Origin of the sequence: Flammeovirga sp. OC4 (assembly GCF_000812565.1) — a bacterium.
In the GTDB taxonomy this organism is placed as follows: domain Bacteria; phylum Bacteroidota; class Bacteroidia; order Cytophagales; family Flammeovirgaceae; genus Flammeovirga.
In genome coordinates this window covers 1-115,343 of the sequence record NZ_JTAM01000018.1, presented here as the reverse complement: position 1 = coordinate 115,343, position 115,343 = coordinate 1, and the positions used below count along the sequence as shown (strand labels likewise).

Here is a 115,343-nt window from a genome sequence, read left to right as displayed (position 1 = left end):
TGTGAACTCCGCATTCGCAAAGAAGAATAATTTATTCTTTAAAATGGGACCTCCAATACTAAAACCACTTTGGTTGTATGAAAGGTCTGGATTAGTAATCTCATTTCCATCTACTTTGTCACCAATCATACTGTTGTTTCTAAAGTAGGTATATGCAGTACCTTTAAACTCGTTAGTACCCGATTTTGTCACTGCATTAACGCCAGCACCTGTAAAACCACTTTGACGAACATCATATGGAGCTAAAGAAACTTGAACTTGCTCAATTGCATCTAATGATACAGGTTGAGAATTTGTTTGTCCACCTGGAGTTGCAGCATCTAGACCAAATGAGTTGTTGAAGATAGACCCATCCAATGAAAAGTTATTGTAAAGGTTGTTTCTACCACCGAAACTGTTTCCATCAGATTGAGGTGTCAAACGAGTAAAATCTTGAGCTGATCTACTGATTGTAGGCATCACTCTAAGTGTAGTTTCGTTGATGTTTGTCATGGCACCCGTTGCTTCAGAGTTAGCAAGGCCTTGTGTTGCAGTAATTTCGATTTCCTCTAAAGTTTCTGCTTCCGGCTTTAAAACCACATCGAGTCTAAAGGTTTTACCCAATGATAACTGAACATCGTTGTAAACGGTGGGTGCATAGCCTACGTACGAAACGGTAACTTTGTATGGGCCACCCACACGCATATCAGGGATAAAGTAGCGACCATCAGCACGAGTTGTTACTCCGTAGTTTGTACCAGATGGTGTATGTAAAGCTTGAATTGTAGCACCAATGAGTGTTTCACCATTGTCGTCAGAGATTAAACCTCCAATAGAAGATGTTGTGGTTTGTGCAAGTAAAGTTGTACTACTGAAAAGTACAGCAAATAGTAGATTTAAAAAAGCTTTCATTTTAAGAATAAAGAAAAAAGAAGTTAAAATTGTTGGGTCGAAATTAAACGTTCACACTGTTATAAACTAGGGTTGAAAACTGTACACTTGAATGGTGTTTTTACGAAAGTTGTAATTTTAGGTCATATAATTATTAAAATAATAATAACGTGAAGTGTCGTGTGTAATGTTATTGTTAACGAGTGTTTTTTATTTAATGAATATAAATTCAGCACTTCAATTTTATTTATGATAAATTAACAAAATAAAAAAGTGTAATTTTAACATTATCAGGGGTTTGTAAATAGTGATTAGTGTTGTTATTGGGTGAGAGTAGAAGACGCTCTTAAATTCTATTATTAATGACTAAGTATCTCATGAAGAAGAATAATATCATTCATTAGTGTGGGGTCATTCGTATAAATGATTCCTTCTTGATTGAAATAAGAAGAAGCTTTGTTCATATTCAGTTGCATCCCTTTAATGTCAGAAGAAAATAGTTTTTTACGATCGAATAAAGCACTTGAAGCGGCAAAGTCCCAGAGACTTCCACCTCCTTTTGTTTTCTTCGGTAATTTGAAGTAGGCCGCTCTACTATTGGATTCCAATACCCAAATAGCGTTCATACAGGCACCTCCATGTGCTACAATCGTTGGTTTTGGATAATTGAGTTTTTCAAAGTAGCCTAATACTGTATCAAAATTTTTGTGCTTTAGGAATCCTTTGTCAAATACAAAGGTGAGCTCATGATCTCGAATTGGAATCTGAAATGGTTTGTTGTTTTTGTATAGTTTGTTGTCATAGGAATTATAATATAGATTGTCGGTTTTGGGGTTGTAAATAATACCCATTATACTTTTTCCAGCTTTATTGACCAAAGCAATAGAAACAGAAAACCCATCATTACCTTCTATATAGGATAAGGTGCCATCCATAGGGTCAATGCACCAGAAAAAATCTTTTTTTAATCTACTTTCATTGTCCTGGCTTTCTTCAGTAAGCAAACCAAGATCGTATTTTAAGATCGTTGGGGTAAGTATTTCTAAAATTTTCTCTTGGCTTTGAAAATCAACTTCTGTTACTACTTGAGTTGCGTAACTTTGAAATTCATCTTTTTTCTTTACTTTCAGAGCTTTTCTGTCAAAATTAAGAATTAGCTTTCCTGCTTCTATTGCCGCTTCAATACCTTTTTGAAGAAGTAAATTGTAAGTTTTTTCTGAGAGTCCCATTTTATTGCAGTTGTTGAATTACGGATTGGGATAATTTTTCGCTGTATGAGTTGATTTTCCAATGTCCGGGGCTCCAACCTTTAAGAAAACGGTGAAAGTCGGTCCAAGCCACTTTGAATAAACCTTTCCATTCCTTTATGACTTCAGATGCATCAAGTTCAGGATGGTAGAGAGTTATTCCCTCTTTTAAATTTGAAAAGTAGATGTCTAGAAAATCTGCCTCGTACTTTTCACACTCTTCTTCAGACATACAACTTCCAATAAAGTAAATTAGATCCTTCATTCCAACTCCTCCTCCAATATATTGAAAATCAATGGCTGAAACATTCTCTCCATCTGCGGAAAAACAGAAATTTGCGAGTTTAGCATCACCATGAACGATGGTTTTATATTTCGCTTGATTTAGAGTTTGATCTATTTTTTCGGCTGTATTTTTTAAAGGTAGGTCTTCTAATGCCTCCAATTCATCGGGCCTTGTATCAAGGTGCCAATAGGTGCCAATCTCCCAAAGACCTTCGGTTTGATGATTCAAGAATTTTGCATGAAAATAAGCTAACCATTTTAAGCATGCATTAATCTCCGTCCAACCTACCTGATGTAACCTTTCAGGAAAACCAATTTGATCCAAGTCTTCCATAATGATCAATACATCACCGTTGAACTCATCAAAAGCGAGACATTTAGGAATAGTCATGTTATCATCACATAAATGACTATAGTGCTGATACCAATAGGTCTCCACTTCATAAGACTTTACTTTCCTAAGGTGAGAAAGGTTCGTGTTCCAACCTCTAGGATGATTTTTTTGTGAAGATAGTTGTACATGTTTCACTACAACACTATTCATTTCACAACCTTCTACATTGTACCTTTTAATACTTCCATAGCCACTCCAAAGCTGTTGAATCATTTCCACTTCTTCAATATGTGTAGCATGAATAAGTGCTTTAATTTTTGATAGTAAATCCATAAGGTTGTTGTGTTAATTTAGAAGGTTGATTTCGTAAATGTCTAAAAATGCAGATTTCGAAACACCACCTGGGTTTAGTCCTGCTTCACCTTCTGGTATTTCATACTCCAACGTTTTAAAGTAATCTACCCATATAGGAAAGAACTCATTAGTGTCAGGATCTTTATAAGTCATAGGGTAGAGCTTAAAAACCTCTTGATCATTATTTGCCTCTTTGTAGGTCTCATAAATCAATTCAGAACAATAATACTTGTCGTTTTTGATATCAAAAACTTCATCATACGATTTTCCAAGGTATTGGAAGGCATTTTTAGCAGCTTTAGGTGCAAGATCACTATACTCTGCTTTCATTCTCCCCACCAATGTTCCTCCTTCTCCAGTTTGTTTCGCAAAAAAATCGTCAAAAGAAGTTTTAACAACACCTTTGCCCACTGCTTCAATGATAAAGAGAGAATCACCCTCTTGAGCGACTATAGCACAATGAGAGAAGTTTTTTCCATTCACCCCAGAAGTTACTTTGTTGATCGCATCACAAAAGGGACCACAATCAACGTCTTGAAATAGGATATCACCTTCTTGTAGGTGAGCAATATTTAGAGGTTCTTTTTTAGTGGAACAGGAAAAAAAAGCCATCAAGACAATGATGGAGTAGAAATATCTGATCATGGTATTTTGAATTGTTTTTTGCAAAAAGAATAAATTCAAGGCTATATAACAAAAAAGCATCTATCTTTTCAGATAGATGCTCAGATATATAAACTTGTTAAGTTTTATTTTGTCCACTTTTGGTAAGGGTAAACACCGTTTGTTCCTCTTTCCAGTTGTTTTCCTGCTTCCACTTTGTTTGCTTCTGCCAAAGTATTGACACCCGCTTTGTTTTGAATGTGGTAAGCACCCTTACGTTTTTTAGCTGTTACTTTCACGTCGCTATTTGTTTGAATACGCGCTTTTTGAACAGTCGTAGTCTTATAGCCTTTACGCAGCTGATTTTTGTTTTTAATTGGATTATCTGCAAATGATGCTACAGAAAAGCTTGCAACTAATAAAACAGCGCCGATGATTTTTTTTGTGAATGACATAAGTATTAATGTTTAATGTGTGATTGATATGTAATTGTTATGGTTATATATATGTGAAGCAGTTATTATTTTGCCCACTTTTGGTAAGGGTAAACACCGTTTGTTCCTCTTTCCAGTTGTTTCCCTGCCTCTACCTGATTGGCTTCAGCTAAAGTGTTAACTCCTGCTTTGTTTTGTATGTGGTAAGCACCTTTACGTTTTTTGGCTGTAACTTGCATATCACTATTTGTTTGAATATTTGCTGTTGTTACAGTCGTAGTTTTATAATTTTTACGAATATTATTTTTCTCTTTAATAGGGTTGTCATTGGCAAATGATACAACTGAAAAACTAGTAGCTAATAATAAAGTTCCGATGAATTTTTTTGTGATTGACATAAGTATTATAATGTTTATTGTGTGATTGATATGTAAAGTGTATTGTAATTATTGAGCAATTATTATTTCGCCCACTTTTGGTAAGGGTAAACACCGTTTGTTCCTCTTTCCAGTTGTTTCCCTGCTTCTACCTTATTTGCTTCCGCTAAAGTGTTTACTCCTGCTTTGTTTTGAATGTGGTAAGCACCTTTACGTTTCTTCACTGTAACTTGTACATCACTATTCGTCTGAATATTTCCTGTTGTTACAGTTGAAGTTTTATAATTTTTACGAATATTATTTTTTTCTATAATTGGATTATTAGTTGCAAATGAAGAAATAGAAAAGCTTGCAATTAATAAAACAGAACCGATAATTTTTTTAGTAAATGACATAAGTATTATAATGTTTATTGTGTGATTGATATGTTATTGTTATGGTTATATATACTGTTAATTCCAGCTTTGGTTACCCTCTAATTCTTAATGATATTTAATAATTTTATTTATTCAAATATAGTGATTTAAGTGTGTTTATTTTGGTGATGTAGATCAACAAGTGTAGCGTGTTAGCATTGTTTTTGACCCTTTGAGGCTATATTTATATAATTTTCATAAATTGACTTTAATGATTTTTAACTCTTCTATTTCAATGATGCTACAAATTAATTCAAGTCGATTTTCATAAAAATGTGTTAAAATTACACTTTTAATAAATAACAATAGTGTTAAGAGATAAGTTTCAGCTATTGTTCTTTAACTGAGAAAGAGTCATTTTCTGTATTTTTAATGAAGTATATTGTGATTTTCTATTTGTACATATTAAAGATGTTTGCTAAACATGTTATTTAGCCTATTTTATTTCTAAAAATTTCATTAAAGAGTTAAGTTTTCGAATTACATTGGTGTTCAGATGTCATGAGGTTTCTGTTGATAGATAGAACACAGAAGACACTATACCCTCACCCATGAGTTCTTTTTAGTTTTGTAGCCCTTATTTCAGCCGTGAAAGGAGAAGTGAATTACTATGATAGAGGAAGAGTGTCTCTATTCTAAGTTTTCGAATATTTATTGTGTTTAGAAATCAGGAGATTTTTGATGATCAGTGGGACACGAATAACGCTTACACATAACATCCGCTCCAGTAGGCTTTCTGTCATTTTTAGTTTGTTAGTACTCTTCCCCGGCATTGAAGGGAAAAGTGTAAAGAACTTCATGGAGTGAGCCGTTAAAAATGATTTCGTTGTTTGAGTATCTCAAAACGATGAAGTATTGATCGAGTTAGCCTTTCAATAGGCGAGAGGAATGAAATTTAGCTTTTGACTTCTAAGCCTAGATTTTTTGCTTCGTTTTTCATCAATGGAAAAATGAAGAAGAAGGAAGTTTGAAAGTAGACCCTATAAAATTTAGAAGAAATATGGGTTGAAAGTTAACAGTAATTTGTTCTACAATGTTCTCAGCGTCCTATTTACTTATAGTCACATAAGAAAGTAAATAAGGGCTGGCTTGATGTGAAATATCACCTAATCAATGTGTTAGTGTTCTTTCAATTGTTGCTCTAAGTATTGCTTGATTCAAAATGTTGCTTTGTGTACGGATTGAAACATTATTTTAATGGAAAACAACCCCTTAAGATACCCTCTGCCATAGTTTTGTAACTGTTGATTACGAATTGAATTTTTTAATAAGACTAACTTCTTGAGTGTAATAGGCAATGTATTTATCCATCAAAGAAGATGAGTGAAACATTCCAAAATACATTTCAAGAACAGTAAAAATGAAATAGAAATGAAAAAACTAATAGCAGTGGCTTGTGCAGCATTACTCTCGCAGTGGTCTGTAGCACAGGATAAAGGGATTTTAGGGCAAGAGAATACGCCTAATGTAAAGCTGAAAAGCATCAATATAGGAGACTGTAAGTGGACCGAAGGTTTTTGGGCAAATAAGTTTGATGTAGCTGAAAACGCAATGGTGCCTTATATGGGAGAAGTATTAACGGGTGACGTTGGACATGCATTAAATAACTTCAAGATTGCTGCCGGCATGAAAGAAGGTAAGCATAAAGGAATGCGTTGGCATGATGGCGACTTTTATAAGTGGATGGAAGCAGCAATGTATGTGTATGCTCAAAATGGAGATCAAAGTATTTTAGAAGAGATTGACGGTTATATCGAAATCATTTCAAAAGCTCAAGAAGAAGATGGATACCTTCAAACTTTTGTGCAGTTGACAGATGCGGTGGATCGTTATGAGAATCGTAAATACCATGAAATGTACAATTCGGGTCACTTATTGACATCGGCTTGTATTCATCATCGTATTACAGGTCAGCGTAACTTCTTGGATATTGCAATCAAACATGCTGACTTATTGTACTCGATCTTTAGCCCTGAAACAAAACAATATGGTCGTTTTGGTTTTAACCAAACACAGATCATGGGGTTGGTGGAGCTTTACAGAACAACGAAAGATAAGCGTTACCTCAACCTAGCAGAGGTATTTATTAATAATAGAGGAAAGTATAAAGTTGAAGATCACTCCACAACTGAGGGGTACCCAATTGGTGATATGGTGCAAGAGAGAACGCCACTAAGAAAATCATCAGAAGCGGTTGGTCATGCTGTTTTAGCACTTTATTATTATGCAGGAGCAGCAGACGTTGCAGCAGAGACGGGAGAACAGGCCTTGGTTGATGCTTTAGATAAACTTTGGGAAAATGTAACGGAACAGAAGATGTACGTTACAGGTGCAGTAGGACAGGCCCACTATGGTGCCTCATCGCATAGAGATAAAATTGAAGAGGGTTTTATTGATGGATACATGATGCCAAACATGACAGCCTACAATGAAACATGTGCCAATGTTTGTAACTCAATGTTCTCTTACAGAATGCTGGGCTTACATGGTGAGTCTAAATATGCTGATATAATGGAATTGGTACTTTATAATTCTGCACTTTCAGGTATCTCTATTGAAGGAAAAGATTATTTCTATAGTAACCCTTTAAGAATGGTACATGGTTCACGTGATTATTCACAACATAATACAGAGACTCCTCACCGTTTGCCTTACTTAGAATGCTTCTGCTGTCCTCCAAACTTAGTGAGAACGATCGCAAAGTCTTCCAATTGGGCGTATAGTTTATCCAATAACGGTATTGCAATTAACCTTTATGGAGGAAATCGTTTAGATACAAAATTAGAAGATGGTTCTACTTTAATACTGAATCAGGTGACGAATTACCCTTGGGAAGGTTTGGTGAATATTTCTGTAGAGAAATGTAAGAAAGAGGCCTTTGATATTATGGTGAGAATTCCAGATTGGGCAAATGGAACAACCGTGAAGGTGAACAATGAGGCTGTAAATGCTCAAGTAACTCCAGGTAATTTCGCTACCATCAATAGAAAGTGGAAAAAAGGAGATATCATCTCTATTGATATGCCTATGAAAGCGACTCTAGTGGAAGGGCATCCAAGAATTGAAGAAGCAAGAAACCAAGTTGCTATTAAAAGAGGTCCTGTAGTGTACTGTATGGAAACGCCAGACATTCCAAAAGATGCAGGAATCCTAGATGTATATATACAAGGAAATGCACCATTAGTGGCTTCTTACGATAAAGATTTATTAGGGGGTGTGACTACGATCGAAACTACATTGCTGTTAAGAACGAATCAATCGGACAATAAAATGTACAATACAGTTGACAAACCAGTTTTTAAGCCATACAAGACCAAATTGGTACCTTACTTTGCTTGGAGCAACAGAGGAGATGCTGAAATGACGGTCTTTATGCCTGTGGTGTGGAACGACTTATAAACAGTAACATGCAAGTTGGCCTTTTACTTGGGCAACTGCTTTAATAAGAATAGTGTGAAAGAACTGCCACTCTTGTGGCAGTTTTTTAAACCCCAATTGGTTTTAATACTGATTTTTTGAAATGAATAGATAACTATTATGAAACTAAAATTTATTACTGTTCCATTATTACTCCTTCTCGCTCAAGCACTCTACAGTCAGACCAATGACTGGGAAAATGAATTGATGTTTGAGGAAAATAAATTATCGTCAAGGGTGCCTACTTACTCTTATTCTTCCACTGAACTAGCTTTAGAAGATGATAGAAATAAAAGTAGAGTACTATTTCTGAATGGTCAATGGAAGTTCAACTTTGTCGAAAAAGAAGAAGACCGTCCATTGGACTTTTATCAAAACAATTATAAAGCGAAAGATTGGGCGGAAATTCCAGTTCCATCCAATTGGGAGCTTCAAGGCTACGGTCAGCCGATCTACACGAATATTATCTATCCTTTTACTCCTAACATTGTAGAGTTGGCGAAAAAGTCCATCAAACAATCTACTTATTTAGGACCTCAACCTCCAAAGCCTCCTTATATCTACAGAGATAATCCTGTAGGAAGTTATCTAAAGGAATTTGAAGTGCCAGCAGAATGGAAAGATCAATCCGTTATTCTTCATTTTGGAGGTGTATCATCGGCTTTTTATGTGTGGGTCAATGGAGAGAAAGTAGGCTATAGCCAAGGAAGTAGATTGGCGGCAGAGTTTGATATTACATCTTATTTGAAGGAAGGCAAAAACCGTTTAGCGGTGCAAGTTTTCAGATGGTCAGATGGCAGTTACCTCGAAGATCAAGACATGTGGCGTTTGAGTGGTATTCATAGGGAAGTAATGCTTTTAGCACAACCCAAAATTGCAGTGGATGACTTCTTTGTCAAGACAAAATTTGATGCTCAATTACAGGATGCTACGCTATCCATCCGTCCAAGAGTCTGGGTAAAATCTCCAACCGTATCATTAAAGGAATGGACCGTTAAGGCACAGCTTTATGATGCACAACAACGCCCTGTATTCAAAGAGAAATTACAGATTTCTGTAGATGAAATTTATAATGAAAGATGGCCTCAACGAGATATCAATAAGTTTGGAATGTTGGAAGCCAACGTTCGTCTTCCTCATAAATGGTCAGCAGAAGATCCCTACCTCTATCAATTGGTTTTTGAAATGACAAACCCAAAAGGTGAGCTTGTTGAGGCAAGAACGCAGAAGATTGGTTTCAGACAAGTAGAGTTTGGAAAAAATAATGAATTGTTGATCAATGGTGAGGAAGTGAAAATCATGGGTGTCAATCGTCATGATCATGACCCTGTAAGAGGAAAAGCGTTGACGAGAGAAGATATCAAAAAAGATGTGGAGTTGGTGAAACAGTTCAACTTTAATGCAGTCCGAACGTCGCATTACCCTAATGATCCTTATTTCTATCAGCTTTGCAACGAATATGGTATTTATGTGATGGATGAAGCCAACGTTGAAGCACATGCTTTGGGTTCTTATATTCCTCAAAACCCAAGGTGGCCTGCAGCTATTTTGAACAGAGTGATCAGAATGGTAGAAAGAGATAAAAACCATCCTTGTGTGATTTCTTGGTCGCTGGGAAATGAAGCGGGAACAGGACCTGCTTTTGCAGCCGCTTCTGCTTGGGTGAAAGATTATGACCCTTCAAGATTTATTCATTATGAAGGAGCACAGGGAGATCCGACACATCCGAATTACAAAGACGATAAAAAAGCCATTAAAGCGATCAATAGAGCACCGTTTATGGCCAACCCAAGAGACCCTTCTTATGTTGATGTAATCAGTAGAATGTATGCTCGAATTGATCAAATTGAAAACTTGGCCACTTCACCTTATATCAATCGACCAATGATTCTTTGTGAATATGTTCACGGTATGGGGAACTCATTGGGAACGTTGGGTGATTACTGGGATGCTATACGTTCTCATAAAAATCTGATCGGTGGATTTATCTGGGATATGATTGATCAAGGTTTGGTGCAAAAGGATAAAGATGGTAACGAATTTTACGCTTATGGTGGAGACTTCGGTGATTTGCCAAACGATACTAATTTCTGCATTAATGGAGTTTTCTCTCCAGATAAAAAGCCTAATCCCCATGCTTGGGAAGTAAAATATGTCTTCCAGCCTATTGTATTTGAAAGATCCGAGTTGGCTCTTCAATCCATTAACGTGATCAACCGTTTTGATTTCACCAACTTAAATCAATATGAAATCAGATGGGAGTTACAAGAAGAAGGTAAAGTCGTTCAATCGGGCAACTTATTGAATATTGACCTTGCTCCAAAACAAAGCAAAGCTATTGAAGTGCCTTTTGATGCGAACAAAATCAAACCGAACAAAGAGTATTGGTTAAGATTGACGTTGCATGAAACGAAGGATAGAAAATGGTGCAAGAAAGGGTATGAAATTGCGCATGAACACCTGCAATTACAAAGTGTAGACGTATACCAACACGTTTCAAAAAGTAAGTCTGCATTAGAAGCTCAAAAAGCAGATCATGGAATTACATTCTCAGGGAAGAATTTTAAGATTCAATTTGATGCTGAAACAGGTCATCTTAAAACATACAAGAAAGAGGGTATTGATGTGCTTGTAACACCACTTAAACCTAACTTCTGGCGTCCATTAACGGATAATGATTCCCGTTTTAGAAAATTCCAATACAAGATGAAAGTATGGAAAGAGGCCTCTAATAAAATGGAAACAGAAAAAGTGGAATTAGTGAAGGTTGACAATAACACACAACAAGTAATTGTACATCAAAAACATACTGAAAAGATTCATTTGACAACAACCTACACTGTTTTCAACGATGGAAATATTGCAGTGAAATTGGATTTGAAAGCAGACGAAAAACTTCCAGAACTTCCAAAGTTTGGTGTAACAATGGGTGTTTCAGGACAGTATAACAGCACTGCTTATTTTGGAAATGGCCCTTGGGAAAGTTATGAAGATAGAAAACGTGCGGTGAAGGTTGGTTTATATTCTCAACCTACAGATGAGCTATTCTATAACTATGTAATGCCTCAAGAAAATGGAAATCACACGGATGTAAGATGGCTAAAGCTTTCTGCTCAAAAAGGAAAGAGAAACTTGATGGTCAAAGGTTTATTCAACTTCTCAGTATGGCCTTACACCATTGAGAATATTGACGAGGCAAAACATCCTTTTGACTTACAGAAACAAGATTACTACACTTTAAATATAGATTTGTTTCAAGCGGGAGTTGGAGGCATGCAGGCCAAACCTCTTGCTTATCAGAAACATCCGTCAGGGAACTACACTTTAGAATTTACTCTTGGAAGTAATTTAAACACAGACCGATTAAGTCAGTAATTGGAACTGAAATCGGATCAAGACAAACATTTTTTAAGCAAAAAAGAACATTGAAATGAATTTACTAGCAATTATTCTTATCCTTTGTGCCAGCTTTTTTCAAGGCACATTTGGTTTGGGCATGAAACATATTTCTCCATTGAAATGGGAAAATTGGTGGATCCTCCACGCTACTGTAGCAATGATCATTTTCCCTATGGCATGGTCAGTAATCGCTATTCCTGACACGTTTAACATCATTATGGAGACCAGTAACGACGTTTTAATGATCGCTATGTTCTTCGGTTTCTTGTGGGGAATTGGAGGTATCCTGTTCGGGATGAGTGTTGAGTACACAGGAATCAGTATCACTTACGGTATTGTGATGGGATTAGCAGCTTCAATGGGTTCATTGATTCCGTTAGCACAGATGGAGACTTTACCAGAAAACTATACTATCGTTTTAGCAGGTGTTGCATTGTTGTTGGTGGGAGTTGCAATTACTGCTTATGCCGGAGTACAAAGAGATAGATTATCGAAAGTCGAGGAAGTAAAAGAGGTAGAAGATTATGAAGATGGTGATACGTTAGTTGCTCCTGAAGTGGCAGTGACAACCGTAAAGAAGTCCATTAAAGTAGGAGTTATGATTGCAGTGGCATGTGGTGTTCTTTCAGCCTTGTTGAATGTAGGATTTTCCAATGCCTCACCAATTGTAGACATCGCAGTCAATAAATATAATGCTAACGCTACAGATGCAAGTTTAGTGGCATGGGTTGTAGTATTAGTTGGAGCTTACATCATGAATGCAGGGTATGCGATTTATCAATTGGTAAAAAACAATTCATGGTCTGGGTTCAGTGTAAAAGGAAGCGGAAAAGCTTACATGTGGTCTATTCTAGCAGGCTTATTCTGGTTTGCTGCATTAGGAGTGTACGGTCAAGGTGCTGCATTGATGGGTAAACTTGGAGCTGTAATCGGATGGCCAATGATGCTGGGTATTTCTCTTATCATCAGTAATATCTGGGGTTATAGAATGGGAGAATGGGATGGTGCTCAAAAGCCATTCAAACAATTATTAGGTGGATTAGCCGTGTTGATTTTCGCAACATGCATTTTAGGCTACTCCAACATTTAAAACGAAGCCAATATGAAAATAGTAGATATTATACCTTATGTTATAGCACAGGACTTAGAGAAGCCTTTTTACTTCTCACAGTGGGATTACAAAGCAAGAAAAATCTGTTTAGTAAAGATCATTTTGGAAGATGGTACTTACGGTTGGGGGGAAGGCTACGGACCTGCCGATATGATTGAAACAGGGATCAATTTCTTAAAGCCATTTGTGATTGGGGAAAATGTTTTGGAGAACGAGAAGATCTGGCAAAACATGTATTTGAGAACGTTGGATTTTGGTCGAAGTGGAATTTTCAATGCGGCTATCAGTGCCATTGATGTAGGAATTTGGGATTGTAAAGGAAAGGTTTTGAATCAGCCTGTCTCAGTGTTATTGGGAGGTGTAAAAAATGAAATTATCCATCCATATGCTACAGGATTCTATTTCACAAATTCACCCACTTTGGATGATGATCTAAGAGAAGAAGCTCAATTCTATAAAAGAGAAGGGTTCAAAGCAGCGAAGATGAAGGTTGGCTTAGGGTTAGAAAAAGACCTGCATTATATCCATCTCTTAAAAGAAGAATTAGGAGATGATGTACGCTTAATGATCGATTCCAACCATGCTTACAATTACAGAGAAGCATTGGAATTGTGTAATAAAATAGAGCATTTAAATATTGGGTGGTTTGAAGAACCAGTTCACCCCGAAGATTATAAAGGGTACGCTAAGTTGAGGGAAAACACTTCCATTCCAATTGCAGGAGGTGAATGTGAGTACTTAAAGCACGGTTTCAAAAGATTGTTTGATGCCAATGCTGTAGACATTGCTCAGCCAGACTTGTGTGCAACTGGTGGACTGACAGAAATGAAACGTATTGCTACACTAGCATCAAGTTATCACAAAGATATTGTACCTCACTCATGGGGTACTTGGATAGCCATCAGTGCGGCGATTCACTTTGTTTCCAACTTAGATCAAAACCCTGGAAGAATGTACAGAAATGCTCCAATGATAGAGCTGGATCGTACTGAAAATCCATTACGTGACGATGTAGTAACGCACGCCATCAAAGTGGAAAATGGGGAAATTAAAGTCCCTCAACTTCCAGGCTTAGGAATAGATGTTAACCAAAATTATTTAGAAAAATATGCAATCAACAATAGAAGAGAAACAGCTACAGTTTGGTCATAAAAAACTATATATAAACGGTAGATTGGTAAACGGACATTCCAATGAAGTATCTTCATTAGTATGTCCTGCCAATAACCAACCGGTGGCTACTTTGGCACAAGCTACTTTAGAAGATACTCAATATGCATTAAAAACAGCACAAGAAGGTTTCAAGTCTTGGTCTCGTCTGTCAGTAGAGGAACGTGTGGGATGGATGATGAAATTGAGACAGCAACTGATAGATAATGCGGATTTATTGAGAGAAGCGGTTTGTCATGAGATGGGTAAAACATGGGCGGCATCAGAAGAGGATATCAATAGTATCACTGATGCGTTGGAGTTTTATGCAGAGGAGATTAAAGTAAAAGAAGGGTTTGAGATCAAAGACAGACAAGGTACACACACGCATCAAATGGTCTATCAGCCATTGGGTGTAGTCACTGCATTTTTAGCATGGAACTTCCCTTTGTTGAACTTAGGGTTCAAATTGGGACCAGCTTTAGCGGCAGGGTGTTCTATCATTATTAAAGCTTCTGAATCTTCAGCCATTTCAGCTTCCATTATTGCTGAGCTAGCTCATGAGATTGATTTCCCGAAAGGCGTCATTACCGTATTGCATGGCAATAGAAAAGATGTAGGTATTCCATTGTGTGAAAGTACAATTCCACAATTGATTACTATGATTGGGTCTACTTTTACAGCTCAGAAATTAATCGAGCAATCTATCAAAACATCTATCAAAAGATACTCTATGGAGTGTGGTGGTAATGCACCGTTTATCCTTTTTGAAGATGGTAATATGCAAGATGCTTTAGACATTACAACAGCGATTAAATTTGGTGGTAATGCAGGTCAAGTATGTGTGGCTCCTAACCGTTTTTACATCCAAAACAGTGTATATGATAGCTTCAAAGAGCAATTAGTACAACGTGCAATTGACACGAGAGTAGGTTACTACAAAGAAGAGGAAGTGGACATGGGACCATTAGCGAATAAAGCCCAATTAGAGTCGGTTCAGCATTTTGTGAGTGAGTGTGTAAAAGAAGGAGGAAAGATTTTAGCAGGAGGAACAACTCTTGATAAAGCAGGATGTTATTTCGCTCCAACCGTGATTGAAATGACAGACAGAAACGCTTCGATTTTACAACATGAAGTTTTCGGCCCAGTGTGCGTAATCATGAAGTTTGAAGGCAAAGAAGAAGTTCTGGAATACGCCAATGATTCTACTGCTGGTTTGGCTTCTTATATTTTCTCTGAAGATGAGGCTATTTTAGATGAATTTGCTCAAAAGCTAGAGTTTGGTGAAGTACAGCAAAATGGAGTGAAATACGATATCAATCTTCCTCATTTAGGTGTGAAGAATAGTGGTATCAGTATGGATTGTTCAAAATACGCATTGGATGATTATTTGATTTTGAAACGTATTTCTAAAAAGATATAGGCCATGAGTAGTTTACCTAAACAGTTTGTGAGTTGTGATTGGGGTACTTCTAATTTTAGATTACGTCTGATTGATACAGACTCTTTGGATGTGATGAAAGAGCACAAAACGAATAAGGGTGTAAAAGCACTGTATCAGGAGTTTTCTGCAAATTCGACCTCGAGCCAATCTCAATTTTTTTCAGAGTATTTGACGAAGCAATTAAAGGAAATTGATGAGGAAAGACAGAGTAACTACATCGTTGCTTCAGGCATGGCTTCATCATCGATTGGGTTGCAGGAATTGAGTTACGCTCAAATGCCTATTGATGCGTATGGTCAGAACCTATTTAGTAAGTCCATCACTTTAGAAAAAGACCTTTCATTGGTATTAGTTTCTGGTGTGAAAACCAAAACAGATGTGATGAGAGGGGAAGAGATACAAGCTGTAGGTCTAACGGATTACTTGCCCATCGAATCCAAAGGGATTTTATTACTGCCGGGTACGCATAGTAAGCATATTACTTATGCAAAAGGCATTTTTAATGATTTCAAAACGTTCATGACGGGAGAAATTTTCGACTTAATTTCTTCTCAAAGTATTCTGAGTGTTTCCATTCAAAGAGCTTCTTTTGATCAAAAATACAAGCCTGCATTTGTAGCAGGGGTGAAAAAAGGAATGGAGGGTAATTTGTCTTCCTCACTCTTTTCAATTCGAGCAAAAGACTTAATGCAAAACGACTACTTTGAACGTAATGAAAGTGTAGATCCTCAGAAGGTTAAAATTGAGAATTACTACTTCTTAAGCGGATTGATGATTGGCGAGGAACTGACTTATTTGAAAGAAGTAGAGGAGCACATCAGCATGGCGGCAAACGGTGTTTTAGGTAAACTATATCGCATTGCTTTAGAAGAAGTAATGCAAAAAGAGATTCAATTCATCGAAGATGAAGTACTCGAAAAAGCATTACTAATTGGTCAACGAAAAGTTTTAAATAATTATGTCTAATACTCAATTTTCTCAAGAACGATTTCAGCAGGCACCTGTAGTGGGCATCTTAAGAGGTGTGGATCATGAAACCTTAGACAGAATCATTCCGATCTACGTCAATGCTGGTTTTTCAACAATTGAAATCACAATGAATACGGAAGGGGCTACAGAGATGATCCAAAAACTTTCTGCCGAATATCCTCAGCTAAATGTTGGGGCAGGTACCGTTTGTGATATGGAAGGCTTAAATAAAGCTTTAGAAAGTGGAGCTCAATTTATTGTGACTCCAGTTACGAATGAAGAAGTCATCAAAAAGTGTAAATCGCTTGATATACCTGTTTTTCCTGGGGCGCTAACACCAACGGAAATTCATAAAGCATGGACAGCCGGGGCTACTGCCGTAAAAGTATTTCCAAGCTCTCAATTTGGGATAGGGTACATTAAAGACGTGATGGCACCACTGAATACAATTCCGTTGTTGCCTACAGGAGGAGTAGATTTAAATAATATTGCTGATTTCTTCCAATTGGGAGTTGTAGGCGTTGGGATGGGAAGCTCTCTCTTTCCAAAACAATTCATGGCAAAGGGGTACGAACAACAACTATACGATCATTTGAAGGCAGTGAAAAGTGCTTATGAATCTGCTTTTCAAACTGCATGATATAAAATACTACAACAATGCATCAATTTTTATATAAAGCTTTACTCTTTCTTTTATTAGGTTTTTTAGGGGCTTGTAGCTTCAAAAAAATCGATCAAAAAACGGAAGTACAGCAACCAAATATTCTTTTTATTTCATTTGATGACCTCAGACCAGAAATGGGGACGTATGGTTCTGAAGTTGCTAAAACACCTAATATTGATCAATTGGCTAAAAGAGGACTTCAATTTAATAAGGCCTATTGCCAACAATCTATTTGTAGTCCATCAAGAGCTAGTTTGATGACAGGTGCTAGGCCAGAGACCATCAATGTGATTGAAAATTATACTTACTTCAGAGATGAAAATCCTGATATCATTACGCTTCCTCAGCACTTCAAAGAAAACGGTTATGAGACTGTCAACTGTGGAAAAGTGTATCATGGTAAGTTCTCAGATCAAGAGAAATCTTGGTCAATGAAACCCGATTACAATGCACTTGGTTACAAAGTGAATGCCTTAGTAGAGAAATTTGTGGACCCTGATAACATCAGAACCTTTAGGGAAAACAAAGCAAAAATGAAGGCAAAATACGGTGATCAACATGGTTTGGGAATGGGTCCTGCATTTGAATGTGTAGATGTTCAGGATAATGCCTACATCGATGGAGTGAATACGGATATGGCCATTCACATCATGAAAGAGCACAAAGCTTCAAAATCCAAAAAGCCGTTGTTTTTAGGGGTAGGATATATTGCAGCACACCTTGATTTTCTAGCTCCAAAAAAATATTGGGACATGTATGATCAAGAAGATATCAAATTAACAAACCAGATTAAAGGTCCAATTGATGGGGCTCCAATGGGATTGCATGCTTCTTTTGAATTAAGAGTGCGTTCCAACATTCCAAAATATGGTGAAATTCCTGATACTTTAGCTCGCGACCTTAAACATGGGTATTTGGCAACAGCTAGTTATATCGATGCTCAGGTAGGTAAGCTATTGGAGGCATTGGATGAATTGGAAATGTTGGACAATACGATTGTAATGTTATGGTCTGATCATGGTTTTCACTTAGGAGAAATGGGTGTGTGGTGTAAAGCAACAAATTATGATATAGCTACAAGAGTTCCATTGATTGTTTGGACACCTGATCAATCTGAAAAAAGTAGAGGAGTGAAGACCGATGCTTTAGTGGAGTTGGTAGATATGTACCCAACATTGTGTGATTTGGCAGGGTTAGAAAAGCCAGAACATTTGGAAGGACAATCTTTCGCTCCATTATTAGAGAATCCAAATATGGAATGGAAATCAGCTGTATTCTCTGCTTTCCCTAATCCAGCGTTAAGAGAATGGGCCGCTAATCCACTTTCTAAAGGAATGAGAGAAACTTACTTTGGACCATTGATCGAAGACGTGGAAGCCAACATTAAGGCGGTGATGAAAGACAAATGGAATAGAAAGTTTTTTGAAAATGACTTGATGGGGTATGCGATGAAAACGCAACGCTACAAGTTGGTATTATGGAAAGATCGCAAAAATAAAGACAAGGAACCTTTGTTTATCGAGTTATTCGATCATGAAAAGGACCCTAAAGAAACGGTGAATATTGCCAAGCAGCAACCTGAATTGGTAGAAGAGTTAATCGCTCAATTCAATAAAGGTTGGGAAGGTAATAAAGCCCAAAATAAAGAAATATAAGATTTTGTAAGTATCGTACTTACATACTCTGTACTTGAACGTGTGTGTGACTTAATTATAGCTTAGAAGGGCCTCTTTTCTATTAAAATGGGCCCTTTTTAATCATTTTAAATCAATAGTAGAAATGTATCTTTTATCAGCTTATTGGATAAATTTTACAGGACTACATAAACCTCAATTGCTCAATGAAAACAATTTTAAATGTTTTATTACTATTATTTTGTTGCCACTTTAGTCACGCACAAGCTATCAAGAAAGTGGACAATTACAAAGATTGGAAGTGGGAGGAAACCTACGTTTTAACCAATGAGTTTATTAGTCTTGCGGTCGTTCCAGACGCGGCAGGTAGAGTCTTAGAGTACAATCTAGGAGACATTCAATCTTTATGGATCAACCCAAAAGAGTTTGGTCAAAAATACTCCAACTCTGAAAAGGTGAAAATGAATCAATGGAGAAACTTTGGTGGTTATCGCTTGGTACCTACACCAGTAGAAAACTGTGCTTTGGGTAAAAACGGGGACCGCTCAAAAAGATGGCCACCTCCTGTAACAATTGGCGATGCTCCTTATTCAATTACTGATGTAAAGGAATTGGAAGACAAAGTAGGGATTACAGTGAAATCAGGGGAACAACATTTACCAGTTCCTAAATGGATTCCTAAAGACAAAGCTTTTACAAAGCCTTCAAAAGTGGAAGAAGCTTTTACCTACGAACGCTCATTAATGATTGAGAAAAACTCAAGTAAAGTGTATTACATTCACACTTTAACGAATGTAGGAGAGGAGACCATCAACAGAGGGATTATGACGACAAGTCAGCATCAATCATGGTCGGATGTAAAACTACAAGACGGTGAAAATTTTGTGGCCTATATTCCATTCAGCCCGAAATATAAAATGGAAGATGGAGAGCAATACCATATCGGTGTGACTCCAGAATCTCATTGGAGATATGTCAATAGAAATCGTTTTCCTTTAGACAAAAACAACCCTGAACATGTGGAGAAGTACTTTAATATCGGTACAAATTGGACGGGTGAAGTAGCTCCGGGTATCTTTGAGATTCATTTTGATTATAATCTAATGGGCGGTTTTCATATGATATCATCTGAGTCGTGGATTGCTTATGCCAACAAATTAGAAAACACCGTTTTTGTCAAAACGTTTGAGAAATACAATCCTCAATTAGAATATGATCATGGGGTTAACATTGCAGTATTCAACAGTGGTATGGCTACAGGGTATTTAGAAACTGAAGTGAAAACACCGATTTATACTCTAAAAGGAAAAGAAGCTGTTACATTCAAAGAAACGCATGCTGCTGCAAAGGTTTTAAGTCTTCCGTTACTTTCAGTCAATGAAACTGGAGTAATCACAAAGCGACTTCACTTTGATAAACAAACGAATCACATTACAGCTCAATACGGCACTTTTATAAAGGGAGATTTGTACTTGGTCGCTTTGAATGATCAAGAAAAAATCATAGAGGAAATGAAGGTGAAAGCTGTATCTCCTTTAAAAGGTATTGATGTTGATATAGCTTTAGAGAATTCTTTTTCTCAATTGAAAGTTGTGGTCAAGGATGAAGAAGGGAAAGAGTATATTTTGGATTCTTTTGTTGTAGGAGATTTGTAGGATATTCTTTGATAATTTTATGGTGGTTCGTGAGACGAAATGCATTGCGTCTCACGAACCATCTATCTTATTGTTATTAAGAAATCCACTCCTTAAAATCCTTCACTTTATCTCTACCCACAATAATTTCTTTATGCGTTTCAATCTTTAAATCCACCAAAAGGCGGCTATTGGAGTGCTTTTGAATATTGGTAATCGAATTTCTATGAATGATGAAACTTCTGCCTGTTCTATAGAATTCATTTTGATCTAACATTTCCTCCAGCTGTTCCATTTTGAAGTCGACAATATAGCGTCTGCCTTCAGTGGTATATAAAAATGTATCCCTACTTTCTGCCCCAAAAGCTGCAACTTCTTCAGTTTGAATACTTTTAATATTGTCACCTACTCTTACCATAAATCGCTTTTTGAACTTTTGATTGTAAGTATCTAAAAGAGCATCAATTTGTCCTGTAGCGGTATGGTCTTGGTTGTTTTGTAGTACCTGCAGTTTTTGAATAGCCTTCGTTAAAGCCTCATAGTCTACAGGCTTTAAAAGGTAGTCAATGCTGTTTACTTTAAAAGCATCAAGAGCATACTCATCATATGCTGTAGTGAAAATAATAGGTGTAGTAACGGTGACGTTTGAAAGAATATCAAAAGCAATCCCATCGGTAAGGTGAATATCCATAAACACCAAATCAATGCTTTCTTGCTGTTCTTCTAGCCATGAGCAAGCCTCTTCCACATTATCAATAGTATCTACAACTTCAATATCAAAAGGAGTCTTAGAGAGTTGTCTTTTAAGTTTAGCTTGTGCGGGCTTTTCGTCTTCAATTATTAAGGCTTTCATATTTCGATGTTATTTAATTTAGTTATTGAAAGAGAGATTGGTCACCGGTAGATACTTGTGCGTCACGATCTTTTTTCCAATTTTTATTTTCAACTTGAAATGCAGGAAGTTTAATTAAGCATTCTTTTCCTTTTTTGATTCTCAAGATAGGTGTTTTGGTATAAATTCGGAATGTTTCCTCCAAAGATTGCATCACCTCTTTTAAAGCATCAGGTTTGTCAATTTTTTCATTACAACTGTGAGCAACGACAAGAAGAGATTCTTCTTCTATATAAAATTTTAGATGTAACGGTTGAATTGGAGTAGCAATATGATCACTTGCAATAGCGACGACTAAACGAGATAAAATAACGGGTGGAATGACTAACTCTTCTGACAGCTTTTCATCTACATTAAATTCTGCCGTTATTCCCCCCGAACGTGCATCTGTCAGGAGCTGTAATACGTCTTTTGTGGTTTTTACAGCTTCTTTGATAGACACAAATTCCTCTTTTCTATTATTGATTGTATTCCTGTACACTTTGGCGAGCTTTTCAGCATAATCTTCCGCATGATCTGGATCTTTATAAGCCAGTCCAATTAAGGTTTCTAATGTTTCATAGAGCAAAGGAAGGTTGGCATCTTCGGCAAATAATCGCATTTCTTTTGAGATATACGCAGCTCTTCGATCTTCTTCCTTATTAATCGTTTCATTTTTTAATTCAATTAATGTGGCTCCCCACCATGCACATTCGTAAATAAATGTCTGAAATAAAAACAATCCCTGAAGTACGTACATCTCAGAGAGGAAATTGTCGATACTCGTATATCCAATGAGATAATAGAAATAAGAATAAATAACAACACCTATAATAATGCTACTAAAAATAGAAACACCAATAACATGATATGTAACCTGCTCTGTAATAGAGGAAATGAACTTGATTTTCTTCCCTATAAACCGAGAAGAGATAAGTACTGAGGTATTCCAGAAGTACGCAAAAACAATACAGACTAGCCATTCCGCTCTAAAGTAAGATTCAGAAAGCTCTCCAATTCTATTGAAGGTCAGTAATAACAAAAAATACGTAACACTACCCGAAAAAAAAGGATAGAATATTCTGTAATAGATAGCTGATTTATTCCAAATATGGTGTAACATAATCTAAGAACTTAAAAGAGGAAGTTGCACAGTATATTTTTCAGGTAATTTATGGATAGTGATTTGATTTTGATTCATCAAAGCATATCTCTCTTTAATATTTTCAAGACCGACTTTTGTAGAACTCCGTTTTCGAGGTGTCTTTGTAATATTATTCGAAACAATGATTGATTTTTCTTTTTCATCGTATTTTATGCTGATGTAAACAGGAGCTTTATCGGAGAGAACATTATGTTTTACTGCATTTTCCACCAACATTTGAATAGAAAGAGGAGGTATATTTCCACTGATAAGGCTTACATCGTTATCAATATCAATTGAAACACTTTCGCCGTGACGGGTTTTTAATTGAAATGCAAAAGCTTTGACCAATTGAATTTCCTCTTGAACAGAAATCAAAGGCTGATTGGCGTACTGCATCACATATTGATAAGTTTTTGCAATGCTTCGAATATACTTCTCCGCTTGATGGGCATTACTTGTGACAAGGTATGCAACGGTATTGAGACTATTGAATAAATAATGCGGACTCAACTGATCTTTCAATGCTTCCAATCTTAGTTCGGAAGCCTTTCTTTTGTTTTGTATCACATAAATATGCTGTGATGAATATTCTTGATAAGCTATCACCAAAAACTCTATGACCAGTATAGCGATTAAAAGTACCGTGAATAGGATGATGATTTTGGTGGAAATATCAAAAATGAAAATTGGCTCAAAATATTGCTTCATAAAATAACGAAGACTGTAATAAAGCGGTATAAAAACGATAATAGAACCAATTCCTCTAGAGATCACTTGATACAAAATACTTTTCTTTCTGTAGAGATAATTAGGAATAGCACCACCGATCACAAAAAGTGTCGAACCAAAAGCAAACCATAAAAATGTTTCAATATCATTGACAAAAGGAGCAACTTGTGGTTCTGGGTCATATAGAAAATAAGTGTATAAGCTTATTCCTAACAGCACAAAGACAATATTGGGAGTTATATTTTTCATCTTTCCAGCGCCTCCATCGCTTTTTCTCTGTCATATGAAGAAGAGATTAATTTTGCTTTATCTTTATAAAGCTGAATCAAGCCATCATCTTTTGATTTCATAATAAACGGAGCAATTTCTTCTAAGGCATCTCTCATGTCATAACTTGACGAGATAGAGGTCGTCGCATTTAAGTATTCCTCATAGTGACCTACATGGAAATAATCTGAAGAAGCAATATCTTCCAAAACACTAGATAAGTCATAACTACTAGTAATACTTCTTACAGACATATAAAAATTATGGATATTACTCTTATGCTCGATTTTATAATCTTCCAATTCGCTTAATAACGAAGACTTGTCAGCGGAAGAGGAAATGGTTGAAGCAACATGGAAAAATATATTTTTAGTTTCTTCCGACCAATATTTCCAGCTTTCTAATGCTTCTTCCAAAGTGTTTTTTAATTCATATGATGAGCTAATACTCTTTGCCGCTAATAATAAGGCATTGTTTTGGTCTTCGCTCCATTTTTTACGGTTAGTTTCTGAAAACGCAGCTTCAATGGTATTGGCTTTTTCATAAGAAGAACTGATATATTTTATAGTCTGTTCTAATGTACGAGCAGGCATTCCAGTTGCATTATGGTTGAATGCTTCTTGTAGTGTTTTTGCCATTTCATAAGAACTTGTGATGCTCTGCGTTGTTTTTAACCAAAGTTCCCAATGTTTCTCATCAAAATTTTCTCTAATATCTTTTGTTTCTATGATTTCAGTTAAACAATCTGCTTTTTCATAAGAAGAAGAAATTTGTCGAATACCATTAAAATAGGCTTCTATTCCTTTTTTATTGTTGTAAATGGCAAAGCTTTCTTTAAAGTAATCAGATAACTCACTTGAAGAAGAAACATTTCTTGTAACGTCTTTTGTAATTTTGATCAACTCATCAGCACTGATGTCTTTTCTACTGATCAATAAACGGTAGAATGTGATTTTGTTGTTTTGACCTGAAATTTCACTGATGTATCTTAATGCTTTGTCTACACCACCTTCTCTCATTTTATTATTCAGTCGACTTTCGGCAGCTATTGTCGAACTTTTAATTACTTCAGGAAGAATATCTGTCAACCATTTTTTTCCATCGGGATCAAAAGGTACTTCGCTATTGCCAACGTAGAATTTGTAGGTAAGATTTCCATTTTCATCAGGTTTTATGCTTACTTTCCTTTTGTTACCAAATGTACTTTTTGAGATGACAAACTTTCCGTCTTTAGAGATGCTTTTGATCTCGTCTTCATCCTCTGAGAGTGTTATTTTACCATTGTAATCTAATTTAAAGGAAGAAACAAAGTTAGTATATTCCATGCGATGATAAGGACGTTGCGCCTCTCTAGCGGCACGTTCTATTTCTGCTTGATGCATTTTAACCTGAGCTTCAGCTTTTCGGATTTGAGCCTCAATAGCCTCTTGATCAATATGAATTTCTATTTCTTCTAATTCGGGAGCTTCTACCATGATTTTGATAAACTCCTCCATCTCTTCCATTTGCACCTCTGCTGCAATTTTTTGAGCTTCCTTGGCAATTCTTTTTGCTTCTTCTTTGATCTCCTCTATATTAATGACAATAGTGCTGTCTGAACCGGGGATCTCTATTACTTTAATTTGTGCATTAATAGTTAAAGTAAATGAAGTAAGTAAGTAGATGAATACTGAAAATAATATGTTGCTAAAAAATTTTTTCATGTTTACTATATTAATTTGACACTAGTAGAATGTTGATGATACAATAGTAATGCATGGTGTAAGATGAAAAAAATAAGATGTAGTGAAACGTAGTTTTTATGTAGTGAAATGTAATGATCTCTTTTGAGAGGGTTAAAGCCTAAAATAAAGGCACAAAAAAAGCCACTTCCTAAGAAGTAGCTTTGACATATCTTTGATTTTGGTATTGCATTAATTTTTCAGATCAGCTTCAACGCTTTCAATCCAATTTTTAGGGCCTCCTTTTACATAGCCAGTCTGCACCATTTTTTTGTCTTTGATCATGAAAATAGTAGGATAGCCTCTTACTTGAAACTCCTGAGCTAAATATTGATTTTGTGATCGAAGTAAATCACTTTGAGAAACTCCTTTTGGAAAATCTAGTTCAAGTAATATAATATTATTATCTGCAACCCATGTTTTGAATTCATCGGTGTCAAAAATTTCAGATTTGATACGCTTACACCAGCCACACCAATCACTTCCTGTAAAGTTTAAAATGATAGGGTAGTTTTTCTCTTCTACTAATTTGAATGCTTCATTGGCATCGTTCGTCCAGCCTTCATTACTTACCTTATCCGTTATTTTTGGAATCTCTTTTTCTTCTTGTGCTGAAACGTAGCCCGCTAGTGAAAAAGTAAATAGTAATATTAATAATAATTTCTTCATCATTTGTTCAATTTAAATGTATGTGCTAAGCAAAAATGATTGATAAATTTAAAGCCATAGTCACATCTGTTGAAACAAATATAAGGGATAAATATGAGTTTTTATATCTCTCTGCGAACTCATTTTTTAAATTGTATTTTTTAGTGAATAAGTGTAAATATACCTCTATTATTATAGGTGTTAAATAACACCATTTACTAATACTTTAAAAGATGATGTAGATCACCTAAAAAAGAAGTCGTAAGTCATATAAAATCAAGACTTTAGACATCTTTTGCAAGGTGTTATTTTAGAATCATTCTATATTAGGAAAAGATGATTTTAAATCTACCAATACTGAAAAGGATTATTCATATTTGTTCTGTAGATAAGATAAAATGCTACTGTAAGTATTCAATACAAATAATGAAGAGAATTATCTTTTATGTTTAACAAGTTAATACCTCCTAAGCAATGGCAACCTGTCGTCTTTGTTTTAGTAGGGGCAATTGTAGGTTTAGCACTTTACACGGCACACATAGCTCGTGTAGATTCTTACCTCTCAGATGACCCTACAACATGCGTCAATTGCCATGTGATGACTCCTCAATTTGAGAGTTGGAAGCATAGCTCACACCGTGAAAGAGCTACGTGCAACGACTGTCATGTTCCACAAGATAGTTTTGCTTCCAAATATTACTTCAAAGCAAAGGATGGCATGTATCACTCTTATGTTTACACAACTCGTGGCGAACCTCAAGCAATTATTATGCATGAGGCTGGCAGGGAAGTAGTACAACAAAATTGTATTCGATGCCATGGTGATCAAGTGACTGATGCAAAGACTGTCGCTTGGGTGCCTTCCAATTTCCATGATAGAACGGATAGGGCATGTTGGGAATGCCACCGTGAAGTTCCTCATGGACGCGTGAGAAGTTTATCTTCTGTTGGACTGGGAATTGAGCAACTACCAGTTCAAAATGTTAAGAAAAATGTTGTACCAAACTGGCTGAAAGACGCCTTAAATAATAAAAAATAAATTCTATGAGTTCTAAAGTGAAGAATTGGCTATTATTTTTTGCCACTCTTTTAGTCGTGGTCCTTTTAGCAATGTTAGGGAGTAACATCGCTGACCGTAAAAGCGAATCACAATTCGCTTACCAACCTAAAGTAAAAGTTACAAAATTTGAGCCTCGTAACGAGCTTTGGGGAGAAAATTATCCTCGTCAATATCAGTCATTTACTAAAACAGAAGAGGAGACTTTCAAAACAATGAGCAACGGTAATATCCTTACTGATGCATTAGAAGATACTCCAGAGTTAGTTGTACTTTGGGCCGGTTACGGTTTCTCTAAAGACTACAACCAACCAAGAGGTCACCAACATGCAGTTGAGGATATCAGAAATACACTAAGAACAGGTGGTCCTACTGGTCCTGGTACAGGTCCAATGCCATCTACTTGCTGGACTTGTAAATCTCCGGACGTTCCAAGATTAATGAACGAGATCGGTATTGCTGAGTTCTATGCTGGTAAATGGGCAGACAAAGGTGCTGAAATCAACAACGCTATTGGTTGTGCAGATTGTCACAACAACGAAACAATGGCTTTACAAATCTCTAGACCTGCTTTGATCGAAGCATTTGAGTCTATGGGTAAAGATATTTCTAAAGCATCTCACCAAGAAATGAGATCTTTAGTTTGTGCACAGTGTCACGTTGAATACTACTTCAACAAAGACGTTCCTCAAAAAGGAGTTCCTTACTTGACTTTCCCTTGGAAAAACGGTTTAACTGTAGACGATGCTGAGAAATACTATGATGATATCGAATTCTCTGACTGGACTCACAGTATGTCAAAAACTCCAATGTTGAAAGCGCAACACCCTGGTTATGAAATCCATGAGCAAGGTATTCACGCGAAGAGAGGCGTTTCTTGTGCGGACTGTCACATGCCTTACAAAACTGAAGGTGGACAGAAGTTCACTGATCACCATATCCAATCTCCTTTAGCCAACCCTGCTAACTCTTGTCAGGTTTGTCACCGTGAGGAAGAGAAAGAATTGGTGGAGAACGTTTATTCAAACCAAAGAAAAATCAAAGAAGGTGCGAAGCGTTTAGAGAAGTTATTAGTTAGAGCTCACGTTGAAGCGAAAAAAGCGTTAGACTTGGGAGCAACTCCAGAGCAAATGAAGCCTATCCAAATGGATATCCGTCACGCACAATGGAGATGGGATTATGCAGTAGCGTCACACGGTGGTTCATTCCACGCACCAGTTGAGGTGGGTAGAATTGTAAACACTGGTACTGACAAAGCACAAGAAGCTCGTATCAAGTTAGCTCGTTTATTAAGCGATCTTGGTTTCAAAGGTGAAGTACCTTACCCAGATATCGATACGAAAGCGAAAGCTCAAAAGTATATCGGTTTAGATATGGAGAAATTAGAGGCTGAGAAAGAAACATTTAAGAAGAACGTTCTTCCTAAATGGTTAAAAGAAGCTCAAGCTCGTGAAGATGCTTACGGTGTAGAAACTGTATCAAGCAAGTAGTATTTTAAAATATTACTAACTTACTTAAAGTGCTGTTGTAGGGGAGTATAACATTCCTCAACAACAGCATTTTTTTATCCAATATATTAGACTTAAAATAGTCTATGTGTTAATTTTAAGCATGCGAAAAATATTTACATTCTTATTCTCCAATAAGTTGACATTAGTTTGCTTATTGATCTACGGGTTTGCCATGGCTTATGCCACATTTGTAGAAAATGATTTTGGTACTCCCGCAGCTAGAGAGATGGTCTACAATGCTACTTGGTTCGAAATAGTACAAGCTTTATTAGGATTAAATTTCATTGGGAACATCTTTAAATACAAATTGCTACGTGTTGAAAAATTAGGTGTTTTAACTTTCCATGTTGCTTTTATCATTATCCTTTTAGGTGCTTTTGTGACAAGATATTTCGGTTATGAAGGAAATATCAGAATTCGCGAAGGGGCCAGCAGTAATCAAATTATCTCTCTCGAAAGATACTTCCAAGCCCACATTCATGGTAATGGACTGAATGAAGAGTTGAAAAGAAAAAGTATTTTCACTCAAATTCACCAACCTGATTTTGAATGGGAACAAACAAACAATCAAGACGAAATTGTAATTAAACCCACTTCCTTTGTACCTGATGCGGTTCAATCAATTGTAGAAGGTGAAGTAAGTGATGCCGTGATCGAGATTGTAACAAGTTCAGGTGATGGAAGAAACTCTGTTTTCCTTGAAAAAGGTAAGAGTATGTTCCTCCAAGGACAAGAAGTTACCTTTGATAATTATAAAGAAGGTGCAATTAATATTAAGGAGACTTCAAATGACTATTCAGTGCATGCACCAGAAAGAATGTCATATTTTATTATGGCAAGTCAACAAAGTGGTGCAACTCCTGCTCAAACAGAAGAAAAATTACAACAACAAGCCCTGTACACAATGGGGACGCTGAAGTTTGTAATCAAAGATATATATGATGGAATGAAGCTGGGTTATTCTTCGGCTACTACAAAAAAGATGAAAGCGCAGGCTGCCGATTTACTTTTTGTGGATGTAACGGTCAACAATGAAACAGAAGAAGTGATTCTTGCCAGCTTAGAAGGTGTAGTCACACCGTTTAAAGAGGTACACATTGGTGGTTACCATGTGGAATTGTCTTATGGTGCTGTAGTTACAGAACTTCCTTTCTCATTGTTCTTAAATAATTTTGAGATGGAAAAATACCCTGGTTCTGATAACCCTTCAGCCTATTCGAGTGAAGTGATTGTTCAAGATGGTGATTTAACTTTTCCTTATACGATCTTCATGAATAATGTATTGGATTATAAAGGATATCGTTTCTTCCAGTCTTCATTTGACCAAGATGAAATGGGTACTATCCTTTCGGTAAATCAAGATAGACCGGGTACATTTATCACTTACATTGGTTACACACTTATGACGTTAGGTATGTTATTCTCCTTCTTTGAAAAGAAATCACGTTTCAGACTTGTCAGCGGTAAACTGTCTAAGCTAAAAGCACAACAAAAGAATTTCGTCATTTTACTGGCAATGCTTTTAGGATTTGGAGCCAATAAATCTTTCGCTCAAACTGCTGAAGAATTAGAGCAACACCGAATAGAAGTGAAATCAAGATCACAATACATCGACAAAGAACATGCAGAGAGCTTTGGTAGATTATTGGTTCAAGATATGGATGGTCGTTTAAAGCCTATCAATACTTTGAGTTCTGAATTCCTGAGAAAATTATCACGTAAATCGAAATATACTTTAGTGAAACCTGATGGTTCTGAAGAAAAGATGAACAGTGATCAAGTTTTCTTATCGATACATATTGATCCAGCTTACTGGCAGACTGCACCAATCATTAAAATTGATAAAGATGCAGGGGGAGCGATTTTTACTCGCATTCAAAAGAAGTCATCTGATTTAGTGTCATTTGATGATCTAATTAATAACGAAGGTGACTACTTACTAAGAAGTATGGTGGATGAAGCTCAGAAGAAGAAGCCATCCGAAAGAGGAGAACTAGATAAAGAAGTTATTAAAGTAGATGAGCGTTTTAATATTTTATTTCAAGGTTTATCGGGTAATTATTTAAAAGTATTTCCAGCGCCAAAAGATCCCAACAATAATTGGTACAATGCTAATTTCGTAGGATCTCCATTTGTTGCCGAAGATTCTGCTTTTGTGAGAAATATAATGAAAGTTTATTATATGGAAATCATTAAAGCAAGAGAGTCGGGAGATTGGTCAGAGGTCAACACAAACTTAGATTATGTAAGAACTTTCCAAAAGGTGATGGGTGAGAAGATCTACCTTTCGGATGATGCCATTAAGTGGGAGTTGTCTTACAACAAGATGAATATCTTTAATAACCTATTTCCTATTTATTGGTTATTGGGTGTTTACTTATTAGTGTTTGCTTTATTAAAAGTATTCTATAGTAATAAAGGAGTACGATTGGCTTATACAGCCGGTATAGGTATTGGATTCTCCGCTTTTATAGCCTTTACTTTTAACTTAGGACTGAGATGGTATATTGCTCAATACCCACCTTGGACGAATGGGTATGAAATGCTAATTCTAGTGGCATGGTCATTATTCTTGTTCGGGTTTATCTTCTATAGAAAGAGTGACTTTATTATGCCATTAGTATCACTTTTCGGTGGTACATTATTATTCGTGAGTTTCTTGGATTGGTTAAACCCTGAAATCACTAACCTAGTTCCAGTATTGAAATCGTATTGGTTAAAAATCCACGTGGCAATTATTGTAAGTAGTTATGCACCATTAGCACTTTCTGCTTTGCTCGGATTTATCAATTTGATCTTTATGGTAATCCAGAATAAGAAATTTAAGAATCCTATTTTAGAGCTGACTTACATCAGTGAGTTATCGATGACAATAGGTTTATATATGCTGGCTATCGGTACTTTCTTAGGAGGTGTTTGGGCCAATGAATCTTGGGGACGTTATTGGGGTTGGGATCCAAAAGAAACTTGGGCTTTAATCTCCGTAATTGTATACTCAGTAGTACTCCACTTAAGACTCGTGCCAGCATTAAAAGGGACATACATTTTTAACTTAAGTAGTTTGGTTGCTTTTTCTTCCATTGTAATGACTTCTTTTGGGGTGAATTACTACCTTACAGGTTTACACAGTTATGCTACTGGGGACCCAGTTCCAATTCCTGCATTTGTGTATTATGTGGTTGCAATGGTAATTATTCTTGGAGTATCAGCTTACTTCAGGGAAAGTAATACAAAAATTAAGTCAAAATAATAATATTGATTTTCAGCCTTATAGAAGTTGTGTACAATGTGATAAGTAATTTTTTTTTTATTATTCATATAATTTTTATAACTTCAAATTGGGTAAAGAATCATAGATATTGAAAAATATCTAAAAAAAGTAATACTCCCCTGCAGTAAATTTTATTGTAGGGGTTTTATTTTGCCCAAAATTTAAAGGACTCTATTTCCTGACGATTCCATCCCAGTCTCAACAAAAATAAAGGAATGATTACTTATTCTGACTTGAACTTAGTGTTTCATCTAACAAGGTGTAATCATATATTATTGTGTTTTTAAAATGTTGATATTTAGATTTTTAGTGTTTTAGGAATAGGAATTGCAAATCATATAATTGAATAATGCTAATAAATTATTGTACTTTTTCAGATTCAGATTAACTTCTTTCGCTCCTTTAAATTGAATAAGCTTTACTTACAATATGGTCTAACCTGTTTAGTCGTGCTTTTTTGTTTGGCCACTAATAATGTGTCCGGACAAGATGCTCAACTATCCCAATACTATGCAGCTCCATTGTATTTAAACCCTGCATTGGTGGGTACCTCTGGAGACGGTCGGGCAAATATTAATTACCGAAACCAATGGGTTGGTGTCCCCTCCAACTACATGACTTTTATAGGAGGCTTTGATACTCCTTTAGCAAACCGACACTTATCCGTTGGTGGACAAATTCAACAGGATATAATGGCGCAGAAAAATGGTGCTGTTGTAGATCGGTTGGTGTTTAATGCCACTGGAGGTTACAAAGTAAAAGTGTCAAAAGACTACACTTTAAGCTTTGGTTTGCAAATAGGGTTTGAGCAATCTTCTTTAGGTTTTTATAAACTACTCTTTGGAGATCAGATTGATGATGACGGTCAGACAGGTAATCCTACTCAAGATAGGGTCGACAGAGAATCTAATATCTATCCAGATTTTTCTGCAGGAACTCTTTTTTATGGAAAAGATATGTGGTTTGGATTATCCGTTTATCATATCAATCAACCTTCAATTACCAAATTTAACCAAGGAACGGATTATTTACCCTTACGTTTTTCATTACAAGCAGGCTACAGAATTCCCCTTACCTACCGTTGGCATGGAAGCGTGGCAAACTTCGATGATAAGTTTGTCAGTTTTATGATGCATTATCAGTCTCAAGGAAAACAAGATCAATTAAGTACAGGAGTCAATTTGGATTATCACCCTATCGTCTTTGGAGTGTGGTATAGAGGTTTGATTTTAAAAGATAATGAAGACCCAAGTACATTTAATCATGATGCTATTGTAATTATGAGTGGGGTGAAATTAAAGAAATTAATACTAGGTTATAGTTTTGATATGCCCATTGGAGGACTAAGAATGTCAGAAGGAAACTCACATGAAATATCCTTTCGTTACCAATTCAATTTTTATCCTAATTATAGAAAGAAGAAAAAGAAATCAAATAACAGTAATGGGCCAACGGATAAATGCCCTACACCAAGTTTATAGCACATTAAAGAATTAGATGATGAACAAAATATATACTATACTAACATTCTTGATCACGACCTTCTTTACTGGGCAAGCATTAGCGCAGCAAATTTGGGTTAAAAATGATGAAGACAATAAGGATTATAATTTAAGTGGAGGAGATGAATTAAAAGCTTGTGATAGAGTGAGTGGAGAGTTTAGATTAGAAGGAGCTACACCACTTTATTGGATTATTGAGGGCAATAAATTACCTCCTGCACCACCTAAATATTTATTTTCAAAAGAAGGTATTCATGATATATCAGCCATATATGAAGAGGGAGGGACGGAGAAAACCGTCACTGTAAGCGTAGAAGTACTTGCGACTCCTACATCATCCGACTTTGAGCTATCAGCCTATGAGGGGTGTATTGGAACTACCGTTCAATTTTCTTCAAAAGAAAGTGATAAATATGCTTCATTAAGGTTCTTGATTAATACACTTGGAGCTGAAATCAATGATGGAGGGAGTTATACTTTTACAAAAGCAGGAACGTATGAAGTCGTGATGGAGGGTGTTACGGTCGATGGTTGTATTGTTGATGTCAAAAAAACGGAAACCATTGAAATTATTGAAGATTTTGATTTCACGATTGACCCAGTCTTTGCCCAAAGTTGCAGTGACCGATTGACACAACAGTTTAATGTAGACTCACAAACGACCACTGGAATTGCTTATTCTTGGGATTTTGGAGATGGTTCAGCACTTCAGAATGGTGAAACCGTTAATCATAATTTTAATGATACTAATGGAGATAACTATACAGTGACTGTAACGGGAGAAAAAAATGGTTGTACGGTCACAAAAACAGCTGATGTTACTTTGAATGTAGCACAAGACCTTTTTCAAGTGATTACACCAGCCACGTATTGTGATACTTATACCTTACAATTTCGATCTAATTTACCGGCTTCCTTAAATGGCCAAAATATAACGTGGACGATTACAGAAGACGGAGTGCCTACAACGATTACACGACAATTACCTTCTACATTAAATAGAACTTTTACAGATGGAGGAAAAAATATCACTGTAGAAGCTGATTTTGGAGGATGTAATGATAGTGAAACCATAGCTATCCCGAACCTTTTGCCTACAACAATAGCAATAGATACAAAAACAGAGTATTGTGAAGATGTATACGATGTGAATCTCTCGATTCTGAATGAAGCTGATCTTCCCTCAGGTTATACTTTAAGTTGGAGAAGTGGAACGGACATTCCTAACAATACAAATCCTATTTTTACATTTAACGATAAGAATGCTCATGTCATTGAATTGGTAGCCACAGGCAATGGTATAGAATGTGTTTTAGATCAGGTGACAGTTCAGTCTCAGGATTTATTAGCTACGATTAGCAGCAATACTCCTTTGAGAGGTTGTGAAGGGTTAAATTCGATATTTACATCAAGAGTAACCCATTTTGGAAGAGTACTGACAGATGCCGAATTACAAAATGTAAAGTGGTCAGTCATCAAAGAGGGAGGAGCCACTGAAGAATTTTTCACGAATGATCTTAACTATACCTTCAATGAACACGGTACTTATACGATTCAATACGAAGTACAAAATTTAGATGGGTGCGAAGTAGATCCATTAGTAACGGAAACTGTATTGATAGGTAAGATTATAACTCCCACTTTTACAATTGATCAAAACCCTATTTGTAATGACGATGAAAACTATGCAACATTCACCAACACAACAGATTTGGTAGCATTGGATATTGATCCTGATCAAATTCAGTTTCAATGGGACTTTGGTGGTGGCTGGGTAAATGCCTACGATGGTTATAATGGAAGACATAGATATACCAATTATTCTCCCGGTGATTATGAAGTTTTATTGAGAGCAATTTACAATGGTTGTGAGAGTGACATTACCAGTGAAACAATAACGATTGAACCGCCAAGAGCAGATTTTGAATTGGATATTGAAGATGAATGTGATGTAAATACACTCGCCGTTATTAATAATTCAGAGGGCGATGTCAATTTTATGACCTTTGATTGGGAAGTAACAGTAGGGGGTGATACATATAATTTTACAACTACCAATAAAGACAAGTTTTACCTCTCTGATAAAATAGGGGTTAACCTTACAAGTGGTTCAAATTATGTTGTAACTCTTACCGCAAAATTAGCGACTTGTGAAGATATTTTTACGGATGCAATCACTCCACAAGCAAAGCCAACAGTAGATATTTCCAGTAAGGATTTAGTTTGTAAAGATGAAACGATTACCTTTTCTCCGGGTGCAGGGATTAATGATGGAAACGCCACTTTTGAATGGACTTTTAAAAAAGACGGAATAGATTATGTTTTTCCAGATGATCCAATCACAGATGCAAACCCATCGATTACATTTACAGAAACAGGAGAATACGAAGCCACTGTAAAAGTTATTTTTAATGATGGAGGATGTGAATTTACTGAAACAAAAGGAGGTATTGATGTCGTAGACCTTTCAGTTTCTGATATGACGGGTGTGAACTCAATTTGTTTGAATGATACAGGTATACCCTCTACACAAACTTTTTCTGTAGATACGGAAGTCTTGGGAGATCTGACTAAAATTCCAAATTTCAGATGGAGATGGGAAGTATACGGTGATGGTAGTGTACCATTGTTGTATAAAAGTGGGGATGACCCTACAGCAATTACGGAAAGCATTGTTTATGATTTTACCGCACCAAGAAATAATCAAAATAATAGGTATCGAATCTATTTCACCGCAGAACTTGATAGTACTGATGGGAATGTATGTGGCTATACCAAAGAAATAAGGGTTAGAGTGACTGCTCCAACCATTGATTTTGGAACAGAAAGCGATAACATGTCTTATTTCTTTGATTGTGATAAAGTGGTTGCCACTCTAGATCCAAAACTCAGCAGAGCAAAATTACAAAACCCTCAAGATCGAGATTATACTTTAGTGTATTTGGATGCTTTAGGAAATGAGACAGAAATTACAGATTATACGGAAGATAAAAGTGAAAGTCATAATGTGAAATTTATCATTAATAACTTGCCTTCCGGAGTGGGTAAAGTGATACTTTCTGTCGAGGACGCCAACAGTTGTAGTGTTTCTGACACTTTGGATGTTGATGTTCCTTCATTACCTTTTTCAGAAGCTGATTTTACGCCATTTTCTACACAACTTGTGCAAGTGGGAGACGAATACGCAATGGCTTGTCGAGGATCCATTGCTTTTACGGATAATGCCGATAATACAGCAGGAAATTCTACCCCTAGAACAGATGTAGATGGAAATGAGATTACCATAAATAAGTGGTTTTGGATCATTAAGAGTGATTTGGATGGAGATACAAGCGTTGAAACGGATAATGGGAGATTGGATTATTATTTTGAGGCTGGAAATTATGAGGTATCGTTAATGGTAGAAGATGCCCAAGGATGTACAATGACTACTGATTCCAAAAAAATCACAGTAGGTGGTGTAAGAGGTGACTTTACAATCTCTAAAAGAATAGGGTATGCACCTTTCAGTTCTACTTTTGACGGTACACCATCGTATACTAGTGTAAACTCAGGAAATATCAGTTATCGTTGGTTCTCTGGAGATGGTAGAAGTGAAGTCGTTGGAAATACAATTACATTCCTATACGATAGTATTTTGAAGGAAGATCGAAGAGCTACTCCGGGTGTTATTTTTGAAGATGAACAAGGATGTAGTTACCCTGCCAATCCCCAAGGTGATATCATAATTTTAAGAGTTCCTGAAAGAACAGTAGGCGATATTCAAAAATGTATTACAGAGGGCGAAACAGTTCTTAATGTTTCTGACCCTACATTTACGCCAATTAATAAAGATACGGTAGAATACAGTTATACTGCTGAAGTATTCTATCAGTGGTATGTTGATGGAGTAGAAATTTCTCCCACAGATGGAGGGACATCAGAAGAAGTTACATTTTCGTACGGAAAAGATGGAAATCCATTTACAATTGATCCTGATTTAGAGGAAGGAAGAACTTACATTATTAAATCATGGATTGAGGCTGATTATGTTGATAAAATTGATGGTACAAATTCCCTTTCGGAAACTGTAGCCGTAAGAGCCGATACTTTTAAAGTCATTTATGAACCTCAAGCTATTGCTAAATTAGATGATTTTGCAGCGATATGTGTGAGTGATGTACTGACTTTGGATGGCTCATTAAGTGACTTTGGAGATTACAGTAGAGGAAATATTACTTCTTATCATTGGGAAATCAATAATTGGGGAGATACCACCACCACTGAGCCAATTATCAATGTTCAATTAGAAAATGCCGGTGATTACAATATCAAATTAACCGTGACATCAGATAATAGTTGTTTTTCTACTTCAGTTGAAAAAACACTATTGGTGAACCCTCTTCCTGTTGTCGCATTTGAAGTCGCTGCCGTTTGTTTGGGAGAAACGAATGCATTTACAAATCAATCTATTTACGATGGAATTAATGTCAATGATGATCCCTCAGTTATTCAAACTGTAAAATGGTATTTTGATTATGGAGATCCACTGAAGGAGGTCATTGTAGAAGATATTTCACCAGATTATACTTTTGATGAAGTGGGGTTACATAAAGTGAAATTAGAGGTTTACTCATTAAGTGGATGTTTGGATTCAGTCATTCAAGAAGTTGAGATCTATAGTTTGCCAGAGATCGTGACCTCAGAAGAACAATTTATTTGTATTGGTGAATCTATTGAATTATCAGCGAGCGGAGGTGTGAAATACTTATGGAATAATGGGGAAACAACGGATAAAATTTTAGTGTCTCCTACAGTGGATACTGTTTATACTGTTCAAGTTACAAATGCTACTAATTGTGTAGAATATGATTCAGTAAGAGTAAATGTCATTCCATCCTTTAATGAAACGACGACTTTCTTTGAAGCTTGTGAGGGAGAATCCATTACTCTAAATGGGGAATTGATAGATTACCCAAATACAACCGAGGATATACTTTGGTCAACAGGTGAAACGACTTCATCGATTGTGGTGACGACAAGTGGTCTTTACACGGTTTCAAATACAGTATCTCATACTTCTGGAAAGACTTGTACGTTCACGAAAGACATCGAGGTGATTTTTAGAGAAAACCCTGGAATGCTAAGTGCTGATACCGTTTTTTGTTTTGATAAAGGTGATTTAACGTTGACAGCACCAGCAGGAAGCAATTTCACTTACCTATGGGACAACAATCAAACTACGCAATCCATTCAAGTCACAAAGGCCGGAATTTATACGGTAACAATTGTAGATAATTCACATCCAACCTTATGTGCAACTACTTCTTCAATTGAAGTTAAAACACCAGTTACAGTAGCCAATTTTGTGGCCACGCCTGTATGTTTAGGAGAAACTATTTTTATGGATGCATCAGGATCCACGAGTGATTATGATGATCTCCCAACAGAATATATTTGGGATTTAGGGGTTTATGGTGATACAATTACAACAGAACCAAGTCTACATTATGATTTCCCTGATCATGGTACACATCCTGTACAACTCATCGTTCAGCCAATTGGAGGTTGTCCTTCTGAAGTATTCTCTTCAGATGTCGAAATTCATAATTTAGTAGATACAAAGTTCACGGTTGACAATATCTGTCGTTATGATTTTGCTGACTTTATCAATGAGAGTACTTACTATGGAACGTTAATCAGCAGTGATAATGCAGGAATTCAATCTGTACAATGGGACTTTAATTATGATGGTACAACACCAAATTATACAAGTACTGAAATTTCACCTTCCCATCAATATACAGAGGCTGGTACTTATGATATTTATTTAGAAGTAACAACAGAAAATGGTTGTGCAACGCACTATCAAGCTTCTATTACAGTACACGAATTGCCTGAAATCACAATTACTGAGGACATCTATATTTGTGAGGGAAGTAGCACTGAATTGACGGTGAGTGGCGGAGTTGCTTATGAATGGTTGACTACTTCTCAAACTACAGAAAAGATAAACGTAAGTCCTACAGAAGACACCATGTATAAAGTGAAAGTGACCAATGAACATGGTTGTATTGCTTATGATTCGGTGACCGTATTCGTGATTCCTGAAATTGAAGATGAGAAAACAGAAATTCAAATTTGCTTGGGAGAGGAATACACATTAGATGGAAGTATTGGTGAGTATGAAGGAACGGTAGAAAGTTTTGTTTGGTCTACCGGAGAAAACACACCAACAATTGATGTGTCAAGCCCAGGAGAATATATTGTGACAAATACCGTAAGACATATCAGTGGAAAGGAATGTACTTTCTCTAGAGTCTATACACTTTATGTAAGAGATAATCCACCTGAGTTTACTACTTCAGATACAATTTTCTGTTTCAGAACAGGAGGGGAAATTGAAATTACAGCTCCAGGAGGCGACAATTTTGTTTACTATTGGGAAGATTCGGGTGAAACAACTCAAACTGTAAAAAGAGACGATCAAGGCACTTTTGAAGTAAGGATTATTGATACGACTTATGAAACAGAATGTGAATTGTATACCTCCATCAATGTAGTGGATTTATGCCCACCTCAATTATTTACACCAACAGCAATGACACCAAATGGTGATGGTTTAAATGATGAGTTCCTCATTCGATCTCGATATGCAATTAATATCAAATTGAATATTTACAACAGATGGGGAGAAATTATCTTCAGCAGAGAATACAAAGACTCCAGTGAGGCGAGGCAAGAAGGAAACGGTTGGGATGGTATGTATAGAGGTAAACTAGTTCCGGGCGGTGTATATACTTATACGATGGATTATGTCAGTGAACTCGATGGCAGTATTCATAGAGATGCTAATTCACTTACCGTTATTCGATAGCAATTTGCAGTTAAATTTCAAAGAAAGCTCATGATGAAAATTCATGGGCTTTTTTTATGATTTTTTCTCAAAAATAAATTCTTCAATAATGTTACTTATTAATATAAATGTTACTATATTAGTATCATATTTAAAAATAAGTAACATCATTGAAGGCGAGAGAAAAAATATTAAAAACGGCACAAGAGCTTTTTTACGCACAAGGAATTAAGAAGGTCAGTGTGAATGAAATTTTTGAGACAGCAGGAGTTTCCAAGATGACGTTTTACCGTCAGTTTAGTAATAAAGAAGATTTAGTATTAACCATAATCCGTAATCTTTTTAATACCTCCATGTTGGAGTATAATACAATTGTGGAGCAAAGTACCTCTTTTAGAGAAACCCTTTTGCGATTGACAGAGATGAAAATAGAGTATTCTAAAAGTATGAGTAAAATATTTTTAGAAGAGTTTCTTCAAATGTTCAATGAAAAGGTGGAGGTGATGAAAGAGTTACAAGACATGCAACATGAGGGAAGGTCTTTGTTTGTGCAAGAAATAATGAAAGCAAGAGCCTCCGGAGAAATCAGGCAAGATTTAAGTATTGAACTTATGTTGGCAATGCTCGATCACATGCAAGCATTTATTGAAGACCCTAAAAATATAGCACTGTTTGATTCTTCTGAAGATGTTACGAGAGGTATCATCAACTTTTATTTTTTTGGTATATATGGTCCCCAAGAATAAAAACTAATGAAAAAGCTTCAAGTCCTACTTTTGTTGTTGTTGTCCAATACCATTTACGGGCAATCTGAATTCGATTTCAATGGTATGTTAGTGGGCTTTACAACCTACTCTCCCGAAGCGGAACAGCTCAATTTATGGAGTGGTGGACGTTATATTCCTGAAGCAAAATTTGAGCATCAATTTGATTCTTTAAATTCCTTTTCAGCCTTTGCTTCAGCCAATATTTACGGATCTGTTCAGTATGCAAATGGAACACCGGTTTGGGATGGAACAGTTTTGCCTTACAGAGGTTGGGTGCGCTATGCTCACGGCAATAGTGAGATAAGAGTAGGACTTCAAAAAATTGACTTTGGTTCCTCTACTTTGTTGAGACCTATGCAATGGTTCAATCAAATTGATCCTAGAGACCCGCTGGGTTTAACGAATGGCGTCTATTCTGCCTTAGCGAGATATTATTTTAAGAACAACGCCAATATTTGGTTTTGGGCTTTGTATGGAAATAAGGAGCAAAGAGGATATGATGCATTACAATCCGTCAAAGATATTCCAGAATTAGGTGGAAGAGTGCAGTTGCCTACACCAAAAGGAGAAATTGCCTTTTCATACCATCATAGAAAAGCGGTTTTAGATACAAGATGGAATGCAGAGAATCCCATGTACATTGAAACACCAGAAAACAGAGTGGGTATTGATGGAAAATGGGATTTGTTACTAGGAGTTTGGTTTGAAGGTACTTATACAAAGACCAATAAAAATGTAGGAATCCTCACCAATCAAACTTTATTGGACTTGGGAATGGATTACACCTTACCAATTGGAAGTGGTTTGAATGTGGTGGGGGAACACCTTTTTACATGGTATGGTGAAGAGTTTAATCATGCTGAATACAAAGGAAATACAACCGCCATTTCTATGAATTATCCGCTATCATATTTTGATAACATATCCGTGATGGTGTATCGAGATTGGACCAATAGCGGAACAGGTTTTTTTACGACTTATAATCATGATTTCGATTTGTGGACAGGGTATTTTATGATCTATTATAATCCGACAACAGATATATCCTCACCCATCGCGACCAATGATTTAAACCAATTTACTCCAGGTTTTGGGGTGCGATTAATGGCTGTATTAAACCATTAACCACCGTACGGGTAAACCTACGTGTCTACCCAAAAAAATGAGACAAATGAAAACCATATAGATATGAATACAAACAACATCATTGAAATTCAAAACGTAACCAAACGTTTTCCAGTAGGAGAAACAGAGTTTACGGCTTTGAGTAATATCAATTTAAAAATCGAGAAAGGTGAATTTACAGGGCTGATTGGTCCTAGTGGATCAGGAAAAACAACCTTATTAAACCTCATTGGTGCTTTAGATATTCCTTCAGAAGGAGAAATTTTAATCAGTGGAAAAAATGTCGCTGTAAAATCAGATGCAAAGTCGGCTTTATTAAGAAATGAGCATATTGGTTTTATTTTCCAAAGCTATAACCTGTTGCCTGTTTACAGCATTTTTGAAAATGTAGAGTTCCCATTACTCTTACAAAAGAAATCAAAAGCAGAAAGAAAAGAGGCCGTCATGCAAGCCTTGGAATGGGTGGGGCTATCGGATATAGCGAACAAGAAACCCTCTCAAATTTCAGGTGGACAGGCACAAAGAGTAGCCATTGCAAGATCCATTGTAAAGAAGCCTGATATAGTGCTGGCAGATGAGCCAACAGCCAATTTAGATTCCACCAATGCTTACAAAATCATGGATATTCTAAAAAAGCTGAATGAAGAGTTGGGCATCACTTTTATGTTCTCTTCTCATGATAGTAAAGTGATAGAATACCTCAGAAGAGTAATCACTTTGGAAGATGGTAAAGTAAAAAACGACGAAACAAAATAGAAGATGGATACTTTATACAACATAGGGTTAAGTTTTCGATTGGCGTTTAGAAATATCATTAGTTCTGGCTTGAGAACTTGGCTCACTATAACCACATTATCCTTAGCGTTTGTCATGATTTTGTTTTTCAACAGCATGTACACCGGTTGGGAATATCAAGGCATTAGAGATCAGGTCAATTGGGAGTTCGCACAAGGGCAAGTAATTCACCCTGATTATGACAAATTGGATCCATTTACCATAGAAAGTGGACATGGAAAATATGAAAAAGATGCTCATTTGACCCCCGTTTTAATTCGCCAAGCGAATATTTATCCTGATGGAAGAATGGTTCCGATTCTACTAAAAGGCATCCCTGCAGATCAGCAAATTGTAGAACTTCCAACTCAACTTTTAAAAGAGAGCAAGGCCAATATTCCAGCTTTGATTGGGTTGGGGATGGCTCAAGACAATAACCTTAAAGTAGGTGATACAATATTGATGCGATGGAAAGATAAAAACGGAACTTTTGATGCCCAGAACATCACCATTGCTGGTATTTTTGAAACGAATGTACCCACCATTGATGCAGGTCAAATTTGGATTGATTTGAATAGAATGAATCAACTAACAGGATTGCAACAAGAAGCCACGTATTTATTGGCTGATGCCGAATACAATCAAACCACCAACGCATCTTGGAATTACCAAGACAAAGAGGCTTTGCTCAAAGAATTTTATGAACTTATCGAATTAAAAAGAGGAGGATCATCTTTCCTTTACGGTATTTTGATGCTGATTGCTCTGATCGCCATATTTGATTCACAAGTGTTTTCCGTTTTCAAAAGACAAAAGGAAATAGGCACTTATATCGCGTTGGGTTTTACCAAAAAGAGAGTGACATTCTTATTTACTTTAGAAGGAACAATGTATGCTTTTATCGCTACGGTGGTAGGTTCCATTATAGCGATACCACTTTTAAGTTGGTTGCATGAAGTAGGTATTCCTATGACTTCCAACGTAGATCAATCCAGAAAAATGGGGATTACTGTAGGAGAATATATCTATCCATTGCTGACACCTGAATTGTTTTCAAAAACGGTTTTTTGGGTAGTGATACTTTCTGCAGTGATCAGCTACCTTCCCGTTCGCAAGATTGCTAAAATGAATACTGTAGACGCTTTAAAAGGAAAGAAATAATGTTTGAATTTTTATTTAAAGGTCTCATTAGAGACAAAAGCAGAAGTTTACTTCCTGTAATTGTAGTGAGCTTGGGAGTGTCCCTTTCCGTTTTCTTTGTGGGTTACATTGAAGGAATGATGGGGGATATGGTTGATCAGAATGCCCGTTTTGGAACGGGGCATATGAAGGTGATGACAAGAGAATATGTCAAAAATATTGCTCAAAAACCGTTGGATCTTTCTATCCTTGATGCTGGAGATGTAATTGACGATTTAAAGCAAAAATATCCTGAAGTAGACTGGGTAAAGCGATTTAATTTTGGAGGAATTTTAGACGTTCCAGATGAAAATGGTCAAACCAAAACTCAAGGGATTGCTGGTGGAATGGCCTTTGATATGACTTCTAATAATTCTGATTTGAAACGTCTAAATATAGCAGACAATATTGTAGAAGGAAGAATGCCTAAAGGTCCCTTTGAAATGCTTTTAGGGCAGGGTTTAGCCAAAAGGATGAATGTGAAAATTGGTGATCAAATTACTTATTTCGGTTCTACAATGGATGGAAGTATGTCTTTCCAAAACTTTACTTATGTTGGAGCAGTGCAGTTTGGGTTGTCAGTGATGGACGACAAAACCTTTTTAATCGATATAAAAGATGCAGAGCAAATTCTAGATATGGAAGATGCCGTTCAAGAGATTTACGGTTACCTCCCCAATGATATTTATGATGATCAAGAAATTGAAGAAATCAAAAATAGCTATAATCAATCTTTTGCCAATGATGAAGACGAATATGCACCTCAAATGTTAGCCTTAAGGGATCAAAATGGTTTGAGTACCATGCTCGATATGGTCAATACAATGAGTAGTGCATTCACCTTCTTTTTTATCATTGCCATGTCCATAGTATTATGGAATACAGGATTGCTTGGCGGTTTAAGAAGATATACAGAATTCGGTATTCGAATAGCTATTGGAGAATCCAAAAGAGACATCTATAAATCATTATTATTAGAATCAGTTATCGTTGGAGCTGTCGGTTCAGTTTTCGGGACCATATTAGGTTTGATATTGACCTTTTATCTTCAAGAAGTAGGTATTGACATGTCAGATACATTAGGTAATAGTAATGTATTATTTTCTAATGTGATCAGGGCGAAGGTCGTTCCCACTCAATTTTGGATAGGTTTCTTCCCTGGTGTAATGGCCACTTTCTTAGGTGCATTATTATCTGGAAGAGGAATTTTCAAACGCCAAACATCAGAATTATTTAATGAATTAGGTGTTTAGGATTAATTGAAAGAATACGGTAGTGTAGAGATGCAATGCCTATTAATGTTTCAAGTGTTAAGAGAAAGCGTCACTTGGAACAACATTTTGGCGAAGTCTCCTGACTTCAAAACGAACAAATACAATTAGGCTATTCGAAGTCGGGAGACAATGATAAATCACAAGTGACGCCTTTCGGCTTAACACTTGAGATATAAAAAGAATTAAAACAATAAAGAAATATGAAAAAAATATTCACCATAGCTTTTCTACTAATAGGCTGTACCGTAATGGCACAAGACCCCGTAGCAATGCTTCAAAAAATTGATGAAAACATGTATTCCAATACAAAAATTACTAAATCAAAAATGATTGTATATGGAAAGAGAAAGAACAAGGAAATTGTGATGGAAGCCTATTCCAGAGGAACAAAAGATACTTTTTCAGAATACCTTTCGCCGGCAAGAGAAAAAGGGACTAAAATGTTGAAGCTGGACGATAAACTTTGGATTTACTCTCCATCATCAGATCGTACCATACAGATTTCAGGTCATATGCTAAGACAGTCTGTCAATGGGTCAGACATGTCGTATGAAGATATGATGCAGGAGAAGAAAATGGTGGATATGTACACACCAACTATCAAAGGAGAAGAGCAGATGAACGGAGAAGACTGTTATATATTACAATTGGACGCTAAAGTGGACGATATTTCCTACCCTAAAGTGAAGATGTGGGTAGAAAAGAAAAATTATGTACCCATGCGTCAAGATCTATTCGCCAAAAGTGGTCAGCTTTTAAAGACGATTAACATGGAAGATGTTCGCCCAGTGAATGGAAGATTCTATCCTTTCAAGATGAATTATAAGGACGTATTAAAAGATGGGAAAGGGACAGATTTTATTGTGATTGAGATGCAGGATAATGTGCCGATTTCTGATAATGTTTTTAATAAAGCGAATCTGAAAAAGTAATTCGAATAGTTATATAAATCAAAAATGACGTTATTATTTACAGCTCAAAATATGTAAACAATAACGTCATTTTACTTTACGATCTTTTAAAACCTTCCGATTCTAGCTAGGTTGGAATTTTGTAAATTTCAAGCTCCCTTCCAAAGACCTTTGTATGAAATTAGTTCGGCTACCATTTACAAGGTAAACCTCAATATCTTCATCAAAACAGATTTTGGCAGCACTAACTTTTGAAGTCATTCCGCCAGTTCCCAACCCATTTTCCCTTTCTTCAATAAACTGCTTGATTTCTTCCAAGTCTTTAACAACAGGAATCAATTCAGCATCATCATGAATATTAGGGTTTTTCGTAAATAAACCATCAATGTCAGAGGCAATAATTAACTTATCTGCTTTGACAAGTGAAGCCACTAGCGCAGAAAGTTTATCATTATCACCCAAAATCAATTCTTCCACTGCCACGGTATCATTCTCATTAAAAATCGGAATAAACCCGTGTGTGAGTAGTTCATTGACAGTGTTGAGAGTGTTGGTTTTTGATTCATTATTGTCAAAATCCTTATAGGTCATCAGACACTGTGCGACTTTTAAATCAAAATCACCAAAAACCTCAGCGTAGATCTGTAATAATTTGGGTTGTCCAATTGCTGATAAAGCTTGTTTGGAATGCACCATATTATTTTTCAATCCACTAATATTTATAAATTGTTTGGCCGTGGCAACTGCACCAGAAGAAACCAAAATAATATCATATTGGTCTCTTAAGGCAAGTATTTGACGCCCAATGTTTTCGATTTTACCTCTGGAAATCATACTTGTTCCAGCAGTAAGGGTAGACGTCCCTATTTTTACCACTATTCTTGGTTTCATATTAACCTCTCGTTTGCCCGTTCCCTTTAATAAACCACTTGTTTGAGACTAATTGTGCTAATCCAACGGGTCCTCTGAAGTGTAGTTTCTGAGTACTGATTGCGATTTCAGCACCAAAACCAAACTGTCCACCATCAGTAAACCTTGACGAGGCGTTGTGGTAAACTGCAGCACAATCTACTTCATATTGGAATAAAGTTGCACTCTCCTCATCTTTTGAGATGATGACAGCAGAGTGTCCTCCAGAGTATTGGTTGATCGTTGCAATGGCTTCCTCTAGTCCACTTATAGCAACAAATAATATCTTCTCCGAAAGGAATTCCTCAGGCATTAGTGCTTCCACATCAGTAACTTGAACTTCACTATTTAAAGAAGCAATTTTTTGATCACCATGAATATCCAACCCAATTTCTTTGGCACGAGCTACTAAACCTTGAATCTTTTCTTCTAGTTGAGGAATGCTCTCATTGAAAAGCACTTTGTCAATTGCATTACAAACACTCAAACGGCTCTTTCCATTAAGGATAACCTCAGTAGCCATTTCAAAGTCGGCATTATCATGCACATAAACGAAGTTATTACCGCGACCACTGATCATCAATGGAACAGAGGTAGTTTGCTTGATGTAGTTGATAAGGCCTTCGCCACCTCTAGGGATGATAAGATCTAATTTGTGCGTGTTTTCTGCTAATAACTTTTGCGTTGTTTCACGATCTATATCAAGGTACTCGACATAATCTTCACTTACGTTATTTTGGCTCAGTGCTTTTTTCCAAAGGTCAACTAATTGTAAGTTAGACTGACGTGCCTCTTTTCCACCTTTTAATAATATCTTATTTCCTGATTTAAAAGCACTTACAGCCGCTTCAATAGTTACGTCAGGACGAGATTCGTATATAATTAAAATTTTCCCAAAGGGGACCACTCTATTTTCCACTTTCATTCCGTTGGGGTGATCGTACGAAGACAAAACTTTCCCCTCAGGATCTTCTAAACCAATTACTTCGTGTACTGAAGCAACCATCCCTTGCACTTTTTTCTCATCCACTTTTAGGCGGTCTACAAGCGTCGGATCCAAATCACCCGCTTTTTCAAGATCACTTTTATTGGCTTTAATGATCTCTGAAGAATGATCAGCAATTAAAGTTGCTAAATCATTTAATACCGCATTTTTAGTTTGTGTTGAAAGTATCATAAAAATCTAATAGAGTGTTAGTACTAAACTTCCACAATCGCTGTGGTTTCTATTAATTTCTGCCATAATGCATGAAATAATAGATAAAAAGCAATATACGACGATAATTTTAATTGAATAATAGATTGGGTGAGTTTTTTATAATAGAAAATATAAAGTGTTGATAATTTCGTAATTGAACTTGAGGTTGCTTCCATCTTTTCAAACGAGAAAATAATTTACTTTTCTTATTTCAAGATCTCTCATTACTGATTTATCTCTTAATAATACTTAAGAATTAATAATTGTAGTATCAACACATTGCATTTCACCCCCTACAGGAATATCTTGCAAGAAATTGCTCGTTTATGCATGTTTTTGCGATTTTTAAGAGCCTACATACAGTTTACAAAAGAAATGAAAAAAATTACTTCAATAGCTTCAATACTAGCACTTTTTCTAATTACAGTGGGTTGTAAAGAAGAGAAAAAAGTAGTAGAGGTAAGCAAAAAACCGATTAACTATGTTGATCCTTTTATTGGAACAGGCGGAATTGTGCATACTTTTCCAGGAGCAACCACGCCTTTTTCTATGATTCAGTTGAGCCCAGATACTGATACAAAAGGTTGGAATCACTGTGCAGGATACCATTATGATGATGATAATATTAAGGGGTTTAGTCATACACACTTAAGTGGTACAGGCTGGTCAGACCTTGGAGATATTTTATTAATGCCTACCGTTGGAGAATTGAAGTTAGAAGCTGGTGCTATTGAAAATCCAGATGAAGGTTGGAGAAGTCGTTTTTCGCATGAAAAAGAACAGGCAGAGCCAGGTTACTATCAAGTGTATCTTGAAGACTACGATGTAGATGTACAACTGACAACAGGTAAAAGAGTCGGTTTTCATAAATATACTTTTCCTAATACAGATAACGCTAATATCATTTTTGACCCTACTAACATAATTTTCGGTCAAGTATTAAAAACTGAAATTCATTCTGAAAGCAATGAAGAAGTAACGGGCGTTTGTTTAAGTAATGGATGGGGAGGTAAAAGAAATGTGTATTTCGTAGCAGAATTCTCAAAACCTTATGAAACTTTTAAAGTAGCTAAAAACGGTACAATCACAGAGAAGCAAACAGCTTCAGGAAAGGATGTAAAAGGCTTTGCCACATTCAAAACTAGTGAAGGAGAGGCTATTGAAGTGAAAGTCGGTATTTCTGCAGTGAGTTTAGAAGGTGCAAGAAAGAACTTGAATGCTGAAAAAGGAATGAGTTTCTCAGTTGCATTAGACAATGCACAAAAAGAATGGTCAAATGTATTGAATAAGTTTGATATAGAAGGAGGGACAGAAGAACAAAAGACAATTTTCTATACAGGTGTTTACCACAACTTTATTGCTCCTAACTTATCAATGGATGTGGATGGTAAATACGTGGCGATGGGAAAAGAACTAACAGCAGATAACTTTATTAATTACTCATCATTTTCAACTTGGGACACTTTCAGAGCAACAAAACCATTAATTAGTTTCTTAGAAACAAGAATGTCTGAAGAGTTTTCAAAATCATTAATTTCTAGATATACAGATGCGAATGAGCATTTACCACTATGGGAGCTTTGTGGTGTAGACAATACTTGTATGATTGGCTATCCTTCAGTTCCCGTAATTTATGATGCGATACAGAAAGGAGCTAACATTAATAAAGAAGAGGCTTTTGCTGCAATGGACGACATTGCTCACTTCAACAAAGTATCGAGTTCTGATGGAGATGGTGGTTTGAATGAATATATCAAATTAGGATATGTTCCTGCGGAAATTCCTAAAAATATCTCAAAGACCTTAGAATATGCTTATGAGGATTGGGTGATTGCCCAATTGGCCAAAGAACTTGGAAAAGACAAAGAGTACGAATACTATATGAAGCGTGCCCAAAACTATAAGAACGTTTTCAATAAGGAAAGAAACATGTTTTGGCCTCGTAAAGCGAATGGTGAATGGTTTGGTGATATTGTAATGGATGAATGGGAGCCATTGCAAGAACATTGGATTTCAGGTAATAAATGGGCATATGATTACTTCGTTCCTCACGCATTAAATGATTTTATTGAGATGAAAGGTGGAAGAGAAGCCTTTGGAAGAGAGTTGGATCATTTGTTCAGCACAGAATTACATATGAAAGGAGAGGAACATGTTGATATTTCTGGTTTTGTAGGTGGATATGCTCATGGTGATGAGCCAGGACACGCCAATCCTTATCTCTACAATTACGTAGGAGAAGCTTGGAAAACACAAGCAATGGTGAGAAGACTAATGGATGAGATGTATTCTGATCAACCAGATGGAATGATCAACAATGAAGATTGTGGTCAGATGTCAGCTTGGTATATCTTCTCAGCAATGGGTTTCTATCCAGCTTGCCCAGGATCAGAAGAATACATTATTGGTTCTCCAATTTTCGATAAAGTGAATATGGATTTAGCGAATGGAAAATCATTTACAGTGGTGGCCCATAATCAATCTGCAGAGAATATGTATGTACAGTCGCTCCACTTAAATGGAGAACCGATTACAAAATCATATATCACTCAATCACAAATAGAAGAGGGTGGAGTTCTCACTTTTGAAATGGGACCTCAACCTAACAAATCTTTTGGAGCTTCTTTGGAAGATCAGCCATTATCAAGTTTGGAATAGATTAAACTACACAACAAAATATATATGAGATTATTTAATTACTTTTCACTTCTATTAGTACTTCCGCTGATGTACTCTTGTACACAAAAGGAGGAAAAACCACAATTAGAAGATTTTACAAAATATGTGAGCACACAAGTAGGTTCACTATCCGATTTTAGATTATCTACAGGTAACACTTATCCGGCAGTAGCTACACCATTTGGTATGAACTTCTGGACGCCTCAAACCAACGAAAACGGAGATGGTTGGGCATATATGTACCAAAAAGATAGTATTAACGGTATCAAACAAACCCATCAGCCAAGTCCTTGGATCAATGACTATGCTGCATTTTCAATATTCCCAATGACAGGTGAGGTGAAGTTTAAAGAGAAAGAGCGTCAGTCGAAATACTCTCATGATACTGAAATTGCCAAACCACATTATTACAGTGTGAATTTGGATACCTATAAAACGAAAGCGGAAGTTGCTCCAACAACGCGTGGTGCCATTTTCCAATTCACTTTCCCTGAAACAAAAGATGCCATTGTATTAGTAGATGCGTATCATAAAGGTTCTTCAGTGAAAATTATTCCAGGTGAAAACAAAATTGTTGGTTATGTAAAAAACAACAGTGGTGGAGTGCCTGATAACTTTGCAAATTACTTTGTGATTGAATTTGACAAGCCTTTCACAACTCAAGGAACTTGGGACGGTAAGAGTGCTTCAGAAGCATTGGAAGTAAAAGCTGAAAGAACAGCGGGTTATGTAAAATTTGCTACTAAAGCAGGTGAAGTAATCACAGCGAAAGTAGCTTCATCATTTATCTCTCCTGAGCAAGCTCAAATCAACTTGGACAGAGAGGTAGGAGCAAAGACTTTTGCTCAAGTAAAAGACGAAGCACAATACGAGTGGAATATAGAATTTAACCGTTTGAAAGTAAAAGGTGGATCGGAGAGAAGTATGCAAAACTTCTATACTTCAATGTACCGTACTTTACTTTTCCCTCGTAAGTTTTACGAATACGACAAAGACAATAAATTGGTACACTACTCACCTTACAACGGAGAAGTATTGCCAGGTTATATGTTTACAGATAATGGATTCTGGGATACTTTCAGAGCAGTCTTCCCATTCTTCACAGTAATGTACCCTGAGTTGAACAGCCACATCATGCAAGGTTTAGTCAACACTTACAACGAAAGTGGATGGTTGCCAGAATGGGCATCGCCAGGTCACAGAGATTGTATGATCGGTTCAAATTCAGCTTCATTGATTGCTGATTCTTACTTAAAAGGAATCAGAGGATACGACATCAATACATTGTACGCTGCCATTATCAAAAACTCTAAAAACCATGGACCATTAGGTTCAGTAGGTCGTATGGGTGTAGATTATTACAACAACTTAGGCTATATCCCTTACGATGTTGGTATTCATGAAAACACTGCCCGTACATTAGAATATGCTTACGCTGACTTCACCATCATGAAATTAGCGGAAGAGTTAGGAAGACCTCAAGAAGAGATCGACTTATTCGCGAAAAGAGCACAGAACTACAAAAACGTATTTGATCCATCGACCAACTTTATGAGAGCAAAAATGAAGGACGGTTCATGGCAAACACCTTTCATTCCTGAAGCATGGGGTGGAGCATTTACAGAAGGTTCATCATGGCACTACACATGGTCAGTATTCCATGACCCTGCAGGTTTAGGAGATCTAATGGGAGGTCAAGAAGCATTCGCAGCTAAAATTGACTCTATCTTCTCTACTCCATCAATTGCCAATCACGACTACTACGGTTTTGAGATTCATGAAATCACAGAAATGAAAGTAGCCGACGAGAAATACGGAACAGGCCAATACGCTCACGGTAACCAACCTATCCAACACGGTATTTACCTTTACAACTACGCTGGTCAACCTTGGAAAGCACAAAAGTGGGTACGTAAAGTATTGAAAGACCTTTACAGCCCAACTCCTGACGGGTTATGTGGTGATGAAGACAACGGTCAAACTTCAGCTTGGTATGTATTCTCAGCATTGGGGATGTATCCAGTAGCACCAGGTACAAGCGAGTACGTAATCGGTTCACCTGAGTTTGGTGAAGCTGAAATGCAATTGGAAAACGGAAAATCTTTCAAAGTAATTGCGAACAACAATTCAGAAGAAAACGTGTACATCCAATCGGCAACATTAAACGGTCAACCTTTCAACAAAACATTCTTAACACATGAGCAAATCATGGCAGGTGGAGAGATTGTATTTGAAATGGGAGCAACACCAAACAAATCATGGGGTACTGCTGCTGACAGCGCACCCTACTCTATGTCGAGAGAAAAAAGATAAGTAGTAGGACAAACGAAATGGAACAATACTATTGTGCACCATGACTGAAGTCATGGGCTGGTGATATTGACTCCAACAACACTAAAGTGTTGCATTCGTTATCAACCTTCAAGTCTTTAGTCTTGATTAGGTTGTTGTCTCACCTGCCCATAGTTTTAACTATGGTGCACGAAGCACTCGTTTTCGTCTGTCCTAGTACTTAACATTTATATATAGCTTTTGTAACCTCTTGGGAAGTGCCTTTGGTATCTTTTCAAGGGGTTTTTTATTTTTAGGTTTTTATCCCAGTAATTTATGTACAATCTATTATGAAAAAGATAATAACTTCAATAATATTCATTTTCCTCTGCTTAGACTGTTACTCTCAGAACGATAGCTCCACTCATTTGCGCTATTTAAATCAACTATTAGAATATCCTTTTACAACGGAAAAAAATATACAAGGAATTTGCTTCATTACCCCTTCAAATGATTTTGATTCTTACCAAGACTCCATTATTCTTAATGATAAAGATAATAATCCAATTGTTAGAATAGCTTATGATGATTCTCTTGGTATCGTGACTACTTTTAAGGGAAAAGTATTTAAATCTTATGATTCTTCGAACCCCTTTAGCCCTTGGCTTTGGGTAGATAATCCTGACTATTTCAGACTTTCTTTTGAGTGTACAGATTCTACAGGTACTTTATATAAAGTAAAACTGAATGAAAATGAGTTTGGATGGATAAAGAAAACAGATACAAACTTTAAGAAAGAAACAATCAAAGAATTTATACTCAAATGGACAATGGAACCAATGCATCTTGATTTTAATCGTGTAACTAATCCCTTGAAAAAAGAGCCGAAATCTAACAGCTTAGTAATTGAAAATCCAAAAGAGGACAAATACAAAATATGGAAAGCATAATCAATAGATATGGAGGGCGATTGGATAAAAGTAAAAACTATTTTGGGAGAAATAGGCTGGATAAGATGGCGTGATGGAGAAAAAGTTTTGATTCGAATTGATTATGCCTGTTAATACAAAAAAAACTGCCTTGCCTTCTTTTTCATCTCTTGTTTTATGAAGTAAATTTATCTAGAATAAAAACGTTGTGTTAAGTGTTATATTTTTCTTTGTGATACAATAGATAATCACTAATTTCAGGCCCGGAAAGTTTGAGTCATGCCTTTTTGAAATGCATAATATATTTTTGAATCCATTAAAATGTGCTTTCGAGTGGTGTATACATTCTTTCCATAATTTTTGAAAAACAAGCTTCACTCTTTCACCTATTATCTCTTTAATACCTAATTATCAATAAGTACTAAGTCAAAAACAAATCATAGCTAATTTTGAATTTGTACTTAAAATCATTTAAGATTTCAAGGCAAGAGATTATGGTCTTTAACTAGTGTCACTTTGTTCAAAATGATGGTGTTACATGCATTAGGTTACTAACCGATTGTATGGAATTTTCTATCATTTAAATAGCTAATTCTTTTGAATCCAAAATCCGAATACATTCCTAAAATGTATTACTAAATAATAATCAATTAATATGAAACTAAGAATCACACTTCCATTTATTTTTTCATTTTTTCTACTTTTGATTTCTTGTGAAAAAGATGAAATCGAAAAAGCGTCTATTATCCCAACAATCAAAGAATTTAAATTTGAGGCCGTCTATAATAGTGGTCTTTCCGAAGACATCTATGGAGTAATCGACCCAGAGGAAAAGGTCATCAATGTAACTTTTCCGGCTCTCACATCCCTTTCAAATTTAAACCCAACAATAAGTGTTTCTGAAGGGATAAGTATTACACCTAACACTATTGAATCACAAGATTTTTCCAGTCCAAAGACGTATACATTGAGTGGAGAAGGGTATACCACAACGACTTACACCGTGAAGGCTTCCGTTCAGAAAAGTGATGTTGCGTCAATTATTTCTTTTAATTTTTTGACCAGTAACAACCCCCAATTAGAGGAAGCTATATCCACTGAGATAGAAGGTAATACAATAAAAGTTCAAGTCTCTGATGCTATTGACTTATCGGCTTTAGTACCATCAATTGAACTCTCTCAAGGTGCATCAATTACTCCTGATCAAGGCCAGGCAATGGACTTTACACAAGAAGTAAAATTCATGGTTACGGCTCAAGATGGTATAACAAAGGCAGAATATACCATAGTGTTTACTACTTTGAATAGCGATAAAAAAATCAAATCATTTGGCTTTAATATCGACGACATTTTATATCAAGGGGACATTGATCACAACAGCTACGAAATTTCAGTGTCTTTACCTTATAATACTGGTTTAAGAAGTCTTGTTCCGATTATTGAAATAAGTGAGGGCTCATCTATTTCTCCATTACCAAATACAGCTCAAGATTTTACTCAAGAAATCACTTATGAAGTCGTTGCAGAAGACGGAAGTACACAAGAATACAAAGTGAATGTGAGCTTAATGAAGGAAACATCTTTAGAAAATGACAGAGCTGTTTTAGAAGAATTCTATACCATCAATAAAGCTTACAACACTCTGTTTACTTACTTGGATTGGGATTTGGATGCTGAATCTATGGAAGAGTGGCAAGGTGTCACTATTACCGACGGTAGAGTAACCAAGCTAATTATCTCTACTATTTATGTGAATGAAATTCCTCAAAGTTTTGGTGAGTTATCTGAACTGACAAGTTTAACAATTGTAGGGACTGACTTGAAAGAGTTACCAAAAGAGGTTTGTGATCTTAAGAAATTAGAGATATTGAGTTTATACGATAATAAATTGTCATCTATTCCTTCTGAAATTGGAAAACTTCAATCATTAATGATTTTTCATTTACAATATAATGAGCTTACTGCACTACCTAGAGAGATAGGGGATTTGAACAACCTTTTGAGTCTAAGCATTCAAAATAACAACATCAACGAGCTTCCGAATGAGTTGGTCGACTTGCCAAGGTTGCTTACTCTGAATATACAAAACAATCCAGTGATAAATATTCCTCCAGGATTGTGTGATAAAAAGAATGAAATCAATAATCTAAATATTGTGATCACAAAAGACGAGGAGGATGTTTGTAACTAATCTTTAGTATTCTAGATTCAAATTGTCAAAACATCATTTTACCTCATCATTCGCTTACAAAACAATTTGTAGACGAACGATGAGGTAATTTATTATTATAACAGATCGTGTGTAATGTTACATTGTAATTCTGATAAAACAATTTGATAGGTAATGATGTGAGGTTATATTTAAGAGCCTAAAATGAATCATGCAAAACAAACGCAATGTTACTACATCACTTAACTTAAAGCCGAAGTACCATTGTTCTATATAACTTTTAGCTCTTAAGTACAAATTCAAAATTATCTAATACTAATTCTATTTATTGTTTTGCGATTACTTCCTTCAAAAAAGCTTTTAATAGAACCACTATTAATACGTTTTTTAGCGTTGTACTCCCCAAAAAAAAAGTTAGAATTAACTATGATTTATTTTTGACTTTGTACTTATTAATTTAAATCATTTTGAAAATTTCAATCGAAGACCTCATCATCGTGACTGAACTTCCAGAACACGACAAATTACTATTAAGGAGACTACCTAGTGTTCAGCATCGGAATATTAATGTTGAACAGTTGTTTGCAGAGAATAAGTTTTTTGCTGCAAAACATAAAAAAAATGGGAAGTTACTGTTAATCACTTTTTATCATGAATTTGGAGATTTTACTTATGCCCATACAACGATAGGTAGAGATGAAGTAAAAGAATTTGTATCCTACCCTTATTTGAAAGCAGCAACAAAAACTGCTCCTTGTTACAGTATTATGTTTAATTCTGAAGAATCAACCCGAAATCTTGAAAGACTTGGAGGAAAGAGAATTAGCATTTCGGAAGTAGAAAAAAAAGTACCGACTTTCATTGAGAATGTGAATAAGCTTACCGGTTCTCGTTTTTATAAATCGGGCCAATTTCTTTTTGATCACAATGATCCTGAAGAAATAGATAACCCTATTTATATCATTACGAAAGAGACTTTTATTGATAATCCACTATTTGAAACAAAAAGCTAAACTATGATGTTTGAAAGAAATATAGGGTTAATTACTGAGGTACAACAAGCAAAACTTTCTGAGGGTTCTGTATTGATAGCAGGTGTTGGTGGTATGGGTGGTGTAGCCGCTGAAGTGCTCGTTAGAATGGGAGTTGGTAATATTACTATCTGCGATTTTGATATTTTCGAAACGTCAAATTGTAATAGACAATTGTATTCTAATTCGATCACTATTGGTCAACACAAAGCGGAGGTTTTGAAAGAGAAGTTCTTAGAAATTAATAAAGAATTGAATATTCGAGCCGTTATTGAACCTGTACAATTGGCCAATGTAGAAGAACTGTTGGAAAATATAGATGTGATCATTAATGGCATGGATGATATGTTCAGCAGTATTGTATTAGAACGTACAGCTAGAAAGAAGAATATCACTATTGTAGATGCTTGGTTGACACCGTATGCAAGTGTTTTCGTAATGAAACCCGATAGTCCGCATTGGGAAGATTATTTAGAATTACCCACGGCTGGGGTTCCAATTGATGCAATCACTGAAGAAATGTGTGTAGAAGCGGTTAGGAAAGAAGTGGAATATACTTTTTCTCACTTTTCACCATTTTCAATTATCGATAAAGATTGTGTGGGTGATGTTCTACATGGAAAACGTCCAAGACCAAGTTTAGCACCAGTGGTTTGGTTATCAGGGACGCTTATGGCCAATGAGGCATTTAAAGTTTTAACCGACCAAAAACATACGGATCATAAGGGAATATTTTTGGATCAGTACGATTATGCTATTAAAAAAGGATAAACGGTATAAAGTGTAACTTTGAAGACTTCTCATTTACTTGGGAAGTCTTTTTTCATAATAATAATGTCTTTTTGAATCTGAAGAAGGCTTTGATTGAAAACCTTTATTCTCAAATTATAATTGTACCCGTTTCATTAAATTCTTTTGTGTCTTGAAACTTAAAAATGTAAATTAGGTATTCGTTTTGGCATTAACCCACTTCTATGAAAATTCGAAAACTGTACTTAAATTCAACACATCTTGTAGAACAGCTCCATTTCTATCAGAAAACATTAGGGATTCCACTTCTCCGTAGAAATGAAGATACTATATCGTTACAGGTAGGGTCATCAGAGTTAGTTTTTCAAAAATCAGAAGAAAGTAAACCTTATCATTTTGCTTTTAATATCCCATTTGAACTTATTGAAGAAGCAGTAGGTTGGTTAAAAAAAAGGGTTACAATATTAAAAGAAGGTATCTCAGATATTCAAGATTTTTCAGCTTGGAAAGCAAAAGCAATTTATTTTTATGATAAGGATAAAAATATAGTAGAGTTGATTGGAAGGGAAGAGGTGTTAGGAAATGGAAATGAAAACTTTGATGCATCGTCTATTATCTCTATCTCTGAAATAGGTGTTCCATCAAAAGACATTGAAAAAGTGTATCAATCTATTCTTCGGTCTACTTCTCCATCAATGCCTATATATGATGGGTCATTTCAACGGTTTTGTGCAGTTGGGAATCCAGAAGGCTTATTTATCTGTATTAATAATGATAAAAAAGGAACGTGGTTTCCAACTGAGGATGTTGCTCTGTCATCTAGTTTTAAAATAGACATAGAAAATGAAGGGGAGGAGATAAGGCTTCAGTTCAAGGAAGAAGAGGGCATTTTTGAAGAAGAATAATATTTCTTTTCATTCAGATTAGAAATTCCGTTAATAAATACAATTACTTAAGTACGTAGCATTAGAATTGAGGTTTTTCAATTATTTTGGAATGACTTTTAAAGTAAACATATTATAATCAAGTATATATATACATTATGAAAAATTTTGTCATTAGAATTTTAGTCTCAGCAATTGCCGTGTGGGCATGTGCAGGCTTTTTCCAATGGATAGCACCTAGTTCGGGAATACATTTAACAGATTATGGGACTGCAATTTGGGCAGCCTTAGCCATTGGTTTTATGAACGCTATTGTAAAACCAATTCTAACTATACTAACATTGCCAATTACAGTTTTGACGTTGGGTCTTTTCTTGTTGGTTATCAATGCACTGATGTTTTACTGGGCAGGATCACTTATTGATGGTTTTGGCACGGGTGGTCTAACAATGTCATTTTTATTTAGCCTTGTTTACTCTACAGTATTAACATTTTTGGATAGTGTATTTGGGGTACAAAGAGATTAATTGAATGGTGAATGCTGAGTTAAAAATCAGCAGCATTGACAATAAAAAATGGTGAATTATTAATGCTTACACTTTAGTGAGACATTGATAATTCACCATTTACTTTTTATAGAAAAAAGCTTATGCTACAGGAACTTGTGTTTTCTGTAAAGCTTGCTCGATATCTGCAAAGATATCATCGATATGCTCATAACCTGTTGAAATTCTGACCATACCTGGAGTCACGCCACTAGCCAATTGTTCTTCAGCACCCAATTGTTCGTGCGTAGTAGAAGACGGGTGGATCGCTAATGTTTTCGCATCACCCACGTTGGCTAAGTGAGAAACTAAGTTTAATGAAGAAACAAAAGTTTTTGCTGCTTCATAGCCGCCTTTCACCTCAAAACTAAATACACCACCAGCACCATTTGTCAAATACTTTTGAGCTAACTCATAATATTTACTTGATTTCAATCCTGGGTAGTTTACCTTTTCTACCAACTCATGTGCTTCCAATTTTTCAGCAAGTGTTTGAGCATTGGCTACAATTCTTTCCATACGAAGAGAGAGCGTTTCTAAGCCTTGTGTCAATTGGAATGAGTTGAATGGGCTGATTGCTGGACCATAATCACGAAGTCCTTCCACTCTTGCTCTGATTGCAAACGCAATATTTGGTAAACCTAGAGGATTGCCTTCACCAAATACTTCCCAGAATTTCAACCCGTGATATCCTTCAGAAGGTTCAGTGAAGATTGGGAATTTACCATTACCCCAATCAAAGTTACCCCCATCTACGATGATACCACCAATTGAAGTACCGTGTCCACCGATCCATTTTGTAGCAGATGCTGTTACAATGTTAGCACCATGTTTTAGAGGTTGGAATAAATACCCACCTGCACCAAAAGTATTGTCTACAACTAATGGAATTTTATTAGCTTTTGCGATTTCGGCAATTTTCTCAAAATCGGGAATGTTTAATTCTGGATTACCGATTGTTTCCAAATAAATGGCTTTTGTATTCTCATCGATTTTAGCTGCGAACGCTTCAGGAGTATCGCCCTCAGCAAAACGAGCCTCAATACCAAGACGTTTAAATTGTACCTTGAATTGATTGTAAGTACCGCCATAAAGGAAAGAAGACGAGACAAAGTTATCTCCATTTTCCATGATGTTAGTCAAAGCAAGGAACTGAGCTGACTGACCTGATGCTGTAGCAACGGCAGCTACACCACCTTCTAAAGCGGCCATTCTCTTTTCAAAAACATCAGTTGTTGGGTTCATGATACGAGTATAGATGTTACCAAACTCTTTTAGACCAAAAAGGTTGGCAGCATGTTCTGCGTTATCAAAAACGTAAGATGTAGTTTGATAAATGGGTACGGCTCTTGAATTAGTTGTTGGGTCTACTTCTTGGCCTGCATGTAATTGTAATGTTTCGAATTTGTAATCGCTCATTTCTTAGTATCTATTTTTAAATAAACAACTTGATTTGAATTAGTTTGGATTCAGGTGAAAAGTAATACTCTACTGAATCTATAGGTAAAGTAAAGGAAAGTTGCTTTACCTACAAAATATTCCACATAATTTTTGCAGTTTTTAATATAACCCTTCTTTTCTTTAAAAGATAGAAATTTAAGACGTATTTTATTGAAATATGATAAAAGTAATGAAGAAATCACATGTAGAATGGAAATGAGATTTAATAGAGGAATTGTTGTTAAAAAAAGTCAGAAGAGTTATTGTGGATTACGTTAAATCACAATCTATCTTAATCTTTCTAAATGTATGATTATGGAGTCCACAACTCCTTTTTAAAGCAGGTAACTTTATGATCAAATACTAAATCTAATGTATTGAACTATAATACTTACTACTTTACTAAATTGAGATACATACTTTACATTATTGTCACTATTTCTTTTGGATTTAGTTTATTCAGTTGCAAATCAATTGAAAATCAAAACGAAATTCCTAAAAAGATAACTTATAAGACTATTCAAAAACAAGAATTAGACTTAAATAAAAAGAATATAACAGGAATGGTTTATTCGGATAATTTGAAGTCCTTGTGGATTCAGACCAAAACCGAAAATGAACCCTATTTATTCCTAGTCAATCCTAAAACCGGGAAAACAAAGGAAAAGGTCTTTGTTCGAAGTATTTCCTTTGGTTGGCAGGGTATTTCCAATTATGAAAATACGTTACATATAGGTGATATTGGAGACCCATCTAAAAAGAGAAAAAATATTCAAGTGTTTTCAATAGCTGAAAGCGAAATCAAAGATCAATTTGTGGTGCCATCCACCAAGACTTTTGTTTACCCTGAAGGTAAAAAAGATGCAAAAGCAATGGTGTATCACCCAAAATTGAAAAAGTTTTTCATCTTTACTTTTAGTAAAGAGAAAACAGAGGTATATGGAATTTCGTCTAAGTTAGAGAAAGGAACCTTAGAAAAGGTGGGAGAACTAGATCTTACTGAAGTAACTGATGTACAACTTTCTAGTGATTTGACAGAAATTTTAATCGTTACTAATAATGAGGTAAACGTTTTTGCGATTCCCACAAAAAATGACATTTTATCTTCTATCAATAATGGTGTACCCATTTTCCATAAGAAATTAAACAGATGTGAGTACAAGAGTGGATGTTTCTATGGTGTCCAAAATGATTTGTGCTTATTGGTTTACAATCCTATTCACGATAAAACATATTATACTTTAGAACAGAAGGAAGGTTATTTTTAAGATAGGTATAAATACATTGTCAACTAAATTATCGTCAACTTCAAGCTTCTTTCGTCTTCGTTTTTGTTGGAAATAAAAAGAAGCAAAAAACTCAAGGCTTAGAAGTCATAAGCTAAATTCCATTTCTTGAGTCTAAATGATTTTTTTGTTTGAGCTTTAGCGGGTTTAAAATCATTTTTAACAGCTCAATACATGAAATTCTTAACGTTTTTCCCTTCAAGGCCGATTTAGATACTAATACATGACTGCTTGATTACAGCTCAAAAGTGTTTTTATAATAATCCTCTAAAATGCAGTGCTGTAGGGAAGCTTTACTAAAACTTCTTCACTAACCACATAATACGCCATAAAACCCTCCTCAAATATTGAGGAAGGTTTAAGTATGGACTCTTTATTTATAGGAAATTGGACTTACTGAGTAGCTAAATTTTCAGTAAGCGAAGATGATTTGTTTCTGAATACTTTATCAAAAACTGTTAGTAGTGCGAAAACGAAAAACGAATAAATAGGTATAATCATTAATACACCTTGTTGGTTCATGGTTGCGAACCCGAAAAGACCCATCCCCCAATCAATGACCACCCATTGCAGGAAATAAATAATAGTCACATTCTTGCTCGCATAAACCAGAAATTGAAATAAATTGGTGTTTAAAATAATTTTTGAGATAAAGTGCGAAAAATAGATAAACGAAGTATTTACCCCGAGTAGCAATAACATACCACCTGGACCTAAATGATAGTAGTCTCCAAAGTGATAGTCATAGTTATAGTAACAAAGAGAAGCACCAATGACAATTGTTGTAGCAGAAAGTAATAGTACTTTCTGGAAGAAAAATGGAATATTCGTTTTATTTTCTTTGTACAATTCTCCTACAAACCTTCCTAGAAGAATAAAGCCCATCCAAGGGAAAACTGGGAAATAAACATTATACTGATTTCCCCATAAGAGATCCAGCATATAATCGACACCACCAATTCCCAAACGAATACCGCTTACTGTTCTTGTGGAAAGTACTATACTCAATGCCACTGCAAGTATTACATATTTATTCTTGAAAATAGGAACACAAAAACTCATGATAATTAATGACACTCCTGCCAGTTGGAGAATGTCCCCAAGAAGTAAAAAGTGAATGGAATTGTCCATAAGATGCTCAGGGTTTAATCCATGAGCAACGATCAGGTTTTCTGGGAAAAAACCCAAGAGCATCGGTATAATGAACTTAAATGTATTGAGTAAATACCCTATTCCTACTATTTTGATTCCACGAATAAGTAGAGCTTTAAAACTCTGACGTTTAGAAAAAACAAAGGAAATACCCATTGCCACCATAAAAGATGGACTTCCTCTTTCAATCCATTTCATGATGAAACCAAGGTTGCTGTCGTTCCATGTTTCAGCAGATGCATACATCATCATACAGTGTAGCGGAATCAAAAAGAGGACACTTACTCCTCTAAAAAAATCGAGTGAATGTAATCGTTGTGTACTCATCATTAAGCGTAGTTAGATTGAAATTGTCGGATTGGATTCTTAATTCTACCAATAAATTGCAAACTATTTACTGGGTCTGTAAGATCCACCATTTGCTTATTGTTCTGAAGTTGAAGACGGTTTAAACAGGAAAGTATAAAGTCCTCACAGAAAAGATCACTTTTAGCAAATTTCTCAGATAAATGAGGATTCTCTGTTTGATAAGAAAGGATGCAATTACTTACCAATTCCCAAAACTGTTCTTCTTTCATTATTTCATGTTCTTCCACGATTTGACCAATGAAACGGAAGAAACAATCAAATACATCGGTTAAGATACTTAAGGCTTTGATTTCATCGGTAGTTTTGACGACTAATCGTTGAACGGGTTCTGGCAGGCCTTCTTCTTCTTCAAACAAGACTACTTCTTCAGTGATGTCTTTCATAAAGACGCCTACAGGAATGTTATTTTCCATTCGGAGGATAAGGTTTTCTCCATGAGGCATGAAGGCTATTTCATGTTGATATAAACAGTGAAGAAGAGGTTTTAGGTAAACATTTAGATAACAATTGATCCATTCTTGAGGAGAGAGTTGAGAGGTTTTAATGTACGCTTTAAGTAATGATTCCCCTTCTGGCGTGACATGTAACAAAGAAGCCATTGTAGCCGCTTTTTGGCCATTTTTTAAATAATGCTCAGGCGATTCTCTCCAGAGAACGGCTAACATTTTATTATAAGCGTTTGTTCTTCCTAAAGATTCGAAATTAGTATTTCTATATCCTAGAGTTGCCACTTCACCTAACATTTCAAAACCATATTTCTGCAGGTACTCATCGTGTTGAAGTTTTTGATTGATCCACTCCGTAATGGAAGGGGTAGACTGCATATAATACGGTGAAAGTCCACGTAAAAAGCCCATATTTTGAATAGAGAGTGCTGTTTTTACATAAAACTTTTCAGGATAACTTTTATTGTAAAGCGTTCTTATTGATTGTTGAGGTTGATAAGTATCAGAACCTTCTCCCAATAGAATAAGTTTCTTTTTCGTGATATCAGAAGAGAAAATGGTAGACAACTTACTTTGCCATTGCCAAGGGTGCATTGGAAAGATGATATAATCTTCAGGGTCTAGACCATGTACTTTTAAGATATTCTGGAAGATTTGAAATTGAGTTTCACCCATTTCTTGATGCATTACATCTTCATAACTTAAGCCAGCAATAGAGGTAAAAGTGGCGACAGAACGATGGCCTGCTAACCACAATAATTGAAACCCGTTTGATGCCTCAGGGGAATAGTGCAGGAAGTCTTGAGCAGTAAAACCAATTCTCCCACTGTTGGCAACGAAACAAGGATGGCCCTCAATCATATTACCTTCTATTGTCTGGAAACTTGAATCAGCAAGAGTAAGTGCTGAAGTGGTATGATGAGTATATTTATAATTTAAAGAGTAAAGGGTATTGGTAATTTCTTCAAGGTAGGTGGGTAACATTTCAGAAGGAATTTCCAATTGATCTTTGAACTCTTGAATAAAATCAAGTAACGAGAGCTCTACATTTTTGTCATACACTTGTTTTACAATGGTTTCAGGTTTAATCCACCAATGGTCTAGTTGTAATAGCTTGGCTCTGAAAATATAACTTACTTGCTGATCTGAGCTTTGAATTTGATAAGTAGAAAACTCATCCTCAGCAATAAGTGTAGGTTGTAATAGCTTTTCGTGCGCAAACTCACTCATCGCTTTACTTACATATTTTCTATTGACTTGTTTCCAAGTGGAAGCCTTTAAATGATCAATGGCTTCTTTATGATTTGCTAGTGATAATCTATTCATGATGATAAAATCAAGGAAGTTGAATGTGGTCTAATGCTTTTTGAAAACTATTTCTATCGTTAAATGCTAGAAAGGCAGTTTTCTCTTCGAACTCTATTTTTTTGTCATAAGTAAAGCCTGCTTTTTTATTTAAAACATGGATTTTCTTGTTATTGACATCAGGTTCAACGACCACTCTTTCTACTTCATCTTGTTGAAATAAGAAAGTGAGTAGGTAAACGAAAATATGAGTAGTGAATTGGGAAATTACCGTTTCTTTAGGACCAGCAAGAATATGAAATCCATAATCCCCAATTTTAGCATCATAGTGTTCACCTACTCTGTCTTTAGGAGCATAGTAGAACTCTACTAAAAACACTTTCTTATCATTGAGCACACCCCAAAAAACACAAGTATTCTTTCCCTCTAAAATTTCTTTATAGGAAGCGTATACTGTTTCGATGGAACTATTTTCCAATTGCCAATATTTTGCATAGGGCTGGTTGACCCAATGGTGAAGCAATGGAACATCTCTGTCTAATTGAAAAGGAGCGAATTTAAATGATAAATCCTGATTAATCTTGTAACTACTTTCAGCGGCTTTTTTTGCCCAAAAGTCAATCCCGAAAGGAGTTTTATATATATTTTGTACCATTGTATCTAAGCATTTGCTGTTGTTAATTTTGGTTCCTCTTCTTCTTTTTTCAAGTAGCTATTAAACCCTAAAAGGAAGAAACTACCAGTTAGTAGGAACCCAACGATTGACATCCAAAATGTCATTTGTATAGAGAAAAGATCTACGGTAAATCCCGCAATCATTGAGGAAACTAAAACACCAAAGTTTTGCATCAGGTGAATTCTACTGTAATCTGTAGCATAATCTGATGGTGTTGAAAGTGTGAAGGCTATGACATCAAATTGTACATAAAGCTGGAAAATGGCCCAGCCATATATTAATCGCCCCACAATGACGATTCCTTCTATCATACTTCCTTGTAAAGCAATTCCTACAATACCCAACACAATTGCAGGTATTATTTGTTTAAAACTGCTTTTTTCCGATTTGAATTTGTGATTGTACCATAGTGCTACTAAACCTACAAATGCAGGAAGCGAGTACATTAAACCTGATACAACTTTACTATCATATTCAGAAATAATTTCCCAATAGACAGAGAAGAAAGGACGAATCAAAAATGTACTGAAATACAGTGTCATTGTGATGGCTCCAATCATAAAAATTGGTTTTTTGATATGGAAAAAACCTTGTTGGGTGCTTGCTTCTTCATGTACAATAGATTTCACGTTTCTTCTATATTTAAGATAAAAACAAACGCCTAACTGTGTGAAATCACCCATTGCCATAATGAAAAAGACCACATAAGTATCAATAAAATCTACTATGGCACCTCCAATAAAAGCACCCATGATAGCCCCTAAATGAACAATCACTGAAAGAATACTAATCGAGGAGGTGTGTTCATCTTCTTCATCCAATTGCATGATATAAGGATAGATCAATAAATAACTTCCCTTGAAGAAAATCATCGTCAAAGCAACTCCCCAGAAAAGCACAATGTGATCTATCCAATAGATACTTACGCACAATAATCCCGCTATCAGCTGCGTATAAATCAGTAAAGAAAAAAGATCGGCATTCTTTTGTACTTTAGCCCAAAAGGGGAAAGCTACCATAACTGTTAAGCAACAAGCAGCTAAATAATACCCAACATGTTCTGAGCTAAAAAACCCAAACCTTTCTCCAAAAAACTGAGGGTAGAAGGGATGAAGCATAGTGTCGCTCACCACAGCAACAAGTGTGATGAGCATTAGTATTGTTTTCACTTTCATACCAGAACTTCTTCTTTTATGATTTCCTCTTTTTCAGATACTTTGAATTGTTGGAATGCAATTTTCTTTTCGATAGGGTAATACTCTTTGCCAGTAATCTCCTTGATGATATATGAATTACGATAGCTCCCCATACCAAGATCTGGAGAAACAAAACCGTGTGTGTAAAGTTCTGCATTTTGTACAAAAATATTTTTACTTTCCTTATCAATGGTATAATTACGATTCGCCCTTAACCTTCCTTTTTCATCCCATTGCACATGCTTAAGTAAGCCTTCCATAAAAGATGGTAATTTGTAATGATACCCTGTAGCCATAACCACAGCTTCAGTATCATGCTGATAGTATTTTTCTTCCTCGTTTTGGAATACCTCAAGCTGTACTTTATCATCAGTAATTGTAGAAGCGGTCACCGTTGAATTGGTACGTAGGTTTATGTCTACATCATTCATCAGTTTCTTAGCATATATTGTATCAAAAATACCATTGATCAAATCTGAGTTGATGCCTTTGTAAAGGTGCTTTTGTTCTTGAAGTAGTGCTTCTCTTTTTGCCAATGGAAGTTCATAGAAATAATCCACATACTCAGGGGAGGTCATCTCTAACGTCAGTTTAGTGTATTCCATTGGGAAGAAACGATGTGAGCGTGTAATCCAGTTCAATTGATAGCCATAAGCATCAACTTCTTCTAGTAAATCACTAAATATTTCAGCCGCACTTTGCCCACTTCCCACTACAGTAATCGCTTTTTTCTTCTGAAGCTCAGCTTTATTTTTTAGGTAAGAAGCTGAATGAATTGCTTTTTCGCCTATACCTTTGAGGGCGTCGGGAATGTAAGGAGAAGTTCCAGTTCCCAACACCACTTTTTTACACCTGTAAATCAAAGGTTCATTGGTTTCAGAAGTTAGACAGGTTAGATAAAAAACTTGTTCATCATCGTTAAAGCATATCATTTCAACGTTTGTTGAAAACTTCAAGGTATTAAGTTGTTGCACTACCCATTGGCAATACAAATTATATTCGTTTCTTAGCAAGAGGAAATCTTCTTTGATATAAAAAGAATACATTCTTCCCATTTGCTTAGCATAATTTAAAAAGGAATAAGGACTGGTAGGGTCCGCTAAAGTAACCAAATCAGCCATAAATGGAATTTGAAGCGTTGTATTTTCCATTAACATTCCTGGGTGCCAATTAAATTGTTCTGCTCTATCTAAGAAAAGGCAATCTAATTCTTCAATTGGTTCAGTAAGGCAAGCTAATCCAAGATTAAAGGGACCGATTCCTACCCCAATAATGTCATATATTTTTTCGTTCATTTGTATTTTTTTTAAGCGATTTTGTTTTCGTCTTCTACGATTTGTTTTCCTATTCTAGAAAGAATTGATAAAATTTCTTCGAAGTTTTCTTCCGTCATGATAGGGTTCAGAATGGTAAACTTCAGGTAATAATTACCCTTGAATTTTGTGCCTGCAACAACAGCTTCACCATCAGCAAACAACTTTTTCCTCAACAAAATATTAAGTGAATTTAGCTGTTCATTATTCATGTTTTCAGGTTTGAAACGGAATACAAGAGAGTGTAAAGCAGGAGGGTTTAACAATTCAAATTCTCGATGCAACTCAATAATTTTGGCAGCTTTTTGGGTCAATTGTAGCGTCTGCTCATAATAGGCACCTAATTGATCTGTACCCATCAAACGGAAAGTCATCCATAATTTTAAGGCATCAAACCTTTTTGTTGTTTGAAGTGATTTATCTACTTGATTGGGAACACCTGCATCTTTATGATCTTTTGGATTTAAATAATCTGCATGATGACTAATTAAATGAAGTGAGTTAGGATCTTTCACCACAAAACCACTACAACTTACCGTTTGAAAATAAGTTTTATGATAATCTACTGTAGTAGAATCAGATTTTTCTATACCAGCTAACAGGTATTTATATTCATCAGACAGTAATAATCCTCCTCCAACAGCAGCGTCTACATGGAACCAAACTTGGTATCGTTGTGCAATGGTTGCAATTTTGTTTAAGGGGTCAATACTACCATAATCTGTGGTTCCAGCTGTAGCTACAATTCCGATTGGGCAGTTGCCATTAATGTATTCATTTAAAATAGCGGATTCTAAGGCTTCAGTATCCATCACAAATTGTTCAGAGACAGGAATACTCACTACCGCTTCTTCTCCCAAACCTAAGAGTGCTGCACTTTTTTTAATACTGAAATGACTACACTCAGAGCAGAAAATTTTCAATTGACCTTTAGCATTTGAAACACCTTTCATTGTGACATCATGTTTTTGTCGTTTATGATAAAAAGCGTCTCTCATCAACAAAACGGCCATTAAATTGGATTGCGTACCGCCACTGGTAAATACACCATCAGGTGTTTTGTACCCAATTTGTTTACCTGTCCAATCGATCAATTTCTGCTCAATGAATGTACCTCCGGCACTTTGATCATAAGTATCAAGAGACGAATTGACTGCTGAAAGTATTTGTTCACCAATCAGTGATGGTATTACAATCGGGCAGTTAAGGTGAGCGATGTATTTTGGAAGATGAAATGCTACTGCATGATCCAAATAAATATTTTCTAACTCATCCATGACAAATTGTTCATCAAGAGGGGTCTTGTTGATGTTGATTTGTTCAAAGACGGTTCTTAGTTCTTCATGTTGAATTCCACTAAACGGTTTTTTTCTTCTTTTTAGAAATTTAAAAATTCTCTTTGTAGCCGTAATGACTCCTTTTTTGTATCGGATGATGTTATCCTCATCTTGATTAAAAAGAAATGAAAAGTTTGTAGAGTCATTGGCTTTTTGCTGGTTGTTTTCCTTTGCTAATAAAGGTATCATTTTGTTGGTAAGTTAAGATGTAATTTTAGTTTTGTTATTTAGAATGTTTTTAAATAACATCACAAATATTGATAGGGATTTACTTCATAAAGCATCGGATTCGGAAATTAAAATTACGAATTAGGATATAAATTGTTTGGTGAGTATAAATGACAACTATAAATAGTACAAATATAATGGTATAGATATGAGTAAAATGTACTTTTAAGGATTGTAATAGTACAATATTTTCCGGTTTCTTCAATTGAGTTTGTTTATTTTAAATTAATCTAAATAAGTATAGTTTTGATATTGTAAATAAATCGATCACCAACAAGAAAAGCTCTCTCTATACAATGGAGAAAATTGAAAAATCAGAACTATTCTACTCAAAAAACTTAGATAAACTTACTAGGGTCTCACATGTTTCCGAAGGGGACAATAAAACAATGAAGAAGGTAAGAAAATGGAATACAACCGCAGCAAGTGGGGTTGTTGAAGAATTTTCATTTTCATCTTATCAATTACAGTTTCTTAAACTAAGGACTTATCAACATCTCGACTTTATATTAGATGCATTTCATTACTATTTAATTTTTAGTTTGAAAGACAATGCGTTGACCATTCTCAATCATGAACTATTGAAGGTAGAGGAGGGAATGATCTTTCATGACAAAAAACTAGAATGTCACCTATCAAAAGGTAAAAATGTAGAGCTATTAATATTTTCTTTCGATCTCCCTTTTTTCGATTCAAGTTTTATTAATTCTTCGAGTCTTTTCAAGGAAATATTTACCAAGACAGTTTCATCAACTTTTGAGTTAAATAAGAAGATTCAAGAAATACTCTGGAATATCATAGAAAATAATAAAAAAGGAGACAGTGAATACCTCTATATCAACGCTAAAATATACCAACTTCTCACTGAAGTTTATGAAGTTCGTTTTCCTCCTGAAATTGAGATAGATGTAAACGAAGATAAGCTTCATAAGGTGAAAAACATTATTACTAATAACCTCGAAAACCAGTATTCTATTCCTGATTTATCGAAAGAAATAGGGATGAATGCTTCGTATCTGAAAAAGAATTTTAAGGAAGTTTTCAATGAAACAATTTTTGAATTTGCAAATAGAAAGCGAATGCAAAAAGCACAAGTTTTATTGGTCTCTACATCACTGCCTATCGCTATTATTTCCGAGAAAATAGGCTATCAACATGCATCTCATTTTTCATATGCTTTTAAGAATAGTATCGGAATTACACCTAATAAATATAGAGCTCAACACAAACAAAATGAGGCTTAAGTCTCAATTCACAATGAAAACATTTATCTCACTTCTATTTTTTCTCTTATTCAGTTCGCTTGCTTTTTCGCAGCATAAATTATCTGGAAAAGTATTAGATGAAAATAAAGAGGCAGTTTCTTTTGCGACTGTTCATTTAAAAGAAACCAAAAAAACAACCCGTACTGATATTGATGGAAATTTTGAATTCCAACAATTAGACAAGGGGGAATATACCCTTCAAATTTCTTTTGTGGGTTATGAAAAGTTGGAGCAAAAAGTCAAAGTTCCATTAGCAAAACCATTAAATTTTAATCTGAAATCCTCAACAACAAGATTAGAACAAGTCACTGTTTTTGGCAAATCAGAAGCTACTCTGCTAAGAGAGGAAGCTTATGCAGTTGAAGTAATTGAGACAGAGAATTTTAAAAATACTACCGTAGATGCAAGCCAATTATTAGGTAGAATATCGGGTGTTAACATCCGTCAGGATGGTGGTTTGGGGTCAAATTTTAGCCTCTCTCTTAATGGCCTTTCTGGTAATAGAATTAGAACTTTCATTGATGGTGTTCCAATGGATTATTTTGGCTCCTCTCTTACTTTAAACAACTTTCCTGTCAATCTGATAGAAGGGATAGAAGTATATAAAGGGGCTGTTCCAATTCACCTTTCATCTGATGCATTGGGTGGAGCAGTAAATATCCTTACTTCGAAAAATCCAATCAGTTATTTAGATGCGTCTTATTCCTACGGTAATTTCAATACACATAGGGCTTCATTTAACACACAATACCATCATAAAAAAACAGGTTTTACAGCTAGCATAAAATCCTTTTATAACCATAGTGATAATGATTATAAAATGGATGTTCACCTTCTGGATTTTGAAAGTGGAAAACTGGCAGATGAACCTACTGAGATTCGAAGATTTCATGATGCTTATACTTCAAAAATGGTTTGGGGAGAAGTTGGTTTTATGGGTAAGAAGTTTGCCGATGAGTTAATGATTGGAGTAATGTATTCGGATAATTACAAAGAGATACAACAAAACCCTTTCGCTACTGGAGTGACGTCATTTCCTAATGGAGAGGCGTACATTCAAGAAGATAAACTGATTTATAATTTCACTTATCATAAAAAGAATCTTTTTTGGGAAGGGCTTAATGCCAACAGTTATGTGGTGTATGTAGACTCCGAAAGAAATGGTGTTGATGTAAGTCCACACCGCTATGATTGGTGGGGAGGATATGAGGAAAACGCACACGTCACTACTGGGGAGATGGGTAGAAAATCAGATGTAACTTTATATGAGAAAAACCTGCTCGGAAACTTTAATGCTGAATATGAATTAAGTAACCACCATAGTATTGCCGTGAATTACTCATTGAATAATTTATCAATCAAGGGAGAAGACAAGTATCAGCCTCAGAATAACACACAGTTTTCAGAACCAAATGACGTTACAAAGCAAGTGATAGGAGCATCTTACACCTACTCTGTATTTGACGATAAATGGAGTAATATCGTTTTTGGTAAAAAATATTTCTACAATCTTTTTGCTATTCAGTCCAACTATCAAGGGACAGAGTCAGACGAGTTTAAATATATCAATGATGCCTACGGTTATGGTTTGGCAAGTACCTTCAAACTCAATAAAATTCAATTCAAAGCATCTTACGAAAAGGCGTATCGTTTCCCAGAGTCTTATGAATTATTTGGAGATGGCTTGAATGTCATACCCAATCAAGAATTATTACCTGAAGAAAGTGATAACCTTAATTTAGGCGTACGCTTTAGTTCTGCTCCTGGTAAACCCAATAGGGTCTTTTTAGAAGTTAATGGCTTCATACGAGGAACCAAGAATTATATCCGTTTTGAACCTAGAATGAACAGAAGCTATTACTTAAATGACAAAAGTGTAAAAGCAAACGGAGTAGACTTGACGTTAAATTATAACATCAAAAATACTTTTAATATAGGCTTTGCAGGTACCTACCAAGATTTGAGAAATAATGATTCAGAGTCGGCCTTTTATAAAGATAGAGTACCCAACGAGCCTTATCTTTTTGGAAACCTGACGTTGAGTTTCAACAAACAACTCCGAAGAAGACAAAGTATAGCAGTAACCACAATCTCTAGATATGTTCATGACTTTTATTTCAAGTGGCCAAGCCTGGGTACAGCCTCTTCAAAAGCAGAAATTCCAAGTCAACTTACTCATAACTTAGACATTACATACACTCTGAGAGAGGGTCGATATAACCTTTCTCTCTTGTGTACTAATATCCTTGATGCAAAGGTTTATGATAACCTTAATCAACAAAAACCTGGTCGTGCATTCAGTATAAAAGCACGTTATTTTATTCAGAATTAAAATTAAACAAACATTTTTTCAACATGAAAAAGCATTTTTTACAACTCATTTTTACTGGACTTTCACTTTTTTCTTTCATCTCATGTGATGAAAGTAGCAATGATACCACTACTCCAGCAGGCGAACAAAAATTTGTTTTGGGTATCGAAGCTGAAGGTGGACAAGATGTTCTTTTGACAGCAGATACTATTAATCAAGGGGAAATTTCTCCAATTGGAAATGGGTTAGAACAACCTGCATGGATGTCTTTCTTCAAAGCTGGTGATATGGTGATTGCTGCAGGATATACAAGCGACAATATTTTTACAGGATATAGCTTAAACGGCGAAGGTGGACAATTGGTAAACCAAGGGCAGTTGATTACTGATCAAGGTGTATATGCAACTACAAATGTGGATGACAATTACTTTATTGCTATTGGTGCACCTCGCGAAGGTTTTGAAGAAAGAACAATCTACTTGATTGACAAAAATGACATGTCAATTGAAAGTAGAGCAAAAACAAGAATTGACGAAAGAAGAGAAGAGGATCTAGTAGCTTTCCCAACAGGTGTTTCAGTTGTTGGTGATAAATTATTTATTTCTTATTTCTTGACTGGTACTGGTGCAACTGTTCCTGCATTTGCTACTCCAAAGGCCGAAACCGCTAAAATTGCCGTTTATAACTATCCTTCAATGGAGTTTGTGAAATTAATTGAAGATACTCGTTCTTCAGAAATTGGTCGTTATACAACAGATTTTTCACTGCAAGAAGATGAAAGCGGTACTATTTATACTTTCTCAACGTCATCATTGGCATCTGGTTTCTTACCGACTCCAACTACTCCGTCAGGTTTCTTAAGAATCAAGAATGGTGAAACTGATTTTGACACTGATTACTTCTTCAACTTCCAAGAGAAGAGTGGTGGTTACAAGATCAACACAGCAGTTTATTTGGGTGATGGTAAAATGTTGGTTCGTGCAGTAATGAGCGATCAAGTACATTGGTCTGCTTATTCTCCTAACATTGATGAAGGGTTAGAACATTTAAGCTTTATGATTGCTGATTTAAATGATCAGACGATCACTCCTGTGGCTAATATTCCAATGACCGGTGGTGGCTGGGAAATGGCAGCTTTAGTAAAAGAAGGTAAAGTATATGTAAATGTTTCAAACTCAACAGGTGCAAACATCTATGAAATTGATATTGCTACTTCTACAGCTTCAAAGGGTGCTAGTATTGTAGGTCATTACACCAAAGCAATTTTTGAATTAGAAGCAGCTGCAGAATAAATAAGATATTAATCAGTAGTACATAGGTATGACTTTTTAATGAACCACTAATCAATCTAAAGGTCATAGAATGCTTTCTATGGCCTTATTTAAATTACTGCCCATGACACTTAAAAAACTTCTAGGAAAAGTTCATCTTATATTAGGTCTGATCTCAGGCCTTGTCGTATTTATTGTTTCCATTACAGGTTGTATTTATGCATTCGAACATGAAATTCAGGAATTAATTCAACCGTACCGATTTGTAAAAGAGGTAAAAGGTGAAATATTACCGCCTTCTGAAATCAAGCAAATTGCATTGGAAGCTACGGACGGAATGAAAGTACAGAGGATTTATTATGAGACTCCTCAAAATGCTTCAATGGCTTTACATTATGCGGATGATGCACCCTATTTTTATCTTACTTTTATTGACCAATATACTGGTGAAGTACTGAAAGTAAAGAATTTAAGGACCGATTTCTTTACGGTAGTACTTTATTTACATATATCGTTATTACTCCCTTATGGAGAAAAAATAGTAGGTATTTCCACACTAATTTTTTTAGTGTTATTAATCTCAGGAATGGTATTATGGTGGCCTAAAAACACCAAGAAGAAAGCCTTAAAGCAGAAGTTTAAAATCAAATGGAATGCAAGGTGGAGAAGACAGAACTATGATATCCATAGTGTTTTAGGTTTTTATGCGACTTGGATTTTGATTTTTACAGTAATTACGGGATTAATTTGGTCTTATTCATGGTTTGAAAAGGGCGTTTATTATGTTTTGTCTGGTGGAAAAGCGTTAGTTGAGCAAAGAGAATTATTATCTAACGCAGATTTCACTTTTGATTCAACTTCTACTAATGTAGATAAGGCATGGTACAAAGTCCTTCAAGAAGATGAAAGCATTTTAGGTTCAGTGGTGTATGTTCCACAAAAAAGTGAGGATATAATTAAGATTTACACAAGCCCTGAACATGGTAAATACGGAAAGCTGGATTGGAGGTATTTTGATCAACATACTTTAGATGAATTTAAGGTTGATGATTATAGAGGACGTTATAAGGATGCAACATTGACGGATAAAATCATCAGACTTAATTATGATATTCACACTGGAGGTATATTGGGATTAGCAGGAAAGTTTATCATGTTTTTCGCTTCTTTAATTTCGAGTAGTTTACCGATCACTGGTTTTTTATTGTGGAGAGGAAGGAAAAAGAAGAAAACAAAACAATCAAAACAAGAAGTCGGAGAGCTAGTGTAATTTTGTTTAATGTTATTGAAAGTTAATGTAGGTAGGGAAGTGATATTAAAAGGTGTATTAATAGTACCAACGAAATGATATCCAAATAATTGAAAAGAAAGTAGTTAACGATAAATAATTTTTCATGAATTGACTAACACAAACAAACTTTGAGGATTATCAAAAAACAATAAAGCCTCACATTTTTTTATCTATTCACAACATATCTGTAGAATAAATTTACGCTTAGACTTTAAGTTGTAAATGGCGGGAAGCCTTCTCCTTCATGGAGGGGCTTCTTTTTTTGGTTTTAGATTTTACGTTCACCGAAAAGTGATATATTTGTAAATAGAAGTACAAAAAATAGGTATTTTCTGCACCATATCGTTTTTAGTTGTGATGCTCAAAATATAAAACCAAAATGAATTGTGTTATTCTTATTGGTGTCTGTACTTAAGACTTAAACAACATTTTTTTTCATGGGCAAGGTATATACAATTCACGACATAGCAATCCGACTAAACATATCAAAATCGACAGTTTCAAGAGCCTTGAGGAACCATCCTGATGTCAGTAAAGAAACCAAGACACTTGTCCATGAAATGGCAGCAAAGCTGAATTATCAAAAAAATATTCTGGCTTCCAATCTTGCGAGTAAAAATACCAATTTGATAGGTGTTGTCATTCCAGAAATAGCCCGTCAACACTTCTTCGCTCAAGCACTCAGTGGAATTCAAAGAGTAGCCAAAGAACACGGTTACATTGTGATGGTTTGCCAATCCAATGAAGAATATTTAGAGGAAATTAATCAGGTAAATGCCCTGGTAAACAGTAGGGTAGCAGGTATACTTATTTCTCTTTCTAAAGAAACCAATGATTACCAACATATTCTTAATGCCCAGGATAGACACACACCTGTGGTGTTGTTCGATAGAGGAACTGATAAAATTGAAATTTCACAAGTCTTAGTCGACGATTATAAAGGAGCCTATGAAATTACGACACATCTGATAAAACAAGGTTACCAAAATATAGCCCACCTTAGTGGACCAATGTCTTTATCCATCAGTCAGAAAAGATATAAAGGTTTCATGGATGCATTAAAAGATGCAGGCCGTTCGACTACAGACGCCTACGTATTACAGTGTGATAATTTAAGTTTGGATGCAAGAGAAGCGACAGAGAGAATTTTATCGCTGAAGAAAAGACCCGATGCTATTTTCTGTATGAGTGATTATATGGCAATTCAAGTATTAAAAGAATTAAAGTCTAATCATATTCAGGTTCCAGAAGAAATTGCATTGGCTGGTTTTGCGGGTGATCCAATCACTGAGATTGTGGAGCCTCAGTTATCTACGGTAGAACAACCTGCTTTCGATATTGGGGTACAGGCTGCCAAAAGGTTAATTATGGAGATTGAAACAGAAGATAGGGATACGCTTGGGTTTATCCATAAAATATTAGACACCAATCTATTAGTTAGAGAATCTACTACCTCATAAAAAAGGCTGTTCTAAAGAATTATTTCTTCAAAACAGCCTCAGTGTATATTAGAGATTTTGATTATAAGAATTTCACTTCTCCGTTGTGCAATTGATAATAAGCTGAAACGATTTTCACCTTACCGCTATTCACGGCATCAGCAATAATTTTTGAACGCTCTACTAATTCACTTGCATTTAATTTTGCATTGGTTTTCACTACTTCATTGACATCTGGGCTATCAGTAGCTTCTATTGCAGGAGTAATCTGACATAATAAGTGGTTTAAATTGTAACCATTATCACCACCGTTTACTGCAGCTGTTACAGCACCACAACTTTCATGTCCTAAAACGACAATTACTTGTGAACCTAAGTGAGCTACGGCATATTCAATGGAAGCAATACTATCTGTATTGGCAATATTACCTGCTACACGAACGACAAAAAGTTCACCTAGACCTTTATCAAAAGCTATTTCAGGTACAACTCTACTATCCGCACAGCTTAAAACAATAGTATCTGGGTTTTGGCCATTGGTAAGTTCTGTGATTCTGGCTTTATCTCTAAGTTTTCCTTCGGCTTTCTCTGAAACGAATTTTTGGTTTCCTGCAATAAGACTATCAATGATTTCCTGTTGTGTCATAATTATTTAATCATCTTTAAAGGTTATCTATTTGTAGATAATATAAATGATTGGAGAAAGGAATCAAAATTTGGTCAATTAAGAAAATACAAACAAAACTAAACATTTGAAAAAGGAAATTGTTTTAAGGAATAGTACAATTTTAATAGTAGGATATTCGAAGTGATTGAATATCAATGTAAATCGAATTGGAGTCTATTGAAGTAATGATTCCTCTATTCAACTTGATGATTAAGAGTGGAAGAGTGGATTTGGACTTTTAGGGCAAAACTTTGAGCATATAAGTAAAAAAGAGAAAGTAGATCGGGCGTATAAATAGATATAAAAACAATAACTCGTCTTAATGCTTAAAAAAATGATTACAGATAGATACGAATTAGAGGTTCATCCTGATTTACTAGAATCAGTTTTAGATTACTTAAATGAAAGAGATGTAGAACAACATGCAATATTTTCCTTTGTAACAGAGGAAAAGAAACTTCTAAGAATGTTAAATGAAATATTCTTTAAAAAACAAACAGAGGCAAGTTTTTGGTTCAATGATCAAAAATATAAAACTAGAACTTTAGAGATGTTAGATGTGATGTATGATTTAGCGAAAAGGCTTGAGTATCCTAATGACATCTTTCTATATAAAAAATACTTCCAAAAAATGTTTGGATAAACAAAATTCTTACAACCTCACTACCTTTAAGTAGTGAGTTTTTTTTGTGAAAAATAAAAATAGATGCTGTACTAAAAGTGATTATAAAATTGGTTAGGGACAATAAAGTGATGAGAATGTTACGTTAATGAAAACTTTTTTTTCTGATTTATGGTTTATTAGGTTGAATTATTACATATGTAAAATTAATCCATTAAAAACCCGTAAATTGAATATAATTACAAAAACCAGCTCATTTTCAAATACTATTTCATTATTTTCCAACACACCCATTAACACTCAATGAAATTAACCATCGTAGTATTTCTCTTATTTTCTTGCACGTACAGCTATGGGCAAGAACATGATGAAGACAACAAAGAACCCGAACCTCATCCAAATCTAGTTGACAAATTATTAGAGTTGATTACATACAGGAATGAAAGGTTTTCTTCTGTTTTTTATCCCATAGGTGGGTTTAGTGAACAGGAGGGAATATCCATTGGAGTCATGCCCGTAGTGACCTTTAATGACAAGGATACATCTAGTAAAAGTCAAAAAAAATACAACCGTCCAACTACTTTCATCCCTTCATTTTCAGTATCGACAAAAGGACTTTTCAACCTGGATGCAAGCTTGATTATGTTTGGTAAAGGAAAGTTTAATATGTATTTCAATGGAGTGTATCAAAACGTTCCAAATACCTATTACGGCATTAACGAAGAAACGCCTACTGATACCACTTCTTATTTTAATAGACGCTTTTCAACTTTTGGGGAAGTAAGTTATGAATTGACTGAAACGCTCTTTTTAGGACTTCATTATGACATCCAAAATAACACCATTGAAAACGTAGAAAGTGTACCTCATCTCTATGAAACATCAGAGGGGATTGCAGGAGGTTTTAATTTCGGGCTAGGGCCTATATTGAAATTCGATACCAGAGATAACATTGTATATCCTACAAAAGGGAGCTTATTGGTAACTTCCATTACAGCTTATCCTAAAATGTTGGGTAACGATTATGTTTTTTGGCATTTCTATTCTGAAGTCAGTCACTTTTTCAAAATAAAAAATGAAAAAAATATATTAGGTTTCTTTGGTGCATTTCATATGAAAAGTGGAAACATACCTTTCTATTATCTTAATACGCTAGGTGGTTCAAAGAAGATGAGGAGTATTGCTCAACCCAATCGTTTCATTGATAAAAACTATTATTTGGCTCAGGTGGAATACAGAAGACATCTATGGTGGAGAGTTGGATTGGTTACTTTTGCCAGTGTGGGTAATGTTTATGGCTCCAATGGAACGAATGCATTTGAAAACGTGAAATACACTTTAGGAATGGGATTTAGATTTCAGTTAGTTGAAAATATGAAGTTGAATTTCAGAATTGATTACGGTTTTGGAAATTATGACCAACAAGGCTTATGGCTTACAAGTAGAGAAGCTTTTTAAACTTTGTTGATCATTTTTATTTCTTTAAATCTGGAATAATACCGAGGTTTCAATTGTAGTATCTGTTTTTTTTGTGGCTTCAACTTTAGCTACGCAATCAAAAGGAAAATATTCAATCATCTCTTCCATCGAAGTAAAATAATCAGTACCATACTTTTGGGTACCTTTATAAAAAACTTGATTGACCATTAAATATTTACCAGAAAAATGTTCTTTTAGTGTCTTGAATAAACCTTCAAGATCTGGAAGGATATACCATATAATCTCACTGAGAAGGATGCAATCGTATTCTTTATACATCTCCAAACTTTTGGTAATATCACCCACTTGAAAATCTAAGTGAGGAAATAACGAATTGGCTCTTGTTATTGCTGTTTCTGAAATATCAATACTTTTAGGGATAATACCTGTTTCTCTATAGACCCATTCGGCATAGTAGCCCAAACCGCAGCCACATTCAACAAGTGACTTTATATCAAAATTTCTCATATGAAGAATACCTGATAGTCGGGAGTAATTGTTGGGTTGTGTAGATTGGGTCCACGGGTCTTTACATTCTTTGTACATAGTCTCAAAGTCACCAATGAATTCGCCTTCTTTAATCACATAATCGTGATAGTTTTTCTCTGTTTCCATAATTTATTCAATAAATAAGTTTGTCATTAAAAAATATATTGGCCAGGTAAATCTTATTGCAATGAGTAATATAACGTTAATTGCTAATAAATGTAAGTAAACTTCAAATTAAAATTGGAATAAGACTATTCTTTAATGAATTAGCGTCAAAATGATTAAAGTCAAGCTTCCTTCTTCTCAGTATTGAAAAGATTAAGAAAACCCAGAATAAACAGACTTTCAATATTCATAAGTGAATCCATAATAATAAGAAAATGAACTTAGCTTTCTACGAATTGAAATAATTCGAAAACAAAATAAAACACTTAACTGTTCCTTTTTTGTTATCTTGTTTTAGCTTAAGTCAATTTTTATAGAAAAACATATAATTATTTACTCTAAGATTAACTCATCTTCAACTTTAAACAACAAATATGCTATGAGTGGTTATAGGTTTACACAATATATCCCACCAGAAAATAAACAAAATAATACCTTTCAAGAACTCTTAAAAATATTTTTAGAACTGATCAATATTACTTCAGGTGATGTTTCAGAAACATTATCATGGATGAATGATCTTGATAAACAATACAATCTCACGAATGACAGTTATGGCATGGGTGACTTTTATGATGATCTCAAGAAAAACGGTTACATAAAGGAAAACCCAACCCAAACCGGAGACGTGACAATCACTCCAAAAAGTGAACAAAGTATACGTCAACAAGCATTAGATGAGATTTTTGGTAAATTAAAAAAAGGAGGCTCTGGTGATCACAAAACACCATTTGCAGGTAATAAAGGAGATGAATTTACACCTGATAAACGTGCTTTTGAATTTGGAGATGCCTTGAGTCAAATCTCAATGACAGACTCTATCCGCAATGCTCAAGTCAATCATGGTATTGATGATTTTTCGATCAATGAAGACGATCTTGAGGTAGTAGAGAAGGAGTATAGAACACAGACTTCTACTGTTTTGATGATTGATATTTCCCACTCTATGATTTTATATGGTGAGGACAGAATAACTCCAGCAAAGAAAGTGGCGATGGCCTTGGCAGAAATGATCAAGCGAAAATATAAAAAAGATACACTTGATATCATCGTTTTTGGGAATGATGCTTGGCAAATCAACATCAAAGATCTTCCTTATTTACAAGTAGGGCCATACCATACCAATACAGTAGCAGGTTTGGAGTTGGCCATGGATCTTTTGAGAAGAAAGAAAACGACCAACAAACAAATTTTTATGATTACGGATGGGAAACCTTCTTGTATAAAAGAGGGAGCGAAGTACTATAAAAATAGTTTTGGATTGGATCGTAAAATCGTCAATAAAACGCTCAATTTGGCGGCTCAGGCCCGTAGGTTGAAAATACCAGTGACCACTTTTATGATTGCTTCTGATCCTTATTTACAACAGTTTGTTCAGGAATTTACTCAAGCCAATAACGGAAACGCCTATTATAGTGGCTTAAAAGGTTTGGGAGATATGATATTTAGTGATTACAGCAGAAACAAGAAAAAAAGATAAATAAAGAAATACATGAAAAATTACACTCAACTTTCTACAGAGGAAAAAAAACAGATTCAAACGCTTGGTGAATTAAAAGCTTCAGGTTATCAATCCAAATCCGTTAAACAAGAATTAAGGGATAATTTAATAGAAAAATTAAAGCAAAATGAAAGTCCTTTTCCAGAGATTTGGGGTTATGAGGAGACTGTTATTCCGGAACTTGAAAGAGGAATTTTGTCAATGCATAACATCAATTTATTGGGTTTGAGGGGTCAAGCAAAAACTAGAATTGCTCGATTGCTCATCAATCTTTTAGATGATTTAATTCCGGTAGTGAAAGGAACAGAACTGAATGATGATCCACTAGCGCCTTTATCATTTAAAGCAAAAGAACTCATCAATACAAAAGGAGATGAGACAGAAATTGAATGGTGGTCGAGAGATGACCGTTACACTGAAAAATTAGCAACGCCAGATGTAAGTGTTGCTGACTTGATTGGTGACATTGACCCTATTAAAGCTGCGGCAAATAAATTAAGTTACTCCGATGAAAGAGTTATTCATTATGGGTTAATTCCTCGATCGCACAGAGGTTTATTTGTGATCAATGAATTGCCTGATTTACAACCAAGAATTCAGGTTTCTCTTTTCAATATATTACAAGAAGGGGATATTCAAATAAGAGGTTTCAAACTAAGATTACCGTTGGATATCCAATTTGTATTTACAGCCAACCCGGAAGATTATACAAATCGTGGTAGCATTGTCACACCTTTAAAAGATAGGATCGAGACACAAATTATAACACATTATCCTAAAGACTTACAGATTGCGAAGAAGATCACCGAGCAAGAGGCTAATATTAAACCTTCACAAAAGGATGCAATCAAAATCAACGATATCACTCGTAATTTAATAGAACAAATTGCTTTTGAAGCGAGAGCCAATGAGTTTGTGGATGAAAAAAGTGGAGTTTCAGCCCGTTTAACAATTTCTGCACTTGAAAACTTGTACTCTTCAGCAGAGCGTAGACTTTTAATCAATAATGAAAGTGCAACTTATGTAAGGGTAGCGGACCTTATAGGGACTATACCTGCCATTACTGGAAAGATTGAATTGGTATACGAAGGAGAGCAAGAGGGAGCGGGTGAGGTTGCACAAAGTCTTATCAGTAAAGCAATCAGAAAACAATTTACTAATTACTTCCCATCTCCCGAACAGGCCAAAAAGCTTGGAGATAATTTATACCAGCCTATCGTAGAGTGGTTTGGAGAAGGTTATAAAGTGGATTTGATTCATGCTTCGAGTAATGAGAAATTTAGAAAGGTATTGGATTCAGTTCCGAACCTTAGAGCAATTGTAGAGAAAAAATATCCGAATGAGCCTGTAGATGAAATTTACTACAGAATGGAATTTGTACTGCATGGTTTAGCCGAATTTAGTCAGTTAAGTAAACATAATCTTACCTCAAGTATGAGTTTCTCCGATTTACTGACAGGTATGATGAACTTTTCGGATGATGAAGATTTATAAAAAACACAACTTGGACAAATTGGTATAATAAAAGACCTTTTAGGGTAAATCGATCTATTTGTAACGCCGTTAAAAATAGTGAGTATAAAAAAATAGTAGTTGTTAGATATAACAATTATGATAATCATATCAATTTAGTTGTGACAGTGATGGGTTAATGATCCATCACTGTTTTTTTATTGCCCTAATTCTAATCTCTATCATTTGAAGTTGCAACTGCTTATATTTGAATTTTAGCAGTTTTCCAATTTTAAAGGTTCAGCTGCTCGTTACGTTTTAAACTAAGTTTTCGTTAAATTATAATTCATATTTCTTCTAAACTTTATAGGGTCTACTTCCAAGCTTCCTTCTTCTTCATTTTTGTCTTAACACAAAAACGAAGCAAAAAATTCAAGGCTTAGAAGTCAAAAGCTAAATTTCATTTCTTTCGCCTAAATGATTTTAAACTCGCTAAAGCTCAAACAAGAAAATCATTTTTAACGGCTCTATACATGAAATTCTTAACGCTTTTCCCTTCAAGGCCGATTTAGATACTACTAAATGACTGCCTGATTACAGATCAAAAAAATAGGGTTTAATAATTATCTTCTAAAATGCAGTTCTGTAGGGTCGTTGCATTGCAACGTCCTCGCGAACCATAATATGCTATCAATTTATTATAATAGAAATTAAATGAATTAACGAAAAACTTATTTTACAACATTCATATTATTCTAATAACTAAAGGTAAAATGTCAGAATACTTCCAATACAGTGAAATAGAAATAGAGTTTCTTAAGAAAAAAGATAAAAAACTAAAAGCAGCCATTGAGAGAATAGGTATGATTCATCGGAGCGTTAATCCAGATCTATTTTCTTCCATCATTAAAATTATTATTGGTCAACAAATCTCCACAAGGGCACAAGAAACCATTTGGGAAAGGCTAAAAGATAAAATAGGAGATGTGACAGCAGAGAACATTGAGAAACTGTCTGATGAATCTTTACAAAGTATTGGGATTTCTTTCCGAAAAGTATCTTACATCAAAAATTTTACATCAAAGGTAATTACCAATGAATTTGATATTGAGTGTTTACAGCAACAGTCAGATGAATCAGTAATTGAAGCACTTTCTTCCTTAAAAGGAATAGGTGAATGGACAGCAGAGATGCTCATGATCTTTTCAATGCAAAGAAAAGACATTTTATCGTATGGTGATTTAGCAATTATTAGAGGCATAAGAATGTTATATCGTCATAGAGAGGTTTCAAAAGAAAGATTTTTGAAATATAAGAAACGCTTTTCTCCTTACGGTTCTGTGGCCAGCTTATATCTATGGGCTATTGCAGGTGGAGCGATAGAGGAGTTAAATGATCCTATTTCTAAATAATTTTCAAAGTTGAATAAAGACCATACTAATATCGTCATAATGCTCCTTGGATGAACAAAGTTCTGAGATATACTCATAATGAATGGTGTCCAAATTAATCTTGCCCTTGAAACTATAAATACCATCTGTACTGATGACAACAGATTCTTTAAAGTGATGGGTGAAATGGACAATATGATGATTGAACCAGTTTTGGAAACTATGCTGTAAATGGTAGCATAAAAAGTCAGGAACATTATTTTGGTCTATTTTTTTCCAATGACCATCAACGCCTATCAAACCATCTCCAGCACAATAAGTTACCGTGTATTTGGTATTTGTATCCGTTACATTTAAGAGTAAAGTACTCGCCAATTCATCGTAGCTTAATGAAAGTAATCGTTGAGTCAATTGTATTTGGGTGAAAAAAGAATGTAGGATTTCTTTTCCAATCATAGAAAGGTTTAAATCATCTAAGCTGCTATGGTGTGATAATAAACGCAGACATGAATTACTCAATACCTTTTTAAAGAGCAAAGAAGCAAACTGACTTTCAATGGCAGAGGAACAACCGTCCATCACGGCACTAATTACAAATCTATTCTGAAGAACACGATAGAAAAGAGCATCTTCATTGTTTTCATGTTGATGCCCTCTTTTTGATAAGGTTTGGATAATCATTTTTCTTTTAAAAGCGTTTTTTTCCAATGATTACCCTATTTTTTATTCTTCTAAATCAAGATAATCTTCATCTTCTTGAGAAAGCGTGTCGCCCATATCATTCAATTGTGCTTGTAGATCTTTTTGTTCTTCCAATTCATGGAGTTTTTTGATCATCTCAGCATTGACATACTGTCCTTTCTCATTTTGAAGAATGTCTGTAAAATGTTCATATAAGTATTTGTATTCATCAGACTCCAATGACAAAACATCTAAGTGTCTTTTGATTGTCTTGTGATCATGACGTACAGCGGGTCCTGTTTGTCCATCAATAGGAGAAGGAAGTGAGAAGGCTTTATCTATCGTTTCTTGAACAAGAGGTTGAAGTTCCTGAAAAGATAAACCTGAAGTCTCAATGACTTGAGATGAAACTTCAAGAAGATAATTTGTGAAATTACAAGCAAAAACAGCTGCGATATGAAGCCTTTTTCTTTCTTCACTATTCAAATGAAACACCTTTGGAGTGATGACTTCTGCCAATTGTGCTAACTGATCTAATGCAGTTTTAGCAGTAGCATCGATACAGATAGGAACTTCACTAAATTTAATCTTTTTGTCAAAAGAAAATGTCTGTAGAGGATAGAATACACCCGTGTACAAAGTGCTACCTGAAAGTACTTCTAAAGGTGTAGCACCTGAAGTATGTACCAAAATTGCTTTATGATTTGGCAATTTGATAGTATCAGCCACTTCTTGAATGGCATTATCTGCAACGGCTATGATAAAGATCTCAGCAATACTATCTGAAAAATCTAATTGATCAGTAGGTCGTGCATCATAAAACTTCTTCGCTAGTTTTTTGGCGTTCTTTTTATTTCTGCTGTACACTTCTTCAATCACTACACCCTTATCTTCCAGTACCGTACCTAAGTGAGTAGCTACTCTCCCCGAACCTATTAAAGTTACCCTCATCATTATACTATAAATTCATGTCCCTTTTGTGGGATCACAACGTTTTTATATCCTAAATTTTCGATTCTTTCTTTAAATGCTACCATGGATTCTTCCTCACCATGATTTAAAAAGATTTGTGTGACCTTATTTTTGTCTTGCTGTTGAATGAAGTTTTGTAGATCATTGACATCTCCATGACCACTGAAAGAATCCGTTTGTTCAATTTTACAATTGACTTTCAAGTCTTCATTTCCAATCCTTAAATAGCCTTCATTATCCCGAAGTCTTGCTCCAAGAGTACCTTCGGCAGAAAAACCTACCATAAGCACAGTGGCATAAGGATTTTCCATATTTGCTTGTATATGATGTTGGATGCGTCCTCCCTCTAACATTCCAGAAGATGAAATAATGATATAGGGCTCATTATAATTAGAAATGGCCTTGCTATCATTTTGCTTCTGAGCGTATTCAATATTTTCAAAATTGAATAAAGAGTCGTAATCTTCTTTGAAGTCTTTGGCCTCTTGATTAAGTAAATATAGGAAATCTTCGTAGATCCTATTACTCTGCATGGCTAAAGGAGAATCTGCAAAAACCTTTATTCTTGGTAACTTCCCCTCTTCAAAGAGTTTATGTAATTCAAAAAGTACTGCTTGCGTTCTTCCAATACTGAAAGCTGGAATAATCAAACGTCCCGGAATATCAATACAAGCCCTTTTGATGACCTCTTGTAATTCCTTTGTAGAATCATCGATTTTGCTATGTTCTCTATTGCCATAGGTAGTTTCACAAATTACATAATCGGCTTGAGGCAATTCGATGGGATCTTGTAAAAGAGGGTAGTTTTTCCTTCCGATATCACCAGAGAAGAGAAATGATTTTTCCACTCCTCCTTCTTCTACTTCCACTAAAATATGCGCCGCACCTAAAAGGTGACCTGCGGGAAGGAATGTAACCCAAACTCCTGGCTTTATATTAAACCTCCTTTTGAACTGAATGGGCACCACTTCCTTCATGGTGTCACTCACTTCGGATGTAGTGTAGAGGTTTTCGGGAATAAAGTTGAAATGATCTAAACTTAAACCTCTGGATTTCCTTTTGCTGTATGCCTTTAACTTACGTTGGTTGATACGAGCAGAATCTTCCAATAGGATTTGAGTAAGCGATGCAGTGGCAGAGGTACAAAGAATTTGTCCTTCAAATCCTTCTTTATATAAATTGGGAAGTTTTCCCGAGTGGTCTAAATGGGCGTGCGATAATAAAACTACATTGACTAATGAAGCATCAAAAGGTAAAGCTGAAGTAGGGTATAATGGGTCCGTTTCAGCCATATTTGACATATCTATCCCGCAATCAATTAATATTTGATATCCATCATCCAAAGTCAGTAACGTCATACTACCTGTTACCTTTTCGGCTGCTCCCCAAAATGTAAGTCTCATTCAGTTATTGTATTTATAATCTAAAAGTCATATGTATTCTATCAACAATCCTTTTAAAGCTTCCTACTGATATGTGATAACTGTATTTAATAAACTTTGAATCACACTACAAATAGGTGTTGCATTAATATTTATATTTTACTCACAAAAAGAAAGCAAGACAAAAAGGATAACGATTTTTGATAGAGTACTTACAAATTTAATATGAACGTCCACTAATAGAAGTAAAATCCAATAATTATTTTCAATCATCATGAAATAACATTTTATGTAGGACGATTATTATTTACCATTTGACTTATAAACTACCCTTTTGGGTAGTAGAAGTTTGTTTTGAACCCAATACCTTTGTTGACAAACAGGTATTAAAATGAGAACATTCTGTTTTACTACTTTCAGTTAACTAAGTATATTAGAAATTACTGATTCTTTACCATTCAGAGGACAGGGTGCTTATTGTGAAAGTACTCTGTTCTTTTTTTATGTTAATAATGTAACATTGTAACAGAAAATTATTTTAATCTAAGATTTTTTGACATTCTAGGAAGTCAGATAATTTTTTCCCTTCATTCTTAGTGCTCATTTTTGTAGCTTATAACAAAGTAAATTGTATACTACAAAATATGTTTAATACTACAAAGAACTTAACCTTATCAATATTCTTATTACTATCTATTTCTTCTTTTTATACTCCACAAGCATTTAGTCAAGACAAAACCGAAAACCTCAAAGTAGGTATTTTGTATGATGCTCAGGTATATAAGGAATCAAAGTTTATTGATATTTTAGAAAAAGAAGTTCCTGCAGTTATGGGATCTTCTTACAATGTAACTTTTCCTGATCAATATCAATTGTCAAGTGATTGGGATGATAAAATTGCTCATGAACAATTTGAGTTTTTACAGAATGAAAATGAGGTAGATATTGTAATCTGTTTGGGTGTTTTAGGCTCCACAATTGCAATTCAAAAAGATGCACTATCAAAACCTACTATTTTATGGGGAGTCATTGATCCCAAAGGTCAGGGAGTTCCTTTGAATGAAAATGGAACTACAGGTATTGATAACCTCAACTTTATTTTTACCCGTTCATCCTTAAAGACGGATTTAATGACTTTTCATGATGCAATTAAGTATGAAAAAATAGCGATACTATTTGATGACTATATCCATCACCTTTATTCTCCAGCAAAACCGTTAGACCGAATAGTGAAAAAGATAGGAGTAGAATATACTGCTTTTGGTGTGAAAGATGATATTGATGATCTATTAACACAGATAGATACCACTTATGATGCTGTATATGCTTCCTTTATGTTTAAGCTTTCGGATGAAAAAAAGCAGCAATTATTTTCTGCTCTTGCAGATAGAGGGTTGTATGTTTTTTCGGCAGAAGGAGAACAGGGAGTGAAAAATGGAGCTTTGGTAGGTCTCAAAACGGAAGATAAGTTTGATATTATTGCGAGAAGAATTGCATTGAATATTGAATCAATATTTTATGAAAATGAGAATGCGAAAGATTTACCTGTAAGGGTAGATTATGATGAGAAAATTGTATTGAATGCTGAAGTTGCAGGTAAATTATCCTATCTCCCTAAATGGAATGTCATTTTTAATGCAGAATGGATTGATGCGGTACCCGATGAAAGTGAAAAACTAAGCCTTGAAAATGTTATAGATGAGTCCATAGCCGAAAATATGAATTATAAGGCATCTCAATATGGTACTTTGAGCGGTGATGAACTTCGAAAAGTGGCCAACTCAGCTTTAATGCCTTCTCTAACAGCTTCTATGGCAGGAACAATGATAGACCCGCAGACTGCAGATAGGGCGTTTGGAACACAAGCCGAAAGACAGTTGCTTGGCTCTTTAGATTTTCAGCAGGTGTTGTATTCAGAGAAGGTTTTTGTGAATGCCAGGGTCCAAAAATACCTACAACAGGCAAGGGAAGCAGGGAACGAACAGGTGATGTTGGATGTAGTATATCAGTCCGCAATTGCTTATTTTAATTTGCTTTACGCAAAAACTCAAATTCAAATCACTGAGCGATACTTAGAATCAACGAAGCGAAATTTAGAAATTGCTCAATTGAGGGAAAACGTAGGTTATTCGGGTAATTCAGATGTTTATCGTTGGCAATCTAATTTAGCTCAGACCGAACAGCAGGTAATAGATGCTAATTTACAAGAAAGGCAGCAAATGCTAGTGCTTAATAATCTATTGAATAGAGAAATGAGTGCTCCGATTTATGTTAAAGATGTAGAACTGACGGATGGAATTTATGCAGGGTTAGCCTCTGAAGGAATGGCAAACTTAGTAAAAGACCCCATTTCGTTACTTATTATATCAGATTATGTTGTAGATAAAGCTGTTATTCAACGGCCTGTAGTACAACAATATGCAGCACAAATGCTGGCCATTCAACGTCAACAGTCTTCAGATAGTCGTAACAGATTTATTCCCGAAGTAGCCTTACAAGGGTCATACAATAGGTTTTTGGCCAGAGGGGGAAGTGGTACGTCATCCATCGTTTTACCAGGAGGATCAGTAGGTTTGGACCCATTAGATCAAAATTGGAACATTTCAGTAGTAGCTTCTATTCCTTTGTTTTCAGGTTTCCAAAAGAGTAGAAATTATCAGAAAACGAAATACGATAAACTACAGCTAGAGGCAGAACAAAGGCAAGTACATCTTGATGTTGAAAAAGAGGTAAGAGCAGCATTGTATGAGTTGGCAAGCACAAGTACCAATATTACCAACTCAAGAGAAGCAATGGAGGCCGCTCAAAAAAACTTCGAAATTGTAAGGGATAATTATTCTAAAGGGAGAGTGTCAATCATTGAATTAATTGATGCTCAAAACAATGCTTTTGAATCAGAACAAAATGCAGCCAATGCAGTTTATCAGTTTCTTCAGTCTTCTATGAAGATACAAAGGGCTGTAGGGACTTTTAGCCTCTTACAAACGGATGAGGAAAGACAGCAAACTGCAAATGAAATCAGTGAATTATTAAAAAATACAGAGAGATAATATCCAAATGAAAAATACATTATTAAAGTTATTGACTTTCTTTTGTTTCGTTCAATTTTTAGGAAGTTGTGCTAAGAAAGAAGAAAAACAAGAAGAAGTTGTTAGGCCAGTTCGATATGCACAAGTATATTATTCAGGAGGAGAAGCTTTCCAAACTTTTGCAGGTGTATCTAAAGCAGGTACTGAATCCCAACTTAGTTTCAGAGTGAGTGGTGTTTTGACAAGTATAAAAGTAGTGGAAGGTGATGTAGTGAAAAAAGGACAGCTTATTGCAACGATCGATGATTCAGATGCTAAGATAGCTTTTCAACAAACTGTAGCTCAAACGAAAAGTGCTAAGGTACAGTTGGAAACCATGAAAGCCAACCTGGATAGGACTAAAAAGTTGTATGAAGCAAACAACGTTTCACTCTCCGAGTACGAACAAGCTAAAAACTCCTTTTCTTCCGCGAAAGCAGCTTACAAGAATAGTCAACAAACGGAGGATTTAAAAAGAAGAGAACTAAGTTACTATAAGCTATATGTTCCTATGGATGGTATTATCGCAGAGAAAATCGCATCAAGAAATGAGAATATAATGGCAGGAAACCCAGTAGTAAAATTTGCATCAGGCAATGACCTTGAAATTAAAGTGGGTATTCCTGAAAAATATATTTCCAAAATAAAGGTTGGTGATAAAGTAGATGTCTCTTTTACGTCTGTGAGCGGTAAAAATTTTAAAGGTAAAATTACGAAGCTTTCCTATGTATCGGATGTCTCATCAACATTTCCAGTGACAGTGTTGTTGGATTCTAAATCACAGAGTGTACGACCAGGTATGTCAGCAAATGTTACATTTCAGGTACAACAAAAATCATCAGAACCTTATATGATTGTACCTATCGATGCTGTTGGAGAAGCAGTTGACGGGCAACGTTTTGTGTATACAGTAGAAAGGTTGGATGATAAAACAGGAATAGTACATTATAAAACGATTGAAATCGGTGAATTGAGTGGAAAGGGTTTTATTGTGAAAAAAGGATTGAAAGAAGGAGAAATGGTGGTGACAAGTGGTGTCACAAAAATAAGTGACGGTTTAAAAGTAAAGTACCTCAAAAAATACCAACAGAAGATTTAAAAAGCCCTATGAACATTACTGAATTTTCAATTAAATACAACGTTCTTACTTTCACACTTGTGGTTTTATTGGGCTTTATTGGTTTTCAAACTTATGAGACCATGCCACGAGATAGTATGCCACCTTTTACTGTAAGGTTTGTGTCTATTATTACTACCTATCCGGGGGGATCACCCGAGAGAGTAGAAATGTTAGTGACGGATAAGATTGAGAAGCAATTACAGCAAGTATCAGAACTAAAAGCCATTAAATCTGAATCAAGAAATAATGTTTCTATTATTACATTAGAAATCAAAGAAATGTATTCAGAAATGCAACCTATCTATGATAAGATTAGAAGGAGAGTGGATGAGGTAAAACCCGATCTACCAGACGGTTGTGAAGTACAAATTAAAGATGAGGATATTGTAGATGTTTTCGGTGTAATCTATTCGATCACTGGAGATGGTTATTCATATAAAGAACTCCATGATATTGCCAAAGACGTTAAAGATGGTTTGATCAAGCTTCCTAATGCAGCTCGTGTTGAAATAGTAGGAGAACAAGTTGAAAACGTTTTTGTGGAGTTTGACAATGCTGCCATCTCAAAATACGGGTTGACAACTAATATGGTGAAAAATGCAATTGCCAATACAAATATTATCTTTCCTGGAGGTGATGTGAAATTTGGAACCGAAAGAATAATATTAGAGCCTACTGGTAGTTTTGATGCAGTAAGTCAGATAGAAAAAGTTGTAATACCTTTACAAAACGGACAATCAGTGCATCTGGGTGATATTGCCAAAATTAGAAGAGGTTATAAAGATCCTACAGAAAGTATTGTAACGGTTTCAGGGCAACCTGCTATTTCGTTGGGAGTTAAGCTCAAAGATGGTGGTAATATTGTGCAATTAGGACAAGAAATTGATGAGAAAATCAAGTATTATCAGGAACAATATCCTTGGGGAATTGAGTTTACAAGAACAGCGTCAGCGGATTTATATGTAGAGTCTTCTGTAGATAGTTTTGTCAGTAATTTACTGCAATCTGTCGCAACAGTATTGGCTGTTATGCTTTTATTCTTAGGACTAAGAACTGGCCTTGTGGTGTCTGCATTAATTCCTTCAACAATCGTCATTACATTTGTGATTATGGGGTTAGTGGATGTAGGGTTGAATCAGATCTCATTGGCTGCTTTAATTATGGCTTTAGGAATGTTGGTGGATAACGCCATAGTGATGTCGGAGTCAATCATGGTGAAGATGGAAAGAGGAGCAAAGGTATATGACGCAGCAATCGCTTCTGCTAAAGAACTAATGGTCCCTTTATTGATCTCTACATTGACTACATCAGCAGCATTTTTGGCTTTTTACCTAGCAAAATCAACAATGGGTGAGGTAGTAGGGCCAATATTTGTGGTGATCACGATTGCATTATTAAGTTCTTGGATGATGTCAATTACCCTGATTCCATTGTTATCCATCTACTTGATAAAAGTAAAACCTAAAGACGAGACAAAAGATACCGATACGAGTTATTTTGATAAATTGATGGGTTATTATCAACCGTTCTTAGTATGGAATTTGAAACGTCCTCTTTTGTTTATTGGAATAATAGCTCTTTGTTTTTTATCCATGATAAAAATAGCACCTCATGTGCCTTTTATTTTTATGCCAGATTCTGATAGGGCGTTGGTTACAGTGAACTTGGAGTTACCAATGACTTCTGATATTTCCGTGACAAAAGAGGTAGTACAAGAGGTTGATGAATATTTGAAGAGGTTTTTATTAAGTGCTGAACAAGCTCAAAATAATGAAGAGGGAATATTAGATTATACCTCTTATGTGGGAGAAGGTGCACCGAAATATGATTTGGGTTATAAAGCGCCAGAAAAATCATCTTATACGGCACATATTTTAGTAAACACCACTTCTAACGAGTTTAATCAGGTGGTTATAGACAGTTTGGATTGGTATTGTTTTAATAATTTCCCGGATCTACAACCTAGGATTAAAAGATTAGGTAGTGCAGGTGGTGCCGATAACCCAATAGAAGTTCGTATTTCAGGCCGAGATCCACTTGTTTTGTATGAGTTGGTCAATAAAGTTAAAGCGAAGCTTGCGGAAACTCCTGGAACAAAAGATATCAATGATGATTGGGGATTGAAAACCAAAAAGTTTATTATCAAAATTGACCCTGATCGTGCGGAATTGGCAGGGGTGACCAATCAAGATATTGCTATGTCAATGTTGACAAGCATTTCAGGTGTTGAGTTGGATCGTTATCGAGAGGGAGACGAATCTATTCCAATTATGATGAAAGACAGTCACGATGGGGAGTATTCTTTACGACAGTTGGAATCGATCAATATTTATTCTCAAATGAATGGAAATAATGTACCATTAAAACAAGTGGCTGACATCATTACTAATTGGCAGTTTACCAAAATTAAGAGATACGACCTTTTCAAGACCATAACGGTGACCGCAAATATCGATAAAAATACCACTTCAAATGCAGTGATGAGTCAAGTGACCCCTTGGTTGGAAGAAAATCAAAAAGAATGGGATACAGGTTATTTCTATGATTTTGGTGGTGATATCGAAAAATCAAAATCGGGTATAGGTTCTGTGGTAGCCTTTCTTCCTTTATCGTTTTGTATTATTGTTTTATTATTGGTCGGACAATTTAATTCCATAAAGAAAGCTCTCATTATTTTACTGACCATTCCAATGGGTGCCATTGGCGTCTACTACGGTCTATTTATCACAAATTCTTACATGGGATTCTTTGGCTTTTTAGGGTTAGTATCTTTAGCAGGTATAGTCATTAATAATGGAATTGTATTGATTGACAGAATAGAAATAGAATTAACAGAAAATAATAGAACATCAGCGGATGCAATTGTAGCTGCAGCTACCGAAAGATTTAGGCCTATTTTATTGACTACAGCTACAACTGTTTGTGGATTAGTACCATTGTGGTTAGGAGGTGGAATTATGTTTGAACCATTGGCGATTAGTCTGTTATTTGGATTATTATTCGCAACCGTTTTGACATTAGTTTTAGTCCCTGTTTTTTATAGTTTGTTTTATAAAGTAAAATTTAAAAATTACGACACCTCAAATTTATAATACACTTTTTGTAGTACGAAAGAGGAGATAATTATCGTGAGGATATTGTATTATTTATGCATTATCCTCACGATTTTTTATTAAATAATTATTTGATATTCCATGCATATAACATTGTGAAATTATCAAGATGACCAATTGTACACGTTGCTTTGACACTACATCCATAAAAAAACTTGGATTTAGCTAAGTATTTTTATAATTTTATATAACAAGACTCTATTCATATCATACAAAAGGCTTGCGAAATAATATTGTCTATATAAAAAAGTTTGGTTCTGAACTTACCCTTTTCATAATACTATTGTTATGTTTATCTGGTATTTCTTTCGCTGAGAATACCCCTAAGGCTGATATTGCCTTTTTGAAAGATACTTCCTTAAAACATCTGAATTTACTCTCAGACTCAACACTTTACTATACAGAAAGGTTAAAACAGTTGGCTTTAGATATTGGTGATAAAGAGGCTGAAAGTTTTTCTTATCAGTTAAGCGGAAGCTATTTTTTAAAGAAAGGAGAGATTACAAAAGGTTTTGAGAATACCATCAAAGCATTACACATTTCAGAAGAAATCAAGGACTGGCCTGATGTATCTACAATTTGCAACAATATTGGTGTGTATTATTTCAGAAAACGAGATTACAAAAAGGCACTTGAATATTATTTGAAAGGGTTAGAATCTATTCGGAGTGGAATGTATGAAGCGGATGAGATTACACTCGAACAAAGAAGACATGAAGTGAGTATGCTACTCAATATTGGTGAAGTATACATGAAGTGGGGACATAATCAGTTAGGTTTAAAATATGAAGATGAGGCGTATGTAAGTGCCATTAAATATAATTTCAAAGAAGAGGAAGCCTACGTTTTAGCCATAAAAGCACAGATATATGCCAACCTTGGTGAAATGGAAGAGGCAACGGCTTACATCAATGAAGCATTATTGCACTTTGAGGTTTTTGATGATCAGTATGCTTTATGCGAATATAAATTGATGTCTGCGGAATATTACTTCATGTCCTCAAACCTTGAATTGGCTAGAAAGCAGGCATTAGAAGTTTATGAGCTTGCAAAATCATTGGAAGCAATGTTTTTCATTAAAGACGTATGTGAATTGTTGGCCAATATTGAGCATGAGGATAACAACTGGAAAGCAGCTTATCATTATGTTACGGAGTTTAATGAAGTAAAATCTAAAATTGACAATATTGAAATTGAAACAAGAGTAGAGAAAATAAAATCATCTTATGAATCTGATAAACACATCTCAGAAATCTATTCTCTCAAATTAGAGAAGGAATATAATGAGCGAGTGATGAACGATCAGGAGAAGTTTATTTATGTGTTAGTCATCATCTTCGTAGTCAGTGGTATATTTATTTACTTTCTCTATAGATTTTACAAAGACTTGAAAGTAGCTTATCAAAAAATCTCCGATAAGAACTTTAAAATTGAAATTCAAGCAGAAGAAATTGCAGCACAAAGAGATCATTTGCAAGAATACGTAGAATTAATTGACTCCAAGAACAGAAGAATTTCGGCAGGGGTAAACTATGCAACAAGAATCCAAAACGCATCACTCCCCATACGTTCGAATATTGAAAAGTTGTTTAAAGAGTTAGTGTTATTTTATAAGCCAAGAGATTTAGTATCAGGAGATTTCTATTATTCTTCAGGGATGCTTGAAGGTGTAGAAGACGAAATGGCAATAATTGCTTGTAGTGACTGTACCGGTCATGGTGTACCTGGTGCATTCATGTCACTTATTGGAACAGGACTTTTAAATGAGATCATAAAAGTGAAACATATCACTTCTCCAAAAGATATTTTAGAAAATCTTCACCTACAATTACAGAAAACACTAAAACAACATGAGAGTTATGGAGTTCAAGATGGTATGGATATATCAATTGCATTAATTAACTACACCCAAAAGAAAGCAGTGGTAAGTAGTGCAAAAAATTCTTGGCTTTATTATCAAAATGGTAGGCAATTTGTTATGAAAGGAGATCGAAGAAGTATTGGTGGAATGGATTTGAATAGCTCTTCTTTTAACAACTATGATGTTGATTTTAGTAAAGAAGAGACTTTTATTTATTTCTATTCTGATGGTTATCAAGATCAACTGGGCGGACCTAATAATAAAAAGTTTTTAGTGAAAAGGTTTAGACAGTTGATAGAGGAAATACATCAATATCCTGCACAAGAACAAGAAAAGATATTGTTAAACCGTTTTGAATCGTGGAGGAAGCAACAAAACGAAACACAAACAGATGATATATTAGTTCTTGGTTTTAAGCTTTAAATAAAAAAGAACATTTTTTTAAACACATTAAATAGTGAACAAAAATATACTGCTACTAACTTTTTTACTCTTTACTTCGGTCCCATTGCTCAGCCAAATACCCACAGGTAGTAAAGAGGGAGAAGAAAAATACGAGCATATTAAACAGTATCTGGAGAAAATGAAATATAAAAGTACTTCAGAGACTGTAAATACTATTGATTCCTTACTTAGGCTGGATGAATATGGGTCAATTACTGAACGAAAAATTGACTTAATTGAAATAAAAGGAAGATCCTATATGATAGGAGGGCAATTGGATAGTGCCAAAACTTACTTAACCCAAGCTAAAACAATGAGTTTCGAGGCTGATTATCTGAGAGGAAAAGGTAAAAGTTGCTTATGTCTGGGAACGGTTGAATCTTTTATGGCCAATGATTCTTTAGCATTTATCAATTTATTAGAAGGTTTTGAATACCTGGAATTATTACAAGACTCAACTGAAATAGCAGAGGGGTGTAATCATATGGGATTGTATTTAAAAAATAAAGGAGATTTTGATCAAGCAATCCAATATTTTCAAAGAGCCAAAATTATTTATGAGGAAAATAATAACCTTCAAGGGTTGTATAAAGTATTGAGTAATGAGGCACTCATTTGGAAAAATAATAGTATTGATGTTGATAAAACAATAAAGAAGGAAAATTATTTAAAAGCGATAGCTTCATTAGAGGAAGCTCTTCAAATTGGGGAAAAACTGAAAAATGATCATTTTATTGCTACTGTTTATATCAATCTTTCAGGAACTTATTCTTCTTTAAATGAAACTTTAGATGACTCTGTTGCTATTCAGAAGAATTTTAATAAAGCAATTCTTTCAGCAAAAAAGTCTAGAAGTATTTTCTTAAAGAACAATCAAGAGGAAAAGTTAGCCCCAGCTTCTACTTTGATTGGTATCGGTTATATGAATATGAATCAATTCGATTCCGCTGAACATTATATAAGCGAGGCTTTAGGGCTAATAAAAAAATATAAGTATAGTTATTCTACTCACGCTGCTGCTTTAGAGGTATTAGGCATCATTGCTATTAATAGGGATAATGATATTAAGACTGCAGAAAAATATTTTCTAGAAGCATATGCGTTAGCAGGAGATAGAACGCTGATTCAAAGAAAATATAAAATTATATCTCATTTAATTGACTTAAATGTTCATGCGGGGAATTACAAAAAGGTATATGAATATCAGCAAAAATTATTAAAGGTTAATAATGAACTAAATAACAAAGCAGAATTTAGAAAGCTAACACAATTAGAAGCTAATTTCAGAAACAAGAAATTAATAAAAGAGAAAAGACTTAAAGATGATTTATTAAGATCGGCTCAAAAAGAAAGGACGTTATGGTTTTGGATTGTTATTTTAGTTTGTGTTTTAGCATTGGTAGTGATTGTGTTATACTTTATCAATATCCGCTTAAAAGAAGCACAATTGAAAATATCAGAAGAGCAGAAAACAAACGCTATTGAAAGGGAGAAACGACTGGAAGAACTAGATGAATTTAAGACTAAATTCTTTGCAAATATTTCACATGAGTTTAGAACTCCACTGACATTGATGATTGGAGCTGTTGATGATTTAAAAGGGCAGGTTGAAAGAAATGATAGCTTGAGATCTCTTGAATATCAATCGAAGCAACTTTTAGAATTGATCAATCAGATTCTTGACTTAACGAACTTAGAGCTTCAAAATAACAATACTTTGAAGTTAAGTGAAATAGATATTAAAGAATTGTTGACCGTTGGTGTGGCATCATTCCACTCTTATGCTGAACAAAGGAACGTTAAATTAGATTTCATTTTTGAAGGAACTCAAAACGTTGGTTATACTGATAAAAATAGTATCAATAAAGTAGTAAATAACCTTATTTTTAACGCCATCAAGTTTTCAAAAGAACAAGGAGAAATAGTTGTCAAAGGAACTATAAAGGAGGGTGTTTTAAATATGTCGTTTTATGATAATGGTAAGGGTATTGCTCCGGATGATCTACCTTACATTTTTAATCAATACTATCATTCAAATATAGGACTTTCTACTACTAATGGTATTGGACTAGCTTTGACACAAGGTATTATTACGAAGTATTTTGGTACAATAAAAGTAGAAAGTGTCGAAAATGAGTGGACGAGATTTGATATTGAAATTCCTGTTGACCTTTCTTATTTTGAATCAAAAGAAGTAGAATTAGAAATCACAGCTTCTGATGTTGAGTATCAACCAATCGTAGACAAAAGTATTCTTCCAGAAACCTCTGAGCCAATTTTGGAAGTGAGTAAGGACGAAAATTTACCTTCTATTTTAGTAATAGATGACAATGAAGAAATAAGAAAATACCTTCATAAAATACTTAAAGAGAGTTATGATGTAAGTCTTGCTGAAAATGGTAAAAAGGGTTTTGAAATGGCCAAAGAAATAATGCCGGATATCGTTCTATCTGATGTTATGATGCCAGAAGTAGACGGAATTGAAATGACTCGATTGTTGAAACAGACAGATCAAACCTCTCATATTCCGGTGATATTATTAACAGCAAAAGCAGACCAATCTACACTGCTCCAAGGTTATACTACAAAGGCTGATGCTTATATCACTAAACCGTTTAACAAGCAAGAATTATTAATTCGAATTCATAATTTACTTGAGAACAGAAAAATATTACAATCTAAATTCAGAGAACATTTCTTAGTGAAAAAGGATGTTGTAGAATTTTCCAATAATGATGAAAAATTAATTAAATCATTTACATCGATAATTGAGGATAATTTGGATAATACAGAATTGAGTGTAGAAGAAGTTGCTCAAAAATTATTTATTAGTAGAAGTCAATTGCACCGTAAAATTAAAGCTTTAACGGGTAAATCTTCTAGTGTTTTTATGAGAGATATTAGATTAAGATATAGTGCTGAGTTACTGAAAAATTCGGATACAAGTATTTCGGATATTGCTTATCAGACAGGTTTTAATACACCAGCTTATTTCACAAAATGTTTTACTGATCTCTACGGTGTATCTCCAAAAAAATATAGAGAAGGGGAAGATATTAAATTAAAAAATTACAATTAATTCTTTATAAATTATTGTAATGAAACATTCTTATGATTAAATTAATACCTTTGATAGAAGTGTAATTTCAGAGGTATAATCGTTCCTATTGCACTTGGGTTTTAAGAATTAAATCAGCTTTTTTTACTATGTTTGATGATCTTATCAAAAATAAAAACACACAATCTGAAGGCGATCTACAGGAAGAAAAGTTTATAACAGAAAACTTTTTAATTCTTGATACTGAAACAACAGGTCTAGATGCTGGTGTAGATGAAGCTTTACAGATAAGTATTATCAACGATAAAAAGGAAGTTCTTCTCAGTACATACATTAAACCTAAATACAGGAAAACATGGCCTGAAGCAATGGCTGTCAATGGAATCTCCCCACAAATGGTAGAAGATGCACCTGTATATGATTTTGCGATGCAAGATATGATCAACGACCTTGTAGAAGATCAAAATGTAATCATTTATAATGCACCTTTTGACATGAATTATGTAGACCTTAGAAACGCTAAAGGGATTTACTGTGCAATGAATGTTTTTTCTACCGGAGTGATTAAGGAATGGAATGAGAAATATAATAACTATACTTGGCAACGATTATCTACAGCATTCAACCATTTTAAAAGTCACTTGACTTTAGAAGATAAAATCCTATTAGATAATGCCCATAATTCTTTATCAGATAGTTTTATGACTTTGTTTGTTTGGGAGCAGTTAATGCAAGCAGGGTTTGAAAAAGGTAATAATTACCTTAAATAGCTCTGTCATAAGATTTAGCCTCTAACCAAGCCTTCCATTTTCTATAAAAATCAATTTCTTGAGTAGCAATTTGTCCGTCTGCTTTAATCGTAAGCGTGATAAGATGGTCCACGACAATCCATGTGTCTTGATGCATTTGCCCCACAAAACTCATCGCTGTATTAAAATTCAAGAAAATCATATTTTTGATGGCATCCATTTTATCATAATAGCGTTGTGGTAACTCGCTATGCGTGATAAAATCAATGAAATTTCCTATCTCAATTTTTTCTTCTTCTACAATTCTTCCATCACATCGAGCAACGGCCATACCTACAGCAAAAAGGCCAATTATATAAGGTTCGTAATGTTCTGTATTGTAAAGTTTTTCTGAAGTATGGAGAATTAGATGATGCATGTACTCGTTAGCGGCAGAGTCATTTTCCTTTAATAATAATAGATCATCTTCTTGAAGAGAAATCTTTTCAGGAGCACTGAGTTTCTGGCGATTTGGAGTATTATCTAAAACTGCATTTTCAAGAGCTTTCCAAATTGACATGTTTCTAGATTAAGTTTATTTACCGATACACATTAAAAAAAATAGTCTTTCACAAATTTAACATTTTTGCTAAAAATCCAAAATGCTACTCTGTTTTTTTGACATTCATTTGCATCATTGCAAAAGGGGAAGGTAATAGTTTACGGGCTCCTTTAGAGGATGCTTCAGTTTTAGGAATGACCGATACAGTGCTTTATTTAGTGGTTTCAGTAGTAGTGATGCTTCACCACAAAAGTATTGGAGTATACATGAATAGATTAATACGATTTTATTACACGATCATTATCATAATTTTTATACTCTATAATTACTATCTAAAATGAGGCATTTATTTCTGTATACAATATTAATTGTATTCACTTCTTGTGGTAGGGAAAAAGTTCAAGAGAACACTACGAAAGACCAATTGGTTAAAGTAGTCCAGGTACAAGAGGAGGGAGCCAATAAAACAAATATAGCTACCGGGGTTTCTATCCCACAAAAAGAAGTACAATTATCTTTCAGAGTCAGTGGTCCATTAAAGGGCTTCGATTTGGAAGAAGGACAGCGTGTACAAAAAGGGCAAATTTTAGGTATCATTGACCCTAGAGATTATAAAATTGAATTGCAGAAAGCAAAATCTACCTTCCAGTTAACAAAAGCCGCCAAAGATAGAGCTGAAAAGCTTTTCCAAAAAAATAATATTTCAGAACAAGCTTATGATAAAGCCATTCTCGATTTTGAGCAAGCCTCATCAAACTTAGAGTTTGCGGAAAATGCTTTAGCAGATACAAAATTAAGAGCTCCTTTTACAGGAAGAGTAAAAAAATTATCGATAGAAAAAGGCGAGCATGTAACAGCCTCAAAAACGGTGATTACTTTACAAGATTTTGAAAATACAAGAGTAAGATGTACTGTCCCAGAGGAGGTAGTAATGAAGGTGAAAGAGTTGGATAAAATTGAAGTAGTTTTTGATTCAAAACCCAATAAAAAGTATTGGGCAAAAGTCATTGAGGTATTACACGATACTGAACAATTGAACTATGCTTACCCAATGTTATTAGAGGTTCAAGAGGTTGATGAGCTCTTTTTGGCAGGTATGACAGCAGAAGTATACTTTAATTTCAATTCATCGGAGGCGTCAACGGTAACTTTACCTTCAAGTGCAGTGATTGGCGAGGCCAATGGAGACTACTTTGTTTGGGCTGTTTCGCCACAAAATAATACACTGAAAAAAGTAAATGTAGAACTGTTACAATTGAAAAACGATAGTAAGGTTGAGGTAAAGATGCAAGGTAATGCAGACTTTGTAGTTGCTACGGGTGGTTCTCTATTGGTAGAAAACCAGAAAGTAAGAGCCAACTTTGGAAATTCTTTAATGACTAAGAACTAATAGACCGATGAACTTAACGAAATTTTCAATTGAAAATAAACCTTTTACCTGGTTTGTTTTAGCCTTGGTAATATTAGGAGGTGTGATTGCTTATCAAAAAATAGGTAAGCTAGAAGATGCTCCATTTACGATCAAACAAGCTGTAGTTTTAACGACCTATCCGGGTGCTTCTGCTGAAGAAGTTGAGCAACAAGTAACGGATAAATTAGAGGAAGCAATTCAGGCTATGGACGGTTTGGATTATTTAGATTCTGATAGTAGACATGGAGTTTCAAGAATTTTAGTGGTACTCAAGAAAATCGTTCATGGAGATAATATTCCACAGATGTGGGACATGTTGAGGAGAAAAGTGGGGGATGTTCAATCTCAATTACCTGCCAATGCAAATACCTCTATTGTCAATGACGATTTTGCCGATGTACTAGGACTTTTTTATGGCATTTACGGTGAGGGATTTACTTACAGAGAGCTTAATGATTATGCCGATGATATCAAAAAGGAGTTATTGAAGGTAAATAATGTTGCTAAGGTATCACTTTTTGGTAAAGCCCAAGAAAGCATCGATTTAAAACTGTCTTATTCAGCAATGAATCAGTTGGGCGTATCACTAGAAAATGTGATGCTTGCACTCAACCAACAAAACAAGCTGGTGAATGCCGGTTTTGTCAATACCCATGAACAAAGACTAAGAGTTAAAATCGGAGGTGATTTTAACGATACAGAAGAAATTGGAAATTTCCTTGTGACCACTTCGAAAGGAAATCAGATTAAATTAAAAGAAATTTGTGCGATTGAGGAAGGGTACGTCACTCCCTATACTTCCAAAATGAAAATACAAGGGATACCGGCAGTAGGTTTTGCTATATCTGCTTCTTCCGGTGCCAATGTAGTAGAAGTTGGGGAAGATGTACGTGCTCAATTGGAGATGATTAAAGAGAATCTTCCCGCAGGATTATTCATTAAAAATATCTATGACCAAGGCAATGAATCAAAAGTCGCCAATGATGGTTTTGTTTTTAATCTTATTGCTTCAGTAGGAACCGTAGTCTTAATCCTTCTTTTCTTTATTGGTTTAAAGAATGGTATTTTAGTAGGATCAGGATTAGTATTTTCCATCCTTGCAACGATCATTATTATGTGGTCTTTTGGAATCAATATGGAAAGGGTTTCATTAGCCGCATTGATCATTGCGATGGGTATGTTGGTGGATAATTCCATCGTAGTCATAGAATCCATTTTGATGAAAATGAAAATGGGTATTCCTAAGAAACAAGCCATTATGGAAGCGGCAACGGCTTCAGCTTGGCCACTTTTAGGGGCGACAATTATTGCAATTCTTACCTTTTTACCGATCAGAATTTCGCCAGACTCAACCGGTGAATATTTATCATCTCTATTTAGTGTTTTAGCCATTTCACTTTCTTTAAGTTGGGTTTTTGCACTTACGCAATCGGCATTAGTATGTGATGTTTTTTTAAAGGATGAAAAGAAAAAAGAAGGGGAATCAGATGACTTATTCCAAGGGAAATTCTATGATAAATTCCGTTCTTTCTTAAAACTTGGCATCCAATATAAATATATTTCATTAGGCATTTTTCTAGGATTATTCGCTTTCTCATTGTTCACGGCTAAATACATGTCTATTGTATTTATGCCTGAACTTGAGAAAAACCTCTTCAAAATCAATGCTTTCACTCCTGAAGGGACAAGGATTGAATACACAGAAGAACAAGCGGATAAAATCTATGATTGGTTGATGGAACAAGAAGAGGTGAAAGAAGTAACAATGACTTTGGGAAATACACCTCCAAGATATTTCCTTGCGTCTTCAGCCTATGGACCTCAATCCAATGTAATGCACTTTATCATAGAGTGTGAAGATTTTGAGAATGTGGATCGGGTATTCTCAAGATTGGAAGAGGAAAAATATTCCAATTGGCCTGATATATTCATTCGCCCAGAACTTTACTCTGTAATGTCACCATTAGACGGAAAGGTAGAAGCTCGATTTATGGGTAATGATATTCAAGTCTTAGATTCTTTAGTGAATGAGGCTATGTTGATCATGAGAGAAAGTGATCTTTCAAGACATGTTCATAGCAGCTGGTTTAATATGGCACCGGTTTGGACCGCTGAATATTCCAACAACAAAGCAGGAAGAGCAGGTGTAACAAGAGCTGAAATTGCGAATTCATTTAGAGTGATGAGTGAAGGCTTGCCAGTAGGTACTTACAGAGAGGACAATGAGTTGATGCCAATCGTATTGAAGTTGGATGAAGGAGAAATTCCAAACATTGAGAAGGTGGAAAACATGAAAGTGATTTCAGGGGAGAAAAATGTTCCTCTTCCACAACTTACTAACGGAATGAGCTTAGGTTATGAATATCCTCTTATTCAAACCTATAACCGCCATAGAGCTTTATCGGCATTATGTGATCCTATTGAAGGGGTAACTACTGCTGAATTACAAAAGGACATTGTAAGTAAAATAGAAGCAATGGAGTTGCCGGAAGGGTATACATTTATGTGGGATGCAGAGAAGAAAAACCAAAAAGAAGCTGTAGATGCTATTGTGACTTTCTTCCCATTAGCCTTCCTATTGATCATTGCAATTTTGATAGCATTATTCGGTAATTATAAACAGCCGTTGATTGTAATTGTACTGCTTCCATTCTCGCTTATTGGAGTCATTTTCGGATTAGTAGGCCTTGGTAAAGCTTTTGACTTTATGTCTTTTATTGGGTGGATTGGACTTTTAGGTATGGTCATTAAAAATGTGATTGTATTACTGGATGAAGTGAACATCCAAAGAAAAGAAGGAAGATCACATCTTGACGCGATCATATATTCAACCATTTCTAGAACAAGACCAGTATTGATGGCTGCCATCACCACTATGTTTGGTATGATTCCATTGATTCCTGATTCAGTATTTGGAGCCATGTCAGTAACCATCATATTTGGGTTGGGATTCGCTACTTTCCTGACATTGATAGCAGTGCCTGTATTCTATGCTATTTTCTATAACATCAAACTAGACAAATAATATCCATGGAAAAATTACAAAAACACTTCGTATTTCTCCTGATATTTTTGGGAGCAATTGATGCACGAGCTCAAGTAAATGACCCTTTCTTAATGCAATATAGGAAAGAGGCCATAGAGCACGAACAGCTTGTAAAAATGGCTGAGAATAGAGTAGAGATGGGCTATAAAAACTACAAAGCTGCAATGGCTAATTTGATGCCTAAAATTGGAGCAAGTGCTGATTATTGGTATGTCCAAAATCCATTGCAAATGACTTTACCTGATGATCCAAGATTTGGAGAATTGGCAGGTCAAACGATGGGACAAGGTGCACAAAATCAATACGGTTTGTATACTACATTAACGCAACCTATTTACCGAGGGGGGCAGTTACAAGAACGAAAAAATAGGGCTGAGATCAAGCACAAAATTGCCTCTGAACAATTAGAAATCACCAGCCAAGATGTAATCATGGCAACGGATCTTCAATATTGGCAATCAGTGGCTCAGAATGAGTTGGTCTTTGCAATGAAGAATTACAAAAGTGATTTATCTAGAATAGCAGGTTTAGTTGAAAACAAAGTAGAAGTAGGAACTTTAGATCAAAGTGATTTATTGATGACAGAGGTAAGAGTAAACAGAGCGGACTTAGCTGTTATTCAAGCCGAAAACGATCTAAAGGTATATAAAATGTCTTTGAATAGGATTTTAGGAAGACCTTTTGAAGACGAGATTACTTTGATTGATTCTATTGAATTAGAATATTTTCAAACCCATGAAATGGAAATGTCAGTCAGACCTGAATATAAAGTAGCGGAGTTTAAAGTAGAAGAAAGAATCAAGGATATGAATATTGTGAAAAGTACCTACCGCCTTCAACTGAGTGGTATTGTAACCGGATCTTATTCTTCCCCTGGCTATAACTTTCAGCCCGGAGCCGTACCCAATGTACAGGCAGGTTTGACGATGAGTATACCAATTTTTCATGGTGGCAGAAAGAATCATTTAGTAGCGAGTCAACAATTGAAAGTACACAATGAACAACTCGCATTAGAAAGAACAAAAGAACTTTTGGATTTGGAAATCGCTCAAAAAAGAGTGGCTTGGCAAAACAGTCTAAGAGAAAATACTGTAGCAAAAATGTCATTGGAAAAAGCAAGGCAAAATGCGACAGTTATGGAGGAAAGATTCGAAGAGGGATTAATAGATATACTAGAGGTGATTGACTCTCAATTATATCTCGAACAAGCTGTCATTGAATATATACAATCAAAGTTAAAGGCTCAGATACAATGGACACATTACGTTCGTTCGATGGGAAATTTAACAGCTAACTAACAGCTAAAACAATTAACGATAGGAAAAAGTAGGGGAGGTATTTTATTATATCTTCCCACTTTTTTTACACAATGAATGAACAAGTTATTACATATATTTATGATTTCTTGGAGAAAAAGCTTGAAAGAATACCTTAGAAAAAATGTATAAATATCGATCTGAAGTTGACGATAACGAAGTCCACATAGTACTTGATAAGAGATTTTATTAAGTTTAGCAACTTAAGAGGAGAAGCTGAATAATACACTTCAATAAACAGTTCATCAATAATGATTCTATTAGAAAGAAATTATAAATGGTTGACACCTGCATTGAGTATAACATTGTCATTACTGTTGTTATACTTTACCTATTGGTCGATAATTGAAGACTTTAAGCTAATAAATGCATTTAGTTATATCTCTACATACTTGTATTTGATTTGGTTTAATGGAGTAGTCTACTTGGGAAGACACCTTTCCAACTTTTATGAAAATGTATTACCCTTTAAGAAGAACCCTAGTTATAGACTGACTTTAGAATTAGTTTCACTTTTTGTGATGGCCTTCCTTTTCTTTTATGTAGTACTGATCACGACCAATTTACATTCTAACAAGCCTTCACCACATATCATAAATAAGAATAACTTGATTCTAGGTGTTATTCAGAGTTTAATTTTATTGCTCTACTGTTCTTTAACCATCACAGATGATTTCTTAAGAAAATGGAGAGATGAATCCATTAAAACAGAAACATTGAAACAAGATAAATTAAGAGCAGAAAATCGAGCCTTACAAGCTCATCTTAATCCACATTTCCTTTTTAACAGTCTAAACGTACTTATTTCTGAAATAGAATACGATCCCGCTCAAGCGAAGAAGTTTGCCATGGATTTATCTTATACTTACCGGTATGTCCTGCAGACCAAAGAGGCCACCGAAGTGACTTTTGAAACCGAGTGGGAAGCCATGAAACATTATTTGGATCTACATCAAGTAAGATTAGGAGAGGGACTTCAATTGAATTTAACTATTCATGATGAACATAGTCAGAAAATTATACCACCTTTAAGCCTTCAATTGCTTTTAGAAAATGCTTTTAAACATAATGTTGCAACACTCAGAAAACCACTAAAAATCAAAGTTGAAATGAAGGATGATTTTGTGAGAGTAAAGAATAATAAACAGTTGAAACAAAAGAAGCAAGAGTCCTACAACATTGGCCTTACGTATCTCAAAGAGAGTTTTAAAGCATTGGATAAAAAAGCACAAATTGATATAATTGAAACAGACGATTATTTTTCCGTAACCATTCCATTATTAAAAAAGGAAGCATAGCATGAAAGTATTGATAATTGAGGATGAAGTCCCCGCTCAACGTTATTTAAAAAAGGTAATTCAGGAAATCAGACCGGAATGGGAGTTTTTATTTCCTTTACAATCCATCGAAGAAAGTCTTGAGTTTTTTGAAGGAAGAGAAGCGAAGCCCGACCTCATATTTATGGACATCCAATTAACGGATGGTTTAAGTTTTGAAATTTTAGAAAGTACAGATATAGACATTCCGATTATTTTTGTCACGGCCTATGATGAATATGCATTAAGAGCTTTTCAAGTCAATAGTATTGATTACTTATTGAAGCCTGTTGAAGAAAAATGGGTACAAAAAGCCATTCAAAAATTTGAAAATCGGAATACTCCAATAGTTTCTAAACAAGAAATAAAAAATATTCAAAAGCATGTATCAGAGCAGTCCAAAGCCTACAGAAAACGCATTTGGGGAAATACAGCTGTTAGTATGGAAGCTTTAAACGTAAAAGATATCGCCTGTTTTCATTCTCAAAATAAAACCACCTTTGCACATACAGACCAAAAAGGAACAATTACCATCGATTACACTTTAGACAAATTAGAATACGAACTAGATCCCACTCTTTTTTTTAGAGTCAACCGTCAATACATCGTGAATGTCAATGCTGTAAAAAGTATTGAACCATTCTACAACGGAAAATGGGTATTAAGATTAAAGGACATGGAAGAGGAGGAAATTGTAATTCCAAAAGAAAAGGCACCAAAGTTTAAGAAGTGGGTGGTAGGGTGACCTTTCACTTTTTAAATCTATAACATTGTATAAGTAGCTTATTTTATGTCATTTTAGTACTTATGCTATATTATCAAATTATGAATCATAAAAGAAAGAACTAGCCAAATCATACATTTTAGACTTATAATTCCCTTGCTTCAGCCAATTCTTCTATATTTGTGTCGCTAAACAGTATTCAAACGCAAATAATCTACGCATTCAACAAGAATAATAACTTGAAGAACTTTTTTTAATATGAATATCATTTTCCAAACCTTACAATTTATTCGTTCTGTTTTACCCAAAGACCAAAAAGTAAAAGCTATAGGTGTCAGCATTCTCTTATTCATTAATTCAGGGTTAGAATTAATAGGCTTAAGTGCCATGCTCCCCGTTTTCGCCGTTTTATTAGAAGATGATGTAGTCAACAAATACACATGGGCCAACTGGGTGTACAATCTATTTGGTTTGACGGATGATAAGCAGTTTATCATTTTACTGACTTCTATTTTATTTTTTGTAGTGTTAGTGAAAAATATAGCCGGGATGTTTATTGTTAAGTTGCAGAGTGAATTTGCAATGGGTTTATATAGTGACTTTGCTAAACGACTTCATCAAATATATTATAGAAAAGGTTTTTTGTTTTTTAAGGAACAGAATTCTAATGTTTTGCATCGTAATGTACAAGCTGCAACTCAGTCATTCGCTAATATGCAAGTTTTGGGTGTTTTGAATATATTAAATGAAATAATCGTATTATTATCAATTGTGCTTAGTATTGCAATTTACGATTTCAAAATACTCATATTATTAGCACTAATTGTTATTCCATCTTTCTTTATTTTATATAAATACGTTCGTAATAAATCTCTTGAAATTGGTAATACTAGACAAGTAGTAGGACCAAGGTTAAATAAAAATATTTTTCAAAGTATTTTTGGTTATGTAGATGTTGTTATTTCTGGCTCTGAAAACCTTTTTAGAACTCGAATGAATGATGATGTAGACGAACTTGTTGATACAAATATAAAAGCAAATATTTATAATCTAGCTCCTACAAGAGTGATAGAGAGTGCTTTGATGTTAGCAATTTTGGTGATGAATATATATGGAGTGTATTACTTAGAATCTAGAATTGAATTGTTACAGTTATTGGGTGTTTTTGCTATTGCAGGATTTAGGGTAATGCCATCAATAAATCGAATGATGACCTATTTGAATGCTTTAAATCAGAACAAATGGACTTTTGATGTATTAGATGGGTTAAAGAAAGAAACACATTTCACAAAACCACTTCAAAAAGAGCTGACTTTTGAACATTCATTAGAGCTGAATAATATAGAATTTCAATACCCTGATGCAAATAAAAAAAGTATCATCAAAGAATTTTCTTTGCTGATCAAGAAAGGTGAAACTATAGGTTTAATAGGCCCATCAGGTTCAGGGAAAACGACTATCATGAATATCCTATTAGGCTTTCTAAAAGTCACAAAAGGACAATACCTTATAGATGATCAAGTCTTTGGTGAAGAGTACGTAGATGCTTTCTATCATAAAGTAGGCTACGTACAACAATCTGTCTATATCATTGATGGATCGTTAGCGGAAAACGTAGCCTTCGGTGTAAAAGAAGAAAATATAGATTACCAAAAACTAGAAGAAGTACTAAAAAAAGCATCACTATATGAGGTAAGTCAAGAATTAGAAAATGGTGTAAATACAAGAATAGGAGAGAATGGTACAAAATTATCAGGAGGACAACGACAAAGAGTAGGTATCGCAAGAGCCCTCTATTTCGATGCAGAAATTCTCTTCTTTGATGAGGCAACATCAGCCTTAGATACGCAAACAGAAAAAGAAATTACTGAATCCATTCATAAACTATCAGAATCTAATCTGACCATTATCATTATCGCTCACAGACTAAGCACTTTAGAAGATTGTGATAGGATAATAGAAATCAAAAAAGAAGAAGTTATTTGAGTTAAGAGTTAAGAATGAAGAAAATGTATCGTGATGTGGTCCGTAATGTGATTTTATGGATGCCGTGTAGGGATGTTGTATTGCAACGACCACTGAACCACAACAAGAACCATTTTTTGAAAAATTCACAATGTAAAATACCGAGTCCCATGACTCGAAGTCATGGGCTTTTGGGAAGCTATTCCACTTTATGATTTTCATTAGAATCTTGATATGCTTCAATGATTTACAATTTTTTCATTTATCTAACTTCTTATAAGTTATCCATCAAAAGTTGGTAAACGAGATATCTTCCCAAAAGCCCATAATTTCAATTATGGGTCTATGAAACATCTGGAATGTGGAATAGCTACATTTACAACTGTCTCATTAACCCATGATTAAATCATGGGCTAATGATGAAAAATATCACCTCTTCGATACTTTGATAGCAGCAGTCCCCTTATCTGTATTCACCCTTACCAAATACATCCCACTAGGAATATCTTGCATATCAATAGTCCATTTATACCCTGAGATCGCTCTACTTTCTACCTTAAATTCTTTACCAGTAACATCAAAAACACTTACTTCTAAAATCCTTATATCCTCAGAAGTTTGAACATTAATATCACTATCCGTTGGATTAGGGTAAACAGATATTTTGCTAGCAATAGGATTTTTAATACCCGTTACCCCATCCACAAGAATAGGAAAGGAAGTGAGAACAATATCTTTATAATGAGAATTGGTAATGGTATAGTTATATTCTCCGATGTTATTGACTCTTAAAGAATCAGCGGTTTCACCCTCTAAAGGACTGCCTTTGAAATACCATTGGTAGGCATCATTTTCAGTTTGATCTTGCTTTGGAACTTCTAGGTAATTTACCCCATTTTCCAAAGTGATTGTTAGATCAGCTACACCCACTAACTTTTGATTACCATACACAAAATTGATTCTTTGATTTGAATTACTTAACCTTACTTTATCTAATTCAGCAAAAGTGAGGTGATTTTGAGAAGCATTGAAGTAGGTTAAACTAGGTTCAAGATCTCCAATATCATCGGGTAATTCAAAGAGATTATTCGCACTAATGTTTACGCTTTTTAATGCATCAAGTGTAGCAAAATCAACAGGAAGTATATCTATGTTTTTATTCCAAATATCTAACTCAACAACCCTTGCAGTATAGCCATCAACTTTAACTCCTTCCCATAACCCAACGGGATCATCACTGGACCAATTTAGCGTATTATTTACATTAAGCTCTTTAATACTATTCAAAACTAAAGAATCTGCTGTGTTTGTGGTGCCAATTACAACAAAAACACTTGCAGTAGTTAATGTTAAATCACTGTAGTTGGGGTTGCTAATTTCACATACGTACTCTCCAAATTCAGAACTTACAAAGTATTCTCTTTCGTTTGCTCCAGGAATCAAAACTCCTTCATAGAACCATTGATATTGATTTGAGGTTACTTCAGGATCAATGGTAGGATCTATTTGAATTGTAATATTACCAGAAGTTGCTATTCTTTGCTCTTCACCAACAATGCCCTGAGGATTATATTCTTTTTGAGAAGTTTGAGGAATACGGCCAATATCGTCAAAGGTGAAATAATTGTTTTGCATTTGGACGAGTTCTAAATTTATTAACCCGTTTACTTTTTCATCTAACAAATGAAGATTGTTTCCCTGAATATCTAGCACTTCTAAGTTTTCTAAATTATAAATGCCATCAATAATAGTACTGATGCCATTACTACTGATTTTAAGTACTTTCAACTTTTGTAAACTTTCAACGCTTGGCGGAATGGTAGATATAGCATTATTACCAATATCCAGTGTTTCCAATTGAGCGAGTTCACCAATATTATCAGGCAAAGCATTTAACTTTTTACCCTCCAAAATTAGCCCTTGAACTCTTCCAACACCTCCCACAAGTTGTACTCCTGACCATTCAGTAATTGGTTTTGTTAAATCCCAATCTAATAAATTTCCATTATTTCTGGGGTCAGTATAAATAGATGCAATAATAGTAGAATCACTCATAAAGTCACTTTCACTATAGATATAAGAGAGGGCAGATTGTAGTGTTAAATCTCTAAAATCATTATTGGTAACAGCACAGTAATATTGACCAACTTCAGATGTCGTATAAGTTGAAGAATTAGCTCCCTCTATGATTATTTTATCTTTATACCATTGATAATTATTTCTAACATCTTGTATTGAAGGGTCTATTGTAAGCGTTATTTCATTATTTGAAAATGCGAAGGCCTGCTCTTCACCAATAGTAGCTTGATTAGAATAATCAATATACTCTGCATCTTGATTAATAATGGCTTGAGCATTGTAGAGGTCATAGAACGTTAATTGATTCTTTGAGATATCAAAGGTGTCTAGGTTTAATAAGGCCCCGTTATTTGTGAAATCAGAAGGGATATTTGTTAATCCAATATTATCTAATTTAACTGCAGAAACTGGATCTCCTGGAAACCCTGAATGAGTTACGCTATCCCACTCGGCAACTTGTAGGGATGAACTCCAATTAAGGTTAACTTTAGGGTTTGATGATTTTAATGATAACAAGGCTAGTGAATCTTGTAAGGAAGGTCTTGTATTAATCATATTGTAAGTTCCAGTGTTTATTGAGTTAATCTGAGGGAAATCAGAGTTAGTTATTGTACAGAAGTAAATTCCGTCAGAATTGATATTAATAGATCTATTGTTCTCACTGTTAATTATATTTCCATCCTTGTACCATTGGTATACATTATTAGTTGCAGAGTCTGGAGCAGTTAAAATGTAATTATCCTGATAAAGTATAGTAGTATCAGTTGAAATGTTTCCTTGTGCCCCATAACTTCCTGGTATTCTGATCATACCTTCAAAAGCCGAGTAGCCTAAGTTATTATCTTGTAGGAAATAAGATCCAATATTAATCTTTTTTAAAGATTCTGGTACAGCTTTTAGGTCCATAATACTGGCAATAAGCACTCCCATTTTTTGAAGATTACCAATAGATTCTGGTAGATACTGAATAGGGTTTCTATATATTTCAAGATTTCTGATTTCATCAAGATCACCAAATGAGCTAGGCAAGTTTGTCAAGTTTTTTCCAAATATTTTAAGAGTAGTCACTCTAAAATTAGATATTGTAACACCAGTCCAGGTGTTTACACT

The 115,343-nt window shown here is 35.1% G+C and carries 79 protein-coding genes (1 of these 79 running past the window's edge); 51 read left to right on the top strand and 28 right to left on the bottom strand.

Annotated features, from left to right (window positions below; genetic code table 11):
• The 7 genes from PL77_RS13190 to PL77_RS13160 form a co-directional block, all read right to left on the bottom strand.
• Positions 1–891, bottom strand: the 5' end (the start) of a protein-coding gene (locus PL77_RS13190; protein WP_044205923.1) for a TonB-dependent receptor domain-containing protein. The gene continues 2,325 nt to the left of window position 1, outside the view; the window shows 891 of its 3,216 coding nt (coding positions 1–891); its start codon is at positions 889–891; its stop codon lies beyond the left edge, outside the window.
• A 338-nt stretch (positions 892–1,229) separates the two neighbouring features.
• Positions 1,230–2,099, bottom strand: coding sequence for a 3'(2'),5'-bisphosphate nucleotidase CysQ (locus PL77_RS13185; RefSeq protein WP_044205922.1), 870 nt, complete (start codon positions 2,097–2,099; stop codon positions 1,230–1,232).
• A 1-nt stretch (position 2,100) separates the two neighbouring features.
• Positions 2,101–3,069, bottom strand: coding sequence for an oxidoreductase family protein (locus PL77_RS13180; RefSeq protein WP_044205919.1), 969 nt, complete (start codon positions 3,067–3,069; stop codon positions 2,101–2,103).
• Between the two features lie 12 nt (positions 3,070–3,081).
• The gene (locus PL77_RS13175) at positions 3,082–3,735 is read right to left on the bottom strand and encodes a YiiX/YebB-like N1pC/P60 family cysteine hydrolase (RefSeq protein ID WP_052444384.1); all 654 of its coding nucleotides are present in this window, start codon (positions 3,733–3,735) and stop codon (positions 3,082–3,084) included.
• Positions 3,736–3,839: 104 nt separating this feature from the next.
• On the bottom strand, positions 3,840–4,148 hold the full coding sequence (locus PL77_RS13170) for a hypothetical protein (protein ID WP_044205917.1): 309 nt from the start codon (positions 4,146–4,148) through the stop codon (positions 3,840–3,842).
• A 65-nt stretch (positions 4,149–4,213) separates the two neighbouring features.
• On the bottom strand, positions 4,214–4,525 hold the full coding sequence (locus PL77_RS13165) for a hypothetical protein (RefSeq protein ID WP_044205914.1): 312 nt from the start codon (positions 4,523–4,525) through the stop codon (positions 4,214–4,216).
• Positions 4,526–4,587: 62 nt separating this feature from the next.
• On the bottom strand, positions 4,588–4,899 hold the full coding sequence (locus tag PL77_RS13160; protein WP_044205912.1) for a hypothetical protein: 312 nt from the start codon (positions 4,897–4,899) through the stop codon (positions 4,588–4,590).
• 1,392 nt (positions 4,900–6,291) lie between these two features.
• Between PL77_RS13160 and PL77_RS13155 the strand changes: the two genes are divergently transcribed.
• From PL77_RS13155 to PL77_RS13115, 9 genes are all read left to right on the top strand, one after another.
• On the top strand, positions 6,292–8,319 hold the full coding sequence (locus PL77_RS13155) for a glycoside hydrolase family 127 protein (RefSeq protein ID WP_044205910.1): 2,028 nt from the start codon (positions 6,292–6,294) through the stop codon (positions 8,317–8,319).
• A gap of 138 nt (positions 8,320–8,457) precedes the next feature.
• Positions 8,458–11,712, top strand: coding sequence for a glycoside hydrolase family 2 TIM barrel-domain containing protein (locus PL77_RS13150; RefSeq protein WP_052444383.1), 3,255 nt, complete (start codon positions 8,458–8,460; stop codon positions 11,710–11,712).
• 55 nt (positions 11,713–11,767) lie between these two features.
• The gene (locus PL77_RS13145) at positions 11,768–12,826 is read left to right on the top strand and encodes an L-rhamnose/proton symporter RhaT (RefSeq protein WP_044205908.1); all 1,059 of its coding nucleotides are present in this window, start codon (positions 11,768–11,770) and stop codon (positions 12,824–12,826) included.
• A 12-nt stretch (positions 12,827–12,838) separates the two neighbouring features.
• A complete protein-coding gene (locus PL77_RS13140; protein ID WP_044205907.1) occupies positions 12,839–13,999 on the top strand; it encodes a mandelate racemase/muconate lactonizing enzyme family protein in 1,161 nt (386 codons plus the stop codon).
• A complete protein-coding gene (locus PL77_RS13135; RefSeq protein ID WP_044205904.1) occupies positions 13,956–15,419 on the top strand; it encodes an aldehyde dehydrogenase family protein in 1,464 nt (487 codons plus the stop codon). The genes PL77_RS13140 and PL77_RS13135 overlap by 44 nt, the downstream gene beginning before the upstream one ends.
• A gap of 3 nt (positions 15,420–15,422) precedes the next feature.
• Positions 15,423–16,406 carry a 2-dehydro-3-deoxygalactonokinase gene (locus PL77_RS13130; protein ID WP_044205901.1) on the top strand — a complete coding sequence of 328 codons (984 nt, stop codon included), beginning with the start codon at positions 15,423–15,425 and terminating at the stop codon, positions 16,404–16,406.
• Entirely contained in the window at positions 16,399–17,049 is a 651-nt protein-coding gene (locus PL77_RS13125; RefSeq protein WP_044205898.1) for a bifunctional 4-hydroxy-2-oxoglutarate aldolase/2-dehydro-3-deoxy-phosphogluconate aldolase, read from the top strand. Before PL77_RS13130 ends, PL77_RS13125 begins: the two co-directional genes overlap by 8 nt.
• Before the next feature lie 17 nt (positions 17,050–17,066).
• Complete coding sequence (locus tag PL77_RS13120; protein WP_044205895.1) at positions 17,067–18,728, top strand: sulfatase; 1,662 nt, start codon at positions 17,067–17,069, stop codon at positions 18,726–18,728.
• 185 nt (positions 18,729–18,913) lie between these two features.
• Positions 18,914–20,362 carry a hypothetical protein gene (locus PL77_RS13115; RefSeq protein WP_044205893.1) on the top strand — a complete coding sequence of 483 codons (1,449 nt, stop codon included), beginning with the start codon at positions 18,914–18,916 and terminating at the stop codon, positions 20,360–20,362.
• A gap of 76 nt (positions 20,363–20,438) precedes the next feature.
• Here the strand turns inward: PL77_RS13115 and PL77_RS13110 are convergent, their stop codons facing one another.
• The 5 genes from PL77_RS13110 to PL77_RS13090 all read right to left on the bottom strand — a co-directional run bounded on the left by PL77_RS13110 (position 20,439) and on the right by PL77_RS13090 (position 25,748).
• Positions 20,439–21,194: a LytTR family DNA-binding domain-containing protein gene (locus PL77_RS13110; RefSeq protein ID WP_044205890.1), complete on the bottom strand. Its 756-nt coding sequence runs from the start codon at positions 21,192–21,194 to the stop codon at positions 20,439–20,441.
• 22 nt (positions 21,195–21,216) lie between these two features.
• Positions 21,217–22,335, bottom strand: a complete 1,119-nt coding sequence (locus tag PL77_RS13105) for a sensor histidine kinase (RefSeq protein ID WP_044205887.1) — start codon at positions 22,333–22,335, stop codon at positions 21,217–21,219.
• 3 nt (positions 22,336–22,338) lie between these two features.
• Entirely contained in the window at positions 22,339–23,337 is a 999-nt protein-coding gene (locus tag PL77_RS13100) for a sensor histidine kinase (protein WP_044205884.1), read from the bottom strand.
• Positions 23,334–25,058, bottom strand: coding sequence for a hypothetical protein (locus tag PL77_RS13095; RefSeq protein WP_044205883.1), 1,725 nt, complete (start codon positions 25,056–25,058; stop codon positions 23,334–23,336). The genes PL77_RS13100 and PL77_RS13095 overlap by 4 nt, the downstream gene beginning before the upstream one ends.
• A 210-nt stretch (positions 25,059–25,268) precedes the next feature.
• Complete coding sequence (locus PL77_RS13090) at positions 25,269–25,748, bottom strand: thioredoxin family protein (protein ID WP_082026525.1); 480 nt, start codon at positions 25,746–25,748, stop codon at positions 25,269–25,271.
• A gap of 421 nt (positions 25,749–26,169) precedes the next feature.
• Here PL77_RS13090 and nrfH point away from each other — a divergent pair, with 421 nt between their 5' ends.
• The 11 genes from nrfH (at position 26,170) to PL77_RS13035 (ending at position 45,951) form a co-directional block, all read left to right on the top strand.
• Positions 26,170–26,763 (top strand): cytochrome c nitrite reductase small subunit, encoded by a 594-nt coding sequence (gene nrfH, locus PL77_RS13085; protein WP_044205878.1) that lies wholly within the window; start codon positions 26,170–26,172, stop codon positions 26,761–26,763.
• Positions 26,764–26,768: 5 nt separating this feature from the next.
• Positions 26,769–28,271, top strand: a complete 1,503-nt coding sequence (nrfA, locus tag PL77_RS13080) for an ammonia-forming cytochrome c nitrite reductase (protein ID WP_223241370.1) — start codon at positions 26,769–26,771, stop codon at positions 28,269–28,271.
• A 121-nt stretch (positions 28,272–28,392) separates the two neighbouring features.
• Complete coding sequence (gene ccsA, locus PL77_RS13075) at positions 28,393–31,542, top strand: cytochrome c biogenesis protein (protein WP_044205876.1); 3,150 nt, start codon at positions 28,393–28,395, stop codon at positions 31,540–31,542.
• Between the two features lie 428 nt (positions 31,543–31,970).
• Positions 31,971–33,044, top strand: coding sequence for a type IX secretion system membrane protein PorP/SprF (locus tag PL77_RS13070; protein ID WP_172665851.1), 1,074 nt, complete (start codon positions 31,971–31,973; stop codon positions 33,042–33,044).
• A gap of 16 nt (positions 33,045–33,060) precedes the next feature.
• Positions 33,061–39,921, top strand: a complete 6,861-nt coding sequence (locus PL77_RS13065) for a PKD domain-containing protein (protein WP_044205872.1) — start codon at positions 33,061–33,063, stop codon at positions 39,919–39,921.
• 149 nt (positions 39,922–40,070) lie between these two features.
• Positions 40,071–40,646 (top strand): TetR/AcrR family transcriptional regulator, encoded by a 576-nt coding sequence (locus PL77_RS30540; protein WP_052444381.1) that lies wholly within the window; start codon positions 40,071–40,073, stop codon positions 40,644–40,646.
• 6 nt (positions 40,647–40,652) lie between these two features.
• Entirely contained in the window at positions 40,653–41,792 is a 1,140-nt protein-coding gene (locus PL77_RS13055) for a hypothetical protein (protein WP_044205870.1), read from the top strand.
• 63 nt (positions 41,793–41,855) lie between these two features.
• On the top strand, positions 41,856–42,548 hold the full coding sequence (locus tag PL77_RS13050) for an ABC transporter ATP-binding protein (RefSeq protein WP_044205989.1): 693 nt from the start codon (positions 41,856–41,858) through the stop codon (positions 42,546–42,548).
• Between the two features lie 3 nt (positions 42,549–42,551).
• The gene (locus PL77_RS13045) at positions 42,552–43,727 is read left to right on the top strand and encodes an ABC transporter permease (protein ID WP_044205867.1); all 1,176 of its coding nucleotides are present in this window, start codon (positions 42,552–42,554) and stop codon (positions 43,725–43,727) included.
• Positions 43,727–44,998, top strand: a complete 1,272-nt coding sequence (locus PL77_RS13040) for an ABC transporter permease (protein WP_044205865.1) — start codon at positions 43,727–43,729, stop codon at positions 44,996–44,998. Before PL77_RS13045 ends, PL77_RS13040 begins: the two co-directional genes overlap by 1 nt.
• A 221-nt stretch (positions 44,999–45,219) precedes the next feature.
• Entirely contained in the window at positions 45,220–45,951 is a 732-nt protein-coding gene (locus PL77_RS13035) for an outer membrane lipoprotein-sorting protein (protein WP_044205862.1), read from the top strand.
• Positions 45,952–46,053: 102 nt separating this feature from the next.
• Here the strand turns inward: PL77_RS13035 and proB are convergent, their stop codons facing one another.
• Both proB and PL77_RS13025 read right to left on the bottom strand, forming a co-directional pair.
• Complete coding sequence (proB, locus tag PL77_RS13030; RefSeq protein WP_044205859.1) at positions 46,054–46,821, bottom strand: glutamate 5-kinase; 768 nt, start codon at positions 46,819–46,821, stop codon at positions 46,054–46,056.
• A gap of 1 nt (position 46,822) precedes the next feature.
• The gene (locus PL77_RS13025; protein WP_044205857.1) at positions 46,823–48,016 is read right to left on the bottom strand and encodes a glutamate-5-semialdehyde dehydrogenase; all 1,194 of its coding nucleotides are present in this window, start codon (positions 48,014–48,016) and stop codon (positions 46,823–46,825) included.
• Between the two features lie 396 nt (positions 48,017–48,412).
• On the opposite strand from PL77_RS13025, the gene PL77_RS13020 reads away from it, so the two are divergent.
• From PL77_RS13020 to PL77_RS12985, 8 genes are all read left to right on the top strand, one after another.
• On the top strand, positions 48,413–50,695 hold the full coding sequence (locus PL77_RS13020; RefSeq protein ID WP_044205855.1) for a GH92 family glycosyl hydrolase: 2,283 nt from the start codon (positions 48,413–48,415) through the stop codon (positions 50,693–50,695).
• Positions 50,696–50,719: 24 nt separating this feature from the next.
• On the top strand, positions 50,720–53,029 hold the full coding sequence (locus tag PL77_RS13015; RefSeq protein ID WP_052444380.1) for a GH92 family glycosyl hydrolase: 2,310 nt from the start codon (positions 50,720–50,722) through the stop codon (positions 53,027–53,029).
• Positions 53,030–53,337: 308 nt separating this feature from the next.
• Positions 53,338–53,937, top strand: a complete 600-nt coding sequence (locus tag PL77_RS13010; protein WP_156152355.1) for a hypothetical protein — start codon at positions 53,338–53,340, stop codon at positions 53,935–53,937.
• A gap of 634 nt (positions 53,938–54,571) precedes the next feature.
• Positions 54,572–56,107 (top strand): DUF5018 domain-containing protein, encoded by a 1,536-nt coding sequence (locus PL77_RS30535; protein ID WP_052444379.1) that lies wholly within the window; start codon positions 54,572–54,574, stop codon positions 56,105–56,107.
• Positions 56,108–56,553: 446 nt separating this feature from the next.
• Positions 56,554–57,099, top strand: a complete 546-nt coding sequence (locus PL77_RS13000; protein WP_044205848.1) for a hypothetical protein — start codon at positions 56,554–56,556, stop codon at positions 57,097–57,099.
• Between the two features lie 3 nt (positions 57,100–57,102).
• Complete coding sequence (locus PL77_RS12995; protein WP_082026523.1) at positions 57,103–57,888, top strand: ThiF family adenylyltransferase; 786 nt, start codon at positions 57,103–57,105, stop codon at positions 57,886–57,888.
• A gap of 203 nt (positions 57,889–58,091) precedes the next feature.
• Positions 58,092–58,772, top strand: a complete 681-nt coding sequence (locus PL77_RS12990) for a VOC family protein (RefSeq protein ID WP_044205845.1) — start codon at positions 58,092–58,094, stop codon at positions 58,770–58,772.
• A 137-nt stretch (positions 58,773–58,909) separates the two neighbouring features.
• Entirely contained in the window at positions 58,910–59,278 is a 369-nt protein-coding gene (locus PL77_RS12985) for a phage holin family protein (RefSeq protein ID WP_044205843.1), read from the top strand.
• Positions 59,279–59,398: 120 nt separating this feature from the next.
• Here PL77_RS12985 and PL77_RS12980 read toward each other — a convergent pair whose 3' ends face one another.
• Complete coding sequence (locus PL77_RS12980) at positions 59,399–60,715, bottom strand: O-acetylhomoserine aminocarboxypropyltransferase/cysteine synthase family protein (protein WP_044205840.1); 1,317 nt, start codon at positions 60,713–60,715, stop codon at positions 59,399–59,401.
• 428 nt (positions 60,716–61,143) lie between these two features.
• On the opposite strand from PL77_RS12980, the gene PL77_RS12975 reads away from it, so the two are divergent.
• A complete protein-coding gene (locus PL77_RS12975; protein WP_044205836.1) occupies positions 61,144–62,004 on the top strand; it encodes a hypothetical protein in 861 nt (286 codons plus the stop codon).
• A gap of 411 nt (positions 62,005–62,415) precedes the next feature.
• Here the strand turns inward: PL77_RS12975 and PL77_RS12970 are convergent, their stop codons facing one another.
• Genes PL77_RS12970 through PL77_RS12945 form a run of 6 tightly spaced genes read right to left on the bottom strand, consistent with a single transcriptional unit; the run spans position 62,416 to position 70,005 of the window.
• A complete protein-coding gene (locus tag PL77_RS12970) occupies positions 62,416–63,504 on the bottom strand; it encodes a heparan-alpha-glucosaminide N-acetyltransferase domain-containing protein (protein ID WP_044205833.1) in 1,089 nt (362 codons plus the stop codon).
• On the bottom strand, positions 63,504–65,315 hold the full coding sequence (locus tag PL77_RS12965) for an IucA/IucC family siderophore biosynthesis protein (RefSeq protein ID WP_044205831.1): 1,812 nt from the start codon (positions 65,313–65,315) through the stop codon (positions 63,504–63,506). The genes PL77_RS12970 and PL77_RS12965 overlap by 1 nt, the downstream gene beginning before the upstream one ends.
• 10 nt (positions 65,316–65,325) lie before the next feature.
• Positions 65,326–65,949 (bottom strand): GNAT family N-acetyltransferase, encoded by a 624-nt coding sequence (locus PL77_RS12960; protein ID WP_052444376.1) that lies wholly within the window; start codon positions 65,947–65,949, stop codon positions 65,326–65,328.
• A 5-nt stretch (positions 65,950–65,954) separates the two neighbouring features.
• Positions 65,955–67,145 (bottom strand): MFS transporter, encoded by a 1,191-nt coding sequence (locus PL77_RS12955; RefSeq protein ID WP_052444375.1) that lies wholly within the window; start codon positions 67,143–67,145, stop codon positions 65,955–65,957.
• Entirely contained in the window at positions 67,142–68,461 is a 1,320-nt protein-coding gene (locus PL77_RS12950) for a lysine N(6)-hydroxylase/L-ornithine N(5)-oxygenase family protein (protein ID WP_044205828.1), read from the bottom strand. Before PL77_RS12950 ends, PL77_RS12955 begins: the two co-directional genes overlap by 4 nt.
• 11 nt (positions 68,462–68,472) lie before the next feature.
• Positions 68,473–70,005 carry an aspartate aminotransferase family protein gene (locus PL77_RS12945; RefSeq protein ID WP_044205825.1) on the bottom strand — a complete coding sequence of 511 codons (1,533 nt, stop codon included), beginning with the start codon at positions 70,003–70,005 and terminating at the stop codon, positions 68,473–68,475.
• 335 nt (positions 70,006–70,340) lie between these two features.
• On the opposite strand from PL77_RS12945, the gene PL77_RS12940 reads away from it, so the two are divergent.
• From PL77_RS12940 to PL77_RS12920, 5 genes are all read left to right on the top strand, one after another.
• Complete coding sequence (locus PL77_RS12940; RefSeq protein ID WP_044205823.1) at positions 70,341–71,288, top strand: AraC family transcriptional regulator; 948 nt, start codon at positions 70,341–70,343, stop codon at positions 71,286–71,288.
• Between the two features lie 13 nt (positions 71,289–71,301).
• Positions 71,302–73,641 (top strand): TonB-dependent receptor, encoded by a 2,340-nt coding sequence (locus tag PL77_RS12935; protein ID WP_172665850.1) that lies wholly within the window; start codon positions 71,302–71,304, stop codon positions 73,639–73,641.
• A 23-nt stretch (positions 73,642–73,664) separates the two neighbouring features.
• On the top strand, positions 73,665–74,912 hold the full coding sequence (locus tag PL77_RS12930; RefSeq protein WP_044205816.1) for a DUF4374 domain-containing protein: 1,248 nt from the start codon (positions 73,665–73,667) through the stop codon (positions 74,910–74,912).
• Between the two features lie 103 nt (positions 74,913–75,015).
• Positions 75,016–76,161 carry a PepSY domain-containing protein gene (locus tag PL77_RS12925; RefSeq protein WP_044205979.1) on the top strand — a complete coding sequence of 382 codons (1,146 nt, stop codon included), beginning with the start codon at positions 75,016–75,018 and terminating at the stop codon, positions 76,159–76,161.
• Between the two features lie 458 nt (positions 76,162–76,619).
• On the top strand, positions 76,620–77,642 hold the full coding sequence (locus PL77_RS12920; protein WP_044205813.1) for a LacI family DNA-binding transcriptional regulator: 1,023 nt from the start codon (positions 76,620–76,622) through the stop codon (positions 77,640–77,642).
• Positions 77,643–77,703: 61 nt separating this feature from the next.
• Here the strand turns inward: PL77_RS12920 and PL77_RS12915 are convergent, their stop codons facing one another.
• On the bottom strand, positions 77,704–78,267 hold the full coding sequence (locus PL77_RS12915; RefSeq protein WP_044205810.1) for a carbonic anhydrase: 564 nt from the start codon (positions 78,265–78,267) through the stop codon (positions 77,704–77,706).
• 355 nt (positions 78,268–78,622) lie between these two features.
• Between PL77_RS12915 and PL77_RS12910 the strand changes: the two genes are divergently transcribed.
• Together PL77_RS12910 and PL77_RS12905 are read left to right on the top strand one after the other, a co-directional pair.
• Positions 78,623–78,931, top strand: a complete 309-nt coding sequence (locus tag PL77_RS12910) for a hypothetical protein (protein ID WP_156152354.1) — start codon at positions 78,623–78,625, stop codon at positions 78,929–78,931.
• Positions 78,932–79,213: 282 nt separating this feature from the next.
• The gene (locus tag PL77_RS12905) at positions 79,214–80,368 is read left to right on the top strand and encodes a BamA/TamA family outer membrane protein (protein WP_044205804.1); all 1,155 of its coding nucleotides are present in this window, start codon (positions 79,214–79,216) and stop codon (positions 80,366–80,368) included.
• A gap of 24 nt (positions 80,369–80,392) precedes the next feature.
• Here the strand turns inward: PL77_RS12905 and PL77_RS12900 are convergent, their stop codons facing one another.
• Positions 80,393–81,004, bottom strand: a complete 612-nt coding sequence (locus PL77_RS12900; protein WP_044205801.1) for a trans-aconitate 2-methyltransferase — start codon at positions 81,002–81,004, stop codon at positions 80,393–80,395.
• A gap of 418 nt (positions 81,005–81,422) precedes the next feature.
• Here PL77_RS12900 and PL77_RS12895 point away from each other — a divergent pair, with 418 nt between their 5' ends.
• The 3 genes from PL77_RS12895 (at position 81,423) to PL77_RS12885 (ending at position 85,408) form a co-directional block, all read left to right on the top strand.
• Complete coding sequence (locus PL77_RS12895) at positions 81,423–82,523, top strand: VWA domain-containing protein (protein WP_044205798.1); 1,101 nt, start codon at positions 81,423–81,425, stop codon at positions 82,521–82,523.
• A 12-nt stretch (positions 82,524–82,535) separates the two neighbouring features.
• On the top strand, positions 82,536–84,038 hold the full coding sequence (locus PL77_RS12890) for a sigma 54-interacting transcriptional regulator (RefSeq protein ID WP_044205795.1): 1,503 nt from the start codon (positions 82,536–82,538) through the stop codon (positions 84,036–84,038).
• Positions 84,039–84,769: 731 nt separating this feature from the next.
• Entirely contained in the window at positions 84,770–85,408 is a 639-nt protein-coding gene (locus PL77_RS12885) for a DNA-3-methyladenine glycosylase (RefSeq protein ID WP_044205794.1), read from the top strand.
• Between the two features lie 3 nt (positions 85,409–85,411).
• On the opposite strand, the gene PL77_RS12880 is transcribed toward PL77_RS12885, so the two are convergent.
• Genes PL77_RS12880 through PL77_RS12870 form a run of 3 tightly spaced genes read right to left on the bottom strand, consistent with a single transcriptional unit; the run spans position 85,412 to position 88,443 of the window.
• Entirely contained in the window at positions 85,412–86,068 is a 657-nt protein-coding gene (locus tag PL77_RS12880; RefSeq protein WP_044205793.1) for a protein phosphatase 2C domain-containing protein, read from the bottom strand.
• 42 nt (positions 86,069–86,110) lie between these two features.
• The gene (locus tag PL77_RS12875) at positions 86,111–87,022 is read right to left on the bottom strand and encodes a Rossmann-like and DUF2520 domain-containing protein (protein WP_052444373.1); all 912 of its coding nucleotides are present in this window, start codon (positions 87,020–87,022) and stop codon (positions 86,111–86,113) included.
• Entirely contained in the window at positions 87,022–88,443 is a 1,422-nt protein-coding gene (locus tag PL77_RS12870) for an MBL fold metallo-hydrolase RNA specificity domain-containing protein (protein ID WP_044205790.1), read from the bottom strand. Before PL77_RS12870 ends, PL77_RS12875 begins: the two co-directional genes overlap by 1 nt.
• A 623-nt stretch (positions 88,444–89,066) precedes the next feature.
• On the opposite strand from PL77_RS12870, the gene PL77_RS12865 reads away from it, so the two are divergent.
• From PL77_RS12865 to PL77_RS12840, 6 genes are all read left to right on the top strand, one after another.
• Positions 89,067–91,472, top strand: a complete 2,406-nt coding sequence (locus PL77_RS12865) for a TolC family protein (RefSeq protein ID WP_044205788.1) — start codon at positions 89,067–89,069, stop codon at positions 91,470–91,472.
• Between the two features lie 7 nt (positions 91,473–91,479).
• Positions 91,480–92,589, top strand: coding sequence for an efflux RND transporter periplasmic adaptor subunit (locus tag PL77_RS12860; protein WP_044205786.1), 1,110 nt, complete (start codon positions 91,480–91,482; stop codon positions 92,587–92,589).
• 8 nt (positions 92,590–92,597) lie between these two features.
• Positions 92,598–95,702, top strand: a complete 3,105-nt coding sequence (locus PL77_RS12855; RefSeq protein ID WP_044205784.1) for an efflux RND transporter permease subunit — start codon at positions 92,598–92,600, stop codon at positions 95,700–95,702.
• A 241-nt stretch (positions 95,703–95,943) separates the two neighbouring features.
• Positions 95,944–98,007, top strand: coding sequence for a SpoIIE family protein phosphatase (locus PL77_RS12850; RefSeq protein ID WP_156152353.1), 2,064 nt, complete (start codon positions 95,944–95,946; stop codon positions 98,005–98,007).
• Between the two features lie 85 nt (positions 98,008–98,092).
• Positions 98,093–101,107 (top strand): response regulator, encoded by a 3,015-nt coding sequence (locus PL77_RS12845; RefSeq protein WP_044205777.1) that lies wholly within the window; start codon positions 98,093–98,095, stop codon positions 101,105–101,107.
• A gap of 128 nt (positions 101,108–101,235) precedes the next feature.
• Positions 101,236–101,856, top strand: a complete 621-nt coding sequence (locus PL77_RS12840) for a 3'-5' exonuclease (protein WP_044205775.1) — start codon at positions 101,236–101,238, stop codon at positions 101,854–101,856.
• On the opposite strand, the gene PL77_RS12835 is transcribed toward PL77_RS12840, so the two are convergent.
• Positions 101,849–102,394 (bottom strand): hypothetical protein, encoded by a 546-nt coding sequence (locus tag PL77_RS12835; protein WP_044205773.1) that lies wholly within the window; start codon positions 102,392–102,394, stop codon positions 101,849–101,851. The two genes, PL77_RS12840 and PL77_RS12835, sit on opposite strands and share 8 nt — an antisense overlap.
• A 319-nt stretch (positions 102,395–102,713) precedes the next feature.
• On the opposite strand from PL77_RS12835, the gene PL77_RS12830 reads away from it, so the two are divergent.
• The 6 genes from PL77_RS12830 (at position 102,714) to PL77_RS12805 (ending at position 112,175) form a co-directional block, all read left to right on the top strand.
• Positions 102,714–103,766 carry an efflux RND transporter periplasmic adaptor subunit gene (locus PL77_RS12830; RefSeq protein ID WP_044205771.1) on the top strand — a complete coding sequence of 351 codons (1,053 nt, stop codon included), beginning with the start codon at positions 102,714–102,716 and terminating at the stop codon, positions 103,764–103,766.
• A gap of 7 nt (positions 103,767–103,773) precedes the next feature.
• The gene (locus tag PL77_RS12825) at positions 103,774–106,812 is read left to right on the top strand and encodes an efflux RND transporter permease subunit (protein ID WP_044205769.1); all 3,039 of its coding nucleotides are present in this window, start codon (positions 103,774–103,776) and stop codon (positions 106,810–106,812) included.
• Between the two features lie 5 nt (positions 106,813–106,817).
• Positions 106,818–108,131 carry a TolC family protein gene (locus PL77_RS12820; RefSeq protein ID WP_044205767.1) on the top strand — a complete coding sequence of 438 codons (1,314 nt, stop codon included), beginning with the start codon at positions 106,818–106,820 and terminating at the stop codon, positions 108,129–108,131.
• A 269-nt stretch (positions 108,132–108,400) separates the two neighbouring features.
• Positions 108,401–109,447 carry a sensor histidine kinase gene (locus PL77_RS12815; protein WP_052444372.1) on the top strand — a complete coding sequence of 349 codons (1,047 nt, stop codon included), beginning with the start codon at positions 108,401–108,403 and terminating at the stop codon, positions 109,445–109,447.
• Between the two features lies 1 nt (position 109,448).
• A complete protein-coding gene (locus tag PL77_RS12810) occupies positions 109,449–110,210 on the top strand; it encodes a LytTR family DNA-binding domain-containing protein (RefSeq protein WP_044205766.1) in 762 nt (253 codons plus the stop codon).
• A gap of 237 nt (positions 110,211–110,447) precedes the next feature.
• On the top strand, positions 110,448–112,175 hold the full coding sequence (locus PL77_RS12805; RefSeq protein ID WP_044205764.1) for an ABC transporter ATP-binding protein: 1,728 nt from the start codon (positions 110,448–110,450) through the stop codon (positions 112,173–112,175).
• 408 nt (positions 112,176–112,583) lie between these two features.
• On the opposite strand, the gene PL77_RS12800 is transcribed toward PL77_RS12805, so the two are convergent.
• Positions 112,584–115,343: T9SS type A sorting domain-containing protein (locus PL77_RS12800; protein ID WP_044205762.1), on the bottom strand; the 2,760-nt coding region annotated here is incomplete at its 5' end.

Bases quoted from the DNA above. Each gene is read 5' to 3' on its own strand.
- PL77_RS12815 (WP_052444372.1), top strand. From the start codon at position 108,401: ATGATTCTATTAGAAAGAAATTATAAATGGTTGACACCTGCATTGAGT.
- PL77_RS13045 (WP_044205867.1), top strand. From the start codon at position 42,552: ATGGATACTTTATACAACATAGGGTTAAGTTTTCGATTGGCGTTTAGA.
- PL77_RS13130 (WP_044205901.1), top strand. From the start codon at position 15,423: ATGAGTAGTTTACCTAAACAGTTTGTGAGTTGTGATTGGGGTACTTCT.
- PL77_RS12960 (WP_052444376.1), bottom strand. From the start codon at position 65,949: ATGGTACAAAATATATATAAAACTCCTTTCGGGATTGACTTTTGGGCA.
- PL77_RS12825 (WP_044205769.1), top strand. From the start codon at position 103,774: ATGAACTTAACGAAATTTTCAATTGAAAATAAACCTTTTACCTGGTTT.
- PL77_RS12905 (WP_044205804.1), top strand. From the start codon at position 79,214: ATGAAATTAACCATCGTAGTATTTCTCTTATTTTCTTGCACGTACAGC.
- PL77_RS12880 (WP_044205793.1), bottom strand. From the start codon at position 86,068: ATGATTATCCAAACCTTATCAAAAAGAGGGCATCAACATGAAAACAAT.
- PL77_RS13145 (WP_044205908.1), top strand. From the start codon at position 11,768: ATGAATTTACTAGCAATTATTCTTATCCTTTGTGCCAGCTTTTTTCAA.
- PL77_RS13020 (WP_044205855.1), top strand. From the start codon at position 48,413: ATGAAAAAAATTACTTCAATAGCTTCAATACTAGCACTTTTTCTAATT.
- PL77_RS12840 (WP_044205775.1), top strand. From the start codon at position 101,236: ATGTTTGATGATCTTATCAAAAATAAAAACACACAATCTGAAGGCGAT.
- PL77_RS12810 (WP_044205766.1), top strand. From the start codon at position 109,449: ATGAAAGTATTGATAATTGAGGATGAAGTCCCCGCTCAACGTTATTTA.
- PL77_RS13035 (WP_044205862.1), top strand. From the start codon at position 45,220: ATGAAAAAAATATTCACCATAGCTTTTCTACTAATAGGCTGTACCGTA.
- PL77_RS12985 (WP_044205843.1), top strand. From the start codon at position 58,910: ATGAAAAATTTTGTCATTAGAATTTTAGTCTCAGCAATTGCCGTGTGG.
- PL77_RS12895 (WP_044205798.1), top strand. From the start codon at position 81,423: ATGAGTGGTTATAGGTTTACACAATATATCCCACCAGAAAATAAACAA.
- PL77_RS12900 (WP_044205801.1), bottom strand. From the start codon at position 81,004: ATGGAAACAGAGAAAAACTATCACGATTATGTGATTAAAGAAGGCGAA.
- PL77_RS12930 (WP_044205816.1), top strand. From the start codon at position 73,665: ATGAAAAAGCATTTTTTACAACTCATTTTTACTGGACTTTCACTTTTT.
- PL77_RS13150 (WP_052444383.1), top strand. From the start codon at position 8,458: ATGAAACTAAAATTTATTACTGTTCCATTATTACTCCTTCTCGCTCAA.
- PL77_RS13040 (WP_044205865.1), top strand. From the start codon at position 43,727: ATGTTTGAATTTTTATTTAAAGGTCTCATTAGAGACAAAAGCAGAAGT.
- PL77_RS12955 (WP_052444375.1), bottom strand. From the start codon at position 67,145: ATGAAAGTGAAAACAATACTAATGCTCATCACACTTGTTGCTGTGGTG.
- PL77_RS12915 (WP_044205810.1), bottom strand. From the start codon at position 78,267: ATGACACAACAGGAAATCATTGATAGTCTTATTGCAGGAAACCAAAAA.
- PL77_RS12945 (WP_044205825.1), bottom strand. From the start codon at position 70,005: ATGATACCTTTATTAGCAAAGGAAAACAACCAGCAAAAAGCCAATGAC.
- PL77_RS13095 (WP_044205883.1), bottom strand. From the start codon at position 25,058: ATGAAAAAATTTTTTAGCAACATATTATTTTCAGTATTCATCTACTTA.
- PL77_RS12995 (WP_082026523.1), top strand. From the start codon at position 57,103: ATGATGTTTGAAAGAAATATAGGGTTAATTACTGAGGTACAACAAGCA.
- PL77_RS13180 (WP_044205919.1), bottom strand. From the start codon at position 3,069: ATGGATTTACTATCAAAAATTAAAGCACTTATTCATGCTACACATATT.
- ccsA (WP_044205876.1), top strand. From the start codon at position 28,393: ATGCGAAAAATATTTACATTCTTATTCTCCAATAAGTTGACATTAGTT.
- PL77_RS12835 (WP_044205773.1), bottom strand. From the start codon at position 102,394: ATGTCAATTTGGAAAGCTCTTGAAAATGCAGTTTTAGATAATACTCCA.
- PL77_RS13140 (WP_044205907.1), top strand. From the start codon at position 12,839: ATGAAAATAGTAGATATTATACCTTATGTTATAGCACAGGACTTAGAG.
- PL77_RS12910 (WP_156152354.1), top strand. From the start codon at position 78,623: ATGATTACAGATAGATACGAATTAGAGGTTCATCCTGATTTACTAGAA.
- PL77_RS12920 (WP_044205813.1), top strand. From the start codon at position 76,620: ATGGGCAAGGTATATACAATTCACGACATAGCAATCCGACTAAACATA.
- PL77_RS13155 (WP_044205910.1), top strand. From the start codon at position 6,292: ATGAAAAAACTAATAGCAGTGGCTTGTGCAGCATTACTCTCGCAGTGG.
- PL77_RS13025 (WP_044205857.1), bottom strand. From the start codon at position 48,016: ATGATACTTTCAACACAAACTAAAAATGCGGTATTAAATGATTTAGCA.
- PL77_RS12830 (WP_044205771.1), top strand. From the start codon at position 102,714: ATGAGGCATTTATTTCTGTATACAATATTAATTGTATTCACTTCTTGT.
- PL77_RS13135 (WP_044205904.1), top strand. From the start codon at position 13,956: ATGCAATCAACAATAGAAGAGAAACAGCTACAGTTTGGTCATAAAAAA.
- PL77_RS12965 (WP_044205831.1), bottom strand. From the start codon at position 65,315: ATGAATAGATTATCACTAGCAAATCATAAAGAAGCCATTGATCATTTA.
- PL77_RS12855 (WP_044205784.1), top strand. From the start codon at position 92,598: ATGAACATTACTGAATTTTCAATTAAATACAACGTTCTTACTTTCACA.
- PL77_RS12820 (WP_044205767.1), top strand. From the start codon at position 106,818: ATGGAAAAATTACAAAAACACTTCGTATTTCTCCTGATATTTTTGGGA.
- PL77_RS13100 (WP_044205884.1), bottom strand. From the start codon at position 23,337: ATGAAAAATATAACTCCCAATATTGTCTTTGTGCTGTTAGGAATAAGC.
- PL77_RS13115 (WP_044205893.1), top strand. From the start codon at position 18,914: ATGAAAACAATTTTAAATGTTTTATTACTATTATTTTGTTGCCACTTT.
- PL77_RS13125 (WP_044205898.1), top strand. From the start codon at position 16,399: ATGTCTAATACTCAATTTTCTCAAGAACGATTTCAGCAGGCACCTGTA.
- PL77_RS30535 (WP_052444379.1), top strand. From the start codon at position 54,572: ATGAAACTAAGAATCACACTTCCATTTATTTTTTCATTTTTTCTACTT.
- PL77_RS12980 (WP_044205840.1), bottom strand. From the start codon at position 60,715: ATGAGCGATTACAAATTCGAAACATTACAATTACATGCAGGCCAAGAA.
- PL77_RS13090 (WP_082026525.1), bottom strand. From the start codon at position 25,748: ATGATGAAGAAATTATTATTAATATTACTATTTACTTTTTCACTAGCG.
- PL77_RS13015 (WP_052444380.1), top strand. From the start codon at position 50,720: ATGAGATTATTTAATTACTTTTCACTTCTATTAGTACTTCCGCTGATG.
- PL77_RS12885 (WP_044205794.1), top strand. From the start codon at position 84,770: ATGTCAGAATACTTCCAATACAGTGAAATAGAAATAGAGTTTCTTAAG.
- proB (WP_044205859.1), bottom strand. From the start codon at position 46,821: ATGAAACCAAGAATAGTGGTAAAAATAGGGACGTCTACCCTTACTGCT.
- PL77_RS12860 (WP_044205786.1), top strand. From the start codon at position 91,480: ATGAAAAATACATTATTAAAGTTATTGACTTTCTTTTGTTTCGTTCAA.
- PL77_RS13065 (WP_044205872.1), top strand. From the start codon at position 33,061: ATGATGAACAAAATATATACTATACTAACATTCTTGATCACGACCTTC.
- PL77_RS13175 (WP_052444384.1), bottom strand. From the start codon at position 3,735: ATGATCAGATATTTCTACTCCATCATTGTCTTGATGGCTTTTTTTTCC.
- PL77_RS12875 (WP_052444373.1), bottom strand. From the start codon at position 87,022: ATGATGAGGGTAACTTTAATAGGTTCGGGGAGAGTAGCTACTCACTTA.
- PL77_RS12940 (WP_044205823.1), top strand. From the start codon at position 70,341: ATGGAGAAAATTGAAAAATCAGAACTATTCTACTCAAAAAACTTAGAT.
- PL77_RS12935 (WP_172665850.1), top strand. From the start codon at position 71,302: ATGAAAACATTTATCTCACTTCTATTTTTTCTCTTATTCAGTTCGCTT.
- nrfA (WP_223241370.1), top strand. From the start codon at position 26,769: ATGAGTTCTAAAGTGAAGAATTGGCTATTATTTTTTGCCACTCTTTTA.
- PL77_RS13160 (WP_044205912.1), bottom strand. From the start codon at position 4,899: ATGTCATTTACTAAAAAAATTATCGGTTCTGTTTTATTAATTGCAAGC.
- PL77_RS12950 (WP_044205828.1), bottom strand. From the start codon at position 68,461: ATGAACGAAAAAATATATGACATTATTGGGGTAGGAATCGGTCCCTTT.
- PL77_RS12990 (WP_044205845.1), top strand. From the start codon at position 58,092: ATGAAAATTCGAAAACTGTACTTAAATTCAACACATCTTGTAGAACAG.
- PL77_RS13050 (WP_044205989.1), top strand. From the start codon at position 41,856: ATGAATACAAACAACATCATTGAAATTCAAAACGTAACCAAACGTTTT.
- PL77_RS13110 (WP_044205890.1), bottom strand. From the start codon at position 21,194: ATGAAAGCCTTAATAATTGAAGACGAAAAGCCCGCACAAGCTAAACTT.
- PL77_RS12805 (WP_044205764.1), top strand. From the start codon at position 110,448: ATGAATATCATTTTCCAAACCTTACAATTTATTCGTTCTGTTTTACCC.
- PL77_RS12890 (WP_044205795.1), top strand. From the start codon at position 82,536: ATGAAAAATTACACTCAACTTTCTACAGAGGAAAAAAAACAGATTCAA.
- PL77_RS12970 (WP_044205833.1), bottom strand. From the start codon at position 63,504: ATGATGAGTACACAACGATTACATTCACTCGATTTTTTTAGAGGAGTA.
- PL77_RS13010 (WP_156152355.1), top strand. From the start codon at position 53,338: ATGAAAAAGATAATAACTTCAATAATATTCATTTTCCTCTGCTTAGAC.
- PL77_RS13170 (WP_044205917.1), bottom strand. From the start codon at position 4,148: ATGTCATTCACAAAAAAAATCATCGGCGCTGTTTTATTAGTTGCAAGC.
- PL77_RS12865 (WP_044205788.1), top strand. From the start codon at position 89,067: ATGTTTAATACTACAAAGAACTTAACCTTATCAATATTCTTATTACTA.
- PL77_RS12870 (WP_044205790.1), bottom strand. From the start codon at position 88,443: ATGAGACTTACATTTTGGGGAGCAGCCGAAAAGGTAACAGGTAGTATG.
- PL77_RS13120 (WP_044205895.1), top strand. From the start codon at position 17,067: ATGCATCAATTTTTATATAAAGCTTTACTCTTTCTTTTATTAGGTTTT.
- PL77_RS13165 (WP_044205914.1), bottom strand. From the start codon at position 4,525: ATGTCAATCACAAAAAAATTCATCGGAACTTTATTATTAGCTACTAGT.
- PL77_RS13055 (WP_044205870.1), top strand. From the start codon at position 40,653: ATGAAAAAGCTTCAAGTCCTACTTTTGTTGTTGTTGTCCAATACCATT.
- PL77_RS13185 (WP_044205922.1), bottom strand. From the start codon at position 2,099: ATGGGACTCTCAGAAAAAACTTACAATTTACTTCTTCAAAAAGGTATT.
- nrfH (WP_044205878.1), top strand. From the start codon at position 26,170: ATGTTTAACAAGTTAATACCTCCTAAGCAATGGCAACCTGTCGTCTTT.
- PL77_RS12925 (WP_044205979.1), top strand. From the start codon at position 75,016: ATGACACTTAAAAAACTTCTAGGAAAAGTTCATCTTATATTAGGTCTG.
- PL77_RS13105 (WP_044205887.1), bottom strand. From the start codon at position 22,335: ATGTTACACCATATTTGGAATAAATCAGCTATCTATTACAGAATATTC.